This is a genomic window from Streptomyces resistomycificus (assembly GCF_001514265.1).
Lineage (GTDB): Bacteria > Actinomycetota > Actinomycetes > Streptomycetales > Streptomycetaceae > Streptomyces > Streptomyces resistomycificus.
In genome coordinates this window covers 1-114,304 of record NZ_KQ949004.1, presented here as the reverse complement: position 1 = coordinate 114,304, position 114,304 = coordinate 1, and the positions used below count along the sequence as shown (strand labels likewise).

At 71.9% G+C, this 114,304-nt stretch carries 99 protein-coding genes, 1 rRNA gene and 2 pseudogenes (1 of these 102 cut by a window edge); 41 read left to right on the top strand and 61 right to left on the bottom strand.

Going from position 1 to position 114,304, the window contains the following annotated elements; translation table 11 throughout:
• From AQJ84_RS36350 to AQJ84_RS36330, 5 genes are all read right to left on the bottom strand, one after another.
• Positions 1-120, bottom strand: partial view of an MFS transporter gene (locus AQJ84_RS36350; protein ID WP_030045144.1) — the 5' end (the start) only. It extends 1,119 nt beyond the left edge of the window; the window shows 120 of its 1,239 coding nt (coding positions 1-120); its start codon is at positions 118-120; its stop codon lies beyond the left edge, outside the window.
• A 34-nt stretch (positions 121-154) separates the two neighbouring features.
• A complete protein-coding gene (locus tag AQJ84_RS36345) occupies positions 155-1,585 on the bottom strand; it encodes a CitMHS family transporter (protein WP_030045143.1) in 1,431 nt (476 codons plus the stop codon).
• A 133-nt stretch (positions 1,586-1,718) separates the two neighbouring features.
• Positions 1,719-3,971 carry a molybdopterin oxidoreductase family protein gene (locus tag AQJ84_RS36340; protein ID WP_053190165.1) on the bottom strand — a complete coding sequence of 751 codons (2,253 nt, stop codon included), beginning with the start codon at positions 3,969-3,971 and terminating at the stop codon, positions 1,719-1,721.
• Between the two features lie 490 nt (positions 3,972-4,461).
• Positions 4,462-5,079, bottom strand: coding sequence for a TetR/AcrR family transcriptional regulator (locus AQJ84_RS36335; RefSeq protein WP_053190166.1), 618 nt, complete (start codon positions 5,077-5,079; stop codon positions 4,462-4,464).
• Positions 5,076-5,681, bottom strand: coding sequence for a hypothetical protein (locus tag AQJ84_RS36330; protein WP_030045140.1), 606 nt, complete (start codon positions 5,679-5,681; stop codon positions 5,076-5,078). Before AQJ84_RS36330 ends, AQJ84_RS36335 begins: the two co-directional genes overlap by 4 nt.
• 150 nt (positions 5,682-5,831) lie before the next feature.
• Between AQJ84_RS36330 and hmgA the strand changes: the two genes are divergently transcribed.
• The 3 genes from hmgA to AQJ84_RS36315 all read left to right on the top strand — a co-directional run bounded on the left by hmgA (position 5,832) and on the right by AQJ84_RS36315 (position 9,234).
• Entirely contained in the window at positions 5,832-7,157 is a 1,326-nt protein-coding gene (hmgA, locus tag AQJ84_RS36325) for a homogentisate 1,2-dioxygenase (protein WP_030045139.1), read from the top strand.
• Positions 7,158-7,184: 27 nt separating this feature from the next.
• Positions 7,185-7,934, top strand: a complete 750-nt coding sequence (locus tag AQJ84_RS36320) for a GntR family transcriptional regulator (RefSeq protein ID WP_030045138.1) — start codon at positions 7,185-7,187, stop codon at positions 7,932-7,934.
• Between the two features lie 142 nt (positions 7,935-8,076).
• Positions 8,077-9,234, top strand: coding sequence for a type ISP restriction/modification enzyme (locus AQJ84_RS36315; protein WP_030045137.1), 1,158 nt, complete (start codon positions 8,077-8,079; stop codon positions 9,232-9,234).
• Here the strand turns inward: AQJ84_RS36315 and AQJ84_RS36310 are convergent.
• Positions 9,231-9,944, bottom strand: coding sequence for a TetR/AcrR family transcriptional regulator (locus AQJ84_RS36310; protein WP_030045136.1), 714 nt, complete (start codon positions 9,942-9,944; stop codon positions 9,231-9,233). The two genes, AQJ84_RS36315 and AQJ84_RS36310, sit on opposite strands and share 4 nt — an antisense overlap.
• Before the next feature lie 63 nt (positions 9,945-10,007).
• Between AQJ84_RS36310 and AQJ84_RS36305 the strand changes: the two genes are divergently transcribed.
• Positions 10,008-10,955, top strand: a complete 948-nt coding sequence (locus tag AQJ84_RS36305; RefSeq protein ID WP_030045135.1) for a daunorubicin resistance protein DrrA family ABC transporter ATP-binding protein — start codon at positions 10,008-10,010, stop codon at positions 10,953-10,955.
• Entirely contained in the window at positions 10,952-11,734 is a 783-nt protein-coding gene (locus AQJ84_RS36300) for an ABC transporter permease (protein WP_030045134.1), read from the top strand. The genes AQJ84_RS36305 and AQJ84_RS36300 overlap by 4 nt, the downstream gene beginning before the upstream one ends.
• A gap of 175 nt (positions 11,735-11,909) precedes the next feature.
• Here the strand turns inward: AQJ84_RS36300 and AQJ84_RS36295 are convergent, their stop codons facing one another.
• The 3 genes from AQJ84_RS36295 to AQJ84_RS36285 all read right to left on the bottom strand — a co-directional run bounded on the left by AQJ84_RS36295 (position 11,910) and on the right by AQJ84_RS36285 (position 13,648).
• Positions 11,910-12,176 (bottom strand): hypothetical protein, encoded by a 267-nt coding sequence (locus AQJ84_RS36295; RefSeq protein WP_030045133.1) that lies wholly within the window; start codon positions 12,174-12,176, stop codon positions 11,910-11,912.
• A 126-nt stretch (positions 12,177-12,302) separates the two neighbouring features.
• Positions 12,303-13,109 (bottom strand): anti-sigma factor, encoded by an 807-nt coding sequence (locus AQJ84_RS36290; protein ID WP_030045132.1) that lies wholly within the window; start codon positions 13,107-13,109, stop codon positions 12,303-12,305.
• A complete protein-coding gene (locus AQJ84_RS36285; RefSeq protein ID WP_030045131.1) occupies positions 13,106-13,648 on the bottom strand; it encodes a sigma-70 family RNA polymerase sigma factor in 543 nt (180 codons plus the stop codon). The genes AQJ84_RS36290 and AQJ84_RS36285 overlap by 4 nt, the downstream gene beginning before the upstream one ends.
• Before the next feature lie 207 nt (positions 13,649-13,855).
• On the opposite strand from AQJ84_RS36285, the gene AQJ84_RS36280 reads away from it, so the two are divergent.
• From AQJ84_RS36280 to AQJ84_RS36265, 4 genes are all read left to right on the top strand, one after another.
• Positions 13,856-15,385, top strand: coding sequence for a DUF4331 domain-containing protein (locus AQJ84_RS36280; protein WP_030045130.1), 1,530 nt, complete (start codon positions 13,856-13,858; stop codon positions 15,383-15,385).
• A 100-nt stretch (positions 15,386-15,485) separates the two neighbouring features.
• Positions 15,486-17,054 (top strand): tetratricopeptide repeat protein, encoded by a 1,569-nt coding sequence (locus AQJ84_RS36275; RefSeq protein ID WP_053190167.1) that lies wholly within the window; start codon positions 15,486-15,488, stop codon positions 17,052-17,054.
• Positions 17,051-18,805, top strand: a complete 1,755-nt coding sequence (locus AQJ84_RS36270; RefSeq protein WP_053190168.1) for a HoxN/HupN/NixA family nickel/cobalt transporter — start codon at positions 17,051-17,053, stop codon at positions 18,803-18,805. Before AQJ84_RS36275 ends, AQJ84_RS36270 begins: the two co-directional genes overlap by 4 nt.
• A gap of 45 nt (positions 18,806-18,850) precedes the next feature.
• A complete protein-coding gene (locus AQJ84_RS36265) occupies positions 18,851-20,488 on the top strand; it encodes a serine/threonine-protein kinase (RefSeq protein ID WP_030041421.1) in 1,638 nt (545 codons plus the stop codon).
• Between the two features lie 25 nt (positions 20,489-20,513).
• Here the strand turns inward: AQJ84_RS36265 and AQJ84_RS36260 are convergent, their stop codons facing one another.
• Positions 20,514-21,320, bottom strand: a complete 807-nt coding sequence (locus tag AQJ84_RS36260; RefSeq protein WP_030041420.1) for an SGNH/GDSL hydrolase family protein — start codon at positions 21,318-21,320, stop codon at positions 20,514-20,516.
• Between the two features lie 297 nt (positions 21,321-21,617).
• Here AQJ84_RS36260 and AQJ84_RS36255 point away from each other — a divergent pair, with 297 nt between their 5' ends.
• The 7 genes from AQJ84_RS36255 to AQJ84_RS36225 all read left to right on the top strand — a co-directional run bounded on the left by AQJ84_RS36255 (position 21,618) and on the right by AQJ84_RS36225 (position 31,362).
• Positions 21,618-22,826 carry a S8 family peptidase gene (locus tag AQJ84_RS36255; protein WP_030041419.1) on the top strand — a complete coding sequence of 403 codons (1,209 nt, stop codon included), beginning with the start codon at positions 21,618-21,620 and terminating at the stop codon, positions 22,824-22,826.
• Between the two features lie 137 nt (positions 22,827-22,963).
• The gene (locus AQJ84_RS36250; RefSeq protein WP_051870017.1) at positions 22,964-23,401 is read left to right on the top strand and encodes a hypothetical protein; all 438 of its coding nucleotides are present in this window, start codon (positions 22,964-22,966) and stop codon (positions 23,399-23,401) included.
• Between the two features lies 1 nt (position 23,402).
• Positions 23,403-24,500 (top strand): GNAT family N-acetyltransferase, encoded by a 1,098-nt coding sequence (locus tag AQJ84_RS36245; RefSeq protein WP_030041417.1) that lies wholly within the window; start codon positions 23,403-23,405, stop codon positions 24,498-24,500.
• Positions 24,501-24,869: 369 nt separating this feature from the next.
• On the top strand, positions 24,870-25,691 hold the full coding sequence (locus tag AQJ84_RS36240) for a glycosyltransferase family 2 protein (protein ID WP_030041416.1): 822 nt from the start codon (positions 24,870-24,872) through the stop codon (positions 25,689-25,691).
• Positions 25,688-26,686, top strand: coding sequence for a glycosyltransferase family 2 protein (locus AQJ84_RS36235; RefSeq protein WP_030041415.1), 999 nt, complete (start codon positions 25,688-25,690; stop codon positions 26,684-26,686). The genes AQJ84_RS36240 and AQJ84_RS36235 overlap by 4 nt, the downstream gene beginning before the upstream one ends.
• On the top strand, positions 26,679-27,479 hold the full coding sequence (locus tag AQJ84_RS36230; protein WP_030041414.1) for a polysaccharide deacetylase family protein: 801 nt from the start codon (positions 26,679-26,681) through the stop codon (positions 27,477-27,479). Before AQJ84_RS36235 ends, AQJ84_RS36230 begins: the two co-directional genes overlap by 8 nt.
• Complete coding sequence (locus AQJ84_RS36225; RefSeq protein ID WP_053190169.1) at positions 27,472-31,362, top strand: lipopolysaccharide biosynthesis protein; 3,891 nt, start codon at positions 27,472-27,474, stop codon at positions 31,360-31,362. The genes AQJ84_RS36230 and AQJ84_RS36225 overlap by 8 nt, the downstream gene beginning before the upstream one ends.
• Before the next feature lie 40 nt (positions 31,363-31,402).
• On the opposite strand, the gene AQJ84_RS36220 is transcribed toward AQJ84_RS36225, so the two are convergent.
• A complete protein-coding gene (locus AQJ84_RS36220) occupies positions 31,403-32,815 on the bottom strand; it encodes a GH39 family glycosyl hydrolase (protein ID WP_053190170.1) in 1,413 nt (470 codons plus the stop codon).
• Positions 32,816-32,981: 166 nt separating this feature from the next.
• Here AQJ84_RS36220 and AQJ84_RS36215 point away from each other — a divergent pair, with 166 nt between their 5' ends.
• Positions 32,982-34,076, top strand: a complete 1,095-nt coding sequence (locus AQJ84_RS36215) for a DUF5925 domain-containing protein (RefSeq protein WP_030041412.1) — start codon at positions 32,982-32,984, stop codon at positions 34,074-34,076.
• A 15-nt stretch (positions 34,077-34,091) separates the two neighbouring features.
• Positions 34,092-34,844, top strand: a complete 753-nt coding sequence (locus AQJ84_RS36210) for a DUF72 domain-containing protein (protein ID WP_030041411.1) — start codon at positions 34,092-34,094, stop codon at positions 34,842-34,844.
• A gap of 141 nt (positions 34,845-34,985) precedes the next feature.
• Here AQJ84_RS36210 and AQJ84_RS36205 read toward each other — a convergent pair whose 3' ends face one another.
• On the bottom strand, positions 34,986-35,357 hold the full coding sequence (locus AQJ84_RS36205; RefSeq protein WP_030041410.1) for a GntR family transcriptional regulator: 372 nt from the start codon (positions 35,355-35,357) through the stop codon (positions 34,986-34,988).
• A gap of 71 nt (positions 35,358-35,428) precedes the next feature.
• Here AQJ84_RS36205 and AQJ84_RS36200 point away from each other — a divergent pair, with 71 nt between their 5' ends.
• The 3 genes from AQJ84_RS36200 (at position 35,429) to AQJ84_RS36190 (ending at position 38,169) form a co-directional block, all read left to right on the top strand.
• Positions 35,429-36,358 carry a GNAT family N-acetyltransferase gene (locus AQJ84_RS36200; RefSeq protein WP_030041409.1) on the top strand — a complete coding sequence of 310 codons (930 nt, stop codon included), beginning with the start codon at positions 35,429-35,431 and terminating at the stop codon, positions 36,356-36,358.
• Positions 36,339-36,839, top strand: a complete 501-nt coding sequence (locus AQJ84_RS36195; protein WP_030041408.1) for a DUF402 domain-containing protein — start codon at positions 36,339-36,341, stop codon at positions 36,837-36,839. Before AQJ84_RS36200 ends, AQJ84_RS36195 begins: the two co-directional genes overlap by 20 nt.
• Positions 36,840-36,987: 148 nt before the next feature.
• Positions 36,988-38,169 carry a hypothetical protein gene (locus AQJ84_RS36190; RefSeq protein WP_030041407.1) on the top strand — a complete coding sequence of 394 codons (1,182 nt, stop codon included), beginning with the start codon at positions 36,988-36,990 and terminating at the stop codon, positions 38,167-38,169.
• A gap of 69 nt (positions 38,170-38,238) precedes the next feature.
• On the opposite strand, the gene AQJ84_RS36185 is transcribed toward AQJ84_RS36190, so the two are convergent.
• The gene (locus AQJ84_RS36185) at positions 38,239-38,862 is read right to left on the bottom strand and encodes a class I SAM-dependent methyltransferase (RefSeq protein WP_053190171.1); all 624 of its coding nucleotides are present in this window, start codon (positions 38,860-38,862) and stop codon (positions 38,239-38,241) included.
• Between the two features lie 140 nt (positions 38,863-39,002).
• Between AQJ84_RS36185 and AQJ84_RS44825 the strand changes: the two genes are divergently transcribed.
• Entirely contained in the window at positions 39,003-39,137 is a 135-nt protein-coding gene (locus tag AQJ84_RS44825) for a hypothetical protein (protein ID WP_107082596.1), read from the top strand.
• Between the two features lie 13 nt (positions 39,138-39,150).
• Here AQJ84_RS44825 and AQJ84_RS36180 read toward each other — a convergent pair whose 3' ends face one another.
• A complete protein-coding gene (locus tag AQJ84_RS36180; RefSeq protein WP_030041405.1) occupies positions 39,151-39,600 on the bottom strand; it encodes a GNAT family N-acetyltransferase in 450 nt (149 codons plus the stop codon).
• A gap of 140 nt (positions 39,601-39,740) precedes the next feature.
• Between AQJ84_RS36180 and AQJ84_RS36175 the strand changes: the two genes are divergently transcribed.
• Positions 39,741-40,775, top strand: coding sequence for a lytic polysaccharide monooxygenase (locus AQJ84_RS36175; protein WP_053190172.1), 1,035 nt, complete (start codon positions 39,741-39,743; stop codon positions 40,773-40,775).
• A 54-nt stretch (positions 40,776-40,829) separates the two neighbouring features.
• Here AQJ84_RS36175 and AQJ84_RS36170 read toward each other — a convergent pair whose 3' ends face one another.
• The 3 genes from AQJ84_RS36170 to AQJ84_RS36160 all read right to left on the bottom strand — a co-directional run bounded on the left by AQJ84_RS36170 (position 40,830) and on the right by AQJ84_RS36160 (position 46,393).
• On the bottom strand, positions 40,830-41,693 hold the full coding sequence (locus tag AQJ84_RS36170) for an esterase/lipase family protein (RefSeq protein ID WP_030041402.1): 864 nt from the start codon (positions 41,691-41,693) through the stop codon (positions 40,830-40,832).
• 207 nt (positions 41,694-41,900) lie between these two features.
• Entirely contained in the window at positions 41,901-42,869 is a 969-nt protein-coding gene (locus AQJ84_RS36165) for a DNA polymerase Y family protein (RefSeq protein ID WP_030041401.1), read from the bottom strand.
• A complete protein-coding gene (locus AQJ84_RS36160) occupies positions 42,866-46,393 on the bottom strand; it encodes a DNA polymerase III subunit alpha (protein WP_030041400.1) in 3,528 nt (1,175 codons plus the stop codon). Before AQJ84_RS36160 ends, AQJ84_RS36165 begins: the two co-directional genes overlap by 4 nt.
• Before the next feature lie 154 nt (positions 46,394-46,547).
• On the opposite strand from AQJ84_RS36160, the gene AQJ84_RS36155 reads away from it, so the two are divergent.
• Positions 46,548-47,585 carry an ABC transporter permease gene (locus AQJ84_RS36155; protein ID WP_030041399.1) on the top strand — a complete coding sequence of 346 codons (1,038 nt, stop codon included), beginning with the start codon at positions 46,548-46,550 and terminating at the stop codon, positions 47,583-47,585.
• Between the two features lie 149 nt (positions 47,586-47,734).
• Here AQJ84_RS36155 and AQJ84_RS36150 read toward each other — a convergent pair whose 3' ends face one another.
• The 6 genes and pseudogenes from AQJ84_RS36150 to AQJ84_RS36130 form a co-directional block, all read right to left on the bottom strand.
• Positions 47,735-48,817 carry a S1 family peptidase gene (locus AQJ84_RS36150; RefSeq protein WP_053190173.1) on the bottom strand — a complete coding sequence of 361 codons (1,083 nt, stop codon included), beginning with the start codon at positions 48,815-48,817 and terminating at the stop codon, positions 47,735-47,737.
• Between the two features lie 233 nt (positions 48,818-49,050).
• A complete protein-coding gene (locus tag AQJ84_RS36145; RefSeq protein WP_037803239.1) occupies positions 49,051-49,920 on the bottom strand; it encodes a slipin family protein in 870 nt (289 codons plus the stop codon).
• A 162-nt stretch (positions 49,921-50,082) separates the two neighbouring features.
• Positions 50,083-50,988 carry a S1 family peptidase gene (locus AQJ84_RS36140; protein ID WP_030041396.1) on the bottom strand — a complete coding sequence of 302 codons (906 nt, stop codon included), beginning with the start codon at positions 50,986-50,988 and terminating at the stop codon, positions 50,083-50,085.
• Positions 50,989-51,331: 343 nt separating this feature from the next.
• Positions 51,332-51,527, bottom strand: a pseudogene (locus tag AQJ84_RS45275) (F420-dependent methylene-tetrahydromethanopterin reductase); the annotation flags it as partial.
• Positions 51,528-51,601: 74 nt separating this feature from the next.
• Complete coding sequence (locus AQJ84_RS36135; protein ID WP_053190174.1) at positions 51,602-52,732, bottom strand: LLM class flavin-dependent oxidoreductase; 1,131 nt, start codon at positions 52,730-52,732, stop codon at positions 51,602-51,604.
• A gap of 740 nt (positions 52,733-53,472) precedes the next feature.
• Positions 53,473-54,684, bottom strand: a complete 1,212-nt coding sequence (locus tag AQJ84_RS36130) for a DUF5685 family protein (protein ID WP_107082597.1) — start codon at positions 54,682-54,684, stop codon at positions 53,473-53,475.
• Between the two features lie 299 nt (positions 54,685-54,983).
• On the opposite strand from AQJ84_RS36130, the gene AQJ84_RS36125 reads away from it, so the two are divergent.
• On the top strand, positions 54,984-55,424 hold the full coding sequence (locus AQJ84_RS36125) for a cell division protein SepF (RefSeq protein WP_030041391.1): 441 nt from the start codon (positions 54,984-54,986) through the stop codon (positions 55,422-55,424).
• Between the two features lie 37 nt (positions 55,425-55,461).
• Here the strand turns inward: AQJ84_RS36125 and AQJ84_RS36120 are convergent, their stop codons facing one another.
• Together AQJ84_RS36120 and AQJ84_RS36115 are read right to left on the bottom strand one after the other, a co-directional pair.
• Positions 55,462-56,637, bottom strand: a complete 1,176-nt coding sequence (locus tag AQJ84_RS36120) for an acyl-CoA dehydrogenase family protein (protein ID WP_053190176.1) — start codon at positions 56,635-56,637, stop codon at positions 55,462-55,464.
• Between the two features lie 175 nt (positions 56,638-56,812).
• Entirely contained in the window at positions 56,813-58,414 is a 1,602-nt protein-coding gene (locus AQJ84_RS36115; RefSeq protein WP_053190177.1) for an MFS transporter, read from the bottom strand.
• Between the two features lie 260 nt (positions 58,415-58,674).
• Here AQJ84_RS36115 and AQJ84_RS36110 point away from each other — a divergent pair, with 260 nt between their 5' ends.
• Entirely contained in the window at positions 58,675-59,913 is a 1,239-nt protein-coding gene (locus AQJ84_RS36110) for a mannosyltransferase family protein (RefSeq protein WP_030041388.1), read from the top strand.
• 237 nt (positions 59,914-60,150) lie between these two features.
• A complete protein-coding gene (locus tag AQJ84_RS36105) occupies positions 60,151-61,176 on the top strand; it encodes a phosphatase PAP2 family protein (RefSeq protein ID WP_030041387.1) in 1,026 nt (341 codons plus the stop codon).
• A gap of 105 nt (positions 61,177-61,281) precedes the next feature.
• Here the strand turns inward: AQJ84_RS36105 and AQJ84_RS36100 are convergent, their stop codons facing one another.
• Entirely contained in the window at positions 61,282-61,497 is a 216-nt protein-coding gene (locus AQJ84_RS36100; protein ID WP_030041386.1) for an I78 family peptidase inhibitor, read from the bottom strand.
• A 453-nt stretch (positions 61,498-61,950) separates the two neighbouring features.
• Here AQJ84_RS36100 and ctaD point away from each other — a divergent pair.
• Positions 61,951-63,522, top strand: a pseudogene (gene ctaD, locus AQJ84_RS41670) (aa3-type cytochrome oxidase subunit I); the annotation flags it as partial.
• On the opposite strand, the gene AQJ84_RS36095 reads toward ctaD, so the two are convergent.
• From AQJ84_RS36095 to AQJ84_RS36080, 4 genes are all read right to left on the bottom strand, one after another.
• Positions 63,521-64,561: a helix-turn-helix transcriptional regulator gene (locus AQJ84_RS36095; RefSeq protein ID WP_059198901.1), complete on the bottom strand. Its 1,041-nt coding sequence runs from the start codon at positions 64,559-64,561 to the stop codon at positions 63,521-63,523. The pseudogene ctaD and the gene AQJ84_RS36095 sit on opposite strands and share 2 nt — an antisense overlap.
• A 96-nt stretch (positions 64,562-64,657) precedes the next feature.
• Positions 64,658-65,461 carry a hypothetical protein gene (locus AQJ84_RS36090; RefSeq protein WP_030041382.1) on the bottom strand — a complete coding sequence of 268 codons (804 nt, stop codon included), beginning with the start codon at positions 65,459-65,461 and terminating at the stop codon, positions 64,658-64,660.
• A 66-nt stretch (positions 65,462-65,527) separates the two neighbouring features.
• Positions 65,528-66,820, bottom strand: a complete 1,293-nt coding sequence (locus AQJ84_RS36085) for an ABC transporter substrate-binding protein (protein WP_053190180.1) — start codon at positions 66,818-66,820, stop codon at positions 65,528-65,530.
• A complete protein-coding gene (locus AQJ84_RS36080; RefSeq protein ID WP_030041380.1) occupies positions 66,789-67,364 on the bottom strand; it encodes a hypothetical protein in 576 nt (191 codons plus the stop codon). The genes AQJ84_RS36085 and AQJ84_RS36080 overlap by 32 nt, the downstream gene beginning before the upstream one ends.
• 123 nt (positions 67,365-67,487) lie before the next feature.
• Between AQJ84_RS36080 and AQJ84_RS36075 the strand changes: the two genes are divergently transcribed.
• The 3 genes from AQJ84_RS36075 to AQJ84_RS36065 are packed head-to-tail and all read left to right on the top strand — an operon-like array spanning position 67,488 to position 71,724.
• Positions 67,488-67,964: a hypothetical protein gene (locus AQJ84_RS36075; protein ID WP_030041379.1), complete on the top strand. Its 477-nt coding sequence runs from the start codon at positions 67,488-67,490 to the stop codon at positions 67,962-67,964.
• Complete coding sequence (locus AQJ84_RS36070) at positions 67,964-71,029, top strand: ABC transporter permease subunit (protein WP_053190181.1); 3,066 nt, start codon at positions 67,964-67,966, stop codon at positions 71,027-71,029. The genes AQJ84_RS36075 and AQJ84_RS36070 overlap by 1 nt, the downstream gene beginning before the upstream one ends.
• A complete protein-coding gene (locus AQJ84_RS36065) occupies positions 71,026-71,724 on the top strand; it encodes an ABC transporter ATP-binding protein (RefSeq protein WP_030041377.1) in 699 nt (232 codons plus the stop codon). Before AQJ84_RS36070 ends, AQJ84_RS36065 begins: the two co-directional genes overlap by 4 nt.
• Here the strand turns inward: AQJ84_RS36065 and AQJ84_RS36060 are convergent.
• Positions 71,642-72,292, bottom strand: coding sequence for a LysM peptidoglycan-binding domain-containing protein (locus tag AQJ84_RS36060; RefSeq protein WP_030041376.1), 651 nt, complete (start codon positions 72,290-72,292; stop codon positions 71,642-71,644). The genes AQJ84_RS36065 and AQJ84_RS36060 overlap by 83 nt on opposite strands.
• Before the next feature lie 373 nt (positions 72,293-72,665).
• Here AQJ84_RS36060 and AQJ84_RS36055 point away from each other — a divergent pair, with 373 nt between their 5' ends.
• Both AQJ84_RS36055 and AQJ84_RS36050 read left to right on the top strand, forming a co-directional pair.
• Positions 72,666-73,448 carry a hypothetical protein gene (locus AQJ84_RS36055; RefSeq protein ID WP_053190182.1) on the top strand — a complete coding sequence of 261 codons (783 nt, stop codon included), beginning with the start codon at positions 72,666-72,668 and terminating at the stop codon, positions 73,446-73,448.
• A gap of 129 nt (positions 73,449-73,577) precedes the next feature.
• Entirely contained in the window at positions 73,578-73,958 is a 381-nt protein-coding gene (locus AQJ84_RS36050; RefSeq protein WP_030041374.1) for a hypothetical protein, read from the top strand.
• A 53-nt stretch (positions 73,959-74,011) separates the two neighbouring features.
• Here the strand turns inward: AQJ84_RS36050 and der are convergent, their stop codons facing one another.
• The 5 genes from der to aroH form a co-directional block, all read right to left on the bottom strand.
• Positions 74,012-75,490: a ribosome biogenesis GTPase Der gene (gene der, locus AQJ84_RS36045; RefSeq protein WP_030041373.1), complete on the bottom strand. Its 1,479-nt coding sequence runs from the start codon at positions 75,488-75,490 to the stop codon at positions 74,012-74,014.
• Between the two features lie 79 nt (positions 75,491-75,569).
• Positions 75,570-76,157, bottom strand: a complete 588-nt coding sequence (locus tag AQJ84_RS36040; protein ID WP_078632025.1) for a lysophospholipid acyltransferase family protein — start codon at positions 76,155-76,157, stop codon at positions 75,570-75,572.
• Between the two features lie 62 nt (positions 76,158-76,219).
• Entirely contained in the window at positions 76,220-76,906 is a 687-nt protein-coding gene (gene cmk, locus AQJ84_RS36035; RefSeq protein ID WP_030041371.1) for a (d)CMP kinase, read from the bottom strand.
• A gap of 135 nt (positions 76,907-77,041) precedes the next feature.
• Entirely contained in the window at positions 77,042-78,127 is a 1,086-nt protein-coding gene (locus AQJ84_RS36030; RefSeq protein WP_053190183.1) for a prephenate dehydrogenase, read from the bottom strand.
• Positions 78,124-78,486 (bottom strand): chorismate mutase, encoded by a 363-nt coding sequence (gene aroH / locus AQJ84_RS36025; protein ID WP_030041368.1) that lies wholly within the window; start codon positions 78,484-78,486, stop codon positions 78,124-78,126. Before aroH ends, AQJ84_RS36030 begins: the two co-directional genes overlap by 4 nt.
• A 233-nt stretch (positions 78,487-78,719) precedes the next feature.
• On the opposite strand from aroH, the gene AQJ84_RS36020 reads away from it, so the two are divergent.
• From AQJ84_RS36020 to AQJ84_RS36010, 3 genes are read left to right on the top strand one after another with little or no spacing between them, the layout of a single operon-like run.
• Positions 78,720-79,382, top strand: a complete 663-nt coding sequence (locus AQJ84_RS36020) for a hypothetical protein (protein ID WP_030041367.1) — start codon at positions 78,720-78,722, stop codon at positions 79,380-79,382.
• A gap of 19 nt (positions 79,383-79,401) precedes the next feature.
• Entirely contained in the window at positions 79,402-79,986 is a 585-nt protein-coding gene (locus AQJ84_RS36015) for a DUF6529 family protein (protein WP_030041366.1), read from the top strand.
• A complete protein-coding gene (locus AQJ84_RS36010) occupies positions 79,983-80,396 on the top strand; it encodes a Rieske (2Fe-2S) protein (protein ID WP_030041365.1) in 414 nt (137 codons plus the stop codon). Before AQJ84_RS36015 ends, AQJ84_RS36010 begins: the two co-directional genes overlap by 4 nt.
• A gap of 4 nt (positions 80,397-80,400) precedes the next feature.
• Here AQJ84_RS36010 and AQJ84_RS36005 read toward each other — a convergent pair whose 3' ends face one another.
• The 11 genes from AQJ84_RS36005 to AQJ84_RS35955 all read right to left on the bottom strand — a co-directional run bounded on the left by AQJ84_RS36005 (position 80,401) and on the right by AQJ84_RS35955 (position 93,004).
• A complete protein-coding gene (locus tag AQJ84_RS36005) occupies positions 80,401-81,417 on the bottom strand; it encodes an ADP-ribosylglycohydrolase family protein (protein ID WP_053190184.1) in 1,017 nt (338 codons plus the stop codon).
• Positions 81,414-82,133 carry an NUDIX hydrolase gene (locus tag AQJ84_RS36000; RefSeq protein WP_030041363.1) on the bottom strand — a complete coding sequence of 240 codons (720 nt, stop codon included), beginning with the start codon at positions 82,131-82,133 and terminating at the stop codon, positions 81,414-81,416. The genes AQJ84_RS36005 and AQJ84_RS36000 overlap by 4 nt, the downstream gene beginning before the upstream one ends.
• Before the next feature lie 62 nt (positions 82,134-82,195).
• Positions 82,196-83,293, bottom strand: a complete 1,098-nt coding sequence (locus tag AQJ84_RS35995; protein WP_030041362.1) for a pseudouridine synthase — start codon at positions 83,291-83,293, stop codon at positions 82,196-82,198.
• Complete coding sequence (gene scpB / locus AQJ84_RS35990; RefSeq protein WP_053190185.1) at positions 83,293-83,967, bottom strand: SMC-Scp complex subunit ScpB; 675 nt, start codon at positions 83,965-83,967, stop codon at positions 83,293-83,295. The genes AQJ84_RS35995 and scpB overlap by 1 nt, the downstream gene beginning before the upstream one ends.
• A complete protein-coding gene (locus AQJ84_RS35985; protein WP_053190186.1) occupies positions 83,964-84,968 on the bottom strand; it encodes a segregation and condensation protein A in 1,005 nt (334 codons plus the stop codon). Before AQJ84_RS35985 ends, scpB begins: the two co-directional genes overlap by 4 nt.
• Before the next feature lie 18 nt (positions 84,969-84,986).
• The gene (locus AQJ84_RS35980) at positions 84,987-85,583 is read right to left on the bottom strand and encodes a hypothetical protein (RefSeq protein ID WP_078632003.1); all 597 of its coding nucleotides are present in this window, start codon (positions 85,581-85,583) and stop codon (positions 84,987-84,989) included.
• A complete protein-coding gene (locus AQJ84_RS35975) occupies positions 85,568-86,692 on the bottom strand; it encodes a ParA family protein (RefSeq protein ID WP_030041359.1) in 1,125 nt (374 codons plus the stop codon). The genes AQJ84_RS35980 and AQJ84_RS35975 overlap by 16 nt, the downstream gene beginning before the upstream one ends.
• Before the next feature lie 425 nt (positions 86,693-87,117).
• Positions 87,118-88,242: an alanine dehydrogenase gene (gene ald / locus AQJ84_RS35970; RefSeq protein WP_030041358.1), complete on the bottom strand. Its 1,125-nt coding sequence runs from the start codon at positions 88,240-88,242 to the stop codon at positions 87,118-87,120.
• 135 nt (positions 88,243-88,377) lie between these two features.
• The gene (locus AQJ84_RS35965) at positions 88,378-90,456 is read right to left on the bottom strand and encodes a tetratricopeptide repeat protein (protein WP_030041357.1); all 2,079 of its coding nucleotides are present in this window, start codon (positions 90,454-90,456) and stop codon (positions 88,378-88,380) included.
• A gap of 171 nt (positions 90,457-90,627) precedes the next feature.
• Positions 90,628-91,254, bottom strand: a complete 627-nt coding sequence (locus AQJ84_RS35960) for an NUDIX domain-containing protein (protein WP_030041356.1) — start codon at positions 91,252-91,254, stop codon at positions 90,628-90,630.
• Positions 91,255-91,336: 82 nt separating this feature from the next.
• Positions 91,337-93,004, bottom strand: a complete 1,668-nt coding sequence (locus AQJ84_RS35955; RefSeq protein ID WP_030041355.1) for a CTP synthase — start codon at positions 93,002-93,004, stop codon at positions 91,337-91,339.
• Between the two features lie 524 nt (positions 93,005-93,528).
• Here AQJ84_RS35955 and AQJ84_RS35950 point away from each other — a divergent pair.
• Entirely contained in the window at positions 93,529-95,331 is a 1,803-nt protein-coding gene (locus AQJ84_RS35950; protein ID WP_053190187.1) for a glycoside hydrolase family 15 protein, read from the top strand.
• Positions 95,332-95,397: 66 nt separating this feature from the next.
• Positions 95,398-96,783 carry an FAD-binding oxidoreductase gene (locus tag AQJ84_RS35945; protein ID WP_030041354.1) on the top strand — a complete coding sequence of 462 codons (1,386 nt, stop codon included), beginning with the start codon at positions 95,398-95,400 and terminating at the stop codon, positions 96,781-96,783.
• A gap of 27 nt (positions 96,784-96,810) precedes the next feature.
• Here the strand turns inward: AQJ84_RS35945 and AQJ84_RS35940 are convergent, their stop codons facing one another.
• A complete protein-coding gene (locus AQJ84_RS35940; protein WP_030041353.1) occupies positions 96,811-97,767 on the bottom strand; it encodes an LLM class F420-dependent oxidoreductase in 957 nt (318 codons plus the stop codon).
• Between the two features lie 129 nt (positions 97,768-97,896).
• Here AQJ84_RS35940 and AQJ84_RS35935 point away from each other — a divergent pair, with 129 nt between their 5' ends.
• On the top strand, positions 97,897-99,573 hold the full coding sequence (locus tag AQJ84_RS35935; protein ID WP_053190195.1) for a PucR family transcriptional regulator: 1,677 nt from the start codon (positions 97,897-97,899) through the stop codon (positions 99,571-99,573).
• A 65-nt stretch (positions 99,574-99,638) separates the two neighbouring features.
• Here AQJ84_RS35935 and AQJ84_RS35930 read toward each other — a convergent pair whose 3' ends face one another.
• The 6 genes from AQJ84_RS35930 to AQJ84_RS35905 all read right to left on the bottom strand — a co-directional run bounded on the left by AQJ84_RS35930 (position 99,639) and on the right by AQJ84_RS35905 (position 105,809).
• Positions 99,639-100,772, bottom strand: coding sequence for a glycosyltransferase family 4 protein (locus AQJ84_RS35930; protein WP_053190188.1), 1,134 nt, complete (start codon positions 100,770-100,772; stop codon positions 99,639-99,641).
• A 279-nt stretch (positions 100,773-101,051) separates the two neighbouring features.
• The gene (locus AQJ84_RS35925; RefSeq protein ID WP_053190189.1) at positions 101,052-101,873 is read right to left on the bottom strand and encodes a hypothetical protein; all 822 of its coding nucleotides are present in this window, start codon (positions 101,871-101,873) and stop codon (positions 101,052-101,054) included.
• A gap of 65 nt (positions 101,874-101,938) precedes the next feature.
• Positions 101,939-103,657, bottom strand: a complete 1,719-nt coding sequence (gene recN / locus AQJ84_RS35920) for a DNA repair protein RecN (protein ID WP_053190190.1) — start codon at positions 103,655-103,657, stop codon at positions 101,939-101,941.
• Between the two features lie 145 nt (positions 103,658-103,802).
• The gene (locus AQJ84_RS35915; protein WP_030041347.1) at positions 103,803-104,708 is read right to left on the bottom strand and encodes an NAD kinase; all 906 of its coding nucleotides are present in this window, start codon (positions 104,706-104,708) and stop codon (positions 103,803-103,805) included.
• A complete protein-coding gene (locus AQJ84_RS35910; RefSeq protein WP_030041346.1) occupies positions 104,705-105,520 on the bottom strand; it encodes a TlyA family RNA methyltransferase in 816 nt (271 codons plus the stop codon). The genes AQJ84_RS35915 and AQJ84_RS35910 overlap by 4 nt, the downstream gene beginning before the upstream one ends.
• Positions 105,521-105,527: 7 nt before the next feature.
• Positions 105,528-105,809: a hypothetical protein gene (locus AQJ84_RS35905; RefSeq protein ID WP_030041345.1), complete on the bottom strand. Its 282-nt coding sequence runs from the start codon at positions 105,807-105,809 to the stop codon at positions 105,528-105,530.
• Positions 105,810-105,851: 42 nt separating this feature from the next.
• Between AQJ84_RS35905 and AQJ84_RS35900 the strand changes: the two genes are divergently transcribed.
• Positions 105,852-106,199 (top strand): SCP2 sterol-binding domain-containing protein, encoded by a 348-nt coding sequence (locus tag AQJ84_RS35900; RefSeq protein WP_030041344.1) that lies wholly within the window; start codon positions 105,852-105,854, stop codon positions 106,197-106,199.
• On the opposite strand, the gene AQJ84_RS35895 is transcribed toward AQJ84_RS35900, so the two are convergent.
• The 4 genes from AQJ84_RS35895 to AQJ84_RS35880 all read right to left on the bottom strand — a co-directional run bounded on the left by AQJ84_RS35895 (position 106,183) and on the right by AQJ84_RS35880 (position 110,363).
• The gene (locus AQJ84_RS35895) at positions 106,183-107,088 is read right to left on the bottom strand and encodes an ABC transporter ATP-binding protein (protein ID WP_030041343.1); all 906 of its coding nucleotides are present in this window, start codon (positions 107,086-107,088) and stop codon (positions 106,183-106,185) included. The genes AQJ84_RS35900 and AQJ84_RS35895 overlap by 17 nt on opposite strands.
• Positions 107,085-108,158 (bottom strand): FecCD family ABC transporter permease, encoded by a 1,074-nt coding sequence (locus AQJ84_RS35890; RefSeq protein WP_225889244.1) that lies wholly within the window; start codon positions 108,156-108,158, stop codon positions 107,085-107,087. Before AQJ84_RS35890 ends, AQJ84_RS35895 begins: the two co-directional genes overlap by 4 nt.
• Positions 108,155-109,198 (bottom strand): FecCD family ABC transporter permease, encoded by a 1,044-nt coding sequence (locus tag AQJ84_RS35885; RefSeq protein ID WP_030041341.1) that lies wholly within the window; start codon positions 109,196-109,198, stop codon positions 108,155-108,157. The genes AQJ84_RS35890 and AQJ84_RS35885 overlap by 4 nt, the downstream gene beginning before the upstream one ends.
• A gap of 136 nt (positions 109,199-109,334) precedes the next feature.
• Positions 109,335-110,363: an HAD hydrolase-like protein gene (locus tag AQJ84_RS35880; RefSeq protein WP_030041340.1), complete on the bottom strand. Its 1,029-nt coding sequence runs from the start codon at positions 110,361-110,363 to the stop codon at positions 109,335-109,337.
• A gap of 72 nt (positions 110,364-110,435) precedes the next feature.
• Here AQJ84_RS35880 and AQJ84_RS35875 point away from each other — a divergent pair, with 72 nt between their 5' ends.
• Positions 110,436-111,728 carry a DUF1015 domain-containing protein gene (locus tag AQJ84_RS35875; RefSeq protein WP_053190191.1) on the top strand — a complete coding sequence of 431 codons (1,293 nt, stop codon included), beginning with the start codon at positions 110,436-110,438 and terminating at the stop codon, positions 111,726-111,728.
• A 72-nt stretch (positions 111,729-111,800) separates the two neighbouring features.
• Here AQJ84_RS35875 and AQJ84_RS35870 read toward each other — a convergent pair whose 3' ends face one another.
• The 3 genes from AQJ84_RS35870 to rrf all read right to left on the bottom strand — a co-directional run bounded on the left by AQJ84_RS35870 (position 111,801) and on the right by rrf (position 114,223).
• On the bottom strand, positions 111,801-112,688 hold the full coding sequence (locus tag AQJ84_RS35870; RefSeq protein ID WP_225877297.1) for an MSCRAMM family adhesin SdrC: 888 nt from the start codon (positions 112,686-112,688) through the stop codon (positions 111,801-111,803).
• A complete protein-coding gene (locus AQJ84_RS43300; RefSeq protein ID WP_169807756.1) occupies positions 112,571-113,692 on the bottom strand; it encodes a hypothetical protein in 1,122 nt (373 codons plus the stop codon). The genes AQJ84_RS35870 and AQJ84_RS43300 overlap by 118 nt, the downstream gene beginning before the upstream one ends.
• A 414-nt stretch (positions 113,693-114,106) precedes the next feature.
• A 5S ribosomal RNA gene (gene rrf, locus AQJ84_RS35865) occupies positions 114,107-114,223 on the bottom strand.
• Positions 114,224-114,304: the final 81 nt, after the last annotated feature.

Sequence of the window (114,304 nt, the reverse complement as noted above, 5' to 3'; positions counted from 1 at the left end):
CGCGCCCAGCGCGAGGGCCCGGTAGGAGACGGCGGGCCGGGCCATCGACACCGCCCCCTGCGCGAAGCTGAAGGCGATGACGAGGCGAAGCAGCCAGCCGCGGTTCCCACCGGGCCCCATGGGCGAGTCCTCCGTGCGACGGTTCGAACGATCGTCAGATGATCCCGAAGAGCATTCCCGCCCCGAGGATGATCAGGGAGGTCAGGGCGGCCCACTTCACCACGAACCTGGTGTGGTCGCCGAACTCGACCTTGGCCATGCCGACCAGGACGTAGACGGCCGGGACCAGCGGGCTCGACATGTGCAGCGGCTGGCCGACGAGCGAGGCGCGGGCCATCTCCAGCGGCGAGACGCCGTGGGCCGCGCCGGCCTCGGCGAGCACCGGCAGGACACCGAAGTAGAAGCCGTCGTTGGACATGAAGTAGGTGAGCGGCAGGCTCAGTACACCGGTGACGAGGGCCATGTGCGGGCCCATGCCCGTCGGGATGACGTCCACCATCCACTTGGCCATGTTGTCGACCATGCCGGTGCCCTGGAGGACGCCGGTGAAGACGGCGGCGGCGAAGACCATGCCGGACACGTTGAGGACGTTGTCGGCGTGCGCGGCGAGGCGGGCCTTCTGGTCGGGGATGTGCGGGAAGTTCACGGTGAGCGCGAGCGCGGCGCCGATCAGGAACAGCACCGGGATCGGCAGCCACTCCATGATCATGGCGGTGAGCAGGGAGACCGTGAGGAGCGCGTTGAACCAGTACAGCTTGGGGCGCAGGGTGGCGCGGTTGGGGTCGAGGCCCTGGAAGCCGTCGTCGTCCGCGTCGGAGTCCGCGGCGTCCGCGTCGGTGCCGGAGCCGGCACCACCGGTGGTGGCGGGGGTCTTGGCGTCGCCGGAGCCGCCGGCGCCCACGAGGACCGTCTCGCTGTCCTCGACCTTCTCCTCGGCCTTCTCCTCCACCAGCACGTCGTCCAGCGTCAGCACGCCCAGCCGCCTGCGCTCCCGCACACCGAGGACGTACGACAGGATGAAGACGCCGAGCAGGCCGACCAGCAGGGCCGGGATCATCGGGACGAAGATGTCGCTGGCGTCCAGCTTGAGCGCGGTGGCGGCACGGGCGGTGGGGCCACCCCACGGCAGGGTGTTCATCACGCCGTTGGCCATCGCGGCGACACCCGTCATCACGACCAGGCTCATCTTGAGGCGCTTGTACAGCGGATACATCGCCGAGACCGTGATCATGAAGGTGGTCGAGCCGTCGCCGTCGAGCGACACGATCGACGCGAGCAGCGCCGTGCCGACGACGATCCGCATCGGGTCGGCCTTGCAGAACTTCAGGATCCCGCGAACGATCGGGTCGAAGAGGCCGACGTCGATCATCACACCGAAGTAGACGATCGCGAACATGAGCATCGCCGCGGTGGGGGCGAGGCTGGTGACGCCGTCGATGACGTAGTCACCGAGCTTGGCGCCCTTTCCCACGAACACGCAGAAGAGTGCGGGGATCAGTACGAGCGCCGCGATCGGCGACATCTTCTTCAGCATGATCAGGACCAGGAAGGTCGCGATCATGGCGAAGCCGAGGATGGTCAACATGAGTGGATACCTAACGTTCGCCCTTGAACTCCCACCAGGGCCGGCGGTTCGATGACGTTAGGTCGCGTCAAGTGGCGTTAACAAGACGTTGACACGCGAGCAATAAGCGCAAAACTCCTGGTCACAGCTTTGCTCAGGTCAGAGCGGGGAAATTTTCGGTCACGGCGGCGACCTCGACGGGCACTCCGTTGAGTACGGCGTTGCCCGACAGGGGGTCGAGCAGACTGCCGTCGAGGATCTGGTTGACGTTGACTCCGGGGTCGGCGGAGGCGTGGCTCAGCCGGGTGCCGGGACGGTCGTGGCCCCAGCCGTGCGGCAGGCTCACCACACCCCGGCGCACGCCGTCGGTGACCTCGGCGGGAGCGGTCACCTCTCCCCCGGCGCCCTTGACGCGCACGGGCGCACCGTCCCGGACACCGAGCCGGTCGGCGTCCTCGGGGTGGATGTGCAGGGTGCAGCGGTTGGTGCCACCGGTGAGGGCGGGGACGTTGTGCATCCAGCTGTTGTTGGAGCGCAGATGACGGCGGCCGACCAGGACCAGACCGGCGGGGCGCTCGTGCAGGGCCTGCCGGAGGCGGGGCAGGTCGTCGACGATCGGCTGCGGCAGCAGTTCGACCTTGCCGCTCCTGGTCTTCAGGGGCTGGGGCAGCCGGGGCCGCAGCGGACCGAGGTCGATGCCGTGCGGCTGCGCGAGCAGTCGCGCCAGGTTCAGCCCGTCGGTTCGTACGCCGAAGCCGTCGCCGTACGGACCGAGGCGCAGCATCATGTCGAGCCGCCGCTCGGGGCCGGTCTCGCCGGTGAGTTGCGCGGCGAGCTCGCGCGGGTCCCGGCCGTGGACCGGGGAGTGCGGCTCCTTCACCGCCTTGCCGAGGGTCTGGTCGATCACCATCGTGTCGACGGCGTCCGGGTCGGCGCCGTGCATGCCGGTCGCGGCGAGGACCAGCCGGGCCAGGATCTCGGTCTCGGCCATCCGGCCGGGCTCCAGCGGGACCGCGGGCCGGGTGTAGCGGACCTGGTTGCGCACGGCGAGGGTGTTGAACGCGAAGTCGTGGTGCGGGCTCTGGGAGGGCGGGGGCGGCGGCAGCACGACGTGGGCGTGGCGTGAGGTCTCGTTCAGATACGGGTCGACGCTGACCATGAAGTCCAGCGAGTCGAGGGCCTTGTCGAGCCGGTTGCCGTCGGGCGCCGACAGCACCGGGTTGGCGGCGACGGCGACGAGTGCCCGGATCGGCTCGCCCTCCGCGGTGGCGGTGTCGATCTCCTCGGCGAGCGCGGACAGGGGCAGCTCCCCCTTCGCCTCCGGGTGTCCGCTCACCCGGGAGCGCCAGCGCCCGAGCGCGAAGCCGTGGCCGGGGCCGGCGGGGCGGGGCGTCCTGTCGGTGGCGGCCTGGGGGAAGAGGGCGCCGCCGGGGCGGTCGAGGTTGCCGGTCAGGATGTTGAGGACGTCGACGAGCCAGCTGGCGAGCGTGCCGTGCGGAACCGTGCAGCTGCCGATGCGGCCGTATACGGCGGCGGTGGGGGCGGCGGCGAGTTCGCGGGCCAGGGTGCGGATCGTGGCGGCGTCCACGTCACAGGCGTCGGTGACGGCCTCCGGGGTGAAGTCCGCCACGGCAGCCCTGAGTTCGTCGACGCCCTGGAGATGCGGAGCGGACTCGCCAAGATCCACCAGGCCCTCCTCGAAGAGGACGTTCGCCATCGCCGCGAGGAGCAGCGCGTCGGTGCCGGGCCGGATCGCGAGGTGCCGGTCGGCGAGCTTGGCGGTGCGGGTGCGGCGGGGATCGACGACGGTGAGGGTGCCGCCGCGGGCCTTGAGCGCCTTGAGCTTGCCGGGGAAGTCGGGTGCCGTGCACAGACTCCCGTTGGATTCCAGGGGGTTGGCGCCGAGCAGCAGCAGGTGGTCGGTGTGGTCGAGGTCGGGCACCGGGATGGCGTTGGCGTCGCCGTACAGGAGCCCGCTGGAGACGTGCTTGGGCATCTGGTCGACCGTGGACGCGGTGAAGACGCTGCGGGTGCCGAGCCCGGCGAGGAGCACCGTCGGGTAGAGAGCGCCGGCCATGGTGTGCACGTTGGGGTTGCCGAGGACGACCCCGACGGCGCTGGGCCCGTACCGCTCGACGACGGGCCTGATCCCGGCGGCGACCGCGTCGAAGGCCTCCTCCCAGGTGGCCTCGCGCAGCTCGCCGTCCACGCGCACGAGGGGCGTGCGCAGCCGGTCGGGATCGCCGTCGACGGCCCCGAAGGAGGCGCCCTTGGGGCAGATGAAACCGCGGCTGAAGACGTCGTCACGGTCACCGCGGGCACCGGTCACCCGGGTCCCCTCGATGGTGAGCGTCAGGCCGCAGGTGGCCTCGCAGAGGGGGCAGATACGCAGGGCGGTGCGGGACACGGGTCCTCCTCGAGGACTGCGGCGACGGTGACGCACGGGCTCGAGGCCGAGCATACCGAGCGGTATGCCTCGTGGGGAGGGGGTGCCGGGAACGAGACCGGAGAGGACGGGACCGAGGCGAGGCAGGGAACAGGGAACACCTCGGCGCGCCACCCGGGGCTGCGGGCCGCCCGCCAGTTTGCTGCGGGCCTGCGGGCCTGCGGGCCTGCGGGCCTGCGGGCCGCCATGGTTGCCGGTCTGGCACATCGGCATGACTGCCGGTCCGACACCGCCACGATGCCGCGGCCCGGCGCGCGAACCGCCGCGGTCCCGCGGGCCACTTTCCCGCGGTCTGGCGGGCCGCCATAGCTGCATGCTCGGCGCACCACCACGACTGTCGGCTCCGCGTGCGGCCATGACTGTCGGCTCCGCTTACGGCCATGGCTACGATCCCGCGCGCGCCGCCGTGACTACGATCCGGCGCGCCCTGTCGCCTCGGTACGGCGAGCCGTCAGTCCAGCACCCGTGCGAGGTAGGCCCGCAGCAGCTGTCGCATCTCCTCGATGATCTCCTCGTCGCCCTCCGGGGACACCCGGAAGGCGAGGTGGACCAGGGTGTCGGCGGTCTCCACGGCGACCAGGAAGGTGCGGCGCAGTTCCTCGTCCGGGGTGCGGTCGAGGTAGCCGGAGAGGAGGTCGGTGAGACGGTCGGCGACCCGGTGGTTGGGCTCGGACTGGCCGGAGCCGACCGGGATCTGGTTGCCGAAGTCGACGAGGGAGAAGCCGGGCGCGGTGCGCTTCATGGCGAGGTACTCGTCGAGTACGGCGTCCATGGCGGCCCGCCAGCCGCCCTCGCCGGTCTCGGCGAGGCGCTCGGTGACGCGTTCGCTGTAGCGCTCCAGGTTGCGCTGGGCCAGCGCGTCGGCCATCGCTCGCTTGTTGCCGAAGAAGCGGTAGACCGAGCCGATGGGGACACCGGCCCGCAGCGCCACGGCCCGGGTGCTCAGGGCGTCGTAGCCGACCTCGTCGAGGAGGTCCGCGCAGGCGTCGAGGATCCTGGTGAGGCGCTCCGCGCTGCGCCGTTGCACGGGCGCACGCCGGAGCGATGTCGCTGGGGGCACGGGCTTCATGATGCCGTTCCGCCGCGTTCCGGGGAACCTCGCCCCCCGGAGTGGGCCAAGGAGTCCGCGGAGCCCGGGGAATCCGGCGACGAGGACGCGGAGGGGGCGGTGGGGTCCGACGCCGTGATGTCCGCCGTGCTCTCGACCGGCTCGCCGTCCACCGCCCACACCGTGCCGTCGTCGGCGTACAGGCGGGCCGTGACCTGGTGGGTGCCGTGCGGGACGTAGCGGGCGGGAAGGCGGTACGCGGGGCCGCGCAGCCCGGCGACGGGGTGACCGTCGACGAAGAGGCGCACGATGCCGCGGCCCGCCACGGCCTCGGGCTTGGCGCCGACGGCCGAGCAGCGGAAGTTGCTCAGGGTCAGCCGGACGTCCCAGCCGTCGTCGGCGGCGGGCTGCACCTCGATGCCGACATCGGGCGCTTCGCCGTCGTCGTCCACCTCGCGGTAGGCACGGCCCTCCTCGTCCCGGTCCTCGAGGACCTTGCCCACCGGTGAGGGCGAGCCCCCGTTCTTCGGCTCTTCGGCACCACTGCTCGCGCAGCCCGCGGATCCGGTCAGCAACAGGACACAGACCGCGAGCGCGGCTACGAGCCCCCGCATCCACGACATGGCCGGGAGCCTAGAACAAAGGTCCGACACCTCGAATCCACCTGGAGTTGGGTATCGCCGTCCTCCGTGAGGAGGTCGCGCGGCCCTCTTGCGTCGGGGAAAACGCAATCCTACGGTGATGCATAGGAATCAGAACGCAAGGGAGCGATCATGAGCGGGGACGCGCGGAAGACCGCCGAGGGACTCACCTACCTCTCCGGATTCGGCAATGAGCACAGCTCAGAGGCGGTGGCGGGCGCACTGCCCGAGGGCCGCAACGCACCCCAGCGCGCTCCCCTGGGGCTGTACGCGGAACAGCTCAGCGGTACGGCGTTCACCGAGCCCCGCGCGTACAACCGCCGCTCGTGGCTCTACCGCATCCGCCCGTCGGCCGCGCACCCCGCGTTCACGCACACGCACAATGGCTGGATCCGCTCGGCTCCCTTCACCGAGTCCGTGCCGGACCCGAACCGGCTGCGCTGGGACCCCCTGCCCGACCCCACCGAGGGCACCGACTTCCTCGCCGGCCTGTGGACCCTCGGCGGCAACGGCGACGCGACCCAGCGCACCGGTATGGCCGTGCACCTGTACCACGCGGACTGTTCGATGGACCGCGTCTTCAGCGACGCGGACGGCGAACTGCTGATCGTGCCGGAGGACGGAGGGCTGCTGCTGCACACCGAGTTCGGGCTGCTGCATGTGGAGCCGGGACACGTGGCGCTGATTCCTCGTGGGGTGCGCTTCCGTGTGGAGCTGCTGGATGCCTCGGCCCGCGGCTATGTGTGCGAGAACTACGGCGCCCCCTTCCGCCTCCCCGACCTCGGCCCCATCGGCGCCAACGGCCTCGCCAACCCCCGGGACTTCCGGGCACCGGTCGCCGCCTACGAGGACGTCGAGGGCCCGGTGGAGGTGGTGAACAAGTTCTGCGGCAACCTCTGGACGGCCACCTACGACCACTCACCGCTCGACGTCGTCGCCTGGCACGGCAACCATGTGCCGTACGTCTACGACCTGCGTCGCTTCAACGTGCTGGGGACCATCTCGTACGACCATCCCGACCCGTCGATCTTCACGGTGCTGACGTCGCCGTCGGACACCCCGGGCCTGGCCGGCGTCGACTTCGTGGTGTTCGCGCCGCGCTGGCTGGTCGGTGAGGACACCTTCCGGCCGCCGTACTTCCACCGGAACGTGATGAGCGAGTACATGGGGCTCATCGAGGGCGCCTACGACGCGAAGACCTCCGGCCCGGGAGGCTTCGTGGCGGGCGGCGGCTCGCTGCACAACATGATGTCGGCGCACGGCCCGGACCGGGAGACCTTCGACCGGGCGAGCGCCGCCGAGCTGCGTCCGCAGAAGGTCGACGACGGGCTGGCGTTCATGTTCGAGACCCGCTGGCCGATCACGCTGACTCCGCACGCGGCCCGCGCGGACCACCTTCAGCAGGGCTACGACGAGGTGTGGCAGGGCCTCGAGCGGCACTTCCGCCCCTTGCACTGAGGATTCCCTACCGGTACGGATGGGCCAGTGACCTCCTTCGCCCCGGACTCGATCGTCCTGAACCGCAAGCTGCCGCTCTGGTACCAGGTGTCGCAGTCGCTGCGCGCCTCGATACTGGGCCGCTCGCCGCAGGACCCGCTGCGGCTGCCCACCGAGGAGCAGCTGGCGGGGCACTACGGGGTGAGCGTGCTGACCATGCGGCAGGCGCTGAAGGAGCTGGAGGACGAGGGCCTGATCACGCGCCATCGCAGGCGCGGCACGTTCATCGAGCCGGACGTCCGCCGGGGCGCCCCGGTGCGGCTGCTCGGCTCGGTGGACGCGATCGTCGCCCAGCAGTCCGGCATGGCGAGTCGGCTGCTCGACCACGGCAGGGCCGCCGTGCCGACCGAACTCGCCGAGTACTTCCCGGATCTCGCCGAGGTGGCGACGTACCACCGCCTGCGCGCCGACGAGAAGACCGGCGAGCCGACCAACCACGCCCGCAACTACGTCCGCCCCGAACTCGCCGCCCTCGTCGACCCCAACGACCTGGTCCGGTGGCCGATGACCAAGGTGCTCAGGGACGTCGTCGGAGCGGACATCAGCCGCATCACGGACACGGTGGAGGCCCGGCTGGCGGACCCGGAGACGGCCCGCCTGCTCCAAGTCCCGCTGCTCAGCCCGATCCTGCACTACACGGGCGTCACCTACGACACGCAGGGGCGGGTCCTCGACGCGGCGGTCATCCACTACCGGGGTGACCGCTTCTCCTTCACGGTGACGCTGGACGCCACGTAGGGCCTGGGGCCGAGCCGGCCGGCGGCTCCGAGTCCTCGCAGGTCGGCGGAGGCGGCGCAGCGGGCGCGTCGGCGTGCCCGGCCCGCGTCCGCCGCGGCGGGGCGGACAGGCCCTGGTCCGGGTGTCGCCGCCAGGTCGTACGATGCCCAGCGTGACGCACGACGACGCTCCGCCGCTGGCGGACCTCATGCCGTGGTCCGTCGCACCGCCACGGCTCGGCCGGGGGTGGCCGACGGGCCCCGACGCGGCATCCCTCAGGGCCCGCTGGGACGCGCTGCTGAAGGCCGAGGGCCCCGACCGCGAGTCCCTGTTCGAGCCGACCCGCTCGCGGACCCTGCGGACGGCGGTCGGTCAGCTGCCGGGCCGGTCCGGCAGCACGGAGAAACTGGTCCGCGCCGCGGGCCCCTGCCCCGAGCCCGTACGCGTCCTGCGCGCCCCCTTCGACGAACAGTGGCTGATCCCCGACCACCGTCTCATCGACGCGGCCCGGCCCGAACTGTGGCGGGTGGCGGACGAGCACCAGGTCTTCGTCACGGAGTCGCCCGGGAGTCCGGGCCCGGCGCTGCTGGCGACCTCGCTGCTGCCGCTCCTGCGCCCGGGCCGTATCCGCCCGCTCTACCGTCGCCCCGGCGGCACGGAACCCAACCTGGCGCCGGGCCTGCTGGACCACCTGGCCACCCGCCTCGGCCTCTCCCTCACCCCGGCGGACCTCCTGGCCTGGACGGTCGCGGTGGCCCGCCCCGGCCTCGCCGTCCCCCTCACCGCCGACCCCGGACTCTGGGCGCACGGTGTCGGACTGGGCCACCGCCTCTTGTGGCTGCTGCGCCGCGACGGCGACCGGCCCAAGCTCCCGGGCGGCCGCCGACCGTACGTCCGCGCACCCCTGCCCGACCGCCCCCTGACCCTGCGCTACGACCGCGACGAGGAGACCCTGTACCTCGACGAGGGCCGCATCTCCCCGGTGCCGCCGGAGTCCTGGGACTTCGAGGTGGCCGGAGCGCGGGTACTGGAACAGTGGTTCACGGCCCGCACGACCGAGGCCGAGCCGGGCACCCTGGAGGCGATCCGACCGGCGACGTGGCCACAGGCGTGGACGTCGGAGTTGCTGGAGCTGATCGCGGTGCTGGCCCTGCTGGCGGAACTGGGGCCTCGGCAGGAGGAGTTGACGGTGACGTCACCGATCACCGCGACGGACCTGAGGAGGGCGGGCGTCCTGCCGGTGCCGGAGGCGGCACGCAGGCCGGCCTCGGTCCTCGACCACCACGAGGAAGGCCCGGAGGGCCAGTTCGCGCTGATCTAGCCCCTGCGCTCGAAGCCGTCCAGCACGCGTACCAGCATCCGCTCGAAGACCGCCTCCAGGTCGATCGGCCCCGAGTCCTCCGTGAACGCCGCGGCCAGCCTCGGATAGGCACCGGAGGCCACCTGGCTGCCCAGGTAGGCGATCCGCACCGCCACCTCCTGCTCCGGGGTCCACGGCAGCGACCGGGTCCGCTCGGCCGTGGACAGCTCGTTCGAGACGTACACCGTCACGCACCCGTTGAGCATCGCGAGCAGCTCCATCTTCGTGCCGTAGGGCGCGTCGAAGGGGTCCAGACAGGCCATGCAGTGCTCGAGGTACCGCAGGGCGTTGGGGCTGAAGCCGTACACCCCTGACATCAGCCGCGGCATCCAGGTGTGCCGGTGCATGAGTTCGCGCGTCTGGTGGGCCACCCGGAGCATGTCCGCCCGCCAGTCCCCGCTCGGCTCCCACAGCTCGTGCTCCCCGCCGGCGGCGTCCACCATCAACTCGTACAGGTCCTCCTTGCGGGGGACGTAGTTGTACAGCGACATCGTGCCGCAGCCCAGCTCGGCCGCGACATGCCGCATGGAGACGCCGTCGAGCCCCTGAGCGTCGGCGAGCCGCACGGCGGCGGCCGCGATGTCCGCGCGGGTGAACGCGGGCCTCGGCCCCCGGCCCGTCCGCTCGGGACGCGCCCAGATCACTTCGGGTTCGGCCGCTCGGCCCGCCATCGATCATCACCTCGGCCACCATCCTAGTTACGTACAGCGTACGTAGTGCGCTATGGTCACGGCATGACTACTACGTACGCTGTACTTAGTGAAGGTCTGGAGAAGCGGTTCGGTGCCGTCCACGCCCTGCGGGGGCTGGACCTCGCGGTCGCGACGGGCACCGTCTGCGGAATCCTCGGACCCAACGGGGCGGGCAAGACCACCGCCGTACGCCTGCTGACCACCCTGCTGCGGCCGGACGCCGGCTCGGCCCGGATCGCCGGGCACGACCTCGTCCGGGAGGCGGCGGCCGTACGGCGGAGGATCGGCGTCACCGGGCAGTACGCGTCGGTCGACGGGGACCTGACCGGGCGCCAGAACCTGCGCCTGTTCGCCCGACTGCACCGGGTACGAGGACCGGCCGAGCGGGCCGGCGAGCTCCTGGACCGCTTCGGCCTCGCCGAGGCCGCCGACCGGCCCGCGTCCACCTACTCGGGCGGGATGCGGCGCCGGCTGGACCTGGCGGCGAGCCTCATCCGCCGCCCCGAGGTGCTGTTCCTGGACGAACCGACCACCGGGCTCGACCCGGCCAGTCGGAACCTGATCCGGGAGGCCGTACGCGACCTCACCGCGGACGGCACGACCGTGCTGCTGACCACGCAGTACCTGGAGGAGGCCGACCAACTCGCCCACGACATCGCCCTGGTGGACCGGGGGCGGGTCACGCACACGGGTTCGCCGGCCCAGCTCAAGTCGCTGATAGGCACCCATGTCGAGGCCGTCGTGGCGGACACGGACGCGATGGGCAGGGCGGCGGGGGTGCTGGACCAGCTCACCGGCGGTCAGCCGTCGTTCGACCACGAGCGCAACGCCGTGGGCGCGGTCAGCCGGGACGCGACACTCACGCTGCCCCGTCTGGTGCGGGAGCTGGACGCGGCGGGCGTGCCGCTGCTGGACGTGAGTCTGCGTCCGCCGACTCTCGACGACGTGTTCCTCCGGCTCACCGAGGACGACAAGGAGCGTGTGGCATGACCGCGTTGGCGTACGACGGAACCGCGATGCTGGGCCGCCAGCTGCGGCGGATGCGGAACAATCCGGGACTGCTGATCCTGACCCAGACCATGCCGATCAGCATGCTGCTGTTCTTCGGCTACGTCTTCGGCAGCGCGCTGGCGATGCCGGGTGCGGACTACCGCGCGTTCCTGCTGCCGGGCCTGCTGGTGGCGACCGCCGCGGGCGGCGTCATGGCCGGGATGTTCCAGGCGGCCCAGGACACCCACCGGGGCGTGATGGACCGCTTCCGCACGCTGCCGATGAGCCGGGCGGCCGTGCCGCTGGGGCAGGCGGTGGCGGATCTCGTCGTCACGGCGGCCGGGACGGTGCCCCTGCTGCTGGTCGGCCTCGCGGTCGGCTGGCGGATCGAGGGGAGCGCGGCGGAGGCGGCGGGGGCGTTCGGACTGTTGCTGCTGTTCCGGTTCGCCGCCACGTGGATCGGGATCTTCCTGGGGCTGCTCACCCGCAACGAGGAGGCCGCGGGCCAGCTGGGCGGCGCGACCTTCCTGCTGCCGCTGCTGTCCAACGCGTACATCCCGGCCGACGGCCTGCCGGGCTGGCTGCGGGTGGTCGCCGAGTGGAACCCGATCAGCGCGGTGACGACAGCCCTGCGGGACCTCTTCGGGAACGCCCCGGTGCCGGAGGGAGCGGCCTGGCCGGTCGCCCACCCGGTCGCCGGGTCACTGGCCTGGTGCACGGTACTGCTGGTCGTGTTCGTACCGCTCGCCGTGCGCCGGTACGCACACGGGGAGCGCTGAGACCCGGAATCCGGGTCGGGGCCTGGGCGGGAGGGATGGGGACGCCCCCGCGCCCGGCGGGCACACCTGGACGTTGCTGCCTGCCGTGGGGATGACGGACGACGGGATCGCAGCACTACGCCGGGACGGTGTGACCGCCTGAGCGCGGGTCAGGAACGCCTGAGAGCGCGCAGGCTCAGCGTCCGCCGAACAGCGAACGGCGCAGTCGGCGCAGTGGCGCGAAGAGGGAGACCCTCCGCACGCGCGCACCCCTGGGGCTGCGCTCGTGCGCGTCACGTGCGGTCAGCTCACGCATCAGCGAGGTCGCCTCGACCGTCTCCCGCTGTGGGACGGCGGGGCCGCCCAGCACCGAGAGATGGCGGTCGAGGCGCGAACTGGTCGCGCTGCTCCCGCAGGTGATCGCAGGGACCCTCGCCCTGCTGCGCACTGTTATCTGTTCCATGTCACTCCCCACCCGTACGAGTCCACCCGGCCCGGGCAGGGTAACCCTATCGCCCCGTCGGGGCACTCGTGTATCGCGGTCACAGGATTCACCTTCCCCGTAAGGGGGTTGACGACCCCTCCCTGATCACTCTCCGAATCCAACCGATTTCAGGGCGAGTTGGACAACCGGCTGGGTTGTGGGCTGTGCTGACCCGCCGTCGGGCTCGACGGTCACAGCGAGTGACGTGGCGGAGGTGTCGAGACCGGACGCCACCAAGGGCGTGTCGGCACTGAAGAGCCCGAGGGAGCGCGGTTGCGCGTCGGGGCGCATGAGCCACAGTTGGCGCACGCTGTCGCTCGGCAGTTCGCCGTACCCGCTCAGGGTGACGACCGCCCGCCCCTCGGATGCGGAGGCGACCACTCCGATACTGCGGCCCTCGGAGTCCTGCCCTGTCGTCGCCCGGGCGTCGGGAGCCGCGAGAACGTGGGCGATCTCACGCGCCTGGGCCCGCTCGGCGTTCAGCTGGTCCTCGGTCTGGCCGGCCTGGACCGCGAACAGGGACGCGACCACGAGGGCCGCGGCGGCGGTGGCCGTGGCGAAGGGCACGAACAGCGGGATGCGCCGCCGCTCACGGACGCGCGGCGGCGGCTGCACGCCCCACACGTGCGGCGGCAGTTGCGGCGTCCGCGCGCGGGCCGTCTCCTGCTCGGCACCCTCCTGGGGAGTCGCGCGTACGGCGGCCAGGACGCGTTCGCGCATCGCGGCCGGGGGCGGGGCGGCCGTCGACCAGGCGAGCCGGACGGCGTCCTCGGCGAGGGCGCGCACTTCGGCGGCGCAGCTGCCGCACTTGTCCAGATGCCTTTCGAAACGTCGGCGCTCGTCGGGTTCGAGGGCGTCCAGGGCGTAGGGCGCGGCCAGGGAGTGGAGGTCCTCTCGGCGGAACAGACTCACGCCACACCTCCCAGGCACTCGCGCAGCCGGGTCAGCCCGTCACGCATCCGCGTCTTCACCGTGCCCAGCGGCAACGAGAGCCGCTCGGCCACTTCACGGTAGGTGTAGCCCTCGTAATAAGCGAGGGTGACCGACTGGCGCTGCAGGGCGGTGAGGCGGTCCAGGCAGCGGCGCACCCACTCGCGTTCGAGGCCGGCCTCGACCTCCTCGGTGACGTGGTCGAAGGCCGGGTGGTGGGAGCGCCGGGCCTCGCGCTGCTCTCGTTCGCCGGCCGCGCGGGCGCTGCGCACCCGGTCGACGGCCCGGCGGTGGGCGAGGGTCAGGATCCAGGACAGCGCGCTGCCCCGTCCCGGGTCGAAGCGCCCGGCGGAACGCCACAGTTCGAGCAGCACCTCCTGCGACACCTCCTCCGACTGCGCGGGATCCCGTACGACCCGTCTCACCAACCCGAACACGGGCCCGGACACCAGCCCGTACAACTCCTCGAATGCCTTCTGGTCACCGCCCGCCACGAGCACCAGAAGCTCGTCCGCCTCCACCCCGGCCACCCTTCTTCGCATGCCGCACCCGGCCTGCCCCGTCCCACGAGGTATTCGCAACGAACACACCTCCGGATGGGGTTACGGATCAGCGGACCCAAAACGCGGGTCCAGCAGGAGAAAAGAAGTTTTTCAGATTCGACCAATCCGCTCCCCACCCCGCTCCGAATCCCCGGTGTCAGGCAAGTTGGACTGAGGACGGACGGCATGACACGTAACTCCAGGAACGGTGCGGGACGCAGGCAGCTCGCGACCCTCGTATGTGGTGCGCTGGCCGCCGGGGGGCTCGCAGCCGCCGGCGTGACCGCGCTGGAACCGGGGGCGGCGGCCGCCTCCAGTCACCGGGAGGCTCCGCTGATCTCGGGGCAGCCCCAGTACGACAACACGGACGTGTACGCGTTCGTGAGCCCGGACAAGCCCGACACGACGACGGTCGTGGCGAACTGGATCCCCTTCGAGGAGCCGGCGGGCGGCCCCAACTTCTTCACGTTCGCCGAGGACGCGCAGTACGACATCCACATCGACAACGACGGTGACGCGCAGGGCGACCTGCTGTACCGCTTCACCTTCAAGACGCACGTCAAGAACAAGAAGACGTTCCTCTACAACACCGGTCCGGTCGAGAGCCTCGACGACAAGGACCTCAACATCACGCAGACGTACGACATCGAGCTGCTGCGGCTGAAGAACCGGCACCTGGTGTCGAAGATGAAGGTCGCCGACGACGTGCCGGTGGCGCCGTCGAACGTCGGCAAGGCGTCCATGCCGGACTACGCCAAGCTGCGCGACCAGGCGGTGCACGAGCTGCCCGGCGGCTCCACGACGTTCGCCGGCCAGGCCGACGACCCGTTCTTCCTGGACCTGCGCGTCTTCGACCTGCTCTACGGCGGCAACCTCACCGAGGTCGGCAACGACACGCTCAAGGGCTACAACGTCAACTCCATCGCCCTGCAGGTGCCGAACCACATGCTCACCGAGTCGGCGGAGCAGCCGATCGTCGGCATCTGGTCGACGACCCAGCGCAGGAACGCGCAGGGGTACTACAGCCAGGTCTCGCGACTCGGCAACCCGCTGGTCAACGAGGTCGTCAACCCCATCAAGGACAAGGACAAGTTCAACGCCTCCGCGCCCCATGACGACGCGCAGTTCCTCAAGAACGTGACCAACCCTGAGCTGCCGAAGCTCATCGAGGCGATCTACAAGATCGACGCCCCCGACGAGCCGCGCAACGACCTCGTCGACGTCTTCCTGAAGGGCGTGAAGGGCCTCAACCAGCCGCCGCACGTGAGTCCGTCGGAGCAGCTGCGTCTCAACACCTCGATCAAGCCCGCCTCCGACCCGAAGCGGCTCGGCGTCCTCGACGGTGACAACGCGGGCTTCCCGAACGGCCGCCGGCTGACCGACGACGTGATCGACGCCTCGCTCCAGGTCGTCGAGGGTGAACTGCTGGGTGCCAAGAACGACCTGGGCGACGCCGTCGACAAGAACGACAAGGACTTCGAGAAGGCCTTCCCGTACGTCGCTCTCCCCACGGAGGGCTCCCGCGGCCCGCTCGCCAAGGGCACGACCGACGGCGACGTCCGCAGCCAGCTCGGCGACGCCCTCCAGCCGGCCGGCACGGGCGGCACGGACGACACCACGCTGATGGCCGCCTCGGCGGGCGCCGGCGCGGCGGGCATCGTCCTGATCGGCGCAGGCGTCATGTGGTGGCGCCGGATGAGGGGCCGGGCGTACTGAGCCCGTACTGATCACCGACTGGCGCGGCCCGCTCGTATCCATCCCCCACGGCGCGGGCCGCGCCGCACGTTCCCTTCAGCAAGCCGACCGAGGAGAGGGCATGGCCCGGCCCACGAACGACAGCGCACCTGAGACCGAGAACGGCCGAGTGCCGGCGGCAGCCGAGCCGAACGCCGGAGGTACGTCGAAGGCGGCCGCGCCGAAGCCCCGACTCACGTTGGTGAAGTCCGGCCCCGCCGAGGCGCCTTCGAGGGCCGCCGACGACGCGGGGCCCGTCGGGGACTCCCTGGACGGGGCCGACGATCCCCGGGTCGCCGCCGTACGGCGGTTCTCCGAGGCCGGCCGACGTTGGCGAGCCGCTCAACTCGGCCTGTGTGCCGTGCTGTTGGCGGTCGCGTTCACCGCCGGGTCCATCGCGGTGGGGGCCGGGCAGGACGGCGGTGACGCGGTGGGGGTGTCCGCGCCCGCCGCCGTGTCGCCCGAGCTGCTGACCGGCGGTGGTCTCGACGCGAGCATCGCCGCCCTGCAGGCCCATCTGCGGTCGCAGCCCAAGGACTTCGGCAGCTGGGCCACCCTCGGTCTCGCCTATGTCGAACAGGCGCGGACCAAGGGCGACCCGTCCCGCTATCCCCAGGCCGAGCGCGCACTGAAGCGCGCCCTCGACCTGGACCCCGACAACGACCAGGCCCTCGCCGGCCGCGCCGCTCTGGCCGCGGCCCGGCACGACTTCGAGGACGCCCTGAAGTACGCGGACCAGGCCCTGGAGCAGAACCCGTACAGCGAGCGCGCGCTGTCCTCCCGTATCGACGCCTACGTCGAGCTCGGCCGCTACGACGACGCGTCGAAGGCCGCCGAGCTCGCGGACGAACGGCGGCCGGGCATCCCCGTCTTCACGCGGTACGCCTACGTCCACGAGCTGCGCGGCGACGTGCCGACCGCGCGACGGGTGCTGGAGCAGGCGCTCGCCTCCGCCAGCGCCCCCGGGGACATCGCGTACGTGGCCACCGCGCTCGGCCAACTCGCCTGGAACCAGGGCGAGTACAAGACGGCCCAGGACCACTACGCGCGGGCCCTCGCCGCCGACGACACCTATCTGCCGGCGCTGGAGGGCCGCGCCCGCAGCCAGGCCGCGAACGGCGAGCAGGCCTCCGCGATCAAGGGCATGGAGGCCGTCGTGGCCCGCTACCCGCTGCCCGGCCCGCTCGTCGCACTCGGGGAGCTGTACGAGGCCCGGGGCGCGGAGGGCGACCGGGCGAAGGCCGGCGACCAGTACGCCCTCGTCGACGCCTGGACGGCCCTCGCCCGCGCGGGCGGCGTCAACGTCGACCTCGACACCGCGCTCGCCGCCGCCGACCACGGCGACACGGCCGAGGCCCTGCGCGCGGCCCGCGCCGAGTGGGCCCGCCGCCAAACGGTGCACACCGCTGACGCCCTCGCCTGGGCCCTGCATGTCAACGGCCGCGACGAGGAGGCGCTGCCGTACGCCCGCCGGGCCACGGCCACCGGCTACCGCAGCGCCGCCTTCCTCTACCACCGCGGTGTCATCGAACACGCCACCGGCCACGGACAGGACGCCCGCCGGCACCTGAAGGCGGCACTGGACCTCAACCCCGGCTTCTCGCCCCTGGGCGCCCGCGAGGCCCGCAAGACGCTGGAGGCCGCCAAGTGAAGCTCCGCTCCCGTGGCGTCCTCGCCTCCGCCGCGGCCGTCCTCACGGCCGCCTGCGCCCTCGTGCTGGTCCCGGCGGGCACCGCCGGCGCCCACCCCCTCGGCAACTTCACCGTCAACCACTACGACGGTCTCGTCACCGCCCCCGGCGAACTGCGGGTCGACCATGTCGAGGACCTCGCCGAGATCCCGGCGAAGCAGGCCGAGCCGGACATCGAGAAACTGGGCATGACCGAGTGGGCCCGGCAGCGGTGTGCCCGGGCCGCCGACGGCAGCCGGGTCACCGTCGACGGCCGTGCCGCCGCCCTCACCGCCCGGAGCAGCCGCGCGCTGGTACGCCCCGGCCAGGCCGGCCTCGACACCCTCCGGGTGGAGTGCAGGCTGACGGCATCGCTGCCCGAGGACGACACCGTCATCCTCGGCTTCCGCAGCGCGGCCGCGGACTCCGGACCCGGCTGGCGGGAGGTCACCGCGCGCGGTGACCGTACGACGCTCACGAAGTCGGACGTACCGACGACGTCGCTCTCGCGTGAACTGACCGAATACCCGGAGGAGTTGCTCTCCTCCCCGGCCGACACCACCACCGCCGCCCTGCGCGTCCGTCCGGGTGGGGCGGCCCTGGCCGAGGAGAAGGGGGACGCGCCCGCCGCCTCCGTCCTGCCGCGCGGCGCCGACCGCTGGACCCGGGCCCTGGACTCCCTGGTCGCCCGCCAGGACCTCACCGTCGGCTTCGCCGCGCTCGCCGTCCTCATCTCCGTCGCCCTCGGCGCGATGCACGCGCTCGCCCCGGGCCACGGCAAGACCCTGATGGCCGCGGTCGCCGCCGCCCGGGGCGGCCGCGCCCGGATGAGGGACGTCCTGCCGCTCGCGGCCTCGGTGACGGTCACCCACACCCTCGGCGTGGTGGCTCTCGGCCTTCTGATCGCGGCCGGTTCCGCGGCGGCGCCCTCGGTGATCGCGTGGCTGGGCATCGCGAGCGGCCTCATGGTGACGGCGGCCGGCGCCACCCTCGTACGACGGGCCTGGCGCAACCGGACGCCCGCACACGGCCACGACCACCCGCACGACCATCCGCACGACGAGGATCACGGCCACGGCCACACCCACGACCACGGACACCCGCACCCGCACCCGCACCCGCACCCGCACCCGCACCCGCACGGCGCTCACGACACCGAGGACGCCCCCGAGCGCACGCCCGTCCTGGTCGGCGCCCACAGCCACACCGCTCCCACCCGCCACACACCTGCCTCCGCCCACCCGCACACCCACCACGACCACGACCACGAGCACGACCACGAGCACGACCACGACCACAGCCACAGCCACAGCCACCAGAGCGGCCACCCGCACCCCCACACCCTCGAACACACCCACGGCGGCTTCACCCACACCCACGCCGTCGCCCCCACCCTCCGCGGCACCATCCTTCTCGGGTTCGCCGGCGGGCTGGTGCCCAGTCCGTCCGCGGTCGTCGTCCTCGTCGGCGCGGCGGCGCTGGGGCAGGCCTGGTTCGGGCTGCTGCTCGTCGTGGCGTACGGCGTCGGTCTGGCCCTCACCCTGACCGCGGCCGGCTTCGCCGTCGTCAAGCTGGGTACCGGAGTGACCCGTGTGCTGGACAGGCGCCCGCGCTGGGCGAGCAGTCCCCTGACAGCCCTGGTACGCCGTACCGCGCCGCTGGGATCCGCGCTCGTCGTCGTGGTCCTCGGGGCCGGACTGGTGCTCAAGGGGGCGGCATCCGCACTCGGCTGAGCTACTTTTGTGGAGAAATCCGGCGGATGCGCAGAGGGGGCACCCGTGTCCGTAGAACCGGGCAGTGAACGTCTGATCGCGGGACGCTACCGTCTCCTGTCCCCGCTCGGCGAGGGCGGCATGGGAACGGTGTGGCGGGCACGCGACGAGCTGCTGAACCGCGAGGTGGCCGTCAAGGAGGTGCGTGCGCCGTCCGGACTGCCCGCGTCCGACATCGAGCGGATGTACGCGAGGCTGGAGCGCGAGGCGTGGGCGGCGGCCAGGATCTCCCACCACAGCGTGGTGACGGTGTACGACGTGGCCACCCAGGACAACCGTCCCTGGATCGTCATGGAGCTGGTCCGCGGCATCTCCCTGGCCGAGCTCCTGGAGGCCGAGGGTCCGCTCGCCCCGCAGCGTGCCGCGCACATCGGCGCGGAGGTGCTGTCCGCGCTGCGGGCCGCGCACGAGGCCGGTGTACAGCACCGGGACGTGAAACCGGCGAACGTCCTGCTGTCGAACGACGGGCGGGTGGTGCTCACCGACTTCGGCATCGCCATGGTCGAGGGCAGTTCCGCGCTGACGATGACCGGTGAGGTCATCGGCTCGCCGGAGTTCCTGGCGCCGGAGCGGGCGCTGGGCCGCACGCCCGGACCCGAGTCCGACCTGTGGTCGCTCGGCGTGCTGCTGTACGCGGCGGTCGAGGGCAGCTCCCCCTTCCGGCACGACACCCCGCTGAGCACCCTGCGCGCGATCGTCGACGAGGAGCTGCCGCCGCCGTACCGGGCCGGTCCGCTGGCACCGGTGATCGAGGGGCTGCTGCGCAAGGACCCGGCGCAGCGGCTGTCCGCCGACCGGGCCGAGCGGGACCTGCGGGTGATCGGCGCCGGGGGTACCCCCTCCGGGGGAGGCACGCACCGCACGGACGCCGTGCGGGCGGCTCCCTACCCGCCGACGGCCGCCCGCCAGCAGCCGCCACAGCACCGGCCGCCGCACGACCCGTCGACGACGCCCGCCCCGGTCCCGCCGCCTGTGTGGACGCACTCCGGGGGCACGGCGACCGCGACCCATCCCCCGGACCGCAACCGCCGCGCCGCCGTCGTACTGGTCGCGGGTGTCGCCGCCCTCGCCCTGGCGGTCGCCGGACTGACGTACACGCTGCTCAACGGCGACGACGGCGACAAGGCGGGCGGCGGGCCCAAGAGCGAGACGACAGGCCTGAGTTCGCCCTCGCTGAGCGATCCCGGCACGGAGGACACCCCGGAGCCGAGCCGCTCCTCCCCCAGCCCGAGCCCCAGCACCACGTCCGCCGCCCCACCGCCCTCGGTGAAGGTCACCCTGGCCGGCTCGCACACGGAGTACTCCGGCCCCTGCCCGCCGCCGCAGGGCGAGGCACCCGCCTTCACGGCGACGATCACCGTGGGCAGCCTGCCGTCCGAGGTCACGTATCGCTGGGTGTCCCAGGACGGCGAGATCATGGACCCGGAGTGGAAGACCCTCGAGTTCCCCGAGGGCGGCGGCCGGAGCAAGCAGGACACGGCGTTCGTGACGACGAACGACGAGAGCGGAACCTTCGAGAACGAGATCAGTGTCGAGGTCCGTGATCCGGTGGAGACGACGTCGAACTCGGTGCCGTTCTCGGTGACGTGTGTGGCGGAGACCCCGTCGGACGAGGCCTCCGCTTCCGTCTCGGCGAGCCCCTGAGGGCGGGCCGCCCGGTCCGTGCGGGTCAGGCCAGCGCGTCGAACACCGGGAGGTAGCCGCCGGACTGGCCGGCTGCCTTCGGGTGGTACGACTCGCCGGCGTTCAGCAGGTTGAGGCTGTGCAGCCAGGCGCTGCCGGAACAGAGCTCATGGCCGGTGAAGCTGGGACGGACGTCGCCGAACACGTAGCCGAAGTCCGCGGCGCGCTTGGCGATCGCGGTGTCGAGGTGGTCGGCCGCGCCGTTGATCGCCTTCCGCTTGGTCTCGGAGAGGCCGACGCAGCCGGTGTTGAGCTTGTAGAAGCGCGGGTAACCGAGCACGACCACCCGGGCGTTGGGCGCCTTGGAGCGGATCGCCGAGTAGACGCCGTCGAGCTTGCCGGGCAGTGTCGAGTCGACGTACGCCTTCGCGGTGTTGATCCGGGACAGGCAGGCGCTGTCGGACTGGAGCACACAGGTCGTCATGACGTCGGCGAAACCGGCGTCGTTGCCGCCGACACTGATCGAGACGAGGGCGGTGGCGGCGTTGAGCGGAGTGAGCTGACTCGCCAGAACATCACCCGTTCGGGCGCCCGAGCAGGCGGTGAAGGCGAACGACGAGGGTGAGTGGGAGGCGGCCCAGAGGTACGGGTACGCCTTCGTGCTGCGCTTGCAGTCACCGCTCGCGGAGATGTAGCTGCCCGCGCCGACCCCGGAGGAGTAGGAGTCGCCGAGCGCCACATAGCCGCCGGGGGCGGCGAGTTGGGATGCCTGAGCGGCGGTGGCCCCGGTGAGGGCGGCGCCGACGGCGAGGAGGAGTGAGCCGACGTAAGCGGCAAATCGGGAACGTCTCATGGAACCTCCCTTTAGCAGGATCTCTGCCATAACCGTCGTACCAACTACGCGTGTTGACGGGAAGTGTCCATGCCAAGACTTTCCGGACGCGTTCATGACACCGGGTGTTACGCGTGCATGACAAATATGTGACAGAGCCTCAACTCCCTTGAGCTACGCCCGTAGACCGCTGATTCTTTACTCAGCCATGGGGCGGAACGCGACGCTCCGTGGCCGTGCCGCGCGACCACGCGCGCACCCCCCACAGACGCGCGCCCCACCCAGGGCACGCGTCGCCTAGAGGAGGACTCCCTCGTTATGGCACAACTGCGTAGCAAGAAGATCCGGCTCGCCGCGATAACCAGCCTGGCGACCGCCGCCCTCGTGAGCGGGCTCACCACCCTCCCCGCCCAGGCCGCCCCCGCCGAGGGCAGGGTCCTGGCCGCCGGCTCCCCCACGGCCGTCAAGGACAGCTACATCGTCACGCTGAAGAAGGACGCCGGCTTCAAGGCCTCCTCCAGTGAGGGCAAGAGCCTCATCAAGGAGTACGGCGGCACGGTCCGCAAGACGTTCGGCGCCGCCCTGAACGGCTACACCGCCACCCTCTCGGCCACCGAGGCCAGGAGACTCGCCGCCGACCCGTCGGTGGCCGTCGTCGAACAGGACCAGCGCGTCCAGCTCACCGACACCACGCAGTCCAGCGCGCCCTGGGGCCTGGACCGCATCGACCAGACCTCGCTCCCGCTGTCCACCACCTACACCTACCCGGACACCGCGGGCAGCGGCGTGACGGCCTACGTCATCGACACCGGCGTACGGATCACCCACTCGCAGATCAGCGGCCGCGCCTCCTACGGCTACGACGCGGTCGACGGCGACACTACCGCCTCCGACGGCAACGGCCACGGCACCCATGTGGCCACCACGATCGCGGGCTCCACCTACGGCGTCGCCAAGAAGGCGAAGATCGTGGCGGTGCGGGTGCTCGACAACGCCGGCTCCGGCACCACCGCGGGCGTGATCGCGGGCATCAACTGGGTGACCAACAACCACTCCGGCCCCTCGGTCGCCAACATGTCGCTCGGCGGCGGCGCCTCCACCACCCTGGACACGGCGGTCGCCAACTCCATCGCGAGCGGCGTGACCTACGCCGTCGCGGCCGGCAACAGCAGCGCCAACGCCTCCTCGTACTCCCCGGCCCGCGTCGCCTCGGCGATCACGGTCGGCGCCACCACCAGCACCGACGCCAGGGCCAGCTACTCGAACTACGGCTCGGTCCTGGACATCTTCGCCCCGGGCTCCTCCATCACGGCCGGCTGGTACACCAGCGACACCGCGACGAACACCATCTCCGGTACGTCGATGGCGACCCCGCACGTCGCGGGCGCGGCCGCGGTCTACCTGGCGGGCCACACCTCGTCCACCCCGGCCCAGGTCGCCACGGCCCTGGTCAACGGTGCGACGACCGGCAAGGTCACCAGCGCGGGCACCGGTTCCCCGAACCGCCTGCTGAAGCTCGTGCCGTAAGTGGTCGAACGTCGGTTCCCCGCGCCCCGTACAGGGCGCGGGGAACCGATGTGTGCCCCCTCGCCGTCTTGACGGCCACCGGCGGGCTGCGCGACATTGAAGCCCGGCATCCGGCGCTTCGGGGGGCAAAGTCGCCAATGCAGACCATACGTGGCAAGACCACTTCAACAGCGTCGGCGGACGGCGCCGGGGGAGCGCGGCCAGGACCGGGGAGGGACCTGGCACCGCTGCTCGCCGGTGCGGCTACCGCCGTCGGGGGGTTCGGCGCGGTCCTCGCACTCGCCGACTCGCACTCCTCTCTGCGCGCGCCGCTCACACTGTTCTTCCTGCTCGCGGCACCCGCCGCGGCCGTCGCGGCCGCCCTGCGCGGCCTGGAACCCTTCGGCCGGACCATCGCCGCCCTGGCGGGCTCGGTCGTCGTCAACATGCTGGTGGCCCAGGGCATGCTGGCCCTGCACGTCTGGTCGGTGCGCGGCGGGATCCTCGTCGTGACGGCGATCAGCTGCCTCCTTCTCCTGCTGGTCGTGCTCCGAAGTCCGCTCCGCGGGCGTACGACGACAAGGCAGGACATCTGACGTGGACATCAACGTGTACCGCCCCGGCGAGCTGAGCTCAGCCGACCGGACCGCGTGGACGGCGATGCAGTCCAAGGCCCATCTGCTCGGTTCGCCGGAGCTGGCGAACCCGTTCCTGTCCCCCGAGTTCGCGCTCGCGGTGGGCCGCTACCGGCGCGGGGTACGGATCGCGGTCGTCCGGGAGGCCGGCGAACCGGCCGCGTTCTTCCCGTACCAGCGCACCGCCACCGGTGTCGGCCGGGCGATCGGGCTCGGCATCTCGGACGCCCAGGGCGTGGTGCACCGGCCCGGGTTCACCTGGGACGCCCGGGAACTGCTGCGGGCCTGCGGGCTGGCCCTGTGGGAGTTCGACCACCTGGTGGAGGGCCAGCACGCGTTCGAGGACCGGGCGACCGGCAGCTTCCCGTCCCCGGTGATGGACGTGGACCAGGGCTACGAGGCCTATCTGGCCCAACTGCGCGAGCGGTCGCCCAAGTTCACCCGCACCACCCTGGCCAAGGAGCGCAGGCTGGGAAGGGACGCGGCCGAGGTGCGGTACGTGCACGACGAGCGTGATCCGGCGGCGCTGCGCACCCTGATGGCCTGGAAGTCGGCGCAGTACCGCAGGACCGGGCGCAGCGACCGCTTCGCGCACGACTGGATCACCCGGCTGGTGCAGCATCTCTTTCATACGCGGTCCGAGTCGTTCGCCGGGATCCTGTCCGTGCTGTACGGGGACGGCAAACCGATCGCCGCGCACTTCGGGCTGCGCAGCGAGCGGGTGCTCGCCTGCTGGTTCCCGGCGTACGACCCGGCGTACGCGAAGTACTCCCCCGGCCTGGTGCTGCATCTGCGGATGGCCGAGGCGGCGGCCGCCGACGGCATCGCCTGTCTGGACCTCGGCCGGGGCCAGAAGGAATACAAGGACTCCCTGAAGACACGCGAGCTCACGGTGTCCGAGGGGTGGGTGACCCGACGCCACCCGGTGGCGGTCGGACATCGCGTCCGGCGGGCCCCGGTGCGGGCACTGCGCAATGCCGTGGTGTCCCGCCCGGAGCTGTTCGAACACGCCGACAAACTGCTCAAGCGGGCGGGAAAGATCCGCTCGTCCCGTTCGTAACGGTCAAACCATCAAAAACGTGAGGCCTCGTTCCAGGTCTTGCCATACGGGTTCAATCGTCAATACCGTCGTACATCTCACCCGCATCGGTCCATCATCTAGCGGCTCTAGGGGAGGGCTCAAGGACCGCGATGGCCCGGAGCGGGGCGCGGTAGGGGGGTGCCGAGCTCGGTAGCAGCAACTTGCGACCGGGCCGTGCCGCGCGGTCGGCCACTGTTCTCGGGGGCCGTCCAGCTTTGCCAGCTCACCCGGCAGGTGCGGAGAACACTTCCGTGCTGCCGTGTGTGAGAAACAACCCCCCTTTCGAACCGGACACAATGCCGGGCCGCCCAGGGGCGGGCGGTCCGCCGGACGAGAGGGACATGACTCATGAGCTTCGATCTGCGCCCGGCGACGTCGGGTCAGCACACTTCCGCGGCCGGGAAGTACCGGCCGATCTCCACCCACCTGGCCATAGCGCCGCCGGTGAGCGTGGTGATACCCGCCATGAACGAGGCGGAGAACCTTCCGTACGTCTTCAAGACCCTTCCGGACTGGATCCACGAAGTGGTCCTGGTGGACGGCAACTCCACCGACAACACCGTCGAGGTCGCCCGCGAGCTGTGGCCGGACGTCAAGGTCGTCGAGCAGCGCGGCAAGGGCAAGGGCGACGCCCTGATCACCGGGTTCAACGCGTGCACCGGCGACATCATCGTGATGGTCGACGCGGACGGCTCGGCCGACGGCAACGAGATCGTCTCGTACGTCTCCGCCCTGGTCTCGGGCGCGGACTTCGCCAAGGGGTCCCGCTTCGCCAACGGCGGCGGCACCGACGACATGACCTTCATCCGCAAGCTCGGCAACTGGGCGCTGTGCACCACCGTGAACCGCAAGTTCGGCGCCCGCTACACGGATCTCTGCTACGGCTACAACGCGTTCTGGCGGCACTGCCTCGACAAGATCGACCTCGACTGCACCGGTTTCGAGGTCGAGACCCTGATGAACATCCGGGTGGTCAAGGCCGGGCTCAAGGTGCAGGAGATACCGAGCCACGAGTACCTCCGTATCCACGGCACCAGCAACCTGCGGGCCGTGCGGGACGGGATCAGGGTGCTCAAGGTGATCCTGCGGGAGCGCTCCAACCGCCGTGCGCTGCGCAACCGCAGGCACCGCTCCCCGATGCTCGACTCGGTCCGGGGAGAGGTGTCTTGAGCGGTCCCGACATCTCCGTCGTGATCTGCGTCTACACCGAGGACCGCTGGGAGGACATCCTCGCGGCGGTCTCCTCGGTGCGGGCGCAGTCGCGGCCCGCGCTGGAGACACTCCTGGTCGTCGACCACAACGCGACGCTGTGGGACCGGCTCACCAAGGAGTACAAGGAGGTCGGGGAGGTGCGGGTGCTCGCCAACGCGGGCCCCCGCGGGCTGTCCGCCGGCCGCAACACCGGCATCGCCGCCTCGCGCGGCGACGTCGTCGCGTTCCTGGACGACGACGCCGTCGCCGAACGGGACTGGCTGGGCCACTTCGCCGAGGCGTACGCCGATCCGCGCGTGATGGCCGTCGGCGGCCGTACGGTGCCCATCTGGGCGTCGGGCCGCCGTCCCGCCTGGTTCCCGGAGGAGTTCGACTGGGTGGTGGGCTGCACGTACCGGGGGCTGCCGCCCGGCCTGGTGCGGGTGCGCAACGTGCTCGGCGGCAACGCCTCCTTCAGACGCGGCGCCTTCGACGCGGCGGGCGGGTTCGCCACCGGCATCGGACGTGACGGCGACAAGCGTCCGCTGGGCTGCGAGGAGACGGAGCTGTGCATCCGTCTCACCCGGGCCAGGCCCGACGCGATCCTGCTGATCGACGACCGGGCGGTGATCCACCACCGGGTGCCCGAGGCGCGCGAGCGCTTCGGGTACTTCCGCACGCGCGCGTACGCCGAGGGCCTGTCGAAGGCCCTGGTGGCCCGGAGCGTCGGCGCCGACAAGGGGCTGGAGTCGGAGCGCCGGTACGCCACCCGGGTCCTGCCGGCCGGCGTGGTGCGCGGGCTGCGGGACGCGGTGCTGGCCCGGCCGGGGGGTGCGGGCCGGGCGGGTGCGATCGTCGCCGGGGTGCTGACGGCGGCGGGTGGGTACGTCGTGGGAAGTGTCCGGGCACGCCGGGGCGGGGCAACCTTCTCGGTGGCTGAGCTGTCGGACAGCGAGGGGGGAAGACATGACTGACGCACCCGTGCCGATCCTCATGTACCACGCGATCGCCACCGACCCGAACGAGGCCACCCGCGAACTGTCCGTCACACCCGACGACTTCGCCGTCCAGATGGCGCTGGTCGACGACCTGGGGCTGACCCCGGTCGGCACGGCGGCGCTCGCCGCGCACTGGCGCGACGGCCGGCCGCTGCCCGCGCGGCCCGTCCTGATCACCTTCGACGACGGCTACGAGGGCGTGCACCGGCACGCCCTGCCCGCCCTCGCCAAGCACGGTTTCGCCGCGACCCTGTTCGTGTCCACGGGCTGGATCCGCGGCCCGCACGACACCGGCGCCGCGCTCGACACCATGCTCGACTGGGACCAGGTCCGGGAACTCGCCGCGGCCGACGTCGAGATCGGCGGACACAGCCACACCCACCCGCAGCTCGACCAGCTCGACGACGCCACGCTGCGCCACGAGCTGATCCACTGCAAGGAGATCGTCACCGACGAACTCGGTACCGTCCCGGCCTCCTTCGCCTATCCGTACGGCTACTCCAGCCGCCGGGTGCGGCAGGCGGTACGCGAGACGGGGTACGGCCAGGCGCTCGCCGTCGGCAACGGCCTCGCGCGCCGCCGCCAGGGGCCGTACGCCCTGCGACGCGTCACCGTGCGCCGCAGCACGGGCATCGAGGAGTTCGAGCGGCTCGTCGAGGGCCGTGCGATCGCCCGGAACTTCGCCGGGGACCGTGCCCTCACCAAGGGGTACGCCCTGGTCCGCAGAGCACGCCAGGTCCGCCGGAAGGCCATTCGTTCCCGTGTCTGACACGACCACGACCACGACCGAGGACACCTCGCCCAAGACCGGGGCGCCCGAGCAGCCGGGGCGCCGGCTCCGGCTGCCCGGCCTCGGCCGGTCGCCGGGGAGCAGCCAGCTGTTCCGCAACGCCTACGCCCTGATGCTCAACACCGGTATCTCCGCGGTGCTCGGGCTCGGGTTCTGGCTGGCGGCGGCCCGCTACTACTCGGAGGCGGCCGTCGGCCAGGGCTCCGCGGCGATCGCCGCGATGAAGCTCCTGGCCGGCCTGACCGCGGTGACCCTGACCGGGGCGCTGGCCCGCTTCATACCGGTCGCGGGCCGGGCCACCGGACGGTTGATCTTCCGGACGTACGCGGGCAGTTGCGTGGTCGTGGCGCTGGCCGCAGGTGTCTTCCTGCTGACGCTGGACATCTGGGGGCCGTCGTACCGCTTCCTGAACGCGCCGGTCAGCGGCCTCGGTTTCGTCGTGGCCGTGATCGCGTGGAATGTGCTCACCCTCCAGGACGGGGTGCTGACCGGCCTGCGCAGCGCGCTGTGGGTGCCGGTCGGCAACACCGTGTTCTCGGCGGTGAAGCTGGGGCTGCTGGTCGCGTTCGCGGTGGCGATCCCGACCACCGGTGTGTTCGTGTCGTGGGTCGCGGCGATCGCCTTCTCCGTGCTGCCGCTGGGCTGGCTGGTCTTCCGGCGTCTGGTGCCCCGGCAGGTGAAGGCGACGGCGGAGCACGCGCATCCGCCGAGCTGGCGGGAGATCGGCCGGTTCCTGGCCGGCGACTACACCGGCTCGCTGTTCTCGCTCGCCGTGGTCTACCTGATCCCGGTGATCATCGCCTCGCAGGTCAGCCCCGAGGACAACGCGTACTTCTACATCACCGCCACCATCGGCGGCACGGTCAACCTGCTCGCCATCAACATGGGTGCCTCCCTCACCGTCGAGGGCTCGCACGACCCGCGCCGGCTGGCCGCCAACACCCGGGCCGCGCTCAGGCGGATGGCCCGGATCATGCTGCCGGTGTGCGGGATCCTGTTCTTCGGGGCGCCGTGGATCCTCGGGGTGTTCGGCGCGGGGTACGCGGACGCGGCCACGCCGCTGCTGCGCTGGTTCGCGGTCGGCGCGGTCCTGCGGGTCGTCATGGAGACGTACTTCGCGGTGCTGCGCGCGCAGAGCCGTACCGCCGGACTCGCCTGGCTGCAGGGACTGCTGTGCGCGCTGGTGCTCGGGCTGACGCTGGTCCTGCTCCCCCGTATGGGGCTGACCGGCGCGGGCGTCGCGGAGATCTGTGCCCTCGCGGTGATCGTCACCGTCGCCGCGCCCCGGCTGTACCGGATCGTCAGGGGCGGCGCGGGCGTTGCCGACGGCGCGGCACCCGACGGGGACCTCGCCGATCTGGGGGCGCGCGAGGGGCTCGCCCCCGCCACGCACAAGCGGGGGCCCGGCTGGGCGCTCGACCAGGACACCCTCGCCCTCGGCATCCACGTCGACCTCGACCACCTGGAACGCCGGCCCGACGTACGCCCGGGCCCCGGCACCCCGCCCACGGGCACCCCCAAGGTGCCCGAGGACCACCGGCCCACCTGGGCGCTCAGCCGGGAGCCGGGGCTGCCGGTCGAGAGGGGGGTCCCCCCGCTCGAGCGGGTGCGGGAGTGGGGGAGGGAACCCGGCTCCGAGGCCTCCCTGGGCCCCGCCGAGGCCGAGGTGGACGCGCCGTTCGAGGAGCAGGACAGGATCGTACGGGGAGAGGTGCCGGAGTTCGAGGAGGTACCGGAGTCGGCGGAGGCGGGGAGGTTCGCGGCGGTCCCGGAGTCCGACGGGGAACGGGAGTTCGGTGAGGTGCCCGTGCCGGAGTCCGTACCGGCGCTCTCCTGGCGTGAGCGTCTGCTGCCCACCCGCCTGGGGGTGGTCCTCGGCTGTCTGCTGACCGCCGCGCTGCTGCTGTACTGGGTGCCCGCGCTGCGGCTCGGCGAGGCCGATCTGGACCGGATGGGCGGGCTCGGGCTGATCTCCGTGCTGCCGACGCCCACCCTGGTCGGCGCCGGACTGCTGGTCGTCGTCTTCGCCTCGCTGCTGTGGCTGGGCCGGGAGCACCGGGCGCTGCTGCTGGTCACCCTGCTGGCGACGGTGGTCTCGCTGCACGCACTGCCCGCGGTCATCGAGACCGAACCGCGCTTCGCGACCGCCTGGCAGCACCTCGGCTTCCTGGACTACATCGACCGGACCGGGTCGGCGGTTCCCGACCTCGACGCGCGCTGGAGCTGGCCCGGCTTCTTCGCGGCCGCCGCCTTCGTGCTCAGGGCCTGCGGGGTCGGCGACTTCACCGAGGTCATCCGTTGGTGGCCGCTGGGCATCCAACTGCTCTACCTCGCTCCGATGTTCCTCCTGGTGCGCTCGATGCGGGCGAGCTGGCGGGCCAAGTGGACCGGCATCTGGATCTTCGTGCTCAGCGGCTGGGTCGGCCAGGACTACTTCTCCCCGCAGGGCTTCACCTATCTCCTCTACCTGGTCTTCGTGGCGGTCCTGCTCGTCTGGTTCCGGGCACCGGGCGTGATCTGGACGAAGCTCCGCCCGGGCGAGATAGAGGTCGAGCCGACGAACCGCCGGGAGCGGGCCGTGCTGCTGCTCGTCGTGGTCGGTCTGTTCGCGGCGAGCGTCCCGGCCCACCAGCTCACCCCGTTCGTGATGCTCGGTGTGCTGACGGTGCTGGTCCTGGTCGGCCGCAGTGAACTGCGGGGGCTGCCCGTACTGTTCGGCGTCCTGGTGGCCGTCTGGGTGGGCTTCATGGCCGAGCCGTACTGGTCGGGGCACTTCGACGAGATGTTCGGCGGGGTCGGCGGGGTCGGCGGCAATGTGTCGTCGTCCGTGTCCGGGCGTATCGAGGGCGGCAGTTCGACCCACAAGCTGGTCCTCTACGCGCGCGTGCTGCTCGCCGGCGGCGTCATGGCCTTCGCCTGCTACGGCTGGTGGCGGCGGCGCGAGCACAAGTACCGCGAGCGCTCGCTGCTGGTGCTGACCTTCGTGCCGTTCCTGGGCTTCGGCATGCAGTCGTACGGCGGCGAGATGGCCCTGCGCGTCTTCATGTTCGCCCTGCCGGGCGCGGCCCTGCTCGCGGGCCTGGCCCTGTTCCCGCGCACCGGCGTGACCGCCGAGGAACGCGACAAGGACCGGGTGAGCCTCGCTCCGCTGGCCGCGCTGATGGCGGGCCTGATGCTCATCGGCGGCTTCCTGGTGGCCCGTTGGGGCAACGAGCCCTTCGAGCGGACCCGGAGCGGCGAGATCGCCGCCATGGAGTACGTGTACGCCCACGACAACCCGACGGCCCGCCTGCTGTGGCTGAGCAACGACACGGTGAACGTGGTGACGCCGTCGCTGCCGTGGGGCTCGAAGGACATGGAGAAGGTCGAGTACGTGCCCACGCTGGCGCCGACCGACCCGGTGCTGGTGTCCGGCCTGGTCAAGGCGCTCAAGGACGCGGGCCCGAACTCGTATCTGATGATCAACCGCAGCCAGGTCGTCTACCTCCAGATGGACGTCGGCTACTCGGCCAGCTGGGAACCACGGTTGATCAGGAACCTGGACGCCCGGAAGGAACTCAGGAAGGTCCTCGTCAACGAGGACGTGACGATGTACGCGCTGGCCAAGCAGCCCGGGGGCAAGGTCCCGGCCGCGGACCCCGGTCCGGTCGGGCCGCTGGTCACCTGGACGCCGTGGTCGGTCGTCGGGGCCCTCGCGGCACTCGCGCTGATCGTGCTGCTGGGGGCCCGGGAGGTCGTCCGGGTCGCGGTGCGCCCGAGCGTGCGGCAACTGCGGTGGATGCAGAGCAGCTTCTGGTTCTCGCTGCCGCTGCTGGCGGTGCTGCTGGCCGCGCTGGTGCAGCGGTTCCTGACGATGAAGTGACGGGCGGGTGGCTCAGCGTTCGAGCTGACGGGCGGGTGGCTCAGCGTTCGAGCCACTCGACCTCGTACGCCTGCATCTCCAGTTTCCTGCCGTCGATCCTCGTGCTGACGGACCGGTCCCGGGTGTTGACGACGAGGACCACCTTGTCCGTGGCCAGGACCCGCACGTCGGCCCCGGCCCCGGACACCTCCTCGTAGGCGGTGCCGGGCGGGAACTCCTTGCCGAAGCGTGAGACCAGGTCGTACATGGGCAGCCGCTCGCCGCCGCTTCGGCCGTGGGTGGGTGTCCACAGGCAGCCGGGGCAGTCGGTGCCCTTCTCCTTCTCCGGGTTCCAGTAGAAGCCGGAGGTGGCGCCGCCCTTGACCATGGCGATCATTCCCGCGGCCTGGACGGCGACGCGACGGGTCTCGGACCAGCCCTCGCGCTCGTCGTCGCCGTCGGCGGGCTCCACGTAGTACTCCGCCCACCACAGCGGCAGGCCGCCGGTCCGCGCCCGCACCCAGTCGCCGACGGCGGTGAACTTGTCGGTGGCCGCGAACTCGTCGGGCATCAGCTCGTCGTCCTGGGTGTAGCTGGAACCGTCGACGACCACGAACTCGGCGCCGGCCTTGTGCTTGTTCCAGTACTCGAAGGCGTCGAGGGTCCGCTGGTCCATGGCTCCCCAGGGGCCCCTGAAGGTCGCGGAGGCGTCCGCGGACCTCGGGTCGAGACTGTCCATGACGAGGTACGGACCGCCGACCATGATGTCCGGGTTCACCTTCTTCAAAGCCTTGTAGACGAGGTTGTAGAGCTCGGTGTACCCCTCGTGGTCCCAGCGGGCCTCGGCGTCGTTCCAGAAGCCCTTGAACTCGTTCCAGACGATGAAGTGGCGTACGTCCGGGTAGCGCTTGGCGACGGTCGCGGCGAGGTCGGCGAAGTCCTGGTAGTGCTCGCGCTCCGGGGCGGTCTCCAGGGCGGACTGGCTCCAGTCGGTGTTGTCGACGCCGGCCTCGCCGCCCTTCATCCAGTCCGGGGCGCAGCACAGCGTGACCACGGGCGTGCCGCCCGAGGCGCGCATGAAGTCGACGCGGAGGTCCATCGCCTCGAAGTCGTAACGCCCCTTCACCGGCTCGGGGTTGTCCGCGCCCCAGCCCATCAGGTGCTGGATCTGCGGCACGCCCCCGTCCTGGGCCAGCCGCCTCTCCACCCGCCGGACGGCGGTGGCGCTGCCCTCGTCGGCGCTGAACTGGGTGTGGGTGAAGCCCCAGCCCACGTCCGGCCGGGTCGCGTCCGGCGTGGCGGTGGGCGTGCCGTGCACCTTGTCACCGTCGCGCGAGGTGCCCTCGGTGCCCGAGCCGCCCCCGGGAAGCGTGTTGAGGAGGGTCACCACCAGGGCCAGTGCGGCCACGCCGACGCCGAGCAGCGCGGTGAGCCGCCACCGCGCCACCCCCGAATTCCACCCATGACGTGCCATCAAGGGCAACGTTAGCCGGGAGGGCGCCCGGTGGGGCAGATGGCGTGAGCGCACAGCTGTGTAACAGGGCAGTGGGGATACGCCGGGAGCGCGGGACGTTCGCGACACGAACCGCGCGCTGCGGAAAGCGGGTGCACGCGGCGGCCGCGTGCCGGATCATGGCGGCATGCCTGCGAACCCGCACGACGCTCTGCCGATCCGGCTCAACGTCGACGACAGTGACTCGCCGTCCGACGTCGTCGACGCGCTGTTCCTCGGCCGCTTCGCGACGGGCGAGCAGCCGTACTCGCACGCGGCCAACATCGACCGCGTGCGCTCCGGGGCGACGTTGCTGCCGGCGGGAGCCCGGGTGCTGCGCGTCGCCCGCGACGACGACCGCAGTGCCACGCTCGCCGAGGGCGACGGCTGGACCCTGCTGATCTCCCGCTGGAACCGCGGCGCCGACGTCACCGTGACGGCGACCAGCCCCGAGCTGGCGAAGAAGGTCCTCGACCAGGCGACCGACGGCGCGGTGGACGAGCCCGAACCACAGCCAGAGAACGTGACCATGGGCTTTTGGTACGTCTCCCCCAGGCGTGGTCCGCACCGCACCACCCGGCAGATCTCCGCGGGCACCTGGGACGAGGTGCGGGACAACTACACCGCGCCGGTGGCGGACGCGATGGATCGTCTGATGAAGACGACCCCGGAGGACATCGCGGGCCGGCTGCTGCTCCTGCACGGTCCGCCGGGCACCGGCAAGACGTCGGCGCTGCGGACGCTGGCGCGCTCCTGGCGGGACTGGTGCCAGGTGGACTGTGTGCTGGACCCCGAGCGGCTCTTCTCGGACGTCGGCTATCTGATGGACATCGCGATCGGCGAGGAGGACGGCACCGGGAAGGGACGCTGGCGGCTGCTGCTCCTCGAGGACTGCGACGAGCTGATCCGCGGGGAGGCCAAGCACACCGCCGGGCAGGCACTGTCGAGGCTGCTCAACCTGACCGACGGTCTGCTCGGCCAGGGGCGCAACGTCCTGGTCGGGGTCACGACCAACGAGGACCTGGAGCGGCTGCACCCGGCCGTGGTCCGGCCGGGCCGCTGTCTGGCCCGCATCGAGGTGGGCCCGCTGACCCGCAGGGAGGCGGTTACCTGGCTGGGCACCGAGGAGGGCGTGGGCCGAGAGGGCGCGTCCCTGGCGGAGCTGTACGCGCTGCGCCGGGGCACCTCCCCGACGTCGCTGCCGGAGCCGCGGGCGGGGACGGACGCGGGGCTGTACCTGTAGTGCTTTGATGAAGGTATGACCCTGTTCGTCGGCACGTCGGGGTGGCAGTACAAGGACTGGCGGGGCGTGCTCTACCCGGCCGGGTGTCCCACGCGGTTGTGGCTGGAGGAGTACGCGAGGCGCTTCGCCACGGTCGAGATCAACAACGCCTTCTACCGGCTGCCGTCCAGGGAGACCTTCGAGGCGTGGCGGGAGCGGACCCCGCCGGACTTCGTCGTCGCGGTCAAGGCGAGCCGGTATCTGACCCACATCAAGCGGCTGCGGGACCCCGAGGAGCCCGTGCGGCGGCTGATGAGCCACGCGGCGGGCCTCGGCGACCGGCTCGGGCCCGTCCTGCTCCAGCTGCCGCCGACCCTGCGCGTCGACGCCGGGTTGCTGGACGCCTGTCTGGCCTGCTTCCCGGCCGGCACCCGGGTGGCGGTCGAGCCGCGCCACGACTCGTGGTGGACGCGCGAGGTGCGCGAGGTGCTGGAAGCCCGCGGGGCCGCCCTGTGCTGGGCGGACGTCCGCGCACGCCCGGCCACGCCGCTGTGGCGCACCACGGACTGGGGCTACGTCCGCTTCCACGTGGGCCGCGCCCGGGCCTGGCCGCACTACGGGCGGCAGTCCCTGAAGACCTGGGCGGAGCGGATCGCGCAGACCTGGTCCGGCGGAGACCCGGTGTACGCGTACTTCAACAACGATCCGACGGGAGCGGCGGTACAGGACGCGACGGTGTTCGCGAGGGCGGCCCGGACGACGGGGCTGACGCCGACTCGCACGCCCTAGCCGTCGCGTGGCGGGGCAGCCCGGGGCACACCGAGTGCGGGGGCGGAGCAAGCCCGGACAGGGGTCGGGGTACAGGAGAGGGCCCCAGCTCACCCGGGCCGCAGGGCAACCCGGCTCATGGGAGCCTCGGGGTGCCCCTGCTCACCCGCTCCCGTAAGCCGCCCGCAGGGCATCCCGTACCGCTGCCAGTGCGTCCGGCTCCGTGAGGCCCAGGCGCCGGGCGCGCTCCACGTACGTCTGGGCGGCCGACGCGAGTTCGCGTTCCGCCGCCGAGCCCGCCGCGGCGACGTACGTGCCGTTGCGCCCCCGCGTCTCGATCACCCCGTCCGCCTCCAGCGCGCGGTACGCCTTGGCGACCGTGTTCGCGGCGAGGCCGAGCGACTCGGCCAGCCCGCGCACGGTCGGCAGCCGGTACCCCACCGGCAGCACCCCTGACCGTGCCTGCTCGGAGATCTGCGCCCGCACCTGCTCGTACGGCGGGGCGCCCTCATCGATGTGGATCTTCAAAGTCACGGGGTGATTGTCCCGCACCGGCCCGAAAATGAGAGGCATCGCGCCGCAACTCCCCCGTAGCGTGCGCGTCCATGACTGTCATCGTGCGCGACCTCGCCCGCGAGGTCCGAGCCGACGTCGAGGGTTTCGCCCACGTCCGCCACCTCGCGCTTCCCTTCTTCCTCGTCACCCCCGACTCCCTCGCCTACGACCTCGCCCACGTCCGCCCGGAGGCCCGCTACCGCCCCCTGGTCGCGGAGGAGGACGGCGAGGTGATCGGCACGGCCCAGGTCGGGCTCGTCCACGACAGTACGGAGACCGGCCTCGGCTACGTCAACGTGTACGTGCACCCGGGCCGGACCCGCCGAGGCGCCGGCTCGCTGCTGGTGCGCGCGGCCGAGGAGCACCTGGCCGCCCAGGGCGCGACCAGGCTGTTCGCCTGGGTCCTGGACGAGCCGGGCAACCGCGCCTTCGCCGAGCGGCACGGTTACGGAGCGAGCCGGTCCGCGCACTTCCTCCGCCTGGACCTCGCGAACGGCGGCCTGCCGCCTCTCCAGGACCTCCCGCCGGATGTCGAGCTGCGCACGGGCGCCGACTTCGCGAGCGACCCGCGTCCGCTGTTCGAGCTGGACGCGGAGACGCTGTTGGACGAACCGAGCGACATCTCCTACGAGTTCACCGACTACGAGGCCTGGCTGGAGGAGACCTGGCGGCACCCTCTCCTCAGCGCCGAGCTGACCACGGTGGCCGTGGTCGACGGCCGCCCCGCCGCCTTCAGCGCGGCCCGCACGGACGGCGGCACCCGCTACGGCACCGTGATGACCGGCACCGCCCGCGCCTTCCGCGGCCGCGGCCTGGCCAAGCTCGCCAAGAACGACTCCCTGCACCGGGCCCGCGCGGCCGGCTTCACGGAGGCGTTCACGGGCAACGACACCGGCAACGGCCCGATGATCGCGATCAACAAGTGGTTCGGGTACGAGATCTGCGCGACGGAGGTGCGGTATGTCCGTGAACTCGGCTGACTCCTCGGCCCTCCTGGAGGTCGTGCTCGTCAAGGCGGGCCGCACGAAGATCCGTTACGGAGCCGAACTCGTCGGCGACGACGGCACCCGTATCGCCGTCCGTGCCCCCTGGGCCGGCGAGGGCGTCCGCGACTTCGGGTTCGTCCGCTTCGAGCCCGGCGACGTCTTCACCGAGTACTACTGGCGGGACCGCTGGTACGCGGTGAAGGAGGTCCGCGACGCGTCCGGTGCCCTGAAGGGCTGGTACTGCGACGTCACCCGCCCGGCCACCAGCTCCGGCTCCGAACTCGTCGTGGAGGATCTCGACCTGGACCTGTGGGTGTCGGCCGACGGAAGCGACGTCCTGCGGCTGGACGAGGACGAGTTCGCCGAGAGCGGTCTCGCCGGCCGGGACCCGGAGGCCGCGGCCGCCGCGGAGGCCGCCCTCGACGAACTGGAGGCGCTGGCCCGGACGGACGGTTTCGACGCGCTGCTGCGCTGAGAACGGTCGCAGCGGCGCCGCTCGCATCGTTCCCGCGCTGGGCGAGGTCCTTTGAGGGCGGACCCCAGGTTGGCTCACAGAGATCATCTCCGCCTAGCATGTTCACGCCATTGGCCAGGCGTTCAGACCGCCTCGACGAAAGCGAACCATGCATCTCAAGCGGATCATCGCTGCGACCGCCGCTCTTGCCTCCCTCTCCCTGATCACGGCCTGCGAGGACGCCGACGCCGACAGCGCGACCGCCGGTGTCGGCGCCGGGGCCGGGGCCGGGGCCGACACGCTCGAGCAGGCGCAGGCCTACGTCCAGCGGTACGCCTCGTGCGAGCGGATGAGCACGGATCCCAAGGACGGCCGGCTGCCGCTCACCGAGTTCACCGCCGTCGGCAAGTGGTCGGTGACCGAGCTCGGGGTGTGCAGCGACCGCGTCGAGCGAGGCGAGATCATGTTCTACATGTTCTCCGACCTGAAGTCGTTCCAGGAGGGCTACGAGCAGCGCGTGCAGGCGAAGATCGCCGCCGGCGACTCCGACTACGGGCTGATGAGCCGCGTGCTCGTGGGGAAGAACTTCGCCGTCACACCTACCGAGACCAAGACCGCGCTCAAGCTCTCCCGCTCGGACCTGCGCGTTTTGACCTGCAACCCGACGGCCAGCGTGCCCGAGGGCTACAAGCGGGAGAAGGGCCTGGTCGAGGGCTGCGTCCTGAGCGACTTCGTGGCGAGCGACGACGGGGAAGGCAGCCCCAACTTCGAGACCCCGCAGGACCCGGCCGCGGAAGGCGGGTCCACGGAGCCGAGCCAGTCCCCCGCGAAGAGCCTCGGCCTGCCGCGCGCGGGGAGTCTGGCCGAGCTGAAGCGGTTGGTGCACCCGCACACCGTCGACTGCACCAGCTACTCGACCGACCCCGCCGCCCTCGCCGTCGAGTCGATCGACTACCAACCGGTGATCACCGGCGCCCAACTCCTCTGGGGCGTCGGGGACCGGGCGATCTGCGGCGAGGCCGGTGGCGCGCAGCGCGCACACAACCTCAACTGGCTCGACATGGTGAGCGACATGGAACTCCTGCAGACTCGGGCGAAGGCTGCCCAGCAGGAGGACCTGAAGGACGACAACCGCCTGCAGGCCACCGCGAGCAGGCTGGTCGTCGGCGAGAACATCGCGGTGGAGACCAACGACCCGATCGTCCGCGGCGGCCTGTACCAGCTCCAGTTCCTCTACCTGAACTGCGAGCCCGGCTTCTCCGCCCCGGCCGGCTACCGCGTGGAGCAGGCGAGCGTCGAGGGCTGCGTGCTGACCAACTACGAGCCCGGGGTCGAGGTCGGCGGCAACTGAGAGCGAGTGACTGACGCGACGCACCGGGTCCCGCTGCCCCGTTCCTCGGGTCCCGGTCGGCGTCCTGGGTCAGACAGGCCCGGCGAGCGCGACCACCGCGTACCGCTCGTCCTGCACGTCCCGCCCCCACAGCGGCGCGTCGCCCGACAACCGGTCCACGCGCACCTGCCCGGTGAGCGGGGCGAGCAGGGCGGTGAGCCGGTCGGCGGGTATGCCCACCGGGCTCACCGTCCCCCACACGCCCTCGACCAGCACCAGTCGGCCGCCGGGGCGCAGCAGCTGCCACCAGTGCCGCAGGGCCCGGCCGGCGTCGGGCAGCGCCCACAGCACGTGGCGGACGAGCACCACGTCGAAGCGCTGCTCCCCCACCGGCGGCGCCTCCGCGTCACCGAGCAGGAACACCGCGTCACGGCCGGCCAGCTTGGCGCGCGCGAGCCCGATCATGGCGGCGGAGCCGTCCACACCGGTGACACGGTGTCCCTGCTCGGCCGCGAGGAGCGAGAGACTGCCGGTGCCGCAACCGAGGTCCAGGACGTCGCAGGGCCCCACGGGCAGCCAGTCGCGCAGCCGATCGGCCCAGGCGCGGCGCACCCGCGGGTCCCGCAGACCGTGGTCCGGCTCGTCGTCGAAGGCGGCCGCCTGCGCGTCCCAGTCGACACCCACCGCGGTCGTGTCGTCACTCTCGTTCGTCATGCGCCCAAGAGTGACACCCGCCACTGACACTCGAATCGTGACAACGGCCACTGACAGAACGGCAACCGATGAGGAACTCTCCCTCAACGGGTCTATCTCCGTGAGAACGCGGAACTCGATAGTCCTTGAAGGAGGCAGCCATGCGCCGTGTGACCGTGCAGAAGCCCCTGAAGAAGACGGACTCCCGCCGGGTCCGCGAGGAGGCCGACCAGCGCCCCTCCGCACGGCCTGAGGTGCGAAAGGACATCGCACGCACGTGGTGGCCGGACGGGTGAGGGGCAGGGTCCCTCAGTCCAGCCGCTTGCGGTAGTGGATGCGGTCGTACGGCCCGTCGACGCGCCGCTCCACGACCTCGTACCCGTACTTCGGGTAGATCTTCTGGTTCTCCCACATCATGGCGTTCGTGAGGAGCCTGAGTTCGGGCAGGCCCAGCGCACGGGCGCGCGCCTCGACGAATCGCAGCAGTCGTCCCCCCACGCCACTTCCGTGCGCGTCGGGGTGGACGGCGATGCTGTCCAGGTACAGGTGGTCGTCGTGCTCCTCGATCACCACCAGCCCGACCACGGGCTCCCCCGTCACGTACACCTTCCCGTCGGCCACGTTCGCCGCGTGGTCCGCCTCCATGGGCCGCGGCACCACCCCGATGCGTTCGACGTAGGGGTGGAAGGCGGCGTCGGTGACGGCTTTCACGGCGGGCACGTCGGCCGCCGTGGCGGGCCTGATCTCGTCGTTCGTCATGGCGTCACGCTACCTACCTGATCTCAGCCCCAACGCTTCCTTAAGGCGGCCATAAAGATCGCCACCGGCCGCCCTCAGCAGGTGTTTTCAGGGTTTCTTGGTTCCGGCACCCATCTGTTCCGGTTCCGAGGAGATCCCGCATGCCCGCACGCCGCAAGGCCGCCACCGTCGCCGCTCTCGGCCTGACCCCGCTGGCCCTGAGCGCGTTGTCCGCCGTCCCCGCGTCCGCGCACGGATCGATGGGCGACCCGGTCAGCCGGGTCGCGCAGTGCTACGCGGAGGGTCCGGAGAGCCCGAAGTCACCGGCGTGCCGGGCGGCGGTCGCGGCCGGCGGCACGCAGGCGCTCTACGACTGGAACGGCATCCGTATCGGCGACGCGGGCGGACGGCACCAGGCGCTGATTCCGGACGGCGAGTTGTGCAGCGCCGGGAACGACGCGTTCAAGGGGCTCGACCTGGCCCGCGCCGACTGGCCCGCGACCGGCGTGAGCAGTGGGTCGTACACCTTCAAGTACCGCGTGACCGCCCCGCACAGGGGCACCTTCAAGGTCTACGTCACCAAGGCCGGCTACGACCCGGCGCAACCGCTCGCCTGGGACGACCTGGATCTGGCCGCCCCGGTGGCGACGGCCACGGACCCGGTCGCGTCCGGCGGCTTCTACGCCTTCTCCGGCACCCTCCCGCAGCGCTCCGGCAGGCATCTGCTGTACGCGGTCTGGCAGCGCTCGGACAGTCCCGAGGCGTTCTACTCCTGCTCGGACGTCACGTTCGGCGGCGGGAGCGGCGGGAGCGACGACGAGGGCGGCGGCAGCGGTACGACGAGCGGCTCGTCCCCGGCCCCGACGGCCTCCGCCCCCTCCGAGGAGCAGATCGAGAACGGCAGCGACAAGTCGACGATCGAGCACCACGGGCACGGTGACCAGGACGCCGGCACGTCCGCGGAGCCGGTCGCGGACGAGGAGAAGGAGACCGAGGGATCCGTGCCGAGCGGGCCCGCCGAGCCCAACGAGCCGAAGGCGGCGGCCGCGGCCTCCGGGAATCTCGCCGAGACCGGCGGCGACGACGGCACGCGGTACCTCGCGGTGGGCGGTGCGGCGACGCTGGCGCTCGGCTCGGCGGTCCTGTTCGCGTCGGTCCGCCGACGGGCCGAGAGTGGTGGTCGGCGGGGCCGCTGACGCGGGACTCCGGGGCCTGACCGGCGGCTCAGGCCGGACAGGCCCCGGCACCACTCAGCTGAACACCGACGCGCAGGTGGTCGGGGTGGCGCGCGCCGGATCGAGCGCGTTGGCCACCTCGTGGAAGGCGATCCGGTCGAGCAGTCCGATCGCGACGTGCTCGGAGAGGTCGAGCGGGCACAGGTCCTGGAGCAGGACGTTGCGTACGCCGGATCCGCTGAGGAACTGGCTCCGGTAAGGCGTGACCACCTCGTCGTATTTGGTGGCCAGGACCGTGTATTGGACGCCGGGTACGGTCTCGCCGCCTTCGTTGAGCTTGGTGAGGAAGGCGGAGCCGGCGACCTGGTCGGCGAGGGCCGGGGTGCTGGTGGTGAGCAGGTCCCCGACGCCCGGGAAGTACGGCAGCAGGTGGGTGAGGCCGGACAGCGTGGTGCCGTGGTTGCTGGGCGCGATGCCGACCAGGGCGTTCACCTTGGCGGCTCCGCCGAGGAACTTCAGGTAGTAGCGCGGCATCATGCCGCCCTGGGAGTGACCGACGATGTCGGTCTTCGCGGCGCCGGTCGCGGCGAGCACCTGGTCGACGTAGGTCTTCAGCTGCTCGGCCGACTTGTCGACGGGGCCCAGGCCGTGGAAGAGCGGGACGCCGGAGATCCTGCCGTAGTCGAGCGAGAAGACGCAGTAGCCGCGGTTCTTCAGGTACGGCGCGAGGGCGAGCCAGTTGTCGACGGAGTTGGCGAATGTTCCGTGCACGAGGACCACGGGGCGGGGGTGGGCGGCGGACGGCCGGCAGGAGTGGTCGTTCCAGCCTCCCCCGCCGGAGGTGTCGGCCGCCTGGGCGGCGGTGGCGGGGACGACGGCGAGGGCGGCGGTCAGCAGGAGGGCGGCCAGGGGTCTGAGCACTCGGTTCCAGGGCAGCATCGGGTGATCTCCTTGCGGCTCAAGGGAGTTGCGATGGCCTTACACCCTGTGATCCGGATCACAAGAATGCTGTTCACCCGTCAAGTTACGGACGAGTAGTGCACTTGTGAAGTTACGCGTCAGTAAAAACTTCCAGTGGTAACCGACGCCGACGGAGCCGCTGCTGAACCAGCATCCGTGGGCCAACTGAGGCTCATCCAGGAGGAGTCACGCGGCCAGCGTCCCCGGCATCACCGCCCGCGGCCCGAACTTCGCCCGCACCCGGTCCGCGACCTCCTCGACACGACGGACCTTCTCGTCCACGGGATCGAAGGCGAGCTGGTAGGAGGCCTGTTCGGCGGGGCCGAGCCCCTCGGCGCGCAGGGCGACCGAGCGGACCCGGGCGCGCTGGAGGCCGAGGGCCTCGTACATTCCGTAGGCCGCCTTGGTCAGCGCGGCCGAGTGCGCGGTCGGTTCCTCGAGGGTGCGGGTGCGGGTCGTCGAGGAGCGGTCGGCGTAGCGCACGGTGAGGGTCAGGGTGCCGCAGACCTTGTCCACGGCCCGTAGTCGGGAGCCCAGTTCCTCGGCGGCCGAGAGCAGCGCACGGCGGTGGCGGTCGGCGTCCAGCTCGTCCCGGGTGAAGGGGCGTTCGGCCGCCAGCGAGCGGGACACGGCGTTCGGCACGACCCGGCCGCGGTCGATGCCGTTCGCCTTCTCGCGCAGCTCGCGGCCGGTCTTCGCGCCGACCAGCCGCTGGAGCGTGGACAGCGGCGCGGCGGCGACCAGGCCGAGGGTGTCGAGGCCGTACTCGCCCAGGGTGCGGGCGGTCGCGGCGCCGACGCCGGGGAGCGCGGCGACGGGCTTCCCGGCGAGGAACCCCGCCACGGCGCCCTCGGGCACCGCGCAGGTCACCCCCGGTTGGGCGTCGCGCAGTGCGATGCGGGCCAGCATCGGGCCCGGCCCGGCGCCGATCACACAGTCGACGCCGTACAGAGCGAGCGCCCGGACCCGGATCACCGACGCCAGTTCCACCGCGCTGCGCCCGAAGTACCGTTCGGCGCCGCGTAGATCGGCCAGTGCCCCGTCCGGCGGCAGCGCCTCGACGACGGGCGTGAACTCCTCGAGCAGCCCGAGCAGTCCCGGCAGTGCCGCCTCGTCCGTAGGCGGCAGCTGGAAACGTACGCAGAGGATGGTCATCCCGCACTCCCCGGACTCTGGTGCCACAACTTCCTTGCTTTCGCGGGCTCTTCGCCCGCCGGGCGCAGATCGGCCCATGGATGCATTTCGTATCCGGTGGGCATGTGGATCCGCCTGCCGCCGGCCGGATCACCGCTTCCTTCCGGCACGGGTTCCGCCAGCCGGGCCGCGACCGCGTCGAGACCGTTCTCGGCGCGCAGCTCGACGAGTTCGGCGAGGTTCCAGGCGGCGGCACCGACCACGCTGAGGCTGCGCGGGCCGCGCCGCTGCACCACCCCGCGCACCAGCAGCAGCCAGGAGTGGAAGACGGTGTGCGCGCAGGCGTCGTGGGAGTCGTCGAAGAAGGCGAGGTCGACCAGGCCGGTACCGTCGTCCAGGGTGGTGAAGATGACCCGCTTGCCGGACCGGATCGGCGGCGTCTGGGTGGCCGCCTTGGCTCCCGCGACCAGCACGATCCCGCCGTGCCCGGCATCCCGCAGCCGCCGCGCGGACACCACGCCCAGCTCGTCGAGGAACGTCCGGTGGTCGTCCATCAGATTGCGCGAGGCGTCCATGGACAGCACACCCAGCTCGGCACTCAGCCGCTCCGCCGAGGACAGGTCGGGCAGCCCGGCCGGCGCCGTCTTCCGCCCTCCGGCCAGAGGGAGTTGGCCACCGCCGCCACCCGAGCCCCGGGCGCCCCGGTGCAGCTCGGTCAAGTGCAGTTGCAGATCACGCCGGTTGGCGCCGAAGGCGTCCAACGCGCCCACCTGGGCCAGCCGCTGCGCGAGCGGCCTGCTCGGCCGCGCCCGCTCCCAGAAGTCGAGCAGCGAGGCGTACGGCTGGCCGTCCGCGACCCGCGCCGCCTCGGCCTCGCTGATGCCGTGGACGTCGGAGAGCGCCAGCCGCAGCCCCCAGACCTTCCCGGGCACCCCGGATCCCTCCGGCGCCTCGGATCCCTCCGGCACCCGGGATCCCTCCGGCACCCGGGATCCCTCCGACCCTCCGGTCCCGCCGACACCCTCGAATCCCCCCGATTCAGACACCAGTTCGATCCTGTGTGCGACCCCGGACGCGTTCACGTCCAACGGCAGGATCGGCACCCCGCGCCGCCGCGCGTCCGCCAGCAGCAGCCGCTTCGGGTACATCCCGGGGTCGTGCGTGAGCAGCCCGGCGTAGAAGGCGGCCGGATGGTGCGCCTTCAGCCACGCCGACTGGTACGTCGGCACGGCGAAGGCGACCGCGTGCGCCTTGCAGAAGCCGTACGACCCGAAGGCCTCGACGATCTCCCAGGTTCGCTGAATCGTTTCCGCGTCGTAGCCCCCGGCCGCCGCGTGCTGCGCGAACCAGATCCTGATCCGCCCCTGCGACTCCGGGTCGGACAGTCCGCGCCGCACCCGGTCCGCCTCACCGCGCCCGCAGCCGGTCATGATGGCGACGATGTCGATGATCTGCTCGTGGAAGACGACGACTCCGTAGGTGTCCTTCAGGGGCCCTTCCAGATCTTGGTGCGGGTAGCGGACCGGCGCCCGCCCGTGCCGCGCCTCGATGAACGGCCGCACCATGTCGGCGGCGACCGGTCCCGGCCGGAACAGCGAGATGTCCACGACCAGGTCGTGGAAGGTGGCCGGCTGAAGCCGCCCGACCAGGTCCCGCTGGCCCGGCGACTCGATCTGGAAGCAGCCCAGCGTCTCGGTGGAACGGATGAGCCGGTACGTCGCCGGGTCGCCGGGGCGCACCGCGTCCAGGTCGATCCGGTCCCCCGTCGCCCTCTCCACCTCCGCGACCGCGTGCGCCATCGCCGACTGCATCCGCACCCCGAGCACGTCGAGCTTGAGCAGCCCGAGGTCCTCGACGTCGTCCTTGTCGAACTGCGCCATGGGGAACCCCTCGCCGCTGGTCGGCATGACCGGCGTGCGGGAGAGGAGGGAGGCGTCGGAGAGGAGCACTCCGCAGGGGTGCATGGCGACTCCGCGCGGGAGGGCGTCGAGGGACTCGACCAGCTCCCAGAGCCTGCCGTACCTCTCCTTCTCCCCCGCCAGCCGCCGCAGTTCGGGCAGTTCCTCCAGCGCCGCGCGGGCGTCGCGGGCGCGGATGTGCGGGAAGGACTTGGCGATGCGGTCGATGTCGGCCGGGTCCATGGACAGGGCCGCGCCGACGTCCCGGATGGCGTGCCGCACCCGGTAGGTCTCCGGCATCGCGACCGTGGCGACCCGTTCGGCGCCGAACCGGCCGATGATCGCGCGATAGACCTCCAGCCGGCGCGCGGACTCCACGTCGATGTCGATGTCCGGCAGCACGACCCGCTCCTTGGACAGGAAGCGCTCCATCAGCAGCCCGTGCTCGACCGGATCGGCGTGCGCGATGCCGATCAGGTGGTTCACCAACGATCCCGCGCCGGAGCCGCGCGCGGCGACCCGGATCCCCATGTCCCTCACGTCGTCCACCACTTGAGCGACCGTCAGGAAGTAGGAAGCGAAGCCGTGGTGGGCGATGATGTCCAGCTCCCGGTGCATCCGCTCCCAGTACACACGTTTCCCGGAGTACCCCCTCAGCACCATTCCCGCCGCCGCCCGCGAGGCCAGCGTCCGCTGTGCGGTGCGGCGGTCCGCTCCGACGAGGTGCGGCTCGGGGAAGTGGACGGTGCCGATGCCGAGGTCGTCCTCGGGATCGACCAGGCACTCGGCGGCCGTGGCCCGCGTCTGCTCCAGCAGGCGGCGGGCGGTGTCGCGCCGGTAGCCCGCACCCTCCACGATCCGCTCGGCGGCCCGGAGCATGGCGTCCGCGTCCTTGAGCCAGGCCTCGCCCGAGTCCAGTTCCCTGGTCCCGTCGATCGGGACCAGCCGGCGGGCGGCGTCCAGCACGTCGGCGACCGGGCCGAGACCGGGATCGGCGTACCGGACGGCGTTGCTGAGCACGGGCCGGACGCGCTGCTCGGCGGCGAAGCCGACGGTTCGGGCGGCCAGGCGCAGGGAGCCGGGTCCCGTACCTTCGCGGCCGTGCCAGACGGTTTCGAGGCGGAGGGCGTCGCCGTAGACCTCCCGCCAGGGGGCGAGGAGCCTGGCGGCACGGTCGGGGCGGCCGGCGGCGAGAGCGCGGCCGACGTCGGAGGCGGGGCCCAGCAGGACGGTCAGGCCGTCGGCGTGGTTGTCCTGCCAGGACAGCAGGGGGGTGCCCTCGGCGGTGTGGGCGGCGGTGACGAGCCGGCACAGATCGGCCCAGCCGCGGGCGCCGTCCCGGGCCAGGAAGGTGACGCGGGGTGTCGACTCGTCGATGAAGGCGCCTCCCCGCACGGGGGTGCGGCGCTTCTCCCGCCCGTCGGGCTCGGCCTTCTCCACCGCCAGCTCCACCCCGAACAGCGGACGCACCCCCGCCTTCGCGCAGGCCTTGGCGAAGCGGACCGCACCCCCGAGGGTGTCGCGGTCGGTGAGGGCGAGGGCGTCCATACCCCGCTCGGAAGCGCGCTCGGCGAGCCGCTCCGGGTGTGAGGCCCCGTACCGCAGGGAGAACCCGGAGACGGTGTGCAGATGCGTGAAACCCGGCACACGCACCTCCCGCACTCGCGAGCCGAAACCGGCTATCGAACATCTGTTCCCAACTACCTCACCCCCACCATAGACCAAATTTCGAATGTGTGTGCGACATCCGTTCGGGCCCCTCCCACCTGCGCAAACACCCGAAGCCTTCGACCGTGGGGGCATGACACAGACCGCCGGTGCCGGCGCTTCCCCCGCCTCCTTCCTGGACGAGGTGAAGGACGCCGTCACCCCGCGCGCCACCCTGCTGGTCATCGGCGTGACCGCCCTCGCCCTGCTCTTCATCGCCTCCTATGTGGGGGCGCTGCACGACCCGAAGCCCAAGGACGTGCCCTTCGGGGTGGTCGCGCCCCAGGCCGCCGCCCAGCAGTCGGTGACCCGACTGGAGCAGCTGCCCGGCGACCCGCTGGACCCGCGCGCGGTGGCCGACGCCGCCACGGCCCGCGAGCAGATCACGCACCGGGAGATCGACGGCGCCCTGATCATCGACCCGGCCCGCACCACCGACACCCTCCTGGTCGCCACCGGGGGCGGAAGGGTGCTGGCCACCACCCTGGAGACGCTCGTCACCACCCTGGAGAAGTCCGAGGCGCGCACCCTGCGGACCGTCGACGTGGCCGCGGCCGACGTGAAGGACGCCAACGGGCTCTCGTCCTTCTACGTGGCCGTCGGCTGGTGCGTGGGCGGCTATCTGTGCGCGTCGATCATGGTGATCAGCGCGGGTGCCGCCCGCTCCACCCCGAGGCGCGCGGTGATCCGGCTCATCGCGATGGCTCTGGTGGCGATCGTCGGCGGACTCGGGGGCGCGTTGATCGTGGGGCCGGTCCTGGGCGCGCTGCCGGGCAGCGTCATGGCCTACTGGGGGCTCGGCGCCCTGATCACCTTCGCGGTCGGCGCCGCCACCCTCGCGTTCCAGGGCGTCTTCGGGCTCGCCGGCATCGGACTGGTCATCCTGCTCGTGGTGATCCTGGGCAACCCGAGCGCGGGCGGCGCTCTTCCGCCTCCGCTGCTTCCGCCGTTCTGGAGGGAGATCGGGCCGGCGTTGCCGCCGGGCGCCGGGACATGGGCGGCGCGCTCCGTCGCCTACTTCAGGGGCAACGACATGACCGCCTCGCTGCTGGTCCTGTCGGCGTGGGCGTTCGGGGGGATCGTGATCACTCTGCTGGCGGCGTCGCTGCGCGGCAGACGGCGGCCGGCGTGACGGATCCCCCTGCGAGGCGATCCCCTACGACTCCCCCTGCGAGGCGGTCTCCTACGACGCGAAAGTCCCGCCCCTCGCGCGCGGGACGGGACTTCGCCTAGGTGTGCCGGCCGGTCAGTCGGTGTCGACGGTCAGCCGGTAACGACCGGTCAGCCGATCTCGGTACCGGTCGCGGACAGCGCCTCCGTCACCGGCTGGAAGAAGGTCTCACCGCCCGAGGTGCAGTCGCCGCTGCCACCGGAGGTGAGGCCGATCGCGTTGCTGCCCGAGAAGAGCGAGCCGCCGCTGTCGCCGGGCTCGGCGCAGACGTCGGTCTGGATCAGACCGTTGACGACGTCGCCGTTGCCGTAGTTCACGGTGGCGTCCAGGCCGGTGACCGTGCCGCCGTGCACCTGGGTGGTCGACCCGCTGCGGGTCACCTTCATGCCCACGGTGGCCTCCGCGGCGCCGGTGATCTGCTGGGCGGAGCCGTTGTAGAGGTTCACCTCGCTCGGGTGCTCCACGTCGCCGGTGTACTTGACCAGGCCGTAGTCGTCGCCCGGGAAGCTGGAGACCTCGTTGGTGCCGATCTCGGTGCCGCTGGAGTCCGACCAGGTGGAGATGGACTCGGTGCAGTGGCCGGCGGTGAGGAAGAAGGGCTCGCCGCCCTTGACCACGTTGAAGCCGAGCGAGCAGCGGCCACTGCCGTCGGTGATGGCGTCGCCGCCCGCCACGAAGGGCTTGAACTCACCCTTGGTGCGCTGGAGTTCGGCCTTGGCTCCGAGTCCGTCGACGACCTTGGTGAGCTTGGCCCACTCGGCCTCGGACACCGTGCGGTCGGCGGTGACGACGACCTTGTTGGTCGTCGGGTCGGTCGCCCAGGCGGTGCCGGGGATGGCCGCGTCCTCGGTGAGGGTGGTGCGGGCACTCTTCAGCTCGGCGGCGGAGTTCTCGACGATTCTCGCCTGGGCGCCGGCCGCCTCGACGGTCTGGGCCGCTGTCTCGTCGAGCACGTTGACCACGAGGTTCCGGGTCTTCGCGTCGTAGAACGTGCCCGCCGCGTCGGCGCCGAGGTCCTGGCCGAGCGTCGAGGCGAGCTTTCCGGCCGCCAGCGCCGAAAGGGTCTTGAGCTCCGGGGTCTTCGCGGGCTCACTGGCGTTCGCAGTCTGGAAGGTGACTCCCGCGGCGACCAGTGCGGCGATGCCCGCACCTGCCACGGCCGCCCGCCGCTTGGGTATGCGTCGGTGCTTCAACTCGCGTCCTCCTGTGGGGGGTCGGTCCGGTTGGTTGTGGGGACCTCGCGGACCGGAAGGCTTGGTTGACGAGCGCCTACTCTTCCGAACCCCACAGGGAGCGCACAAGGTCGACTTCCGGACGCGCGTAGAACGCGATTGCACGCCCCCCTCACTTTTGACCGTCCACGGTCAGCCCAGGCTCTTCGCAGTGCAAACACTACGCGCGAGTAATCTTCACCAGCCTGTGAGGACTAGTCCTGTCTTGAAATCGCCCCTTGCGCATCGGAGTTCGAGCGGGACTCGACGGACGGGAATTGCTCCCGCACCGGTTGCTGCGGCTGCTGCTGCATCACGGCAGACCCCTGCTGCGCCTTCTCCAGGAACCTCAGCAGCTCCACGGGGAACGGCAGCACCAGCGTCGAGTTCTTCTCGGCGGCGACGGCCACCACGGTCTGCAGCAGCCTCAGTTGCAGCGCGGCGGGCTGCTCGGACATCTCCTTGGCGGCCTCGGCCAGCTTCTTGGACGCCTGCAACTCGGCGTCAGCGTTGATGACCCTGGCCCGCCGCTCGCGGTCGGCCTCCGCCTGCCGGGCCATGGACCGCTTCATCGTCTCCGGCAGCGAGACGTCCTTGATCTCGACCCGGTCGATGGTGACGCCCCACTCCACGGCCGGGCTGTCGATCATCAACTCGAGGCCCTGGTTCAGCTTTTCGCGGTTGGAGAGCAGATCGTCCAGCTCGCTCTTGCCGATGATGGACCTCAGCGAGGTCTGCGCCATCTGCGCGACCGCGAACCGGTAGTCCTCCACCCGGACGATCGCGTCGGCCGGCGAGGTCACCTTGAAGTAGACGACGGCGTCGACCCGGACCGTGACGTTGTCCCGGGTGATGCCCTCCTGCCCGGGCACCGGCATCGTCACGATCTGCATGTTGACCTTCCGGAGCTTGTCGATGCCCGGAACGATCATGGTGAACCCCGGCTCGCGGACCTCCGCCCGGAGCTTGCCGAGCCGGAAGACCACGCCCCGTTCGTACTGCTTGACGACCCGCGCCGCCGCCATCACGTACACCACCGCGGCGGAGGCGAGGGTCGCTCCCGCCGCCACCAGCTCCTCGACCATCACGGCCCCCAGGGTCCGATGTGACCGCCTGTAGGTCGACGGTAACGCCGGTACGCGCACAAGGGCGAGCCCCCGCACGTCGGTTGCGTGCGGGGGCTCGCCTGCTGCCGGCTGCAGGTCAGGTGCTACAGGTGCTCAAGGTGCCGAAGTGCGGCGGGGGCCTCAGTAGATGCTGACGCCGTAGGCGCTGAGGGCCTCCGTCACGGGCTGGAAGAAGGTCGTGCCGCCGGAGGAGCAGTTGCCGCTGCCGCCGGAGGTCAGACCGTACGCTGTGCCGTTGCTGCCGTAGAGCGACCCGCCGGAGTCGCCGGGCTCGGCGCAGACGTTGGTCTGGATCAGGCCGGAGACGATGTCGCCTCCGCCGTAGTTGACGGTCGCGTTCAGGGCGGTGACCCGGCCGCTGTGCGTACCGGTGGTGGAGCCGTCACGGATGACGGTCGTCCCCACGGCGGGCGTGGCCGCGCGGGTGATGTCCACTCCGTTCGCGGTGCCGGGCCTGGCGACGGACCCGGTGTAGCGCACGATGCCGTAGTCGTTGCCCGGGAAGCTGGAGCCCGTGGTGGAGCCGATGACGGTGGTACGGCCCGAGTTGGAGTACCAGGTGCCCGCGCCGTCGGTGCAGTGACCGGCGGTCAGGAAGTACTGGGCACCGCTGCTGTTCTGGACGTTGAAGCCGAGCGAGCAGCGCCAGCTACTCGCATAGATGGCGTCGCCACCCTGGATGAGCTTGTTGAACTTGCCGGGGGTGTGCTTGATCGTGAGCGCGTCGGCGTTGCCGCCCGCCTGCTCCTTGATCTTCGCGATCTCGGCCTGGGAGACCGTGCTGTCGACGGTAACGACGACCCGGTTGGTCTTGCTGTCGACCGCCCAGGCGGTGCCCGGGATGTCGGCCTGGAGCACCGAACTGCTGGCGCTCTTGAGCGCGGTGGCGCTGAAAGTGGTGGGGGTGTCGGACGCGTTCGCGCTGGGGATCGCGATCGCGGCGGCGGCCACGAGGCCGGTGGAAACGGCGATCAGCCGGGTCCGTCTCGAAATGCCGCTACGGGGGGTGGTGCGCTTGATCCTCACTTGTCGTTCCTCCACATGGGAAGTCGGGGGCCCTCGTGGGGTCGGGCCCGTGAGGCGCAGCCAGGGTTCCGGTTGCTCGGATGCCGAACACGCCGTGCCCCTGACAAGCGCTGAGGGGGAGTATTCGGCCGAACGGCCGGTAGGCGCAAGGGCACCTTTCGGCCGTCAAGCTTTAAACGATCTTTACGGTCTACGCGAGATGACCCCTTTTCAGAGCGGGTGGCCGCACCTCGCCGCTGCCCGGGACCGGAAAGCCCTAGGTGGGAGCGGGGGCTGCGCTCCCGTACCCGGTACGGAACGTTCCGCGTTCCTGGAGCAGGGGCGTCACGCGGTCCGCGAACTCGTCGAACGACGACAGGCCGACGCCCCAGATCTGCTCCGGGGTGAGGAGCGCGCTCTGCGGTGAGACCTGCCGCCGCCGCGTCAGGGCGGAAGAACACGTCCGCTGTGAAGGCGGCGAACTCCCGTCCCCGCACCGAGTCCCGCGCCTGGATGACGACCAGGTGCCCCTGCGGCGGGCGCGGGACGCCGAACTCGCCCGCGGATCGCCCCCACCCTGTCGTGCGGTCGACCTCTGGGACGTGCGCGGCCGGACGCATCCGTCCGCGTGTGGTCATGACGCTCCCCCGGTCACGGTGTACCGGCTGGCGGGCCGGGTCAGCCCCAGGTGCTCCCTGAGCGTGCCGCCCGGGTAGAACGTACGGAACAGCCCTCGGTGTTGCAGCAACGCCACCGTGCCGTTGACGAGACGCTCCAGGTCACAGAGGGGTTCGGCGGGCTTGAGGTGGAAGCCGTCGACGGTGCCGTCGGTGTACCAGGCGGCGATCAGCTCCGCGAGGTCGACGGGGCCGCCCCGGTACAGCGGACCCTGGGCGGTCGGCCGGGGGCCGCCCCCGCCGTGGCCGGGCTCGGCCGCGTACTCGCCCCCGCCGAGGTCGACGACGAGGCTCGCGAGCACCCGCAGGTCGTCGGGCTTCCGGCCGAACGCCGAGGCGTGTCCGTGCAGTTCGGCCCGTACCTCGGCGAGCTGCGCCGGGCTCACGGCCCGTACCAGCGCCACGTCGGCGTACCGGGCGGCGGTCCGCCGGGCAGGCCCCTCGGTGGCGTCGACCACCCGCACGGGGTGGCCCTGCGGGGGTCTCGGCACGATCGAGGGCCCCTTGGCCGAGAAGGCGGAGGCGGAAGCGGAGGTGGAGGCGGAAGCGGAGGCGGAGGCGGAGGCGGAGGCGGTGAAGTCGACGTGGTGCAGCTTGTCCCGGTCGAGGAAACGCCCGGTCGCCACGTCGCGTATCTCGGCGTCGTCCTCCCAGCTGTCCCACAGCCTGGCCGCCGCGTCGGCGACTTCACCGGCCTCCTGGCACAGGGCGTCGGCGGCCGGGAGCGGATCGCGGCGGCCGAAGAGGCGGGCCTCGCGCTCGCCGGCGGACACCTCGACCCGCCAGCCGGCCCGGCCGCGGCTGACCCGGTCGAGGGCCTCGACGGCTGCCTGGACGTGGAAGGGCTCGGTGTGTGTGGTGGTGACGGTGGGGACGAGCCCGACCCGGTCGGTGGCGGGCGCGACCCGGGCCAGCACGGAGAGCGCGTCGGGGCCCGGGCGGGCGAGGGTGTCGTCCAGGGTCACGAAGTCGAGGCGGCCTCGCTCGGCGAGCCGCGCCAGCGCGACGTAGGAATCGGCTTCGTACACCGTCTGCTGGTCGACGGCGGCGGCGAGGTGCAGCGGGCGCCGGCCCTGTGCCGGGGTCATCGCGGAAGATCCCTTTCCTGGCAGGTCAGGTCACAGGACCTTGGAGAGAAGGACGCGGGTGCGCTCGTGCCGCGGATCGTCGTGCACGTCGTCCGGATGCGCCCTGCCCGCGCTCGACCCCGAGCCGGTCGGCGAGCGCCTGAACGGCCTGGGGGCACCCTGCTGACCGTGAACGCCCTGTCGCGCAGGACGGGTTGACAGCGGCCGCCGGCAGCAGGCGGGGAGTCCGCCTGCTCGGGCGGGACCGGTGCGGTGGGGGCTTCGGCGAGGTTGTCGCAGGACATGCGAGGGCTCCGTGGCATCGAGTCGGTCGAACTCGGACGGGTGCCTTCACACGGATGCGGCCGAGCCCCTCAGCAGGGCCGCCCCGCGAGACTACGGGGCGGTTTCCGCTCGCTGTCAAGGCTGTCCGGACTGTGAGCCACGCGTCTCAAGTCGGTTGACGCGCCACCGGATGCCTGTTCCACTTGGCCCATGCATCCACAGCGGTGGCTGGTCAAGCGCTCCCACATCGACTTCGGTCGAGTGTGGTCCTCTTCCTGTTGAGCTGACCCACCGCGCGCCCCGAGTTCCCGATCGAGGGGCGCTTCTCGCGTTCTCACTCCCGCTTCGCCTTCACACACACGCGCCCTCCCCTCGCCCACCCCTCTCCCCTGCGCTTCCCCCTCCCAGAGACCGCCCCACCATGCGTACGCCCCACCATGCGTACGCCCCCGCTCGGCCTCCGGCTCAGACGCGGCTCAGCAGTCGCAGCCGCAGTCGCATCCGTCGCAGCAGCAACCGTCACCGCAGCAGTTCCCACAGCAGTCGCAGCAGCTGCAGCAGTCCCCGCAGCCGCTGCAGTCGGCGTTGGTGCACAGTCCCTCCCGGCGCTGCCGGCTCCAGGGGTCCTCGAACTCCCCGCAGCACATCTGGCAGGTGCAGGCCAGCCCCGCCCACACCGCGCACCCGGCGAGCAGCCCGCGCCGGTCGCGGCGGGGCGGCTCCGGGGGCCGCCATCCGGGACCCCCGGGCGGGGCGTACGGCCCGTGCGGCATCGCACCGGACGGCGCGCCCGCGTGCGTGCCTCCGTGCGCACCCCCGTGCGCGCAGGCGGCGGTACCGAAGGCCCGGTCCACGGAGGTCCGTAGCTCGTGCACGAGCAGCCGGTGGACGAGCTTCGCGTCAGCGAACTCCGCCTCGCGCAGCGCGAGCCGTATCCCGTGCACGGCGTCGTCAGCGAGCCGTCGGGCCTCCGTCAGGGGCGTCCCGGTCGCGGTGAGCGGGTTCCAGGCACCCGACGCGGCGTCAGCTTCCCTGTCCTCCACGGCGTCCAGGAGATGCGCGAGCCGGCCGAAGAGCCGTCCGGCCTCGGCGAGAGGCGGGGCGTTGCCCGGCCGTCCGGCCAGCACCGCGGTGTGCGCGAAGGCGGCGGCGGTCGCGGTCTCGGTCGGCTCGGTGACCGTGAGCAGGGGCGTCCCCGGCCCCGCCAGCGCCTCGATCCCGATCTGCCGGTCCACGGCGTCCACGAGCAGGGCGGTGTCGAACCCGACGTCCGAGCCGGTCCGCTCCCCTGCCCGGCCCCAGCTGGTGGCCACCCGGCGCGCGGCGAGCGCCACCGGCCGACGGGCCAGCAGCCCGTCCCCGTCGGCGACATGGTCGCGCACCTTGGCGGAGGCGAGCACCAGCGAGACGGCTGCCGCGAGACGCGCCCCCTCACCATGTGCGACGGACGCGGTACGCATGCCGCGCAGCGGACACGGCCCTGCCGTACGCCGACCGCCGCCCTCGGGCCCGGGGGCCTGAGCCTCCGTCAGAACGGATATCAGCAAGCCGTCGTAGTTCGTCACGATTCTCGCGAACTGTCCGTGATCCTTACGCAGCGCGAGGCACAGCCCGCACAAATGGGCCATCCACTGGGTTTTGAGGCTCTCCCCGAGCCGGTGGCGGCAGGGCCTGACGATTCCGAACACGGCGATCCCCCGTGGTGCGAACGGCGTTGAACTGCGGTGAGCTGCGGCATCGTATCGATCGTCCGGTTCACCCGTACGCACCGCCCATCACCCGTACGCCGTGAAGAATCATATTTCACTCACAGTCAGCAGCCGTTTGCGGAACGACCCTTGGGACATACGGACTCTCGACGGATTCGCTGTGCACCAGTACCGTCACAAACCCCCCGCGCGGCGTCTATCCACTTGGCGCGCCGTCCGCATCATGGATGACCATAGGGATGCGGAAGCAAGAAAGACCGCTGTGAGAGGAGGCGTCCATGGGATCGGTTCGCAAGGCAAGCGCCTGGCTTGGCCTCGTTGACGACAACGATGACGAGCGTTACTACGACGACGACTACTCCGAAGGGACCGAGCAGCCCGGGGATGCCTGGGTGACGGACCCGCGGGTCAAGGTGGCGTCGGACGTCGCCGAGGAGAAGGGCCGCCGGATCGGCACGGTCACCCCGGACAGCTTCCGGGACGCCCGCGCCATCGGCGAACTCTTCCGCGAAGGCGTCCCCGTCATCATGAACCTCACGGCCATGGAGGCCGCCGACGCCAAGCGTGTCGTCGACTTCGCGGCCGGACTCATCTTCGGCCTGCGTGGTTCGATCGAACGCGTCTCCACCCGGGTGTTCCTGCTGTCCCCCGCCAACACGGAGATCGTGAACGGAGACCCTGCCCCGCACCGCGCGGACGGCTTCTTCAACCAGAGCTGAGGCAGGGCCGCTCACCGGCCCTGCCTCCGCGCGGGGTTTACCGGAACGCGTCGAGTCCGGTGAGCGCCTTGCCCAGCACGAGCTGGTGCATCTCGACGGTGCCCTCGTAGGTGAGCACCGACTCGAGGTTGGTCGCGTGCCGCATCACGGGGTATTCGAGCGAGATCCCGTTGGCGCCGAGGATGGTCCGGGCGGTACGGCAGATCTCGATCGCCTCGCGTACGTTGTTGAGCTTGCCGAAGCTGACCTGCTCGGGACGCAGGCGGCCGGCGTCCATGCGCCGCCCGAGATGATGGGCGAGCAGAATCCCCTTGTGCAGTTCGACCGCCATGTCGGCGAGCTTGGCCTGGGTCAGCTGGAAGCCACCGATGGGCCGCCCGAACTGCTCCCGCGTCTTCGCGTACTCGACAGCGGCTTCGAAGCAGGAGCGGGCCGCACCCATGGCGCCCCAGACGATCCCGTAACGGGCGTGCGAGAGACAGCTGAGCGGGCCCTTGAGTCCGGTCACCTCCCCAAGCACGGCATCGGCGGGCAGCCGTACGTCGTCGAGCACGAGCTCACTGGTGACGGAGGCGCGCAGCGACCACTTGTGCTTGATCTCCGGGGCCGAGAACCCGGGGCTGTCGGTCGGCACGACGAACCCCCGGATCCCGTCCTCGGTCTGCGCCCACACGACCGCGACCCCGGCGACGGACCCGTTGGTGATCCACATCTTGCGCCCGTTGAGCACCCAGTCTCCGCCAGGGTCGCGCTTGGCGTACGTCCGCATGGAGGCGGGGTCGGAACCGTGGTCGGGCTCGGTGAGCCCGAAGCACCCGATGACCTCTCCGGCGGCCATGCGCGGAAGCCAGTTCTGCTTCTGCTCCTGAGAACCGAAGCGGTGGACGGCGTACATGGCGAGGGAACCCTGGACGGACACCAGTGACCGGATTCCCGAGTCGGCGGCCTCCAGTTCCAGACAGGCCAGCCCGTACTGCACGGCGCTCGCCCCGGCGCACCCGTACCCGCTCAGCGACATCCCGAGCGCCCCGATCCCGCCGAGCTCCCGGGCGAGCTCCCTGATCCCCGGCAGCTCGCCGCTCTCGTACCACTGCGCGACATACGGCAGCACACGGTCACCGGCCCACGCCCGCACGGTCGCCCTGACTGCCAGGTCCTCCGGCTCGAGCAGGTCGTCGATGCCGAGGGGGTCGGCGGGATCGAACGGGTTCATGAGCACGCCCTCTCAAAACTAGCACCGCTAGTTACGCTGCCGGTCCCGACCGTAACGGCGCGGGAGTCCGCACGTCCAGACGCACCGCTCAAGCACGCACCACTCGAGCGCTCACCACTCGAGCTCGCACCATCGAGCTCGCACCATCGAGCTCGCACCATCGAGCTCGCACCACTCAAGCGGAGACGCGCGACTCCGCGACTTCCCTCGGCGCGGGGATCTCCGCCTCCACCGAAGGGGACTCACACTGCATGACGCGCGGCAACCGCAACGCCATCACCGCCCCCAGCAGCAACAACCCGGCGCTCACCAGCAACGTCACGTGCAGCCCGTGCACGAAACAGTCCCGGGCGGTCCGGCGCAGGGCCTCACCCGCCGGCCCCCCGAGCCGCCCGGCGACCTCGTACGCCTCCCCCAGCGAGCGCCCCGCGGCCGCCGAGGCCGACGCCGGGACACCCTGCACCGACGACAACCCGGGCGCGTACGCCGCGTTCATCACGCTGCCGAGCAGCGCGATCCCGATGCCCGCGCCCAGCTGGTACGACGTCTCCCCGATCGCCGCCGCCCCGCCCGCCTGCTCCGGCGGAGCCTCGCTCAGCATCGACTCGTACGCCCCGAACAGCGTCGTCTCCAGCCCGAACCCGAGCAGCAGGAACCCGGCCAGCAACAGCGCGGTGTTGTCCTCGCCGCCCATCGCCGTCAGCAGCACCACGGCCACCGCCGTCAGACAGAAACCGCAGCTCACCATCCGACGTGGCCCGAACCGCCGCAGCATCCGCGCGCCCGCCAGACCGGCCGCCATCGCGGCGAAGGTCAGCGGCAGCAGCCGAAGGCCGGTCTCCAGCGGGGACAGCTCCAGCACCAGCTGCAGATACTGCGCCGCGATCAGTTCGAGGCCCACCAGGGCGAGCATCGCCAGCACGATGCAGCCCACCGACGTACTGAACACCGGCCGCGCGAACATCCGCAGGTCCACCAGCGGATGCGCCAGGCGCCGCTGACGTCGTACGAACGCCACGACGAGCGCCGTACCCACGGCCAGCGGCATCACGGTGAACGGGCCCAGTTCCCCGCCGCCGAGCCGCTTGACGCCCAGCACCAGGCAGAACAGACCGCCGGCCGCCATGAGCGCGCCGACCACGTCCCAGGGGCCGCGCCCGTCACCCTTCGACTCGGGCAGCAGCAACCGTCCGACCGGCAGGCTGACCAGCATCAACGGGATGTTGATGAGGAAGACCGAACCCCACCAGAAGTGCTCGAGCAGGAAGCCGCCGAGCAGGGGCCCGACCGCCGCGCCCACCGCGGCGACCGCGCTCCAGATGCCTATCGCGAGCGCCCGCTCACGCCGGTCGGGAAAGACCTGGCGGAGGATCGACAGCGTCGCGGGCATGATCATCGCGCCGCCGACGCCGAGCAGCGCCCGCGCCACGATCAGCACCTGGGCGGTGTCGGCGAGGGCGGCCATCGCGCTGGCGACGCCGAAGAGGGCGTAGCCGAGGAGCAGGACCCGTCTGCGGCCGACTCGGTCGCCGAGCGTGCCGAAGAGGATCAACAGCGAGGCGCAGACCAGGGGGTAGACGTCGACGATCCAGAGCAGCTCTATCGCGCCGGGCCTGAGGTCCTCGGTGACGGCGGGCACCGCCACGTGCAGCACGGTGGCGTCGAGGGCGACGAGGAGCAGGCTCACGCACAGGACGACAAGGACGACCCAGCGGTTGGCACCGGCCCCGGCCGCCCGACGGCGCAGCCCTGCTGCGGCCGTGGTCGTCCCGGACATGTACGTACCTCCCAGATGTTCCCTCACGTTCGGCGGGATCACGGGTGGGGACTCCCGTGACGTCGGCCGGAGAGGAGCGGTGGTCTCCGGCCCGCGCAGCGAACGGCGAGTGACACGTCAGCGTACGCGAGTCCGCGCCGGAGCCGAGTGGCGGACCTCTCAGACTTCGCGCGGAACACGTGTGGCGTACACCACTCCTTCTCGCCGGCGTCCGCGCCCCGCGGGCGGTCCGGTTTCGCGGGCGGTCGATAATCGGGCCCGTGACCGATCTTGAGACGCGCCCGGCACGGCTCGGCGCCCCGAGTCTGCGCCGGGCGGCCCCGGCCCTCCTCGGGTACGCGGCCGTACGCGCCCTGGGGCTGCTCACGCTGGCCCTGTGGAGCGCCGCGCGCGACAAGAGCGCGTACACGCTGCTGACGGCCCGCTGGGACGCCCTCTGGTACACCAGGGTCGCCGAGCTGGGGTACGGCTACGAGGTGCGCCTGCCCAACGGCGACGTGCACTCGAACCTCGCGTTCTTCCCGCTGCTGCCGTGGCTGGAGCGGCTGCTGGCCGGGGCGACCCCGCTGTCGTACGCCGACGCGGGTTTCGTCGTCGCCCTGCTCTCCTCCCTGGCGGCGGCCTGGGGTGTCTTCGCGGTCACCGATCATGTCCACGGCCGCCGGGCCGGGGTCTGCGCGGTGCTGCTGTGGGCCGTGCTCCCGGTCGGGATCGTGCAGTCGATGGCGTACAGCGAGTCGCTGTTCACGGCGCTGGCCGCCTGGTCGCTGTACGCGGTCATGACCGGCCGCTGGGTGACGGCGGGCCTGCTGGCGTCGCTGGCCGGGCTGACCCGCCCGGTGGGCCTCGCCGTCGTCGCGGCGGTGTGGACGGCGGCGATCGTCGCTTTCGCACGGGACCGGGACACGGCGGGCGGTACCCCGTTCGGGCGGCAGCGGTGCCAGGAGCGGGCGGACGGCGCCCTCACCGGGGTGGGCGCCACCGGCGCGCACCGCACGCCGGCCGCCCGCCGCGCCCTCGGCATGCTCCTGGCCCCCCTCGGCGTCGCCGCCTACGTCCTGTGGGTGGGCCATCACACCGGCAAGGGCCCGCTCGGCTACCTCGACGTCCAGGCGGGCTGGCGCAACGGGTTCGACGGCGGCTACGCCTTCGCCCGCTTCGTCGCCGACAAGTTCACGTCGTTTCCGTCGGCCCTGGCGGGCGTGGGACTGGTCGTCGGGGTCGGCCTGCTCGTCTGGCTGTACGTGGTCTGTGTGCGGCAGCGCCAGCCGCTCCCGCTCCTGGTGTACGCGGGTGTCGTCACCGCCCTCGCCCTGTGCGCGTCGAGCTACTTCGGCTCGAAACCACGCCTGCTGATGCCCGCCTTCCCCCTGCTGCTGCCGCTCGCCCTCGCCCTGGCCCGACTGCGTCCGCGCAGGTCATCCCTGGTGCTCGCGGCGGTCGCGGTCGCGTCGGCGGCGTACGGGGCCTTCTGGCTGAACGGCTCCGGTCCACCGTGATCGACTGCGGAGAGCGATGAGCGCCCGGACAATTCCACCCCATGATTCGGTGAACGAATTCATAAGCGCGATAAAACCGCAACCCAGAACGATCAAAGGAATTGAAGGGTACCGGCAACCCGCATTGCGGATTCCTCGGCAATAAACCCCTCGTTGAGAGGAATCCCACATCACATCGTCATCACAAAGCCGTGGATTCGCGTAGCGGGTCAGCTCACTCGCTGTAACGTCGATTGGGTGCGTACCGAACGAAACCTCACCCGTCTGGACCGGGTGTTCGCGAGGCTGGACCGTGAGCCGGAACGGCCGGCTCACATCGACGTGCCGAAGATGAGCCGGCACCGGGTCGCGCTGTTCGCCGGAACACTGGCCTTCTACCTGGCGATCGTGTGGCTCGTGGTGATCACCTCCTGGCTGGTCCGCCTCGACTGGCAGGTGATGTTCTTCCGGCCGTACCAGCAGTGGGCCGGCATCCACTGGTTCGTCGACTACTACGTGGTGCTCGGCCAGCGCGGCCCCACCGCGGTGATGGTCGCGGCCTGGCTGGGCTGGCGCTCCTGGCGGCAGCACACGCTGCGCCCGCTGCTGACCCTGGCCACGTCCCTGCTGCTGCTGAACGTCACCGTCGGCGCGGCGAAGATCGGCATGGGCAGACTCGGACCGCACTACGCGACCACCATCGGCTCGAACGAGATGGGTCTCGGCGGCGATATATTTCCCAGCGGCCACACCGCCAACGCCGTGGTGACCTGGGGAATCCTCGCCTACATGGCCTCCGCGCCGTGGGCCCGCCGCTGGCTGTCCGCCGTGTCCGCGGTCACCTCGCTCGGCGTGGGCATGGCCACGGTCTACCTCGGTACGCACTGGCTGAGCGACGTGCTCCTCGGCTGGGCCGCCGGTCTGCTGATCCTGCTGGCCCTCCCGTGGTTCGAACCGCTGATCGCGCGCGCCGAGACGGCCGTCTTCGACCTGCGCGACCGCTGGCGGGCCCGTGGCGGCGGCACGGCGCCGGCGCCGCTGTCGCCCGTCGAGACCCCCGTACGGCTCAAGCCCCGCCCGGCCTCCCAGAACGAGACGGCGGCCCGTACCCAGAGCGAGACCGTGGCCCGTGCGACGCCCCGGGCCCCCGTCTACCTGTCCCCGGGGCCGCACACGGCCCGCTCGGAGCGCACACCGGTCACCCCGGCCGGCAGCCGCCGCCCGCCCCAGACGGACCGCATCGTCCGCGGTACCCCGACGGCCCGCCCCCTGACCGGCGGCTGACCACGGCGGCGGAACCGGTACGCACCGCTCACCCCGCACGGCGACGGCCCCGACTCCTTCACAGGATTCGGGGCCGTCGCCGTCTTCACAGGTGCCGTCGAGGGGTCAGCCCTTCCAGGACCGGGCCACCCGCCCCTCCTTCACCTCGAAGTTCAGCCTGCCCACGCGGTACTCCATGGTGATGATCGCCCCCGGCGGCAGCGAGCGCACCGTCGACCACCCCCGCTCGCGTGCGAGCCGTTCGGCCCGCTCGGCGTCGAGGCCGACATAGGTGTCAGGACTGTCCTGGGGTTCGGCGGAAGGAGTCGGAATCGGTGCCATGCGGCCACGCTAGGCCCCATCCCGCGGCCGGGGAAGTCCGAGATCCCGCGGTCGGGGAAGTCCGGGGCGCGCACCGAGGGTCACGTCCCTCCCCGGTCACGCTTCTGTCACAGAATCACGACACCCGTTTCGGCCTAACTCCGTCACACGTACGAGCGGTTCCCTAGCCCTTACGCGGGTAATCGAGCGCAATTCCCGCGTGTCGTGCCGACTCCCGGAAAGGCGTGTCGGAAAGGTTCCGGGAGTACCGCTTCCCACCCCTCTTTCTCACCGATTTCAGGAGGGGCCGGGAGCGCTGACATCACATGAGAAATACACGGTTCCGGCACAGAACCCCCGTATGCCCCCTGTCGGAGCACGCCACGGCGCGAGCATCATGGCGTGGGCTCGCGGACACGTGTGGCGCGGGCCTCGGCGGGCCCGGGGCAGGGCGAGCGAAGGGGCGAGCGAGCGATGGGGACGCAGACCGCGCAGGCGACGGCACGACCCGTGCGGCGAGAGCAGCGGGGCCGGCTGGTCGTCGACTGGCTGACCACCACCGACCACAAGAAGATCGGCCATCTCTACCTGATCACGTCGTTCGCGTTCTTCCTGATCGCCGGGGTGATGGCGCTGCTGATGCGCGCCGAGCTCGCCCGGCCGGGACTGCAGATCGTGGACAGCCAGCAGTTCAACCAGCTCTTCACGTTGCACGGCACGATCATGCTGCTGCTCTTCGCGACGCCGAGTTTCGCGGGCTTCGCCAACGAGCTGATGCCGTTGCAGATCGGCGCGCCGGACGTGGCCTTCCCGCGGCTGAACATGCTGTCGTACTGGCTGTTCCTGTTCGGCGGCCTGATCGTGCTCGGCTCGCTCCTGGTGCCGTCGGGCCCGGCGGCCTTCGGCTGGTTCGCCTACGCGCCCCTCAACGACTCGGTGCACTCCCCCGGCGTCGGGCCCGACCTGTGGATCATGGGCCTGGCGCTGTCCGGCTTCGGCACCATCCTCGGCGCGGTCAACTTCATCACGACGATCATCGGGATGCGTGCGCCCGGAATGACCATGTTCCGGATGCCGATCTTCGTCTGGAACACCCTGTTCACGTCGATCCTGATCCTGCTGGCGTTCCCGGTGCTGGCGGCCGCGCTGCTGGTGTTGGAGGCCGACCGGCGGTTCGGCTCACAGGTCTTCGACGCGGCCAACGGCGGGGCGATCCTGTGGCAGCACCTGTTCTGGTTCTTCGGGCATCCCGAGGTGTACATCATCGCGCTGCCGTTCTTCGGGATCATCACGGAGATCATCCCGGTCTTCAGCCGCAAGCCGATGTTCGGCTACCTGACGCTGGTCGCCGCGACGATGTCGATCACTGGTCTCTCGGTGGTGGTGTGGGCGCACCACATGTTCGCGACCGGCGCGGTGTTGCTGCCGTTCTTCTCGTTCATGAGCTTCCTGATCGCGGTGCCGACGGGTGTGAAGTTCTTCAACTGGACCGGCACCATGATCAAGGGCTCACTGTCCTTCGAGACACCGATGCTGTGGGCGGTGGGCTTCCTGGTGTCCTTCCTGTTCGGCGGTCTGACGGGGGTGATCCTGGCGTCGCCGCCGCTGGACTTCCATGTGACGGACACGTACTTCGTGGTCGCGCACTTCCACTACGTCGTCTTCGGCACGGTCGTCTTCGCGACCTTCGCCGGCTTCTACTTCTGGTGGCCCAAGTTCACCGGCAAGCTGCTCGACGAACGCCTCGGCAAGATCCAGTTCTGGACGCTGTTCGTGGGCTTCCACACCACGTTCCTGGTGCAGCACTGGCTGGGCGCGGAGGGTATGCCCCGCCGGTACGCCGACTATCTCGCCGCCGACGGCTTCACCGCGCTCAACACCCTCTCGACCATCGGCGCGTTCCTGCTGGGCTTCTCGACGCTGCCGTTCCTCTACAACGTCTGGAAGACCGCGAGGTACGGCGAGAAGGTGGGGGTCGACGACCCGTGGGGCTTCGGCCGTTCCCTGGAGTGGGCGACCTCCTGTCCGCCACCGCGGCACAACTTCAACACGCTGCCCCGGATCCGCTCCGAGTCGCCCGCGTTCGACCTGCACTTTCCGGAGTACGCGGCGCAGATTCCCCAGCCCGAGCCAAAGAGCGAGCAAGCCGGTCGTGAGCCGTCCTGATCGCCTCGGTCAGCTCGGCGGGCTCCAGCACCTCGAACTCGAAGCCCGTCAGCATCACGTGGATCACCATCACGTCCAGGCTCGCGGCCCCGGTGCGCAGGACGCAGGCGTGCGCACCGTCGGGTTCCAGCGTTCCGGCGGACGGTGAGATCCGCTCGGCGGCCTCTTCGAGCGGCACGAGCAGCCGGACGACGGCGTGCGAGGCGTACGCGCGCGTGGAGACGCCCTGGGAGACGTAGGCGGCCAGGTCCTGGGCGGGGGGCGTGCGCGGTGCGAAGCGTGGGCCGTGGGGTGGCTTCGGGGTGATGCGGTCGGCGCGGAACGTACGCCAGTCCTCGCGGTCGAGGTCCCAGGCGACCAGGTACCAGCGGCGCTCGCTGCACACCAGGCGGTGCGGTTCGACGCTGCGGCGGGTGGGGGTGCCGTCGTGGTCGCGGTACTCGAAGCGCAGCCGCTCGGCGTCGCGGCAGAGGTTGGCCAGCTCGGTGAGGACGGCCGGGTCGACGGAGGAGGGCAGCGGGCCGCGCAGCATCGGCACGGTGAAGGCGTTGAGGGCGCCGACCCGGCGGCGCAGCCGGCCCGGCAGGACCTGTTCCAGCTTGGCGAGAGCCCGGACCGAGGTCTCGCCGATGCCGTCGATGCCCTGCCCGGCGGCCGTGCGCAGGCCCACGGCGACGGCCACGGCCTCGTCGTCGTCGAGCAGCAGCGGCGGCAGTTCGGCACCCGCGCCCAGCTGGTAGCCGCCGCCGGTGCCGGGGCTGGCGTTGACGGGGTAGCCCAGCTCACGCAGCCGGTCCACGTCCCGGCGGACCGTGCGGGCGGTGACGCCGAGGCGGTCGGCGAGGTCGGCGCCGGACCATTCGCGGTGGGCCTGGAGGAGTGAGAGCAGGCGCAGCAGTCGTGCCGAGGTCTCCAACATGGAACCGAGTCTGCCAGCGATCGCGGACAGCCACTGTCCGCAAGCGGCGGGCCCGGTATGGCCTCCGGGTCCCAAGGGCCGTCCGCCACCCCGGTGTCAGGACCCTTCGCGGGTCACGGACACCGACAGGTCGTTGTCCCGCGTGTAGTACGGGCCCGCCTCCACCGGTCCGTCCGGCGTCTGTACGCGCGTGCGCGGGTAGGTGAACACGGGCTTCTTGTCGGCGACGTCGTCGAGCAGCCGCGCGATGCGTACCCGCGGCCCGGCCTCCCCGCCGGGCCTGAGCCACAGGTCCCAGACACCGGGTTCCAGCACTGCGTACGACACCGCGAGACCGAACTCGGCCTGGTCGGCGGTGACCTCGGTGCGGCGCACGGGGCCGGGGAGGCTCCGGCGGCGCAGTTCGGCGTACGCCTCCGGGGCGAGGCCCGTGCCGTACACCCGGCCCCGGACGGTCAGCCCGGCGCTGCCGGCGCGCAGTTCGCGCGCCTCGGCGTGCGGGGCGCGCAGCCAACTGCGGACGGTCAGGTTGCCCTGCCGGGTGGCGTAGGGGATGCGCACGGCGACATGACCGCGGGAGCCGCTCGGCGCGCGGGCGGCGAGCGAGCGCAGGTCGGTGGTGCCCGGCACGAGACGCCGCGGCTCGTCGCCGGCCACGCAGGCGTAGGCGTCCCAGCGGCCCTCGGGCAGGGCGACGGTACTGGGCAGCGCGGCCCGCAGCCGGCCGTCCGTGGCCGGTGTCAGCGGCAGACTGACCTCGTCGTGCCCGTCGCTGCGGCGCAGCACCAAGTGCGCCACGTCGCACGCTCCGTTCGCGGTGACGTCGAACGTCAGTCCGCCGGCGGAGTCGGCGACGCAGTCGGCGCGCAGCGGTGCGACCCGCGGAGCGGGCATCGTCATGCGGTGGGCTTCCTCCCGTGTCCGTGGTGTGGGGTTAGACCGCCTACGGGGCCTTTTGGTTGCCTGTCACGGCTGATACGGCAGTTGCGGGACGTCGAAGCAGGTGGTGTCCATGTCGCCCTGCGAGACCCAGCCCCTGCCGTCCTCCCAGCGGGCCGCCGACAGGCAGCTGTGGCGGGTGGCCGGCGGCTGTGCCAGCCGCTCGAACCTGACCGGGACGAGCAGACCGTCGGCCGTGTAGTCCTCGCCGCGGTTCATGAAGGCGTCGACGCACGCGCGTGTGACGTCGCCTTCGGGGCAGGACCGTGCCGCGTCCGTGAACCACATCGCGGCCGCCCAGCCCTCCAGTTGCCACTGCGAGTGCGTCTTCAGTCCCTTGGTGGCGTCGCGGAACTCCCGTACGGCCTCGTGGTCGGTGTCCTCGTGGTTGCGGCTGGACGCGGTGGCCCACAGGGCGTTGCGGCAGCGCGGGGCGTCCCGGTAGTCCTCGGCGACGGTGGACGTCCAGTTCTGCACGTTGGTGACCTTGGCGGTGACCTCGACGCCGGCGTCGTCCATCGCCTCGCACAGCCGGGCGTTGCCATGGGTGTCGATGGCGTCGAAGACCAGGTCGGCGCCCTGGTCCTTCAGGTCGGCCGCCACCGCGCGGAAGTTGGGCAGGGCGAAGTCGACCTGCTCGGTGATCACCTTGTACCCCTCCGCCTTCAGTCCCTGTTCCACGAGGGAGGCGTAGGCGGCCGACGCGGCCTGGTTGTAGGAGACGACTGCGGCGGTCCGGGCGCCGTGCTCGCGCTTGAAGTAGCGGTACACCTCCGTGCCGCCGTACTGCCGGCCGTCCCAGCCGGTGGTGCCCTCGCGTGGCGCGAGGCTGCCGTAGATGCCGTACAGGTGCGGCCAGGTGTCGTAGGCGGCCCCGATGGGCTGGCCGCCGATGTCCGGCACGCCCGCGCGTGCGACGCGGGAGGCGCCCGCGTAGTCGAGGGCGGTGGTGGCGACCAGGGCCACGACCTCGTCCTCCTCCACCAGCCTGTGCACGCAGGTGTTGTTGCCGACGCCGCTGCCCCCGTCGTCGCACAGCCGTACCTCGACCGGCCGGCCGGCGACGCCCCCGCGCGCGTTGAGGCGGTCGAAGTAGGCCTCGGCGCCGTCGCGCGGCCCGGTGAAGGCGCTGCCGCCGACCGGGCTGGTGGCGCTGGTGATGATGCCGACACGGATCGGCTCGGCCGCCCGTGAGGGGCTCGACGCGCCACGGTCCTCGAAGTCGCTCTTCGGCAGACGGCTGCCGCAGGCCGTGCCCAGCGCGAGCAGCAGCACGGCCGCGACGGCCTCAGCAGCCCGCGACCGGCGACTGCGAGGCATTGCCGCTCAGTTGGACCAGCGCGCACAGCGTGTTGACCGAGACCTTCCAGGTGCCGTCCTCCTCCACGGCCGTACCGGCGGCGTCCGGCAGGGCGGTGGCCCCGTTCAGGAGCAGCGTGTAGGTCACGTCCGCCGCGGTCGCGCTCGTGAACGCGACCTTGGTGACCTCCGCCTGCACCTGGCCGCCCCGCTCGTCGCCGCTGAAGGCCTCGAGCACCGGCCCCATTTGTTCGCCGTTCTCAAGGACGGCCTGTTTGTCCTCCGTGGAGGTCTTCGGGTCGAAGAACTTCCGCCAGTTCTCCTTGACCTCCTGCTCGGCCGCGGCGGCGTCGGCGGGCGCTGTGGCCGCCGGCGCGCTCGTCGTCCGCTCCGTCTGCTCGACCGAGGGCGTGGGGGGCGGAGTGTCTTGGCCGCCGCCGCTGTCGTCGCTGCAGGCCGCGAGGGCCGGGGCCAGGAACAGAAGGAGGGCGACCGCCCATGCCCGCCCTCTCGGGGCCCCTGCCCGCCGTGCGTTCCCCCGCCTGAGGTCGCTCCCGAGAACCATCTGGCTCACCACCGGGTGTCGGTCCGGGCCATAGACGCCCGGTGCTTTCAGGGTCAGCTTGCAGAAGGCATAGTGCAAGCCATCGGCTGACATGGACAGACACATGACGTGTGGGAGCCAGAGATGCGGACAGCCCGACTCAGGACCGTGCACCCCGTCCTCTGGGCCGGCTGGGCCGCGCTCGCCGCGGGCGCGGTGCTGTGCGTCCTCGGCTGGTACGGCGTCTCGGGCGAGCGCCACGCGGAGCGCCAGCTGCCCTACCTGGCCTCCTGCACGGTCCCCGGCGCCGCGCTGATCGTCGCCGGGGCGGTGCTCCTCACCCATGGCCGCAACGCGCTCGCCGCCGCGCGGGTGGAGGAGCTGTTCGGCCTTCTGGTGGCCGCCGAGCCCGCCGACGCCGACGTGCCCGGGCAGGCCGCGACCGCGCCCCTCGCGGTCAGCGCGGACCTGCTGATGGTGCCGGGCGGCACCCTGTGGCACCGGGCGGACTGCCCGCTGGTCGCGGGAAAGGTGGAGGCCGTGCCGGTGGACTCCAAGCTGGTGGCGAGCGGCGAACTGGGCCCCTGCCCCATCTGCGAGCCCACCGGGGAAACCGACTGATGGCCACGCCGCTGTCCCCCTGGCTGCCTCCCGCGGCGTCCTCGCTGACCTACGACCTCACTCTCGCCGGCCTCTCGGTGGGCAGCGCCGCCGCCCTCACCGGGATCGGCCTGATCGTGACGTACCGCGCGACCGGCGTGCTCAACTTCGCGCACGGCGCGATCGCGATGGTGTGCGCGTACGTGCTGCGGCAGTGCGTCGTGGAGTGGGGCTGGCCGCTGTGGGCGGGGGCGGCGGTCACCCTGCTGGTACTGGCGCCGGGCCTGGGCGTGGTGCTGGAACGCCTCGTCTTCCGGCCGCTGTCGGTGCTGGGCGGCGACCCGGCGCAGACACTGGTCGCGTCCATCGGGGTGTTCGTGCTGCTGGTGGGCGGGGCCGCGCTGGTGTGGGGGCAGGGCGCCCGGGACGACGCGCCCGAGCTGGTCCGGTCGGACCCCTGGGGGCAGCTGGCGGTGGTCCTCGTGCTGGCCGTGGCGGTCGGTACGGTGATCCGCCTGACCCGGTTCGGGCGGGAGCTGCGGGCCGTGGTGGACGACCGGGGGCTGGCCGTGCTCGGCGGCATCGACGCGGACCGGGTGGCCTCGGCGGGCTGGGCGTTCGGCTCGTTCACGGCGGGTCTGACGGGCGTGCTGCTGGCGCCGTACGTGCGTCTGGACCCGTACGGTCTGCCGCTGCTGGTGATGGAGGTCGTGGCGGTCGCGGTGGCCGCGCGGATGCGGAGCCTGCCGGTGGCGGTGGTGGTGGCGCTGGGCATCGGGGTGGCGCAGAGCCAGCTCACCCGCCTGCACCCCTCGGGCTGGGGCGAGCCGCTGCTCCAGGCCGTCGGCGCGAACCTCTTCGTCGTGGCCCTGCTGATCGCGGCCCTGGCGCTTCCCCGGATCGGGGCGGGCGACGCCCTGCCGCGCACGGCCACCGCGCGTGTGCCGACGCCGCCGGGCGCCTGGATCGTGGCCGCCGTGCTGTTCCTGCTGCCGCTCGGGTTCGCCGGCTCGGACCTGCACACCGCGGTCGAGGTGCCGGCGCTGGGCGTGGTGCTGCTGTCCCTGGTGGTGGTCACCGGCAGCGGCGGCCAGATCTCCCTGGGGCAGGCGGCGTACGCGGGCCTGGGCGCGCTGTTCACGGCGCTGCTGGCGGCCGGCCGCTTCCCCGGCCTGCCCCGCCTTCCCGAACTGGCCGCACTGGCCGTGGCGGTGCTTCTGGTCGCGCCCCTGGGCCTGCTGACGGGCTGGCCGGCGATCAGCCGCCGCGGACTGGCCCTCGCGCTGGCGACCTTCGCGGTGGGCGTCGGCGTCAGCCGCTTCGTCTTCGCCCAGCCCTACGCCGTCTCCGGGCTGTCGCTGGGCCGCCCCGCCGGCTTCGACGGGGACCGCGCCTACTACCTGTTGGAGTTGCTCCTCCTGGCCACCGCGCTGCTCGCGACGCACGCCCTGCGCCGGGGCAGGACCGGCCGGGCGCTCGCCGCGATGCGCGACCACGAGGCGGGCGCGTCGGCCGCCGGAGTCCAGGTCCCCTCGCTGAAGCTCCTCGCCTTCGTCACCGGCGCCGCTCTGGCCGCCCTCGGCGGCGGCATGCTCGGCATGGGTCTGCGCGCCTTCGACCCGGGCGCCTACGACCCCGTGCGCGGCCTGCTCTGGTTCGCCGCGGTCGTCGTCCTGGGCGCCGACAGCACGCTGGGCGCCCTGGCCGCGGCGGCCCTGCTGGTGGGTCTGGACGCGGGTGCGCGGGGTGGGGTGGCCGCGGCGCTGATCGGAGTGCTGGCGGTTCTGGTCGGCCGCTTCCCCGGCGGCCCGTACGAGGCGTGGCGGACGGCTGCGGCGCGGCTCCGGCTGCGGCGGAGGGCCGAACTGACGCCGCTGGGGGCACGGGTGAGGCGGGCGCGGCGGCCGGTGGGGGTGCCGGCCCGGGGCAGGCAGGTCCTGACCGGCGCGACGGCTGCGGGCGGAGCCGGCCCGTCGTCACCAGAGCCGGACACCACGGCCGGCTGGTCGTCGGACACCACGGCTGGCCCGTCGTCGCCAGAGCCGGACACCACGGCCAGCCCGTCGTCGAACACCACGGCCAGCCCGTCGTCGCCAGAGCCGGACACCACGGCCAGCCCGTCGTCGCCAGAGCCGGACACCACGGCCAGCCCGTCGTCACCAGAACGGGACACCACGGCCAGCCCGTCGTCACCAGAGCCGGACACCACGGCCAGCCCGTCGCACGCGCCACGCCGGAGGCGACGCGGTACCGCGGCCTGGCGAGACGCGCGCGGCCCGGCAGGTGCCGCCGTCGCCGCGGGTACACCGGACGCCGTCCGGCGCCCGCCACCGGCCACCCCCTCCCTCACCTCCCCCACCGCGACACCGTCTGCGGAGCCCCGTGTCTCCCCTCTCCTCACCGCCCGCGCCCTCCACGCCCGCTACGACGGCTTCACCGCCCTAGACGGTGTCGATCTCGACGTCACGCCGGGGCAGGTCACCGCGATCGTGGGCCCCAACGGCGCCGGCAAGAGCACCCTCTTCCACTGCCTGGCCGGCACGCACCGCCCCGCGCGCGGACGGGTCCTCCTCGGCGGGCGGGACATCACCCGGCTCCCCGCGCACACCCGCACACGACTCGGCATCGCCCGCACCTTCCAGCAACTGGCCGTGTTCCCGACCTTGACCGTGGCCGAAAACGTACGGGTGGGCGCCGAGCAGGGGCGGGTCACCGATCCCGCCGCAGTGGAGCGTGCGCTCAGTCTGCTCGGGCTGGACGGGCCGGTGCGCGCGCTGCCCGCCGCCGGCCTGCCGACCGGCACCCTGCGCCGGGTCGAACTGGCCCGTGCCCTTGCGGGCGCCCCGCGCGTGCTGCTGCTCGACGAGCCGGCGGCCGGCCTGGACACCACCGAGGTCGCCGCACTGACCAGAGTCCTGAAGGCCCTGGCCGCCGACGGCACCGCCCTGCTCGTCGTCGAGCACGACCTGGACCTCGTGGCCGATCTCGCCGACGTCGTCCACGTGATGACAGCGGGCCGCGTCGTCGCCTCCGGCCCGCCCGCCCGCGTCCTCGACTCTCTCGGCGCTCGTGAGGGCCACTCATGACCCCGGCCCTGGAACTGCGCCACGCGCGCGTGCGTTACGGCCCTCTGGAGGCCCTGCACGGCGTCACCCTGGCCGCCCCGGGCCCCGGTCTCACCGTCATGCTGGGCCGCAACGGCTCCGGCCGGACGACCGTTCTGCGCGCGCTGGCCGGAGCCCTGCCGCTGTCCGGCGGCGCGGTGATCTGGGACGGCGTGGACGTGACCCGCGTACCGGCGTTCGAGCGGGCCCGCCGGGGCCTGTGTCTGGTACCCGAACGGCAGGCGGTGTTCGCCTCCCTCACCGTGCGCGAGAACCTCGAACTGGCCGCCCCGGCACCCGACATCGCCCTGGACGCCTATCCGCAGCTCGTGCCCCTGCTCGCGCGCCGCGCCGGCACCCTGTCCGGCGGCGAGCAGCGGATGCTCGCCCTCTCCCGCGCCCTGCTGGCACGCGCGCGCGTGGTGCTCGTCGACGAGCCCGCGCAGGGCATGTCCCCCACGGTCGCGGCCCGTACGTACGCGCTGCTGGCCTCGCTTGACGCGTGCGTGGTCGTCGCCGAGCAGCGGCTGCCGCCCGTCCTGCGCGGAAGGGCGCCGGTGGTGGTGCACGAACTGCGCCGCGGGGCGGTGGTGTTCAGCGGAGAGGCGGGCGAGCTGTGGACGCGGGAAGCGGCGGCCCGAACACGGCGGAGGCCTGGGCCGCGTCCTTCGCGCTGACCGACGCCGAGCCCTTCGGGAGGGCCAGCAGCATGCCCGGCTCCAGCCGGTTGGGAGAAGCGCCGATCACGTCCTTGTTGGCCTGGTAGAGCGCCTGCCAGCCGCCCTCGACGTCGTACCTGCGGGCGATCGCCGAGAGCGTGTCGCCGGTTTTCACGGTGTGCATCCGGCCCTTGAGCCCGTACCTCTTGGAGCAGACGGGCCAGGCCTCCCAGCCCTGCACGGCCAGCACCTCCTGGGCGACGGCGATCTGTTCCGCCCTGGTGGCGAGATCCGCGCGCCGCGCGTACTTCAGTCCGCCGAACGCCTCCCAGGTGGGCTGCCAGAACTGGAGTCCTCCGTAGAAGCCGTTTCCGGTGTTGGCGTTCCAGCGGCCGCTGCTCTCGCACTCGGCGACGCATCCCCAGGGCCACTGGTCCTCGGCGCACGCGGGCACGTGCTTCGAGGACTGCCGGGGAGCCGGTGGAGCCGCGTGGGCGACACCGGAAGGCAGAGCGGAGGCGAAGACGGAAGCGAGAGCGGAGAGCACGGCCGCGGTCAGAGCGAGCTTGATCGGCTTCGGGTACATCGGCTCACGCTAAGCAGCGCGTGCCGTACGCCCGTTGCGACGCGTCCGGTCCGCCGAGGACCCCACCCGGTCGGCGGAGGGTTTCCGGGCACCCGGTTCATTCCCTGATTTACTGATTTGTCGACCAGTCGCCTCACTGACCGGCTCTCCCGACTGACGTCCAACTCCCCTGGATCAGCGATGAATTGATGACGGCTGCCGGACTCCGTACCACAGGTTCCCCCGCGCCGTGGGTGGTTCGATTCCGTTCGCCATGGGGCGTGACTCCCGCCGCGGATCGCCCGTTGTCTTCTGCATGAGCCCGGGACCCACCCGGTTCACGGACCGGGAGCCACCCGGCCCCGCCACGCACCACATCCCGAGGGAGCCACCCGTGCCGCGCATGCTCGAAGTCAGCGACGAGGTACGTGCCGAGATCGGCGACGAGGAAGCCGACCGGCTGCTCGCCGGAGAGAACGCCCCCGGCAGCTACGACTGCACGTCCTGCCGCACCCAGGGCGACTCCGAACAGGAGCGCACCAGCACCGTCCTGTTCATCGGCGACGAGACCGCCGTCCTCGCCTTCGCCCACGCCACCTGCCTGCCCTCCCAGGTCGTGCAGGTCACCGAGGAGCAGCTCCAGGGAGCCGTGAAGTCCATCACCGGCGACACCGTCGACCTGGAGCCGGACAGCATCGCCCCCGAGCAGGCCGTGCTAGGCGTGACCAGCGGACTCGTCCTGATCGCCGGGGAGCTGCACCCGGCACTGGTGGTCGAGCCGACCGCGCCCATCGTGCGGCCCGGCGCGACGGGGGCCGGCGACGACTTCCTGCCGCTGCTCATCGAGCAGGGGTTCATGCCGCTGACGGCGATCGAGTCCGCGCCCTCCGTGCTCCACGGCTGGTCGGTGCTGTTGGCCATGGGTCAGCTGCACGCCGTGCTGCAGCCCGGCACCAACGGCGGTCAGCCGGTCGCCTGGTGGCAGGCGCACCAGCCGCTTCAGGTCACGGAGAGCTGGCGGGCGGCGGCGAACAAGCACCAGCAGGTGCTGATGTTCGCGGCGCCGGTGGGGTCGATCGGGCGCCAGCCCCGCGAGGACCTGCTGCGGGACGCGCTGGACAAGGCGGCCGCCAACGGCAAGCTGGTCGCGGCCGCGATGCCGCTCGCGGGTACCTGAGCTTCCTGACTCCGGGGACCGCGCGGGGCCGGCGACACGGGTCGTACGTGGCTGACCGCGCGGTTCCCCGTCCCCTTTTGGGGCGTGCCCCGGCCGCATCTCCCGAGCGCTGGGGTCGTTTGGACATACGTGCACACCTACGATGTCCCCCGCCGCCAGTTCCCGTCGCTCCCGTCAGCGCGAGCGGCCCAGGATCCCCCGGGCGGCCCCTCGGCCACGCCGATCTACGACGCGCTCTACGCGGAGTACGTCAGGTCCTTCCGTTCGCTGCCGGGTGACCGAAGCGGCGAGGAGGAGCTGGGCTTCACGGCCTTCGGGAACGTGCCGCACAGTACGGGCGGGTTCAGCAACACCTACAGCGCCTACAGCGCGGGGGCCTACAGCGCCCGGCACAGCGCGGGACAGCAGTCGCAGTGGCAGCGGGTGGGCCAGATCGGGCAGCAGCACCACAGCACCGGGATGCACCACGTACCGGCGGCGCTGCCGCCCGGTCCGCGCCGGGGTGTCTGAGACATGAGTGAGGGCGGCTCCCCGTCGGGGAGCCGCCCTCACTCATGTCCGCGTCACTTCTTCTTGGCGCCGCGCTTCTCGCGCACCCGCACCGAGATGTGGATCGGCGTCCCCTCGAAGCTGAACTCCTCGCGCAGCCGGCGCTCGATGAACCGCCGGTAGCCCGCCTCGATGAAGCCGGAGGCGAAGAGCACGAACCGCGGCGGCTTGGTGCCGGCCTGGGTGCCGAAGAGGATGCGCGGCTGCTTGCCGCCCCGGATGGGGTGCGGGTGGGCGGCGACCAGCTCGCCGAGGAAGGCGTTCAGGCGGCCCGTGGGCACGCGGGTCTCCCAGCCGGCCAGGGCCGTCTCGATCGCCGGGACCAGCTTCTCCATGTGCCGTCCGGTGAGCGCCGACACGTTCACCCGGGGCGCCCAGGCGACCTGGCCGAACTCGGTCTCGATCTCACGCTCCAGGTAGTAGCGGCGCTCCTCGTCGAGGGTGTCCCACTTGTTGTAGGCGATCACCATCGCGCGGCCCGCCTCCACCGCCATGGTGACGATGCGCTGGTCCTGCACGGAGATGGACTCGGAGGCGTCGATCAGGATGACCGCCACCTCCGCCTTCTCGACGGCGGCCGCGGTGCGCAGCGAGGCGTAGTAGTCGGCGCCCTGCTGGAGGTGGACGCGCTTGCGGATGCCCGCGGTGTCGACGAACTTCCAGGTGACGCCGCCGAGTTCGATCAGCTCGTCGACCGGGTCGCGGGTGGTGCCGGCCATCTCGTTGACGACGACCCGCTCCTCGTTGGCCACCTTGTTCAGCAGCGAGGACTTGCCTACGTTCGGGCGGCCGATCAGCGCGATGCGGCGGGGGCCGCCCACCGCGCTGCCGAAGGTCTGCTCGGGGGCGTCCGGCAGGACCTCCAGGACGGCGTCCAGCATGTCGCCGGTGCCGCGGCCGTGCAGCGCGGAGACGGGGTGCGGCTCGCCGAGGCCCAGGCCCCACAGGTAGGCCGCGTCGGACTCGCCGCTCTGGCCGTCGACCTTGTTGGCGGCCAGCACGACCGGCTTGCCGGCCTTGCGCAGCAGTCGTACGACCGCCTCGTCGGTGTCGGTCGCGCCGACCTTGGCGTCGACGACGAAGACGACGGCGTCGGCCGCCTCGATCGCGTACTCGGCCTGCGCGGCCACGGAGGCGTCGATGCCGAGGACGTCCTGCTCCCAGCCACCGGTGTCGACGACCTTGAAGCGGCGGCCCGACCACTCGGCCTCGTAGGTGACGCGGTCGCGGGTGACACCGGGCTTGTCCTCGACGACGGCCTCCCGGCGGCCGATGATCCGGTTCACCAGAGTCGACTTGCCGACGTTCGGGCGGCCGACGACGGCGAGGACCGGCAGCGGCCCGTGACCGGCCGCCTCGATCGCGCCCTCGACGTCCTCGATGTCGAAGCCCTCTACCGCGGCGAGCTCCATGAACTCCGCGTACTCGGCATCGCCAAGCGCTCCGTGGTCGTGCTCCTCGCCCGAGCCGTCGGAGTGGATGTGGTCGTTCATGAAGTCCGTACCTCGTTCATCGTGGTGATCGGTGGGCCAGCCGGCTCTTTCGCCGGATTGATCCACTACTCAGTGTCGCCTAGCGCCCGGTCAGGCGCCTGGCGTTTTCCAGGTGCGCGGTGAGCTGCTTCTGGATGCGTTCGGTCGCCTCGTCGAGGGCCTTGCGCGTACGTCGTCCGCTGCCGTCGCCCGCTTCGAAGGGGTCGCCGAAGACGACGTCGACGCGGCTGCGCAGCGGGGGCAGCCCCTTTATCAACCGTCCGGGCCGCTGGGAACTTCCCAGGACGGCGACCGGGACGATCGGGGCACCGCCGCGTACGGCGAAGTACGCGAGGCCGGCGCGCAGCGCGGCGAAGTCGCCCTCGCCCCGGGTGCCCTCGGGGAAGATCCCGAGGACGCCGCCGCCCGCCAGCACTCCCAGCGCCTGGGTGATCGCCGTGCGGTCGGTGGTGTCGCGGTCCACCTTGACCTGCCCGATGCCGAGCAGGAAGGGGTCCAGCGGGCCGATGAAGGCTTCCTTCTTGATCAGGAAGTGCGTCGGCCTGGGTGCCACGCCCATCACCATGGGACCGTCGATGACGTGGGAGTGGTTGACCGCGAAGATCACCGGGCCGGTCGCGGGCACCTTCCAGGCACCCAGCACCCGGGGCTTCCACAGGCCGTACATCAGGCCGACGCCGATGCGTCGCCCGACTTCGGCGCCCTTCAGGGAGGGCACGGACACTGCGCTCACTTCGCGGCCCGCTTCTCCTCGACGAGCGTGACGACGCACTCGATGACCTGGGCCAGGGTGAGCGCGGTGGTGTCCACCTCGACGGCGTCGTCGGCCTTGGCGAGCGGCGAGGTCTTGCGGCTGGAGTCGGCCGCGTCCCGCTTGATCAGGGCCTCGCGGGTGGCGTTGACGTCGGCGCCCTTCAGCTCACCGCTGCGGCGGGCGGCTCGCGCCTCCGGCGAGGCGGTGAGGAAGATCTTCAGGTCGGCGTCGGGCAGGACGGTCGTGCCGATGTCCCGGCCCTCGACCACGATGCCGCCCTCGGCGGAGGCCGCGATGGAGCGCTGCAGCTCGGTGATCCGGGCCCGCACCTCGGCCACCGCGCTGACCGCGCTGACCTTGGAGGTGACCTCCTGGGTGCGGATCGGGGCCGCCACGTCGGTGCCGTCGACCGTGATCGTGGGGTTCGCCGGATCGGTGCCGGAGACGATGTCGGGCTTGCCGGCCGCCGCGGCGATCTCCGACGGGTCGTCCGTGTCGATCCCGTTGGTCACCATCCACCAGGTGATCGCCCGGTACTGGGCGCCGGTGTCGAGGTAGCTCAGGCCGAGCTGCGCGGCCACGGCCTTCGACGTGCTCGACTTGCCCGTGCCGGAGGGGCCGTCAATGGCGACAATCACGGGCTGGGCGGCGCCGTTTTCCACGGGGGGACACCTTCCTGGTGCGGTGCGGTGGGGATGCGGGGGCGATCGTGCCCCGCACAAGGTTACTGGGTTCGCGTCACTCGTCCGGCCGCGCATGGCTGACCCCGGGACGAGAGCGACGACGACACCGGGCGCCTACTGCCGCAGCGCCCACCCTCGCTCCTTCAGCGCCGCCGTGAGAACCGGTGCCGCTTTGGGCTCCACCATCAGCTGCACCAGGCCGGCCTGCTGCCCGGTCGCGTGCTCGATCCGTACGTCCTCGATGTTGACCCCGGCCATCCCCGCGTCCGCGAAGATCCGGGCCAGCTGCCCCGGCTGGTCGTCGATCAGCACCGCCACCACCTCGTAGGCCCGCGGGGCGGACCCGTGCTTGCCCGGGACCCGGACCTGGCCCGCGTTGCCGCGCCGCAGGACGGCCTCGACGCCGGTGCTGCCCTCGCGCCGCTTGTGCTCGTCGGAGGACTGCAGGGCCCGCAACGCCCGGACCGTCTCGTCGAGGTCGGCGGACACGTCCGTGAGGAGGTCGGCCACGGGCCCGGGGTTCGCGGACAGGATGTCGATCCACATGCCGGGGTCGGAGGCGGCGATCCGGGTCACGTCCCGGATGCCCTGCCCGCACAGCCGTACGGCGGCCTCGTCGGCGTGCTCCAGGCGCGCGGCGACCATGCTGGAGACCAGGTGCGGCATGTGGGAGACGAGGGCGACGGCACGGTCGTGGGCGTCGGCGTCCATCACCACCGGCACGGCCCGGCAGTGCGAGACCAGTTCCAGGGCGAGGTTCAGCACCTCGGTGTCGGTGTCCCGGGTCGGCGTGAGCACCCAGGGGCGGCCCTCGAAGAGGTCGCCGGTGGCGGCCAGCGGGCCCGACTTCTCCCGGCCCGACATCGGGTGGGTGCCGATGTACGGCGACAGGTCCAGGCCCAGCGCCTCCAGCTCGCGCCGCGGGCCGCCCTTGACGCTGGCCACGTCGAGGTAGCCGCGGGCGACGCCCCGGCGCATGGCGTCGGCGAGGACCGCGGCGACGTGGGCGGGCGGGGCGGCGATGATCGCGAGGTCGACGGGCGCCTCGGGCGTCTCGTCGGTGCCGGCGCCGAGCGCGGCCGCCGTACGGGCCTGCTCCGGGTCGTGGTCGGCGAGGTGGACGACGACACCCCGTTGGGACAGGGCGAGGGCGGCGGACGTACCGATGAGCCCGGTGCCGACGACGAGGGCGGTCCTCACTGCGCGATGTCCTTGCGCAGGGCGGCCGCGGTACCCAGGTACACGTGGGCGATGTCGGCGCGCGACCGGTCGGACTCGATGTGCGCGAGGATCCGCACGACGCGGGGCATGGCGCCCTCGATGTCCAGTTCCTGGGCGCAGATCAGCGGGACGTCGACGATGCCGAGCTTGCGGGCGGCGGCCGCCGGGAAGTCGCTGTGCAGGTCGGGCGTGGCCGTGAACCAGATGCTGATCAGGTCGTCCGGCGTGAGGCCGTTGCGCTCCAGGACGGCGGTGAGCAGGGCCCCCACCTGCTCGTCCATGTGGCCGGCCTCGTCCCGTTCGAGTTGGACGGCGCCCCTCACCGCTCGTACCGCCACTGCGCTGCTCCTTGCTGATGTACGTACCGGCTCCTGGTACGTCCAGCCTAGTCAGCCCGCGTGGGGCCGGCGCGCGGCGCCCGCCCGCTGAGACGGCCGCCGCGCCCCCTGCGCATGTCACCCGTATCGCTCAATTCCGCTACTTGGGGTGAGATTGCGCCCGTGCGCCTCTGGACGCCGGACCGCCCGGTCCGCTCTCATGGCAGGAAGCTCGCCTCGGGGGAGGCTCTTTCATGAAACGTTCCGGACCGCTGGTCACTCTGCTCGCGGGACTTCTGCTCGGCCTGTTCATGCTGTCGCTCAACGCGACGACGGGCGAGAAGACCTCGTCCTCGTACCAGGGGGAGTCACCGGCGGCCAAGTCGTCCCCGACGCCCACGGCGGTGACCCCGTCGCCCTCCCGCTCACCGTCCCCCTCGGCCACACCGATTCCCGACGCCGACTACGCCGGGCGCACCAGCGACGACTCCGCCGCCGTCGCCGTGACGCTGAACGACGGCAAGGCGATCGCGTACTTCTGCGACGGCCGTGCGAAGGAGTCCTGGCTGAAGGGCGATGTCGAGGACGACGGCACGATGCGGCTCACCGGCAGGCACGGCGCCAAGCTGAACGGCACCCTCAAGGAGGGCAAGCGGATCAGCGGCACCGTGGACATCGACGGCGGACGGTACGCCTTCACCGCCGACAAGGCGAAGAAGCCGTCCGGTCTGTACCGGGCGACGGCCACGGTACGCGGCGCGAAGGTCGACGGCGGCTGGATCGTGCTGCCGGACGGCCGGCAGGTGGGCGTCCTCACCCGCGACGGCGAGTCCTCGCCGGCACCCCGGATCGACCCGGAGACCGGCGCGGTGACGGTCGACGGACAGCAGCTCACGGCACGTCCCGTCACCCCTTGACCTTCCTCCGGAGTCGTTCATGACCGTCGACCCGAACGCCGCCACCCAGAACTTCCCCTCCCCCGGGCCCGGCCACCGCCGCCCGCACCCGGCCCGCTATCTGCTCCCGGCGCTCGTCGCCGCCGCGGTGGCGGTGGCCCTGGGCGTGTACGGCAAGGTGCACGACCCGGCGGGGACCGCCTTCAACATCGCCGGCTTCAGCAGCACCGGGGCGGTGAAGTCATGGCTGGCCACGGCCGCGATCCTCTTCGCTCTCGTCCAGGTGGCCTCGGCGGCGATGGTCTACGGGAAGCTGCCCGGCCCTCGCTGGTCCTCCACGCTGCACCGCTGGTCGGGCCGGGCGGCGTTCCTCCTGTCGGTTCCGGTCGCGGTGCACTGTCTGTACGCTTTTGGCTATCAATCCTACGAATCACGCGTTCTGTGGCACTCGCTCCTGGGTTGCTTCTTCTTCGGCGCCTTCAGTGCCAAGATGCTGCTGCTGCGCTGGGAGCGGCTGCCCGGCTGGCTGCTGCCTCTCGTCGGCGGACTGGTCTTCACCGTCCTCGCGATCATCTGGCTCACCTCAGCCCTCTGGTTCTTCCGCACCTTCGGAGTGACGACATGACTCAAGGCCCGACGCGGCGCACCGTTCTCCTCGCGACGGGCGCGGCGGCGCTCACCGCCGGCTGCAGCGAGTACGGCGACGACAGCGACTCCGGCTCGTCGTCCTCGGTCGCCGCCTCCGCCGGGCAGGAGGTGGCGAAGACGGGCGACATCCCGGTCGGCGGCGGCAAGATCTTCGCGGACGAGAAGATCGTCGTCACCCAGCCGAAGGAGGGCGAGTTCAAGGCCTTCTCGAACATCTGCACCCATCAGCGGTGTCCGGTGGCCAGCGTCTCCGACGGCACCATCAACTGCTCCTGCCACGGCAGCAAGTTCAGCATCGCGGACGGCTCGGTGGACAACCCGCCGGCGACGAAGCCGCTGCCCGAGAGGCAGATCAAGGTGTCGGGGGACTCGATCACCCTGGCCTGACCCGTCAGGCGTCCCAGAGCGCCCCCAGGGTCGCCAGCTCGCTCTGGTACTCGATCCGGTCGGCCCACTCGGCCGGCCAGGCGTCCGCGCCCAGGTGTGCGCCCGCGAAAGCCCCCGCCAGGCAGGCGATCGAGTCCGAGTCGCCGGAGGTGCACGCGGCGCGCCGCAGGGCCGTCACCGGCTCGTCGACGAAGAGCAGGAAGCTCAGCAGCCCGGTCGCCATGGCCTCCTCGGCGATCCAGCCCGCCCCGGTGGCCAGGCAGGGGTCGGTCTCGGGCGAGGGAGTGGCGAGCGCCCGCCGGAGCCGGTCCAGGATCTCCAGACACTCGTCCCAGCCGCGCGCGATGAAGTGTTCGGGAGAGGGGTCCTGGCTGCGCGTCCACAGGTCACCGAGCCAACGCTCGTGATACCGGCTGCGGTTGTCCTCGGCGTACGTCCGCAGCAGCCCGACCAGTTCGGCCGGGTCGGCGCCGTGCGCGAGCAGCCGTACGGCGTGGGCGGTGAGGTCGGAGGCGGCGAGTGCCGTGGGGTGTCCGTGCGTGAGGGCGGACTGCAACTGGGCGGCGCCCGCCCGCTGTTCGTCGCTCAGTCCGGGCACCAGCCCGACGGGGGCGACCCGCATGTTGGCGCCGCAGCCCTTGGAGCCGATCTGGCTGGCGTCCTGCCAGGGCAGGTCCGCACGCTCCAGGAGGTCACAGGCCCGCAGGCAGGTGTTGCCCGGCGCCCGGTTGTTCTCCGGGGAGCGGTTCCAGGCGATGAACTCCCGCCGTACGGGCTCGGCCATGTCGGGCCCGAGCACCCCCCGGTCCATGGCCGACCGCAGCCCTCTGCCGAGCGCCAGCGTCATCTGGGTGTCGTCGGTGACGATCGCGGGCGTCGGCAGCGCCATCTCCCGCCACGGACCGCACTTGCGGAGGATCGACGGCACGTCGTTGAACTCGGTCGGAAAGCCGAGCGCGTCCCCGAGGGCGAGCCCGACGAGCGACCCCGTGGCGGCGCGCTTGGTCAGAGTGGTGGTCATGCGGGGCGTCCTTCCCGGGACGGTCGGAGGAGGGGCGGGTGCAGGGTGGCGGCCTCGCCCGGGCGGTACAGCGCGGCGGGCTTCCCGCGGCCGCCCGTCAGCCGGGCGGCACCCGGGACCGGCTCGACGAAGCCGGGGGTCGCGAGCACCTTGCGGCGGAAGTTGGGGCGGTCGAGCGGGGTGCCCCACACCGTCTCGTAGACCTGCCGCAGCTCGCCGAGGGTGAACTCGGGCGGGCAGAAGGCGGTGGCGAGGCAGGTGTACTCGAGCTTCGCGCCCACCCGTTCGTGGGCGTCGGCCAGGATCCGGTCGTGGTCGAAGGCGAGCGGCCCGGCGGCGTCGTACGGCACCCAGCGGGCCTGGGCCGCGTCGCTTCCGCCGTGCGGCTCGGGGGCGTCGGGCAGCAGCGCCGCGAAGGCGACCGAGACGACCCGCATCCGGGGGTCCCGGTCCGGCTCGCTGTACGTCCGCAGCTGCTCCAGGTGGAGAGCCGCGACGTCCACCAGCCCGGTCTCCTCGGCGAGCTCACGCCGGGCGGCCGTCTCGGCGGACTCGTCCGGCCGCACGAAGCCGCCGGGCAGCGCCCAGCGGCCGAGGTACGGCTCCTGTCCGCGCTCGACGAGCAGCACGTGCAGGGCGCCCGCCCGGAGGGTGAGCACGGCGAGGTCGACCGTGACGGCGAAGGGTTCGTGGGCGTACTTGTCGTAGCCCCGCACGACACCACCCCCCTTTTATAGTCAGTACGACTATAAAAGGGGGGTGGTGTCACTCACAAGCTCTAGAGATCGACTTCCTTCATCAGCATCCCGACCTCCGTGTTGGACAACCTCCGCAGCCAGCCCGACTTCTGGTCGCCCAGGGTGATCGGACCGAAGGAGACACGGACCAGCTTGTCGACCGGGAAGCCCGCCTCGGCGAGCATGCGGCGGACGATGTGCTTGCGGCCCTCGTGGAGGGTGACCTCGACGAGGTAGTTCTTGCCGGTCTGCTCGACGACCCGGAAGTGGTCGGCCTTCGCGTAGCCGTCCTCCAGCTGGATGCCGTCCTTGAGCTGCTTGCCCAGGTCGCGCGGGATCGGGCCCACGATGTGCGCGAGGTAGACCTTCTTCACGCCGTACTTGGGGTGGGTCAGCCGGTGTGCCAGCTCACCGTGGTTGGTGAGCAGGATGACACCCTCGGTCTCGGTGTCGAGCCGCCCCACGTGGAACAGCCGGGTCTCGCGGTTGGTGACGTAGTCGCCGAGGCACTGCCGGCCCTCGGTGTCCTCCATCGTCGAGACCACACCGGCCGGCTTGTTCAGCGAGAAGAACTGGTACGACTGCGTCGCGACGGTCAGGCCGTCGACCTTGACCTCGTCCTTCTCCGGGTCGACCCGCTTGCCCTGCTCCAGGACGATCTCGCCGTTGACCTCGACCCGCGCCTGCTCGATCAGCTCCTCACAGGCCCGCCGGGAGCCGTAGCCCGCGCGTGCGAGGACCTTCTGCAGCCGCTCGCCCTCCTGCTCGGCACCCGGGAAGGTCTTGGGCAGCTTGACGTCCTTCTTGCCCGCGTACCGCTCGCGGTTGCGCTCCTCGGCCCGCGTCTCGTACTCACGCGAGGTCGCCGGGGCCGACCGCCCGCGCTGCTGGGGCTTCTTCGGCCCGCCCTTGGCGCCGCCGCGGGCCGCGCCGCCGCGCCCCGCCTTCGGGCCCTCGTGAGACGCACCGGGGCCCACGTCGTAGCGGCGCTCCTCGGGGCGGGGCTTGCTGGGACGGCCCTGACCCTTGCCCTGACCCTGACCCTTGCCTTGGCCCTGGCCCTGCTTCTGGTCCCTGCTGTTGCCGGCCCCGCGGTGGTTACCGCGCCCGCCGCTCTTGCCGCTACCGCTGCTTCGCATCAAAATTCCGTCGTCGTCGTGTTGGGCATGTGCGTCCCCGAACCGTCGTCCGGCTCCGGGGCATCCGGATCGAACGACGGCACGGCTTCCTGGGTCTCGGCCTCGATCGCCTCCGCCTCCGGGAGGAAGGGCGCGAGCTCCGGGAGCTCGTCCAGACCGCGCAGGCCCATCCGCTCCAGGAAGTAGTTCGTCGTCGTGTACAGGATCGCACCTGTTTCGGGTTCCGTGCCCGCCTCCTCGACCAGACCACGTTGCAGGAGGGTGCGCATCACGCCGTCGCAGTTCACTCCGCGGACGGCCGAGACCCGGCTGCGGCTGACCGGCTGGCGGTAGGCGACCACCGCCAGCGTCTCCAGGGCCGCCTGGGTGAGCCGGGCCTGCTGCCCGTCCAGGACGAAGCCCTCGACGGCCGCCGCGTACTCGGGACGGCTGTAGAAGCGCCAGCCACCGGCGATCAGCCGCAGCTCGAAGCCGCGCCCCTGCACGGTGTAGTCGTCGGCCAGCTCCCGCAGCGCGTCCCCGATCTGCCGCTTGGGCCGCTGCAGGATCTTCGCCAGGTGCTCCTCGGTCGCGGGCTCGTCCACGACCATGAGGACGGCCTCCAGGGCCGGCTTGAGGTCGAGGTCGGCGACGCCGCTCGGCCCGGCCGGAACGTCGGTGGTCTGCTCGCTCACGGCTTCTTCTCCTCCTTGGGCACCTCGGGCGGGCGGTCGAACTCGTCGGTGACCACGGGCTCGGCGTCCCCGTCCCCGCCGGTCCAGCGCACCAGCAGCTCCCCCAGGGCCGTCTCCTGGTCGAGGGCCACGGCCTTCTCCCGGTACAGCTCCAGCAGCGCCAGGAAGCGCGCCACGACGGTCAGGGTGTCGTCGGTGTCCTCGACCAGGGCCCGGAAGCTGGCCTCCCCCAGCTCCCTGAGCCGCGCGACCACGAGCGCGGCCTGCTCCTGCACACTCACCAGCGGGGCGTGGATGTGGTCGACGTACACCTGCGGCTTGGGTTTGGGCTGCATCGCCTTGACGGCGAGCCTGGCGAACCCCTCCGCGCCGATGCTGATGACCACCTCGGGCAGCAGCTCCGCGTGGTGCGGTTCGAGGCCGACGGTACGGGGGTAGCGGCGGGCCTCCTCCTCGAGGCGGTGGTGGAAGATGTCGGCGATCTGCTTGTACGCGCGGTACTGCAGCAGCCGCGCGAACAGCAGGTCCCGGGCTTCCAGGAGGGCGAGGTCGGCCTCGTCCTCGACCTCCGCCGAGGGCAGCAGCCGCGCGGCCTTCAGGTCCAGCAGGGTGGCGGCCACGACCAGGAACTCGGTGGTCTGGTCCAGGTCCCAGTCCGGCCCCATCGCCCGGATGTGCGCCATGAACTCGTCGGTCACCTTGGACAGGGCGACCTCGGTGACGTCCAGCTTGTGTTTGGAGATCAGCTGGAGCAGCAGGTCGAAGGGGCCTTCGAAGTTGGCGAGGCGGACCTTGAAGACGCCGTCGCCGGGCTCCTCGGGCTGGGGTGCGGGCTGCTTCGCGGCATCGCCGCCGGTGTGCGCCTCGGCGGGCGCCGCGGGTTCGGCCGCACCCGCCGGCTCGATCTCCGGCTCGACGGGCACAGCGCCCGGCCCCCGCCCCAGCGCACGCCGACGACCGGCTGAGGTGCCGGCGGCGGGAGGAACGTCGTGCGAGGTCATGGCCCCCGCAGGCTACCGCTACCGCCCGCGCAGCCGTCGTACGAGGATGCTCGCGTCCCCACGGGACTCCAGATCGGCCAGCACCACGGCGACGGCCTCCCGGACGATCCGTCCGCGGTCGACGGCCAGCCCGTGCTCGCCGCGGAGCACCAGACGCGCGTGCTCCAGGTCCATCAGCTCCTCGGCGGAGACGTACACCGTGATCTTCTCGTCGTGCCGCTCGCGGCCGCTGGGACGACGCGAGGCCGCCCGTCCACGCTTGCGTGGCGCGCCCGCCGCGGCACCCGAGGCAGAACCTTCCTGCGCGTCCTGACGGCGTCCGGAACGGTCCGCGCCCCGGCTGCGGGCCTCGGCGCCCTCGGCCGGATCCGCGTCGGCCGCCACGTGCTCCGCGCCGTCGCCGTCACCGCCCTGGGCCGGCACCGACTGCGGCGCGTCCTCGGCGGAGGCCGGGGCCCCCGGCGACGCCGCCGCGGCCCCGTCGGACTCCCCCGCGGGAGCCGGTACCCGGGCCTCGCCGTTGGCCCCCCGCCGGGGAGTGGACGCCTGGAGCGCCATTCCCCCTGTCGTACGGAACAGTTCGTCGGCCCCCGGCAGACTCACTCGGCGTGACACCGGGCGAGCACCTCCCTGGCGAGCTGGCGATAGGCGGCGGCACCGACGGAGTTGGAGGCGTACGTCGTGATCGGCTCGCCGGCGACCGTGGTCTCCGGGAAGCGGACCGTTCGCCCGATGACCGTGTGGTAGACGTGGTCGTCGAAGGCCTCGACGACGCGCGCGAGCACCTCACGGCTGTGCACGGTGCGGGAGTCGTACATCGTGGCGAGGATCCCGTCGAGCTCCAGGTCCGGGTTCAGCCGCTCCTGGACCTTCTCGATGGTCTCCGTCAGCAGCGCGACTCCTCGAAGGGCGAAGAACTCGCACTCCAGCGGCACTATCACCTTGTGCGCGGCCGTGAGCGCGTTCACCGTGAGCAGGCCGAGCGAGGGCTGGCAGTCGATCACGATGTAGTCGTAGTCGGCCATGAGCGGCTTCAGGGCGCGTTGCAGCGTCGACTCGCGCGCCACCTCGGAGACCAGCTGGACCTCGGCGGCGGACAGGTCGATGTTGCTGGGCAGCAGGTCCATGTTGGGGACCGCCGTCTTCAGGAGCACCTCGTCGGCCGCCATGCCCCGCTCCATGAGCAGGTTGTAGACCGTGAGGTCGAGCTCCATCGGGTTGACACCGAGACCCACCGACAGCGCGCCCTGCGGGTCGAAGTCCACGAGCAGCACACGACGGCCGTACTCCGCGAGCGCGGCACCCAGGTTGATGGTCGACGTCGTCTTGCCGACGCCGCCCTTCTGGTTGCACATCGCGATGATCTTCGCGGGTCCGTGATCGGTCAGCGGACCCGGGATCGGGAAGTACGGCAGCGGCCGACCGGTCGGGCCGATGCGCTCACGGCGCTGACGGGCAGCGTCGGGCGCGAGCGTGGCCGCGTACTCGGGGTCGGGCTCGTACTCGGCGTCGGGGTCGTAGAAGTGCCCGTCGGGCAGTTCGTCGTAGTCGGCGAAGTGGTTGTGGGGCGCGCCACTTCCGTCGCCGGCCATGGCGTTCACGTGATGGCCATCCATGCTCTGGTGTGTCCGAGTCACCTGCGGACTCTGGTGGGCTGCGAAGGTGCGCACCGCGACGGAGCCGACAGCCTCGAACCCCGCGGGGCCCTCGGCCCGTGCAGGCATTCCTGGTTGACCACCCCCGGGAGAAAATGTCGACTCATTCACAAGTCGTCTTACCTCCTTGGTGACCAGGAAACTTCTAGACAGGTCGGCGTGGCACCATGCCGACGGTTGGCGACTCTATGGCGTGTCGGGCATCCGCAGCAACACAATCCGCCGGACCCGGCAGGATGTGTCGGCAATGAAACATCCCGCTGTCAAGGGCGTACGGCCGTCGCACGGTAGGTTTCGCCGGTGTACGAATCGGTTCAAGGGTTACGTTCGAGGCGAGTTGGCCGAGAGCCGCAAAGTGACCATACACACATCCGGCCGGACCTTGTCGGGCAAGGTCCGGCCGGGTGCGTGCTGTTGACGACCTGTGTTGACGTATCGCCTTTTGCCGAATGATGACTTGGCGGCGGTGGCCTGACGTCACGCGGGGCCGGCGCTCAGCCGAGCAGGGCCTCGAGCTCCACGTGCTCCAGGCCGTGCGCCTCGGCGACCTCGCGGTAAACGACCTTGCCGTCATGTGCGTTGAGGCCCTTGGCCAGCGCTGAATCGCGACGCAGGGCCTCCACCCAGCCCTTGTCGGCGAGCTCGACGATGTACGGCAGCGTCGCGTTGGTGAGCGCGTAGGTGGAGGTGTTGGGCACCGCGCCGGGCATGTTCGCGACGCAGTAGAAGACCGAGTTGTGGACCGGGAAGGTCGGCTCGGCGTGAGTGGTCGGGCGGGAGTCCTCGAAGCAGCCGCCCTGGTCGATCGCGATGTCGACAAGGACACTTCCCGGCTTCATGCGCGACACCAGCTCGTTGGTGACCAGCTTCGGGGCCTTGGCGCCCGGGATGAGCACGGCACCGATCACGAGGTCGGCCTCGAGGCAGGCCTTCTCGAGTTCGAAGGCGTTGGAGACGACGGTCTGGATCTTCGTACCGAAGATCTTGTCGGCTTCCTTGAGCTTGTTGATGTCCTTGTCGAGCAGGGTCACGTGGAAGCCCATGCCGATGGCGATCTGCGCGGCGTTCCAGCCGGAGACGCCACCGCCGATGACGACGGCCCGGCCGGCCAGCACGCCGGGGACACCGCCGGGCAGCACGCCGCGGCCGCCGTTGGCGCGCATCAGGTGGTAGGCGCCGACCTGGGGGGCGAGACGGCCCGCGACCTCGGACATGGGGGCGAGCAGCGGCAGCGCACGGCTGGGCAGCTCCACGGTCTCGTACGCGATCGCCGTGGTGCCGGACTCGATGAGCGCGTCGGTGCACTCCTTGGAGGCGGCCAGGTGCAGGTAGGTGAAGAGCGTCTGGTCCTTGCGGAGGCGGTGGTACTCCTCGGCGATGGGCTCCTTGACCTTCAGCAGCAGGTCGGCGGTGGCCCACACCTCGTCGGCGGTCGCCAGGATCCGCGCCCCGGCGGCGACGTACTCGGCGTCCGGGATCGAGGAGCCGACACCTGCGCCCTGCTCGACGACGACCTGATGTCCGTGGCGCACGAGCTCGTGCACACCGGCGGGGGTGATGGCCACCCGGAACTCGTTGTTCTTGACCTCGCGGGGGATGCCGACCTTCACGTCGATCACGGTCCTTGGCTCAGAGGATGTGGGGCAATACAACACATACCCAGGCATGCGAGGGCACACCGGGAGACACCGCAGAAGAAGGTGCGGCAGAGCCAGTCTAATGAAGGCGTTCCCGCTGTCTAGCCTTTCATTGCATCAATCTTCAGCGGATGTACTGCGGATTTCGCAGGCGTTAGCGTCTTGTTCCGGTGGTTCGGGCTGGTCCGGCTCCGGTTCCCCCTCGGAAATCTCCTCCCCCAGCAGCCGGTCGGCCGTGCCCCGGTGCAGTGCCGCCGCCGTGGGATCGCCCAGGCGCTCCAGCGTGTCGGCGAGCCTCAGCTGGAGCGCGGCCTGGAGGCGGACGTCCTCCGCGCGGCGCGCCCACTCCACCGCCTCCTGGCAGGTGCGCAGCGACTCCTCGGGCCGTCCGGCGTACTCCTGGACGCGCGCGAGTTCGCTCAACGCCCGCGCGTGGGAGGCCACATCACCCTCCTTGCGGTACCCGGCGACCGCCGCCCGCCAGTTGCGCAGCGCCTCGCCGTAGCGGCCCGCGTAGGTGTGGGCGGCGGCGATACGGCCGTACAGCCGCGCGGCGTCCGCCCGCTCGTCCCGGGCCAGCCGCTGGACCAGCGCCCGGCCGTACCAGTCGGCCGCCCGGTCGAAGTCCCCGAGCTCCAGATGGGCGCCTCCTACGGATTCCATCGCGCGGCCGGTCGCATACGGGTCGTTCGCCTCCCGTCCGGCGTCCAGGGCCTCGCGATAGCGCGTCAGGGCCTCCTGGGTGCGCCCGGTGCGGGCGTCCAGGTCGGCGAGGTTCAGCAGGGCGGCGGCCTTCTCACGGGGCAGCCTGCGGCGCTCGGCCACGTCGAGGACCAGACCGTGCAGGCCGTAGAGGTCGGGCGCGGCCGCCTGGGTGCCGAAGTGGGCGACCATCGCCCGCACCAGCTGGGACATCAGACGCCGGGCGAGGGTGTCCAGCTCCCCGTCGGCGACCGCGAGACGGGCCGCGGCCAGCAGCGCGGGCCTGCGGATGCTCAGCCAGTCGGCGGCCGCCCGCGGACTCGGGAAACGCAGCGACTGCGGCATGCCCTGGAGCTTCTCGCGCGCCTCGGGGTCGTCGGTCTCGGTGATCGCCCGGCAGGACTGCAGCAGCCGTACGGTCCGTTCCAGCATCCGGGCACGGGCCAGCTGGAGCTCGGCCGGGCGGTCCTGGGACTCGGCGAGGGCCTTCAGGAGGGGCTGCAGGCAGCCGGGGACCTCGTACTGCGGCAGCGGCGAGGGGATGGCGTGCAGCAGGCCGAGGGCGACGAGGTCGTCCAGGGTGGTGCGGGCGCCGCCCACCGAGCAGCCGGCGAGCGCGGAGGCGGTGTGCGGGTCGATCAGGCCGGCCGGGGCGAGGGAGAGCAGTCGCAGTATCCGGGCGGCCGGCTCGGGCAGCGAGGAGTAGGCGAGCCGGAAGACCCGGCTGAGCGGGGTGGCCCCTTCGGCGCCCTCGGCGTGCAGCTGCTTGGCGAGGTCGGCGACGGCCGCCTTGGGCCGGGAGGCGAGCCAGCCGCCGGCCAGCGTCAGCGCGGCGGGCTGGCCCTGGCACTCCTCGACCAGGCCCTCGGCGGCCCGGGGGTCGACGGTGATGCGGACCGCGCCGGTGTGCCGGGACAGCAGCTCGACGGCGGACTTGGTGTCGAGGCCGCCCAGGGTGCAGGGACGAACGTCCGCGATGCCGGTCAGCGGCCCCCCGGAGACGGCCACGACCAGGCATTCCGGGGTGTCCGGCAGCAGGGCGTCGACCTGCTCGGCGGTGACCGCGTCGTCCAGCAGGAGCAGCACCCGGCGGCCGGCGAGGGCCTCGCGCAGGGCCGCGGTGAGGTCGTCCTCGGCGGCTCCGGCCGGTGTCGGCAGGTCGAGGGCGGTGAGGAGTTCACGGGCGGTGTGCTCGATCGGGACGGGCGTGCCGTCGGGCTCGCCGAGTCGGGCCCGCAGCACCCCGTCGCGGTAACGGTCCGCGACCTGCCGGGCCAGTTCCTCGGCGAGCGCCGTGCGGCCCGAGCCGGGCTTGCCAGCGATGAGAAGCACGCGCGCGCGGGGAGCCTTGCGGCCCGAGATGGTGTCCAGTCCGGCCCGCTCGATGTCGGCGCGGAGTTCTTTCAACTCCCTTGTACGGCCCAGGAATCCCGTCTCCGCAGCAGAGTCTGGGGACAGCCGCACGCCGCCTGTGTCCACCGCCTGATCCGTCACGGGCCACACTCCCGTCCCACCGCACGCGCAAGCCCGCCGGGACTCCGGTTCGGGCGTTTCCAGAGCCTAGTTCACGCTCTGCTACGTTCCGGGCGGAGCGCGGCGGACACGTCCCTCGATCGGATCAGCCGATGGTCACACCGGAGGCTTCGGAGGGGTGTGGGACCGCGTTCAGGACTCGAACGGCCGTGCGGGCCAGGGCGCCTCCGCCGGGCGCAGGGCGTCCAGCCCGTCCCCGCCCCGTGCGGCGGCCAGTGACAGCACACCCACGACGAGGCAATTGTTGTGCAGCTCCCCCGCGAGCGCGCCCCGGACCAGCTCGTCGACCGGCACCCGCGCGTGCTCCATGTCGGCCTCCTCGTCCTCCACCACGAAGCGCTCACCGTCGGCCTCGGACAGGTCACGGGCGAGGAAGATCCGGATGGCCTCGTCGCAGCCGCCGGGAGTCGTGTACACGTCGGTCAGGACCCGCCAGTCCTCGGCCTTGACGTGCGCCTCCTCGTACAGCTCGCGCTGGGCGGCGTGCAGGGGGTTCTCGCCGGGCACGTCGAGCAGGCCGGCCGGGATCTCCCACAGCTTCTGCCGCACCGGGTGGCGGTACTGCTTGATGAGCAGGACGCGGTCCTCGTGGTCGAGGGCGAGGACGGCCACGGAGCCGGGGTGCACCTGGTAGTCGCGGCGGACCACCGAGCCGTCGGGCATGACCACCTCGTCCGTGCGGACGGAGGTCTTGTTGCCCACGAAGGGGGTCTCGGTCGCCCGGATCTCCCACGCCTCGGGGGTGTCCTTGATCGTCATGCCCTGTCCTTCCACGTGCGCGAAGAGGCCGGGGCGCCCGCCTTTTGAATGAGCGCGCCCCGGCCACCGTACAACTGTCGTGCTACTTCGAATTCTTCCGCTCGACCGAGGCCTTCACCAGCCCGGCGAACAGCGGGTGCGGACGCGTCGGGCGCGAGCGCAGCTCCGGGTGGGACTGGGTCGCGACCAGATACGGGTGGACCTCGCGCGGGTACTCGACGTACTCGACGAGCTTGCCGTCCGGCGAGGTGCCGGAGAACTGGATGCCCGCCTTCTTCTCGAGCTCCGCGCGGTAGGCGTTGTTCACCTCGTAGCGGTGACGGTGCCGCTCCTCGACGTACTCCTTGCCGTCGTACACCTCGCGCACGATCGAGCCTTCGGCCAGCTTGGCCGGGTACATGCCCAGGCGCATCGTGCCGCCCATGTCGCCCTCGCCGGCGACGATGTCGAGCTGCTCGGCCATGGTCGAGATGACCGGGTGACCGGTGGCCGCGTCGAACTCGGTGGAGTTGGCGTCGGGGATGTCGGCCAGGCTGCGCGCGGCCTCGATCACGATGCACTGCAGGCCGAGGCAGAGACCGAGCAGCGGGATCTTGTTCTCGCGGGCGTAGCGGATCGCGCCGACCTTGCCGAGCACACCGCGGTCGCCGAAGCCGCCGGGGATGCAGATGCCGTCGACGTCACCGAGCTGCTGGGCGGCGCCCGCCGCGGTCTTGCAGTCGTCCGAGGTGACCCACTTGATCTTCACGCGGGCCTTGTTGGCGAAGCCGCCCGCGCGCAGCGCCTCGGTGACCGAGAGGTAGGCGTCGGGCAGGTCGATGTACTTGCCGACCAGGGCGAGGGTGATCTCGTGGTCGGGGTTGTGGACGCGGTCGAGCAGGTCGTCCCAGGTCGTCCAGTCCACGTCGCGGAACGGCAGGTCCAGCTTGCGGACGACGTAGGCGTCCAGGCCCTCGCCGTGCACGGTCTTGGGGATGTCGTAGATCGAGCGGGCGTCGGGGCAGGCGACCACGGCCGCCTCGTCGACGTCGCACATCAGCGAGATCTTGCGCTTGATCGCGGTCGGCACCTCGCGGTCGCAGCGCAGCACAATCGCGTCCGGCTGGATACCGATGTTCCTGAGGGCCGCAACCGAGTGCTGGGTGGGCTTCGTCTTCAGCTCACCCGAGGGACCGATGTACGGGAGGAGCGAGATGTGGACGACGAAGACGTTGTCACGGCCGACCTCGTGACGGACCTGGCGGACCGTCTCCAGGAACGGCAGCGACTCGATGTCGCCGACCGTGCCGCCGACCTCGGTGATCACGACGTCGACCTCGTCGGTCGCCATGCGGCGGATGCGGTGCTTGATCTCGTTGGTGATGTGCGGGATGACCTGCACGGTGTCACCGAGGTACTCGCCGCGGCGCTCCTTCGCGATGACCGTGTTGTAGATCTGGCCCGTGGTGACGTTCGCGGAGCCGTCGAGGTCGCGGTCGAGGAACCGCTCGTAGTGGCCGATGTCCAGGTCGGTCTCGGCGCCGTCGTTGGTGACGAACACCTCACCGTGCTGGAAGGGGTTCATCGTGCCGGGGTCGACGTTCAGGTACGGGTCGAGCTTCTGCATCACGACGCGCAGGCCCCGCGCCTTGAGGAGCATGCCGAGGCTGGAGGCCGTGAGGCCCTTGCCGAGCGAGGAGGCGACGCCCCCGGTGACGAAGATGTGCTTGGTCGTCGTGGCTTTGCTGTTTCGAAAAGCAGCGTTCGGCATGGCCAAGAGGGGGCTCCCGTGGTCGCGATCTGGGGGTGCGGTGCGGCTCGTCCGGCCCGGGGATCCCGGGTTTTTCTGGAGGCGCCGTCGCTGCGGTTCGGGGGTTTCGTGCCCACCGGTCCACGGGCTACCAGGGTATCAGCGCCTGGAGGGGATGGCTTCCGGCCACGCTCTGCACACACGTCGACACGGACCCGTACAAACGCACGTCTTTCTCACTCCTTGCTCACCCGTTCGGCTCAGCCGCGTTGCCCGGAGCGGCACGCAGATCATCTACGTGCGTCGTATCCTGCTCGGACACTCGCTGACCGAGCCAGGCCGGCAACACGGCACCACCCCCGCCCGTAGCCCCCGGAACAACGAGAGCTCGTCAGTTCGTTGAGCAACAGTTGTCGTTTTGCCACACGGCATCACGGACTGTTTTGCTTCACCGCTCAACGACGCATTACAACGACCCCCTTGACCGCACTAGCGACAGCCCCCTTTTTCCAGGGGGTGACGTGGCCGTTCGACTGGAGTTGCACGTGGCCGGGCGCATCGAAGACTACGCACTCATCGGAGACATGCAGACCGCTGCCCTGGTCTGCCGGGACGGCACGGTGGACTGGCTGTGCCTGCCCCGCTTCGACTCGCATGCCATCTTCGCCGGTCTGCTGGGCACCGAGGAGCACGGCTTCTGGCGGCTCGGCCCCGCGCACGCCTCCGACGCCGAACCGCCCACCGCGGCCCGGCGCAGCTACCGCGGCGACTCCCTGATCCTGGAGTCCGAGTGGGACACCCCACGCGGCACGGTCCGGGTGACCGACTTCATGCCGCCGCGTGACGGCGCCCCGCAGCTGATCCGGATCGTGGAGGGCGTCTCGGGCCGGGTCCCGATGCGCTCGGCCCTCCGGATGCGTTTCTCCTACGGCCGGGTGGTGCCGTGGGTGCACAAGCACGAGGGCCGCACGGTGGCCGTCGCCGGCCCGGACTCGGTGTGGTTCGACACCGAGGCCGAGACGTACGGCAAGTCGCTGACCACGTACGCCGACTTCACGGTCGCCCCGGGTGAGCGGATCGCGTTCACCATCTCCTGGGAGCCCTCGCACAAGCAGCCGCCACCGCTGCCGGAGCCGGAGCAGTCGCTGGAGGCGACGGAGGACTTCTGGCGGGACTGGGTCGAGCACTGTACGTACCACGGCCCCTACCGCGAGGCGGTGGTCCGCTCGCTGATCACGCTGAAGGCGCTGACGTACGCCCCGACGGGCGGCATCGTCGCCGCCCCCACCACCTCCCTGCCGGAGGAGATCGGCGGCGTCCGCAACTGGGACTACCGCTACACCTGGCTGCGCGACGCGGCGATCACCCTCTCCTCGCTGCTGCGCACCGGCTACCGCGAGGAGGCCCGCGCCTGGCGCGAGTGGCTCCTGCGGGCCGTCGCGGGCGACCCGGAGAACCTGCAGATCATGTACGGCATCGCGGGTGAGCGCGAGCTGGGCGAGGCCGAGCTGGACTGGCTGCCCGGCTACGAGAACTCGGGGCCGGTGCGAGTCGGCAACGGCGCGGCGCACCAGCTCCAGCTGGACGTGTACGGCGAGGTCACCGAGGCCCTGCACCTGGCCCACATGACGGGCCTGGCCCGCAACGACTACGCCTCGCTGCTCCAGCTGAAGCTCATCCGCTACCTGGAGCAGCACTGGGACGAGCCGGACGAGGGCATCTGGGAGGTGCGCGGCCCGCGCCGCCACTTCGTGCACTCCAAGGTGATGGCCTGGGTCGCCGTCGACCGCACGATCAAGCTGATCGAGTCCGGTGACGCGGACGGCCCGCTGGACAAGTGGCGCGAACTGCGCGACGACATCCACCGGGACGTGTGTGAGAAGGGCTACGACAAGGAGCGCAACACCTTCACGCAGTCGTACGGCTCGAAGGAACTGGACGCCTCGCTGCTCCTCATCCCGCAGATGGGCTTCCTGCCCCCCGACGACAAGCGGGTGATCGGCACCATCGAGGCGATCCAGCGCGAGCTGTCCACGTCGGACGGCTTCATCCTGCGCTACCCGACGGACGGGGAGGCGGAGGGCGTCGACGGCCTGCCCGGCGACGAGGGTGCCTTCCTCGCCTGCTCGTTCTGGATGGCCGACGACCTCGCGATGATCGGCCGCGTCGACGAGGCCCGCAAGCTGTTCGAGAAGCTGCTGGATCTACGCAACGATCTGGGGCTGCTCGCGGAGGAGTGGGACCCGCGCCTCCAGCGCCAGGTCGGCAACTTCCCGCAGGCCTTCAGCCACGTCCCGCTCATCGACACGGCCCTGCGCCTGACGGCGTCGGGGGCGTACGGCGGCTGAACAGGACCGCACGGCCGGGCCCGCCTACGCTGGAGCCAACAGCCCCTGCACGGAAGGGGGCGCCCCATGGCATCCCCGTCGAAGGCGGGCGCGGCCCTCGCCGCGCTCCGCGAGGATCTGGCCGGCGACGTGTTCGCCCCCGCGGATCCGGGTTACGACGAGGCCCGGACCGTGTTCAACGCGATGATCGACCGGCGGCCGGCAGTGATCGCCCAGTGCGTGGACGAGGACGACGTCGTGCGTGCCGTGCGCTTCGCGAGAGACCTGGACCTGCCGATCGCGGTGCGCGGCGGCGGGCACAGCGTGGCGGGCACGGCGCTGAACGACGGCGGTCTGGTCGTCGACCTGCGCCACATGCGCGCGGTCAGCGTCCATCCCGAGGCCGAGGCGTCGGTACGGGTCGCGGGCGGCGCCACGATGAGCGACCTGGACCGGGCCACCCAGCCGCACGGCCTGGCGACCACCGGCGGCCGGGCGTCGACCACCGGGGTCGGCGGTTTCGTCCTGGGTGGCGGCACCGGCTGGCTCGACCGGTGCTGCGGGCTCGCCGTCGACAACCTCCTGGGTGTGGAACTGGTCACCGCCGACGGCGGCCGCGTCCACGCGAGCGCCGACGAGAACCCGGACCTGTTCTGGGCCCTGCACGGCGGCGGCGGCAACTTCGGCATCGCGACCGCGATCACACTGAAGCTGTACGAGCTGCCGGAGTTCTCCGTCGCGCTGCTGATGTATCTCCCGGAGCACGGCCCCGAGGTGACCCGCCTCTACCGCGACGTGATCACGGCCGGCCCGAACGAGGCGAGCGGCGGCGTCCTGTACCTCACCGGCCCGCCCGAGGACTTCGTACCGCCGCACCTGGTCGGCACGCTGCTGTGCGGTGTGCTGCTGACCTACGCCGGCGGCGAGGCGGATCTGCGCAAGCTGGCACAGCCCCTGCTGGCGCTGCCGCACGAGGCGGAGCTCGTGGAAGCGATGCCGTACGCCGACGTCCAGTGCATGATCGACGATCCACCCGGGATGCGGAACTACTGGTCGGCCGAGTACCTGACCGGCGCGCCGGACGACTTCGTGGACTCCTTCTGCGCCCTCGGGGCGTCGATACCCGTGCCGACCGGCACCCTGCACGCGCTGTTCCCCCAGGGCGGCGCGATCGGCACCGGCCCGCACGAGTACCCCGTGCCCTACCGGGACGCGCCGTGGGCCGTGCACCCCTTCGGGCTCTGGGAGGACCCCGCGGACGACGAACGCTGCATCCAGTGGGTCCGGGACGTCCGCGCCGGCGCCCGCCCCTGGAGCACGGGGGCGGTCTACCTCAACTTCATCGGCGACGAGGGCGCGGACCGGGTCATCGCGGGCCTGGGCGTGGAGAACGCCCGGCGGCTCGCGGAGGTGAAGCGGCGGTACGACCCGGACAACGTCTTCCGCTTCAACCACAACATCAAGCCGGCCTGAGGAACACGCCACGCCCGGCGACCACCTTCACGCGGGGCGGAGCGCCCTCAGCGTCCGCTCCCCCGCCGGATCGCCCGCGGTCGCCGGGACCAGCGCGATCTCGTCGAGCCCGGCCTCGGCGTAGGCGTCGATCCGGGACCGTACGGTGTCGAGGTCCCCGACCAGGCCGACGACGCCCGCGGCCTCGGGCGGGAGCGCGCGCAGCAGGGTGTCGCGGTCGGCGCCGGCCGCGGCCAGCTCCACCGCCTCGCCGAGGCCCGACGCGGTGAACATGTCGCGGTAGCCCGGCACGGTCAGGTAACCGGCGATGCTCCCCAGGACCTGGGCGCGGGACTCCGGCTTTGGGTCGACGGCCGCGGGCAGCCAGGCCGCCAGCGTGGGCGGGGTACGGCCCGCCTTCTCGGCCGCCGCCAGCAGACTGGCCCGCAGTACGCGCACCTGCTCGGGTGAGACGACGTCGAGGAGCATGCGGTCGGCGTGCGCGGCGGCCGTGGCGATCGCCCGGTCGCCGAAGGCGGCCACGGTGAGCCGGCCACCGGGAGGCGGAAGGCGGCGCCGGAAGGGGCTGCCGGGCACCACCGGCTCTCCCGGCACGCCGTGCAGAAAGCCGCGTACGGCTGCCGCGCTCTCCTCCAGCGCGGTCGCCGGCCGGAGGCGGGGCCGTCCGTGCACGCCCTCGACCACGCGCTTGCTGGACGTGCCCAGCGCCACCCCGGCCGGGCGCCCGGTGACGGCCGCGACGCCCGCCGCGCCGCGCGCGATCGTGAACGGGTCGCGCACGGACACCGGGACCGGCCCGGCGGTCAGCTCGACCCGCTCGGTGGCGAGCCCGATCGCCGTGGCCAGCACGAAGGAGTCCCATGTCGGGCCCTCCCCCACCCACACCTCGCGGTAGCCGAGCCGGTCGGCCAGTACCGCCACCCGCACCGGCTCGTCGACCGGACTGTCGTCCTCGCGCCCCACGGCGACCACGCTGATGTCCATGCTCCGGCCGCTACCCGGGCGCGCACGCCCCAACCCCGCGCGCCCGCCGACCCCGTGATCGTCCCTGTGGTAGTCCGGAGATGTTGCCGGAAGGTGAGCGCGGGTAGCGTCCGGCTCATGGACGGCGGCATGGACGGCGGCATGGACAGCAGATTCGAGACCCAGAGCGCGGGGATCACCATCCAGCGGGCGCTGGAGCTGCCCGGCCTGCGCAGCGGACTGCCGGAGATCCTCGCGGGCGCGGACCGGCTGCAGCGGACCGTGCGCTGGGTGCACGCCGGCGAGGTCCCCCACATCGCCTCCCTCCTCAAGGGCGGTGAACTGCTGCTGACCACGGGCTACGGACTCGGCACCCGGCCGGCCGAACAGCGCGCGTTCGTACGCACCCTGGCCGAGCGCGGCATCGCGGCCCTGGTCGTGGAACTGGGCCCGCGGTTCACCCGGCTGCCCGCCGCGCTCGTCGACACGGCACGGGCCGCCGGTCTGCCGCTGGTGCAACTGCACCGCGAGGTGCCCTTCGTCGCGGTCACCGAGGAGATCCACACCGAGATCGTCAACGGCCACTACGCCCTGCTCCAGCGCGCGGAGGAGGTGCACCGCCGGTGCACGCGGGCCCTGCTGGGCGGCGGCGGTGTGCCCCAGGTCCTCGGCATCCTGGCCGACTTCGGCGGCAACCCCGTCTTCCTGGAGACCACGGCCGGCCGGCTCCTGTACGCCGCCGGGGCCGGACCCGAGGGCGCTGACCCGCTCCAGGTGTGGGAGGGACTGCGCGGTCAGCACAAGGACGCTCCGCCCGCCGGCTCGGTCGTGGTGGACGTGCCGGGCGGCGGACCGGGGACGGGCTCGGTGCGCGCCCGGCTGGTACTGCTCCCCGTCCGCGCTCCGCTCGCGCCCGTGCACAGGATGGCCGTCGAACGGGCCGCGAGCATTCTCGCCGTGGTCCTGATGCAGGCCCGGCAGGAGGAGGAGCTCGCGGCGCGGGGACGCGGCGACTTCCTGACCGACCTCGCGGAGGGCCGTATCGCCGCCGAGGACGCTCCCGCGCAGGCGCGCGTGCTGGGCTTCAAGCCGGGCGACGGCCCGCTGCTGCCGGTGGTGATGCGGCTGGGCGACACGCTCTCTCCGGCCGGGGGCACCGCCCGCTCGAGCGGAGTCGAGAGCGGGGGAGGCTGGGCGGTCCTGGCACGGGCGGTCGCGGAGGAACTGGCGTCGGTGGGCGTACCGGTTTTGTTGGGCGTACGGCCCGTCGAAGGCCGCGTTCCCCTGCTGCTGGGCCTGCGTGCGGAGGCGGAGCGGTCGGCGCTCGCGGACCGGGTCGCGGCGGCGCTCAAGGCCGGCGTGGAGCGGGCCGGCATGCAACGGCCCGGGGCCCCGCCGCCGGTGGTGGTCGTCGGGGTGGCGGGCGGCTGGGCGGCCGCCTCGGCGGGTCTGCGGCACGCGGCCGAGACGGCGACGGCGGCACAGGGGCTGTCGGACCGGCCCTGGTACGACGCCCGCCGCCTCGACATCGAGCTGCTCCTGTGGCGGCTGCGCGACCATCCCGACCTGGCGGCCTTCGTGGACCGCGCGATCGGTCCGGTCCGCGACCACGACAACCGCTCCAAGCCTCCGCTGCTGCCCACCCTGGAGACGTACCTCGCGCACGCCGGCCGCAAGGCGGAGACGGCCCGCGAGCTCCACCTCAACCGGCAGACGCTGTACAACCGCCTCGCCCGCATCGGTGAGTTGCTGGGCACCGACCTGGACGACCCGCAGACGGTACTGGCGTTGAGCCTGGCGCTGCGGGCCCGTCGGCTCCTGCCCTAGCCGAGGGGGGCCTGGACGAGGGTGGCCTGGACGAGGAACCCAGACGAAGGGCCCAGACGAGGTGCCTAGATGAGAGGCCGGGGCTGGGTCAACTCGTCGTAGACGCTGAGCACCTGGGCGACGGTCTCGTCCTCGGTCGGCCAAGTGGCCACCTGCCGTGCCCCCTTCTCCCGCAGCGACTCCTGCCGCGCGGGGTCCCCGAGGAGCCGTACGACGGCTTCGGCGAAGGCCTCCGCGTCTCCGGCCGGGACGAGTTCCGCCGCGTCGCCGACGAGTTCGGGGATGCCGCCCGCGTGGACGGCGACCAGCGGCACGCGCGCGTGGAGCGCCTCCTGGGCGAGGACGTCCCGTGACTCACCGCTGCTCGGCAGCAGCGCGAGGTCGGCGCCGGCGAGTAGTTCGCCGACGTCGTCGCGCCGTCCGACGAGCCGGACCGGCAGCCCCTCGTCCTCGATCCGCCGCTGCAGTTCGGCGCGCATGGGTCCCTCTCCGGCGATCACCACCAGCGGTACGGGGTCGAGGCGGCGCCACGCGCGCGTGGCGTCCAGCAGCAGGTCGTAGCCGCGGTGCCGGTCGAGGGAGCCGACCGCCATCAGCAACGGGCGTCCGGTGGCGCCGAGTTCGGCCCTGACCTTCGGGCGCAGCCGGTCGGGGTCCTCCTCGGTGGCCGGGCGCGGACCGGTCAGGGTGACGGCGGCTAGCCGGGCGTCCCGGGCTCCGGTCCTGCGGGCCCGGTCCACGAGGGCGGAGGTGGTACCGAGCACCACGGTGGCGGCCTTCACCACCCGGCGTTCCAACACGCGCAGGAACTGGGCGCGCGCGCCCTCGGCGTGCGCCCGGTCGTGCCAGGTGACGATGAGGGGGGTACGCCGTCCGCTGAGCGCGAGCACCGCGCGGAAGGAGGCGTGCAGACCGTGTGCGTGCACCAGGTCGGCGTTCGTGCACGCCTGCCGGAGTGCGGCCACCGACCCCGGGTCGCTGCTGCGCGGCACGTGCACGTGTTCGGCGCCGGCCCCGGTGAAGTCGTAGGCGCGGTCCGCCTCGACGGGGGCGCACACCGTGACCCGCACGCCGCGCGCGACCAGCCCCGAGGTCAGGGAGCGCACATGCGCGCTGCTGCCGGCGTTTCCTCCACCCAGCACCTGTACGGTGCGCAGCGGCGACTGGCCGTGCGGTGAGTGGCTGCTCACGGGGGTCACGTGGCCGGGGCTCCTGGTTCGGCGTCGGGCGGTCACGAGGAAACGTACAGAAGGTGTCGAGCGGAGGGGTGTACCGCGCGCTTCCTACGCGTGCTGCGTTCTGAGCCAAGGATGCCAGCACGTACGGGTGTTCCGGGAACGGCGCTGAGCGGACGCCCCGGCGGCACGGCGGGTCGGTTCACCCACACGAGTGAGGGAATAGCCGCTTCCGTACGCATGTGCCCGTGCTGTTCCACTCAAGGGGTGGGCGGGCCGCCCTTCTTGACGCCCCTCGCCCCGTCACAGGCCGTGCCGGGCGGACCGTCCCGGGCCCCACGAGCGTGCCGCCGCGCTCACCCTGTCCCCGTACACGGCCGCGGCGACGACCGCGGCGGCGTGCGCGAGCAGTGCGGCCCGTCCTCCGCCGCCCGCGGTCCCGCTCGAGCGCGCGGGCCCCCACCCCGCGACGACGGCGGCGCCCAGGGCCGCGCCCAGCGCGTGCGCCCCCGTGTCGCCGATCATGGTGCGCTCCCCGAGGTCGTCGGGCAGCACCGCCGCGGCCGCCCCCAGGGTGGCCGCGGCCAGTTCCGCCCCCGGTCCCCGCCGCAACAGCCCAGGCGCGGCGAGCGCGACGACCGCGGTGGCGGCCCGGCCCGGCCGTACGTCCACGAGGTTCACGAAGTGCGCGGCTCCGGCGATCACGACGCCCGCGAGCACCTTGTCGACCGCCCGCTCCTTCAGCAACGCCCCCGCGACGAGCCCGGCCGCGGAGATCCCGAACAGCTTCACGGCCCCGCTGGTGACCTCGCCGCCCCGCAGGGCGGCCAGATGCGCACGGAACCCGCGCCGGGCGTCACCGGCCCCGGCAACGTCGTCGTAGGCCCCGCACACCCCGGCGGCCAGCACGGCGAACCCGGCGGCGGGCCGCACCCGCCCGGCCCCGGCGGCCGCCGCGAGGGCGACGGCCGGCCCGGCGTACAACGCGACGCTCCGCCCGGCGTGGTTCCTCCGCTCCCAGCGCTCGCGGCCCCCCGGTGCCGTCCTGCGCAGGCCGGCCACACCGGCACGCGCGATCCCGGCCGCCACCACGAACGCGGCTCCCCCGCGCGTACGCATGGGCATGACCTCACCTCGAGAGTCTGATGCGGGGCCCTGTCGTGAGGCCACCGTCCGTCACGCCGACGCGGTCACGCGTCCCCGCGGGCCGTGGCCAGGAGTTCCTCCGCGTGGGCCCGGGCCGTCTGCGAGTCCTCCTGCCCGGCCAGCATCCGGGACAGCTCCCTGACCCGCTCCTCGCCTTCCAGCACCTTCACGCCGGACCGGGTCACGGAACCGTCGTTGGTCTTCTCCACCAGCAACTGCCGGTCGGCGAAGGCGGCGACCTGCGGCAGGTGGGTCACGACGACCACCTGCGCGGTCTTCGCGAGCCGCGCCAGCCTGCGCCCGATCTCCACCGCCGCCTTGCCACCGACGCCGGCGTCGACCTCGTCGAAGAGGTACGTCGGCACGGGGTCGGTCCCCGCGAAGACCACCTCCACCGCCAGCATCACGCGCGACAGCTCACCCCCGGACGCGCCCTTGGCGATGGGGCGGGGCGGGGCACCCGGGTGCGGGGCCAGCAGCAGCTCGACCTCGTCGACACCGGCCGGTCCGTACGCGACCGTACGCCCGCCGACCTCGACGCCCTCGGGGTCCTCGGTCTGGCGGATGTCGAAGGACACGCGCGCGTGCGGCATGGCCAGCGAGGCCAACTCGGCGGTCACGGCCGCCGCGAACCGCTCGGCGGCCTCCGTCCGCGCGTCCGTCAACGCCTGCGCCAGTCCGCCCAGCTCGTCGCGCAACGCGTCCCGTTCGGCGGTCAGCTCGCCGATCCGCTCGTCGTCGCCGTCCAGCTCGGTGAGCCGTGCGGCACTGTGCTCGGCCCAGGACAGCACGGCGGCGACGTCCTCGCCGTACTTCCGGGTCAGGGCGGTCAGCGCGGCCCGCCGTTCCTCCACCGCGGCCAGCCGCAGCGGGTCGGCGTCGAGGTCGTCGGCGTACCCGGCGAGCTCCCCCGCCACGTCGCCGAGCAGGATGCCGAGCTCCCCGATCCGGTCGGCGAGCGCGGCCAGCGCCGGGTCGTAGGACCGCACGGCGTCCAGCGCCCGCTGCGCGCCCGCGACGAGCGTGGCGGCGTCGATGCCCTCGGGATCCTCCGGGTTGCCGGCGACGGCGGCGTGAGCGGCCGTGGCTGCGGACGACAGGGCCTCCGCGTGCCCGAGCCGCTCCGCCTCCTCCGCCAGCTCGACGTCCTCACCGGCGCGCGGCTCGACGCCGGCGATCTCGTCGAGGCCGTAACGCAGCATGTCGGCCTCCTGGGCCCGCTCACGCGCACGCGTGGTGATCTCGTCGAGCTCGACGCAGACGGCCCGCAGCCGCCGGTAGGCCTCGGTGTACTTGGCCGCCGGCACGGCGACCGCGTCGCCCGCGTACCGGTCGAGCGCCTGCCGCTGCCGGGACAGCTTCAGCAGCCCCTGCTGGTCGGTCTGCCCGTGTACGGCCACGAGGTCGTCGGCCAGCTCGGCGAGCAACCCCACGGGCACGCTCCGCCCGCCCAGGTGCGCCCGGGAGCGCCCTTCGGCGGAAACGGTCCGGCTGATCAACAGCGAACCGTCGTCGAGCTCCGCCCCGGCCTCCTCGGCCCGTACGACGGCCGAGGCACCGGCGGACACACTGATCCGCCCCTCCACGACCGCCTTCTCCGCCCCGATCCGCACGAGCGCCGCGTCGGCGCGCCCGCCGAGCAACAGACCCAGGCTGGTGACCACCATGGTCTTGCCCGCGCCCGTCTCACCCGTGACGGCCGTGAAGCCGGGCGACAGCTCGACGACCGCGTCGTCGATGACTCCGAGCGACCGTATCCGCATCTCCTCCAACACGGACACGACCTTACGAGGTCAGGGAGGGGAAGTGCGACGGCCCCCGGCTCTGACATGTGAAGGTGCAGGTAACGAATGCGCACACCCGGAACTTGTCACCCAGGCGAGTGGAGGCCCCGAGGGGGCGCACCCCCTAGTGCGGCGCGCCCCGCCACCCGGAAACCGGCAGCGCGAACTTCGCGACCAGCCGATCCGTGAACGAGGCGTGGTGCAGCCGCGCCAGCCGCACCGGCACGGCCCCCCGCCGCACCTCCACCCGGGCGCCCGGCGGCAGCTCCACGGTCCGCCGCCCGTCGCACCACAGGACCCCCGGCGGGATGTGAGGCAGCACCTCGACCGCGAGCACGGAGTCCGGCGAGGTCACCAACGGCTTGGCGAACAACGCGTGCGCGCTGATCGGCACCATCAACAGCGCCTCGACCTCGGGCCACACCACCGGCCCACCCGCCGAGAAGGCGTACGCGGTCGACCCGGTCGGAGTCGACAGCACGATCCCGTCACACCCGAACCCCGTGACCGGCCGCCCGTCGATCTCCAGGACGACCTCGAGCAGCTTCTCGGCGGAGACCTTCTGCACGGCCGCCTCGTTGAGCGCCCAGTCGGTGTGCACGATGTCGCCGTTGCGATGCACGACGACGTCGACGGTCATCCGTTCCTCGACCTCGTACGCCCTTGTCGCCACCCGCTCGACAACCTTGTCGAGATCGTCCCGCTCGGCCTCCGCGAGGAAGCCCACGCGTCCCAGGTTGACGCCCAGCATGGGCACACCGGACGCCCGCGCGAACTCGGCGCCGCGAAGCAGCGTCCCGTCGCCGCCCAGCACGATCAGCAGCTCGCACCCGTCGAGGCACTGCGGAGTGGCCTCCTTGACCAGCTCCACCTCCGCCGGCAGCGGCAGGTCCATCGCCTCCGCCTCCAGGACGCGTACGCCGATGCCCTCGCGCAGCAGCCCCTTCACCACCAGCTCGGCGCTGCGGATCGCCGCGGGCCTCCCGGTGTGGGCGAGCAGGAAAACAGTACGAGCTCGGTTCTGGCTCAACGCGGCCCCTCCGCCACTGCACGGTCAACGTCGGCCGGGTCCAGTGCGGGTGCACCCGACCGCAGCCACAGAAAGTACTCGACATTCCCGGACGGGCCGGGCAGCGGACTGGCCGTGACCCCCCGCACGCCGAGCCCCAGTTCCCACGCCCGCCGGCCCACCGCGCTCACCGCGTCGGCGCGCAGCTGCGGGCTCCGCACGACTCCCCCGCTGCCCAGCCGCTCCTTCCCCACCTCGAACTGCGGCTTGACCATCATCACCAGATCGGCATCCGGCTTCACGCACCGCACCAGGGCGGGCAGTACCAGGCCGAGCGGGATGAAGGACAGATCCCCCACGACAAGATCCACAGGCTCCCCATCGATCGCTTCGAGCGTCAACTCGCGTACGTTCGTACGGTCCTTGACGGTGACGCGTTCATCGCTCTGAAGAGACCACGCGAGTTGCCCGTACCCGACGTCCACCGCGACGACGTGCGCGGCCCCCGATCGCAGCAGGACGTCGGTGAAGCCCCCGGTGGACGCGCCCGCGTCCAGGGCCCGCCGCCCCTCGACCACGAGTCCCTCCGGCACGAACGCCTTCAGGGCGCCGGCGAGCTTGTGGCCGCCGCGCGAGACGTAGTCGGGATCGCTGTCGTCGGCGACGACCACGATCGCCGCCGCGGTCTCCACCTGCGTGGCGGGCTTGGTCGCGACGGTCTTGCCGACGGTGACCCGCCCGGCCGCGATCAGCTGGCTGGCGTGCTCACGCGAGCGCGCGAGCTTGCGGCGGACCAGCTCCGCGTCGAGACGGCGGCGTGCGACTCCAGCCACGTTCGGTTCAGCTCCTGTTCCCGTAAGGCGAGGGGGGCGCCGGAGGACCCGGGCGGGCGTCGAGCGCGGTGAGCGCGTCACGCAGCCCCCGGTGTACATCCTCGTACACCTCCACGTGGCCGTCGGTGGCGAGGTGGTCGGCGTCGCCGAGTCGCTCCAGCTGGGCGTCCACCTCGGCGTTGCCGGTGGGGGTGCGGGGCACGTGCAGCGGGGCGGGAGCCGCGGGGTCGTGCCCGGTCTCCGTCACCGTGTCCTGCGGTGCCTCGTTCTCCGGCACTGTGTCGCTCATGCCCAGACGCTACCTCGAACCGCTGCGGTACCGTCGACCGCGATGGCCACGATCGAGGAGTGCCGCGCCGCACTCGAGAAGCTCTCCGACACCATGCAGAACGCCGGGGGGGACGCCCGTACCGCGGCGGCCCTGGACCGCTCGGTGAGCTGCCGTATCACCGACCTGGACGTCACCTTCGTCGGCCGGATGACCGGCGGCCGGATCGTGGTGACGGACACCGTGCAGGGCCCGCCGCCCGAGAAGGCCCAGATCAGACTGGCGATGGCCGGCGACGACCTGGTGGCTCTGGTCGACGGCGAGCTGAACTTCGCCAAGGCCTGGGGCTCGGGCCGGGTGAAGCTCGAGGCGGGGCTACGGGACCTGCTCCACCTCAGGAAGCTTCTGTAGCCGCCACCTTCTCGAGGTCGGTCCTGGTTTGCGTGCGTGCCTTGCGCGCGGCCGGGACCACCAGCGGCGTGCCCGTCTCCGGGTCGTCGATGACCTGGCAGCGCAGCCCGAAGACCTCCTCGACCAGCTCGGCCGTGACGATGTCGCCGGGAGCGCCCTCGGCGATGATCCTCCCGCCCTTGAGCGCGACCAGGTGCGTGGCGTACCGGGCGGCGTGGTTGAGGTCGTGCAGCACGGCGACCAGCGTGCGGCCCTGCTCCTCGTGGAGTTCGGCGCACAGGTCGAGGACGTCGATCTGGTGCTGGATGTCGAGGTAGGTCGTCGGCTCGTCGAGCAGCAGCAACGGGGTCTGCTGGGCGAGGGCCATGGCGATCCACACGCGCTGGCGCTGACCGCCTGACAGCTCGTCGACGTACCGTTCGGCCAGTTCGGCGACGCCGGTCTGGGTCATGGACTCCTGGACGACCCGCTCGTCCTCGGTGGACCACTGGCGCAGGATGCCCTGGTGCGGGTACCGGCCGCGGCCTACGAGGTCGGCGACGGTGATGCCGTCGGGCGCGATCGACGACTGCGGGAGCAGCCCGAGGGTGCGCGCGACCTTCTTCGCCGGCATCGACTGGATGGCCTGACCGTCGAGCAGCACCCGGCCCTGGCTCGGCTTCAGCATCCGCGACAGCGCCCGCAGCAGCGTGGACTTGCCACACGCGTTCGGGCCGACGATCACCGTGAAGGAGTTGTCGGGTATCTCGACCGACAACTCCTCGGCGATGACCCGCTGGTCGTAGGCGAGGGTCACGTTCTCGGCGGACAGGCGGTTCACAGTGCTCCTTCGGGTGTTCTCGTTCGCCGTGCCGCGCTTCTCGGGCAGGGGTTCCTTCTGCGGGCTCATATCCGGCCCGCCTTGCGCTCGGTGACCAGCAGCCAGAGCAGGTAGACGCCGCCCAGGACACCGGTGACCACGCCCACGGGCAGCTGGCCGGCACCGAAGGTGCGTTGCGAGACCCAGTCGGCGGTGACCAGGAGCGCGGCACCCATGCACAGGGACGGCAGCAGGTTGGGGCCGGGCGAGCGGGTCAGGCGGCGGGCCAGCTGGGGCGCGGTGAGCGCCACGAAGCTGACCGGGCCGGCGGCCGCGGTGGCGGTCGCGGTGAGCAGGACGGCGGCGATCATCAGCAGCAGCCGCACGCGCTCGACGCGCACTCCGAGGGCGTACGACACGTCGTCGCCCATCTCCATCATCCGCAGCCCGCGCGCGTTGGCGAGGACGAGCGGTACGAGCACCGCGCACAGGCCGAGCAGCGGCCAGACCTGCTCCCAGTCGCGGCCGTCGAGCGAGCCGGTCATCCAGACGACCGCACGGGCGGCGTCGATGATGTCGGACACCGTGAGCAGATAGCCGTTGACCGCCGTGACGATCGCGGAGACACCGATACCGACCAGGACCAGTCGGTAGCCGTGCACACCCCTCTTCCAGGCGAGCAGATAGATGGCGAACCCGGTCGCCAGACCGCCCGCGAGCGCACCGAGGGTGACCTGGGTGGCGCTGCCGGAGAAGAGCACGATCATCACGAGCGCGCCGGCCGTGGCGCCCTGGCCGAGCCCGAGCACGTCGGGACTGCCCAGCGGATTGCGGGAGATGGCCTGGAACAGGGCTCCGCCGAGCCCCAGCGAGGCGCCCACCAGGAGCCCCACCAGGACCCGCGGCAGCCGCAGCTCGTTGACGATGAACTCCTGACCCGCGTTGCCGTCCCCGAGAAGCGTCTTCAGCACGTCGGCGGCCGGGATCGGGAAGTCGCCGGTGCCGATCAGCACGACGCTCGCGGTGAGCGCGGCCAGCAGGAGCAGGGCGACGACGGCGACGGCACGGACGTCCAGACGGAGCGAGAGCCCACCCGGGGTCCTGAGGGAACGGATGGAACGGATGGAACGGATGGAACGGATGGAACGGTTGGTCCTCACAGCTGCGCCGTCCTCCGCCGTCGTACGAGATAGATGAAGACCGGGCCACCGATGATCGCGGTGATGATGCCGACCTGGAGCTCCGCGGGCCGGGCGACGACCCGGCCGATGACGTCGGCGCCGAGCAGCAGCACGGGCGACAGGATGGTCGCGTAGGGCAGGATCCAGCGCAGGTCGGGGCCGGTGAACGACCGCACGACGTGCGGGACCATCAGCCCGACGAACACGATCGGCCCGCACGCGGCGGTCGCCGCACCGCACAGCACCGTCGCGGAGAGCATGGCCAGCGCCCGGGTTCGGTTGAGGTTGGCGCCGAGGGCCTTGGCGGTGTCGTCGCCCATCTCCATGGCGTTCAGCGGCCGGGCGAGCGTGAGAGCGAGGACGGTGCCCACCGCGAGGAACGGCAGCACCTGGAGGATGGCCGCGTTACTCGCCGAGGCCAGCGAACCGACGGTCCAGAAGCGCATCCTGGCCAGCGCCGCGTCGTCCATGATCATCACAGCTTGGAGATAGCCGTAGAGCGCGGCACTGATCGCGGTTCCGGCCAGCGCGAGCCGCACCGGTGTCGCCCCCCGGCTGCCGCCGAGGAACCAGACCAGCGCCCCGACCGCGGCCGCGCCGGCGAACGCGAACCAGACATAGCCGCTCAGCGAGGTGACGCCGAAGAAGGTGATGGCCGTGACGACCGCGGCGGACGCGCCGGCGTTGATGCCGAGCAGTCCGGGGTCGGCCAGCGGATTGCGGGTGAGCGCCTGGAGCACCGCCCCGGAGAGTCCGAGCGCGGCACCGGCCAGCAGCCCCAGCACCGTCCGCGACAACCGGTCGGCGACCACGACGTCGCCGTACGTCCCCGAGTCCTGGAACAGGCCGTGCCACACCTGCCCCATGGACAGCGCCTTCGCTCCGATCGCGATACTCGCCAGGGCGACGAGCACCAGGATCACCACGGAGACGAGCAGGCCGAACGCTCGTATCGCCCGGCGGGTCGGGGGCGCGGGGGCGGTCTCCGCGCGCTGTTCGGGAGGACTGTCTACCAACACGCGGTTAGGTTAGCCTACCCTCGCAATCAGCCACGATCCCGTGGCCGCCCACGCGCGCGCTCACGGCTGCGAGCGCCACCCCGGCGAGCGCCACCCCGGCGAGCGTGACCCCGACGCTCGGACGGACCGCCGCCGATCACAGACCCAGCCGTGCCAGCGCCTTCCCGGAATCCAGCTCGCACACACCTTCGCCGGCCGCCGTCCAGGCGGCGGCGCACAGCGCGCGCAACCCGTCCAGGGCCTCGCCCTCACCGTCGAGTTCCAGCCGCTCGGCGCCGGCCCGAGCCGTCCAACCACCGCACCTGAACCCCGTACCCTCCTCGGTGACCTCCGGCTGCCCGGTGAGCATCCCGCGCAGATCGGCGTCGACGTAGGTCGGCCGGTGCTGCGGCGGAGCGGCGAGCAACTGCGCGCCGTCGGTCACCCCCGTCAGGACGAGCAGCGAGTCCACCTTCCCGTTGAACGCGCCCTCGATGTCGGTGTCCAGCCGGTCTCCGACCACCAACGGCCGCTCGGCGCCGGTGCGCAGGATCGTCTCCCGGTGCATGGGCGGCAGCGGCTTGCCCGCGACCTGCGGCTCGGCGCCCGTGGCGATCCGCACGACCTGCACCGCCGCCCCGTTGCCCGGCGCGATGCCGCGCGCGCTGGGGATCGTCAGGTCGGTGTTGGACGCGAACCACGGCAGCCCGCGCGCGATGGCGTAGGACGCCTCGGCGAAACGTCCCCAGGGCAGGTCCGGACCGCCGTACCCCTGCACCACCGCCACCGGGTCGTCGTCCGCCGACTCCACCGGCTCCAGGCCGCGTTCGCGCAGCGCCACCCGCAGCCCCTCCCCGCCGATCACCAGTACGCGCGCCCCCGCGGGCACCTGATCGGCGATCAGCCGGGCGACCGCCTGCGCGGAGGTGATGACGTCGGACGCCTCCGTCGGTATGCCCAGCTCGGTGAGGTGCTCGGCAACGGCGTCGGGGGTCCGCAGCGCGTTGTTGGTGACGTACGCGAGATGCATGCCGCCGGTCCGTGCGGTGGCGAGTGACTCCACGGCGTGCGCGATCGCGTTCCCTCCCGCGTACACCACCCCGTCCAGGTCGAGCAGCGCCGTGTCGTACGCCTCGCTCAGGGCCTGCCTGCTGCCCTCGGGCCTCGTCGTGACGGCCTGGCTCATTACGCATCGCTCCTCGTTCGACGGCTTTCCCCCGATCATCCCCCATGCCACCGACACCCGTACGATGCCGGGATGAACACAGCAGGTCACTCGGAAGCAACGGCGCGCCGAGGCCTGGAACTCACCCCGTTCCGAGGCCTTCGTTACGACCCCGACCGGGTCGGCAGTCTGGCCGCCGTGACCTCTCCGCCGTACGACGTCGTCGTCCGCCCCGACGGCCTGCACCATCTCCAGGACGCCGACCCGCACAACATCGTCCGGCTGATCCTCCCCCAGTCCGCCACCCCCGCCGAGCGCAACGAACAGGCGGCCAGGACCCTGCGCCGCTGGCTGTCCGAGGGCGTCCTGACCACCGACCGCGAACCGGGCCTGTACGTCTACGAGCAGTGCGACGGCGACGGAATGCTCCAGCGGGGCATCATCGGCGCCCTGCACCTGTCGGAGCCGTCGGAGGGCGTGGTCCTGCCCCACGAGGACGTCATGCCCCACGTCGTGGCCGACCGGGCTGACCTGATGCGCGCCACCTCCGCGAACCTCGAGCCGCTGCTCCTGACCTATCGCGGCAACGGCTCCGGCTCCGCGACGGCCGAGGTCGTCGAGCGCACCGCCGCCCGGCCGCCGCTGCTCGCCACGACCACGGAGGACGGCTTCCGCCACCGCCTGTGGTCGGTCACCGACCCCGCGGACCTGGTCCGGATCCGCTCCGACCTGGCCCACCACCAGGCCCTGATCGCCGACGGCCACCACCGCTGGGCCACCTACCGGCGGCTGCGCGCGGAGCACCCCTCTCCCAGCCCGTGGGACTACGGCCTGGTCCTCCTCGTCGACACGGCCCGCTATCCGCTGCGCGTCCGCGCCATCCACCGTCTCCTGCACGACCTGCCGGTAGCCGAGGCCCTGGCGCCCTTGGAGGGCCTCTTCCGCGTCCGCCGCCTGGACGTCCCCCTGGCGGAGGCCCTGAACGCCCTCGCCGACGCGGCCTGCGCGGGCAACGCCTTCCTTCTGGCCGGCGACGGCGCCTTCCACCTCGTCGACCGCCCGGACCCTGCCCTGCTGGCCCGCACCGTCCCCGCCGACCGCCCGACGGCCTGGCGGACCCTGGACGCGACGGTCCTGCACGCCACTCTCCTCGACCACGTCTGGCACATCCCCGAGGACTCCCCCGCCCACGTCGCCTACATCCACGACACGGCCGCCACGGTCGAGAAGGCGGAACGCGACGGCGGTACGGCCGTCCTGATGCACCCGGTCCGCGAGGAGGTCGTACGCGACCTCGCCCGCCAGGGCGTCACGATGCCCCGCAAGTCGACGTCGTTCGGCCCGAAGCCGGCCTCGGGCCTGGTGCTGCGCGCGCTGGACGTGTGACATACGAAAGGGCGGGACCCCTTGCCGGGGTCCCGCCCTTCACTCGTGGACGTGGGTGGACGTCAGTGGACGTCAGTCCTTGTCGTCTTCCTTGTCACCCGAGACGTCGGCGGCCTCAGCCTCGGCGTCGACATCCGAGCTCTCGTCGACATCGGAGCTCTCGTCGGCGTCGGTGCTCTGAGCGGCATCGCCGACGGAAGCGGGCTCGTCGAGGGGCTCGACGTCGTCCACGCCCTCGTTGTCGCCGTCGCTCTCGCCGTCGCTCTCGTTCTCGTCGAAGGCGTCGACGAACTCGACCCCGTCCAGCTCGGCGAGCCGGTCCGACGCGTCCGTGCTGCCGTCCTTGTCGGCCTCCACCGCCTTGGCGAACCACTCCCGCGCCTCGCCCTCCCGACCGGCCGCCAGCAGCGCGTCGGCGTAGGCGTAACGCAGTCGCGCGGTCCACGGCTGTACGGAGTTGGACGCCAGCTCGGGGCTCTGCAGCGTCACGATGGCCGCGTCGAGCTGCTCCATGTCGCGCCGGGCACCGGCCGCGACGAGCCGCATCTCGACCTGTCCGGCCTTGTCGAGCTTGTGCACCTCGGGTGCTCCGGCCATGTCCAGCGCCTTCTCCGGCCGCCCGAGCCCACGCTCGCAGTCGGCCATGACGGGCCAGAGGTCGATGTTGCCGGTCATCCGGCGCGCGGCCCGGAACTCCGCGAGCGCCTCGCTGTACTTCTGGTTCGCGTACGCCGCGAACCCGGCCGCCTCACGGACCGCCGCGACACGTGAAGCCAGCCGCAGGGCCACCTTCGAGTAGCCGTACGCGCCCTCGGGGTCCTCGTCGATGAGCCGGGCAACCATCACCAGGTTCTTGGCGACGTCCTCGGCAAGACCCTTCGGCAGGCTCTGCAGCTCCTGCCGTACGTCCTTGTCGATCTCGTCACCCGTGACGTCCTCCGGGATCGGCAGCCGCCTGATCGGCTCCCGGTCGCGCTCACGCTCGTCCCGGAAACGCCCTCCACCACGCCGGTCGTCACCGCCGCGCCGGTCGTCACGGTCCCGGAACCCGCCGGGTCGTCCACCACGGTCGTCACGACGGGGCCCACGGGGGCCGCCACGGTCGTCCCGCCCACGGAACCCACCGCGCTCACCGCCACGATCGCCCCGGCTGTCGTCCCGCCGGTCATCGCGACGGAAGCCGCCCCGGTCACCACGCTCGTCACCCCGACGGTCGTCGCGCCGGTCATCACGCCCACGGAACCCACCGCGGTCGCCACCACGATCGCCCCGGCTGTCGTCCCGCCGGTCATCACGCCGGAAGCCGCCCCGGTCATCGCTGCGGAAGCCGCCGCGGTCACGGTCGTCACGCCGGTCATCGCGACGGAAGCCGCCACGGTCCCCTCCGTCACGACGGTCACCCTGGCGGTCGTCACGGCGGTCGTCGCGGCGGAAGCCGCCCCGGTCATCACTCCGCCGGTCGTCGCGCCGCTCGAAACCGCCTCGGTTGTCGTCGCGACGGAAGCCGCCACCACGGTTGTCGTCACGGCGGAAGCCGCCGGGCCGGTTGTCGTCACGGCGGAAGCCGCCACCACGATTGTCGTCCCGACGCTCTCCGCGGTCGTCACGACGGAAGGGCGGCCGGTCACCACCACGGTCGTCACGACGGAAGCCACGGTCACGGTCGTCACGGCGCGGACCGGTCGGACGGTCGTCACGGCGCGGACCGGTCGGACGGTCGTCACGGCGCGGACCGGCGGGACGGTCGTCGCGACGCGGACCGCTCGGACGGTCGTCGCGACGGAACGCCGGACGAGGCCCACGGTCACCATCTCGACGGTCATCCCGGCGATCGTCGCGCCTACCGCCGTACCCGCCGCCGCGGTTGTCGTCACGGCGGAAAGCGGGCCGGTCACCACCACGGTCGTCACGGCGCGGCCCAGCGGGACGGTCATCACGACGCGGCCCTGACGGACGGTCGTCACGCCGGCCACCGCCGTATCCACCGCGGTTGTCGTCGCGACGGAAGCCGCCGCGGTCACCACGGTCACCGCTGTCACGGCGGTCGTCGCGACGGCCAAAGCCCCCGCGGTCGTTGCCCCCGCGGTCGTTGCCGCCACGCTCGTTGTCACGGCGGTCGTTGTCACGGCGGAAGCCGCCACGGTCTCCGCGGTATCCGCCTCGGTCACCACGGTCGTTACGGTCCCCGCGGTCACCACTGTCCCGTCGCCGCTGGTCGCGCTCCGGTCGATCGTCGGGAGAGTTGGTGGACATCGGTGACTCCTGTCTTCGGTACTGCAAGTCATTCTCGCGCAGCCGAGTACCCGGCGCGCTCCGGAAAAACAAAAGGACCCCTGGCCCCAGCTGAACGCTGGTGACCAGGGGTCCTTCCAAAAATTGTTCGGCGGCGTCCTACTCTCCCACAGGGTCCCCCCTGCAGTACCATCGGCGCTGTAAGGCTTAGCTTCCGGGTTCGGAATGTAACCGGGCGTTTCCCTCACGCTATAACCACCGAAACCCTATTGGTTTCGAGCGAACAAGCACACTTTTCAGTTGGTGTTCTGCTCTAAGCCGGCAACAGTCGTTGCCTCAGAACT

Coding starts and splice junctions, on each gene's coding strand:
- AQJ84_RS36345 (WP_030045143.1), bottom strand. CDS start 1,585: ATGTTGACCATCCTCGGCTTCGCCATGATCGCGACCTTCCTGGTCCTG.
- AQJ84_RS36335 (WP_053190166.1), bottom strand. CDS start 5,079: ATGAAGCCCGTGCCCCCAGCGACATCGCTCCGGCGTGCGCCCGTGCAA.
- AQJ84_RS36330 (WP_030045140.1), bottom strand. CDS start 5,681: ATGTCGTGGATGCGGGGGCTCGTAGCCGCGCTCGCGGTCTGTGTCCTG.
- hmgA (WP_030045139.1), top strand. CDS start 5,832: ATGAGCGGGGACGCGCGGAAGACCGCCGAGGGACTCACCTACCTCTCC.
- AQJ84_RS36315 (WP_030045137.1), top strand. CDS start 8,077: ATGCCCAGCGTGACGCACGACGACGCTCCGCCGCTGGCGGACCTCATG.
- AQJ84_RS36310 (WP_030045136.1), bottom strand. CDS start 9,944: ATGGCGGGCCGAGCGGCCGAACCCGAAGTGATCTGGGCGCGTCCCGAG.
- AQJ84_RS36305 (WP_030045135.1), top strand. CDS start 10,008: ATGACTACTACGTACGCTGTACTTAGTGAAGGTCTGGAGAAGCGGTTC.
- AQJ84_RS36300 (WP_030045134.1), top strand. CDS start 10,952: ATGACCGCGTTGGCGTACGACGGAACCGCGATGCTGGGCCGCCAGCTG.
- AQJ84_RS36295 (WP_030045133.1), bottom strand. CDS start 12,176: ATGGAACAGATAACAGTGCGCAGCAGGGCGAGGGTCCCTGCGATCACC.
- AQJ84_RS36280 (WP_030045130.1), top strand. CDS start 13,856: ATGACACGTAACTCCAGGAACGGTGCGGGACGCAGGCAGCTCGCGACC.
- AQJ84_RS36275 (WP_053190167.1), top strand. CDS start 15,486: ATGGCCCGGCCCACGAACGACAGCGCACCTGAGACCGAGAACGGCCGA.
- AQJ84_RS36260 (WP_030041420.1), bottom strand. CDS start 21,320: ATGAGACGTTCCCGATTTGCCGCTTACGTCGGCTCACTCCTCCTCGCC.
- AQJ84_RS36255 (WP_030041419.1), top strand. CDS start 21,618: ATGGCACAACTGCGTAGCAAGAAGATCCGGCTCGCCGCGATAACCAGC.
- AQJ84_RS36250 (WP_051870017.1), top strand. CDS start 22,964: ATGCAGACCATACGTGGCAAGACCACTTCAACAGCGTCGGCGGACGGC.
- AQJ84_RS36240 (WP_030041416.1), top strand. CDS start 24,870: ATGAGCTTCGATCTGCGCCCGGCGACGTCGGGTCAGCACACTTCCGCG.
- AQJ84_RS36230 (WP_030041414.1), top strand. CDS start 26,679: ATGACTGACGCACCCGTGCCGATCCTCATGTACCACGCGATCGCCACC.
- AQJ84_RS36220 (WP_053190170.1), bottom strand. CDS start 32,815: ATGGCACGTCATGGGTGGAATTCGGGGGTGGCGCGGTGGCGGCTCACC.
- AQJ84_RS36215 (WP_030041412.1), top strand. CDS start 32,982: ATGCCTGCGAACCCGCACGACGCTCTGCCGATCCGGCTCAACGTCGAC.
- AQJ84_RS36210 (WP_030041411.1), top strand. CDS start 34,092: ATGACCCTGTTCGTCGGCACGTCGGGGTGGCAGTACAAGGACTGGCGG.
- AQJ84_RS36200 (WP_030041409.1), top strand. CDS start 35,429: ATGACTGTCATCGTGCGCGACCTCGCCCGCGAGGTCCGAGCCGACGTC.
- AQJ84_RS36195 (WP_030041408.1), top strand. CDS start 36,339: ATGTCCGTGAACTCGGCTGACTCCTCGGCCCTCCTGGAGGTCGTGCTC.
- AQJ84_RS36190 (WP_030041407.1), top strand. CDS start 36,988: ATGCATCTCAAGCGGATCATCGCTGCGACCGCCGCTCTTGCCTCCCTC.
- AQJ84_RS36185 (WP_053190171.1), bottom strand. CDS start 38,862: ATGACGAACGAGAGTGACGACACGACCGCGGTGGGTGTCGACTGGGAC.
- AQJ84_RS44825 (WP_107082596.1), top strand. CDS start 39,003: ATGCGCCGTGTGACCGTGCAGAAGCCCCTGAAGAAGACGGACTCCCGC.
- AQJ84_RS36180 (WP_030041405.1), bottom strand. CDS start 39,600: ATGACGAACGACGAGATCAGGCCCGCCACGGCGGCCGACGTGCCCGCC.
- AQJ84_RS36175 (WP_053190172.1), top strand. CDS start 39,741: ATGCCCGCACGCCGCAAGGCCGCCACCGTCGCCGCTCTCGGCCTGACC.
- AQJ84_RS36170 (WP_030041402.1), bottom strand. CDS start 41,693: ATGCTGCCCTGGAACCGAGTGCTCAGACCCCTGGCCGCCCTCCTGCTG.
- AQJ84_RS36165 (WP_030041401.1), bottom strand. CDS start 42,869: ATGACCATCCTCTGCGTACGTTTCCAGCTGCCGCCTACGGACGAGGCG.
- AQJ84_RS36155 (WP_030041399.1), top strand. CDS start 46,548: ATGACACAGACCGCCGGTGCCGGCGCTTCCCCCGCCTCCTTCCTGGAC.
- AQJ84_RS36145 (WP_037803239.1), bottom strand. CDS start 49,920: ATGGTCGAGGAGCTGGTGGCGGCGGGAGCGACCCTCGCCTCCGCCGCG.
- AQJ84_RS36135 (WP_053190174.1), bottom strand. CDS start 52,732: ATGACCCCGGCACAGGGCCGGCGCCCGCTGCACCTCGCCGCCGCCGTC.
- AQJ84_RS36125 (WP_030041391.1), top strand. CDS start 54,984: ATGGGATCGGTTCGCAAGGCAAGCGCCTGGCTTGGCCTCGTTGACGAC.
- AQJ84_RS36120 (WP_053190176.1), bottom strand. CDS start 56,637: ATGAACCCGTTCGATCCCGCCGACCCCCTCGGCATCGACGACCTGCTC.
- AQJ84_RS36115 (WP_053190177.1), bottom strand. CDS start 58,414: ATGTCCGGGACGACCACGGCCGCAGCAGGGCTGCGCCGTCGGGCGGCC.
- AQJ84_RS36100 (WP_030041386.1), bottom strand. CDS start 61,497: ATGGCACCGATTCCGACTCCTTCCGCCGAACCCCAGGACAGTCCTGAC.
- AQJ84_RS36095 (WP_059198901.1), bottom strand. CDS start 64,561: ATGTTGGAGACCTCGGCACGACTGCTGCGCCTGCTCTCACTCCTCCAG.
- AQJ84_RS36090 (WP_030041382.1), bottom strand. CDS start 65,461: ATGACGATGCCCGCTCCGCGGGTCGCACCGCTGCGCGCCGACTGCGTC.
- AQJ84_RS36085 (WP_053190180.1), bottom strand. CDS start 66,820: ATGCCTCGCAGTCGCCGGTCGCGGGCTGCTGAGGCCGTCGCGGCCGTG.
- AQJ84_RS36080 (WP_030041380.1), bottom strand. CDS start 67,364: ATGGTTCTCGGGAGCGACCTCAGGCGGGGGAACGCACGGCGGGCAGGG.
- AQJ84_RS36075 (WP_030041379.1), top strand. CDS start 67,488: ATGCGGACAGCCCGACTCAGGACCGTGCACCCCGTCCTCTGGGCCGGC.
- AQJ84_RS36070 (WP_053190181.1), top strand. CDS start 67,964: ATGGCCACGCCGCTGTCCCCCTGGCTGCCTCCCGCGGCGTCCTCGCTG.
- AQJ84_RS36065 (WP_030041377.1), top strand. CDS start 71,026: ATGACCCCGGCCCTGGAACTGCGCCACGCGCGCGTGCGTTACGGCCCT.
- AQJ84_RS36060 (WP_030041376.1), bottom strand. CDS start 72,292: ATGTACCCGAAGCCGATCAAGCTCGCTCTGACCGCGGCCGTGCTCTCC.
- der (WP_030041373.1), bottom strand. CDS start 75,490: ATGAACGACCACATCCACTCCGACGGCTCGGGCGAGGAGCACGACCAC.
- AQJ84_RS36040 (WP_078632025.1), bottom strand. CDS start 76,157: ATGTACGGCCTGTGGAAGCCCCGGGTGCTGGGTGCCTGGAAGGTGCCC.
- AQJ84_RS36020 (WP_030041367.1), top strand. CDS start 78,720: ATGAAACGTTCCGGACCGCTGGTCACTCTGCTCGCGGGACTTCTGCTC.
- AQJ84_RS36015 (WP_030041366.1), top strand. CDS start 79,402: ATGACCGTCGACCCGAACGCCGCCACCCAGAACTTCCCCTCCCCCGGG.
- AQJ84_RS36010 (WP_030041365.1), top strand. CDS start 79,983: ATGACTCAAGGCCCGACGCGGCGCACCGTTCTCCTCGCGACGGGCGCG.
- AQJ84_RS36005 (WP_053190184.1), bottom strand. CDS start 81,417: ATGACCACCACTCTGACCAAGCGCGCCGCCACGGGGTCGCTCGTCGGG.
- AQJ84_RS35995 (WP_030041362.1), bottom strand. CDS start 83,293: ATGCGAAGCAGCGGTAGCGGCAAGAGCGGCGGGCGCGGTAACCACCGC.
- AQJ84_RS35985 (WP_053190186.1), bottom strand. CDS start 84,968: ATGACCTCGCACGACGTTCCTCCCGCCGCCGGCACCTCAGCCGGTCGT.
- AQJ84_RS35975 (WP_030041359.1), bottom strand. CDS start 86,692: ATGCCTGCACGGGCCGAGGGCCCCGCGGGGTTCGAGGCTGTCGGCTCC.
- AQJ84_RS35960 (WP_030041356.1), bottom strand. CDS start 91,254: ATGACGATCAAGGACACCCCCGAGGCGTGGGAGATCCGGGCGACCGAG.
- AQJ84_RS35955 (WP_030041355.1), bottom strand. CDS start 93,004: ATGCCGAACGCTGCTTTTCGAAACAGCAAAGCCACGACGACCAAGCAC.
- AQJ84_RS35945 (WP_030041354.1), top strand. CDS start 95,398: ATGGCATCCCCGTCGAAGGCGGGCGCGGCCCTCGCCGCGCTCCGCGAG.
- AQJ84_RS35940 (WP_030041353.1), bottom strand. CDS start 97,767: ATGGACATCAGCGTGGTCGCCGTGGGGCGCGAGGACGACAGTCCGGTC.
- AQJ84_RS35935 (WP_053190195.1), top strand. CDS start 97,897: ATGGACGGCGGCATGGACAGCAGATTCGAGACCCAGAGCGCGGGGATC.
- AQJ84_RS35925 (WP_053190189.1), bottom strand. CDS start 101,873: ATGCCCATGCGTACGCGCGGGGGAGCCGCGTTCGTGGTGGCGGCCGGG.
- recN (WP_053190190.1), bottom strand. CDS start 103,657: ATGCGGATACGGTCGCTCGGAGTCATCGACGACGCGGTCGTCGAGCTG.
- AQJ84_RS35905 (WP_030041345.1), bottom strand. CDS start 105,809: ATGAGCGACACAGTGCCGGAGAACGAGGCACCGCAGGACACGGTGACG.
- AQJ84_RS35900 (WP_030041344.1), top strand. CDS start 105,852: ATGGCCACGATCGAGGAGTGCCGCGCCGCACTCGAGAAGCTCTCCGAC.
- AQJ84_RS35895 (WP_030041343.1), bottom strand. CDS start 107,088: ATGAGCCCGCAGAAGGAACCCCTGCCCGAGAAGCGCGGCACGGCGAAC.
- AQJ84_RS35880 (WP_030041340.1), bottom strand. CDS start 110,363: ATGAGCCAGGCCGTCACGACGAGGCCCGAGGGCAGCAGGCAGGCCCTG.
- AQJ84_RS35875 (WP_053190191.1), top strand. CDS start 110,436: ATGAACACAGCAGGTCACTCGGAAGCAACGGCGCGCCGAGGCCTGGAA.